We start from the raw sequence: 112,743 nt of genomic DNA, 5'->3' as shown, positions 1-112,743 counted from the left end.
CGCCCCACGTGACTTCACGCAGCGTCGGGCCCGCTTCGAATGCGGGCGGCAGCGCCGGATCGTCTGCCTTGACGGCCAGCACGGTGCAACCGTTCAACGTCTCGAAGCGTGCGCGCGATTCGTCGTGCGAGACTTCCTTCATCCCCCAGTCGGCGAAAAAGCGCCGGCAGGTCGCGAGGTCGTCGACACCGTACGTGATCTGCTCGATTCCCAAAATGCTCATTGCGTCATTCCCCTTCGCTCAGTTCGCCCACGGCAGCGGCGCGTCGTTCAAGCCCCAGTAGAGGCTCTTCTGCTGCATGTACTCGCGGATGCCGAGACGCCCCTTCTCGCGCCCCATCCCGCTCTCCTTCCAGCCCGAAAACGGCGTGGAGATCGAAAACAGCTTGTACGTGTTGATCCAGACGGTGCCCGTCTCCAGCGCGCGCGCGATGCGCCAGGCGCGCTTGTAGTCGCGCGTCCAGATGCCGGCCGCCAGGCCGAACACGCTGTCGTTCGCCTGCGCGATCAGCGACGCTTCGTCGTCGAACGGCATCGCGACGAGCACCGGGCCGAAGATTTCTTCCTGGCAGATGCGCGCGCTGTTCGGCAAGCCTTCGAGGATCGTCGGCTGATAGAAGAAGCCGTTCTCGCGCCCGTCGCCCGACGGCCGCTCGCCGCCGCACAGCAGGCGGCCGCCTTCCTCGAGACCGAGCGCCACGTAGCGCTCCACCGATTCGCGATGCTTCGCGGTGATCAGCGGCCCCATCTGCGTGTCAGGCCGCGTCGGGTCGCCCACGCGCAGCTTGCGTGCGCCGGCCACCAAACGCGTCATGAATTCGTCGTACACCGCGCGCTGCACGAACAGCCGCGAGCCCGCGATACACGCTTCGCCCGACGAACTGAAGATGCCGTACAGCACGCCGTTGACCGCGTGATCGAGATCGGCGTCGTCGCAGACGATCGTCGGCGACTTGCCGCCGAGTTCGAGCGACACGGGCATCAGCTTCTCGGCTGCAATGCGCGCGATGCCGCGGCCCACTTCGGTGCCGCCGGTGAACGACACCTTCTTCACCAGCGGATGACGCACGAGCACGTCGCCGATCACCGAGCCCTTGCCCGGCAGCACGCTCAGCACGCCCTTCGGCACGCCGGCTTCCTCGCAGATGCGCGCCAGCGCGAGCGACACGAGCGGCGTGACTTCGGCCGGCTTGAGCACCACCGCGTTGCCGCCTGCCAGCGCCGGTGCGAGCTTCTGCGCATCGGACGCGATCGGCGAGTTCCACGGCGTGATCGCCGCGATCACGCCGATCGGCTCGTACACGCTCATCGTCAGGTAATCGCCGCGCGACGGCGTCAGTTCCTCGTCGAGCGTCTCGAGGCACGCCGCGAAATAGCGGAACGTGTTCGCGGCGCTAGCCACCAGCACGCGCGTCTCGCCGATCGGCTTGCCGTTGTCGCGGCGCTGCAGGTTCGCGAGCGCTTCGTGGCGCTGCATGATCAGGTCGGCGATGCGGTACAGCACCTGCGCGCGCTGGTGCGGCTTCAACCCGGCCCAATCGGCGCGGCGCCATGCGGCATCGGCGGCCACGACGGCTTCGGCCGCGTCTTCCGCATTCGCGGTCGACACTTCCATGTTCACGGACTGGTCGGCCGGATAGATGCTCGCGAAAGGCGTGCCACGGCCGCGCCGCCATTCGCCGCCGATCAGGATGTTGCCGTCGGGTACGAGGCTCGTATCGAAAGGAGTCATGTCACAAGTCCCACAAATCTGTCTCTGCACGTCCGCCCTCGCCGTGGCGCGGGCGGACATTCGATGGTCCGGTCAGATCACGCAGCGGGCCGCGCGGTTGCGCAGCGCGCGGATCGCGCTGTATGCGGTCAGCGCGGACGTCTTCGGGTTGTCGGGCAGCGGCTTGCCGCTCATTTCCAGCGACATCTCACCGAATGCGCCGCGCGCGGTGATGCGGTGCACGTTGCGCTCGACCGACGGATCGGCGATCAGGCGCACGTGCGTCGCGTCGAGGCCGAGGCCCGCGAGCGCGACGGTGGCCGCGACGTTCGCGTTCTTCGGGTACAGGCGCGCGGCATCGCGCGCGCTGCCTTCGAAGATCACCTTTTCCCCGGTCATCGCGCGCAGGTCGCACAGTGCCTCGGCGGGCGTGCCGAGCCAGCCGAGCGGCGGCTTGCGGCCCACGTACAGCACTTCGTCGAGGCCGCCCTGCTTCGCGGACGCCAGCGCATCGATCCCGCCGATCGCGCCGGACAGCAGCGTCACCGTCGCGTCGCCTTCGTCGGCCGCCTGTGCGAGCACATCGAGCAGCGCGAGATCGGACAGCGCGCCGATCGACGCAACCGCGCAGTCGGTGCCGGCCTTCAGCAGCGGCACGACGTGATCGACGAGCGCGCTGTGGCCCGCGCATTCGAGCGCGAACTCCGGGCGGCGGGCCAGTGCGTCGACCGACGACACGACCTCCACCGCGCCGCCCAGCACGCCCTGCACCGCCGCGCACTGGTGTTCCGGCACGATCACGTGCGCGATGCGCAGCGACGCATCGTGCTCGACCGCGTGGTACACGGCCGCGCCGATCGCACCGAAGCCGATCATCGCGACGTCGACGGGTGCGTGGGCATTACGCATACTGGCGCTCCGACGGCTCTTCTTTCTTCACCGGCGGGCCGGCGAAGTTCGATGCGAACGAGCCGACCGACAGCATGTCGACCTCGACCATCACCGGGCCTGCCTTCGCCATCCCTTCGCGCACAATCGCTTCCGCGTCGTCGAGCGACGTGATCCGGTAGTGCGTGAGGCCGAAGCTCGCGCAGAACTGCGCGAAATCGGGCTGGTGCAGCTGCACGAAGCAGCGGCGGCCACCGTAGTGCGCGTCCTGGATGTTGCGGATCACGCCGTAGCACTGGTCGTTCATCAGCACGATCATCACGTTCGCGTTTTCCTGCACGGCCGTGACGAGCTCGCCGACGTTGACCATCAGGCCGCCGTCGCCGACGAGGCACACCGTCTTCGCGGCCGCATCCGCGAGCGCCGCGCCGATGCCCATCTGGATGCCCTGGCCGATGCCGCCGCCGAGCGCATGCACGCCCGAGCGCGGCTCGAAGATCTTCAGCAGGCGGTTGCCCCACGTGCTGTTCGAGATCGTCACGTCGCGCACCCAGTTGTAGTCGCGACCGACGGCGCCCTGCAGCGTGTCGACGAGCTGCTTGTACGGCCCGAGGCCCTTCGACACGTCGGCCACCGCCTGCTCGCGGGCTGCCGCGAGATCGGCCGCAAACTGCGGATCGACCGACAGGCGGCCTTCGAGCTGGTCGGCCAGTGCGGCCAGCACGCGCTTCGAATCGCCATGCACGAACAGCTCGTTGCGATAGCCGCGGTTGTCCGCAAGCGCATCGGCATCGACGCGGAACAGCGGCTGCGGCAGCGCGAGCTTGTACTTCAGCGTTTCGTTGCCGCGCAGGCGCGAACCGACGACGACGAGCGCATCGCAGGTCTTGTAGAACGCTTCGACGGACGCGTGCACGTTGAACGCGCCGAGCGTCGCCGGGTGATCTTCGGGCAGCACGCCGCGGCCCTGCACGCTCGTCACGACGCCGAAGCCGAGCTTCACGAGGCGTTCGACTTCCTCGCGTGCATGGCGCGCGCCGCCGCCGAGCCACAGCAGCGGACGGCGCTTGGCCGCCAGTGCGTCGGCGAGCTTCGCTACGCGGGCGGCGTCGTGCTCGCGCACCGCGACGTGTGCCGGCGCGAGGTCTTCCGGCCATTCGATTTCAGCGGCCTGGATATCGATCGGAATCTCGACCGACACGGGGCCCGTCGGCGCGGTCTGCGCGATGCGCACGGCTTCGCGGATCGTCGGCAGCACGGTTTCGACGGTGCGCACGCGGAACGCGGCTTTCGAAATCGAATGCAGCATCGACAGCTGGTCCGGCGCTTCGTGGATGTACGCGAGATCCTGGTCGAGGTACGGCGTCTCGATCTGCCCCGTGACGTGCAGCAGCGCGGTGCCGGCCGTCAGCGCCTCGACCATCGCGCCGGCTGCGTTGCCCGCCGCCGTGCCCGTGCTCGTGAACGCGACGCCGAGGCCGCCCGACACGCGGGCCAGGCCGTCGGCCATGTTCAATGCGCCGGCTTCGCCGCGTGCACCGACATACCGGATATTGCCGCGCGAGTTGATCGCGTCGAGGATCGGCATGTTGTGGATCGAGATGACACCGAATGCGGTCTTCACGCCGCACTGCTCGAGAAAGGCGGCAATCAGCTCGCCAACCGTGGTTTTTTCAGACATGGCGTGCAAAGCCTCCAGAAACGTCGATATGGCTGCCCGTCGTGTAGGACGACAGATGCGTTGCGAGATAAAAGAGTGCCCAGGCGGCCTCGTCAGGCTTGCCGAAGCGGTTCAGCGGAATGTTCTTCGTGCGGGCGAGCGCGCCCGTCCAGTCCTCCCAGCTTTCGCCGGACTGCGCCTGCGTTTCGTAACGGCGGCGCCACTGGCCCGACTCGACGATGCCGATCAGGATCGAGTTCACGCGAATGCGCTGCGGCGCCAGTTCGGTCGCGAGCGACTTCACGAGGCTCAGCACGCCCGCGCGCGCCGACGACGTCGCAACCATGTGCGGCTCCGGCTGCAGCGCGAGCAGCGAGTTCACGCAGGTGATCGTCGGCGCCTGCGCATCGCGCAGCAGCGGCAGAAACGCGCGCGTCGGGCGGATGATGCTGAAATACTTCAGTTCGAGTTCTTCGCGCCACGCGTCGTCGGTCGTATCGGCGAAGGTCGACACGCGGCCCTGGCCGGCGTTGTTGACCAGCATGTCGGCGCGGCCGAAGCGCGTCGACACCGCTTGCGCGAACTCCGCCACATCGGCTTCGTCGAGCACGTTGCAACGCGCGGCGAGCAGTTGCGCGCCCGGGTATTTTTCAACGAGCATCGCTTCGGCGCGTGCGAGACGGTCGCCGTCCCGGCCGCAAATCGCGACCGATGCGCCTGCCTGCAGGAACCGTTCGGCAGTCGCGAGGCCGATGCCGGACGAACCGCCCGTCACCACCGCCACCTGCCCGGTCAGATCGATCTGAATCATCGGAGTCCTAAAGCCTTGAGAAACGTGTGCTCGTCATCCGAGCGGTAATTGAGCCGCCGCGACAGTTCTGCCGCTGCGCGCTGCACCTTGTCGATCAGACCGTCCGAGATCAGCGCCGCGTCGATTTCCGGGCGCGGCACCGTCACCGTAATGCACGCGACGATCTTCTGCGTTTCGTTTCGCACCGGCGCCGTGACCACCGAGATGCCGCGCTCGAACGACGAGTTGCTGACGCCGTAACCGCGCAGCGCATCCTCGCGGATCACTTCGTACAGTGCGTCGACCGACTCCGGCGTCGCGTTCGTCATCCGGTTCAATGAACCTTCCGGATACAGCGCATGCAGCTCCTTCAGCGACAGGTCGCCCATCAGCACGTGGCCGTGGGTCGTCGCATGCGCGGGCAAGCGCGTGCCGACGTTCACGCGGATCGAGCTGAACACCGGCGCCTGGCTCTGCGCCTTCGCGACGAACACCACGTCGCGGCCGTCCCGGATCACGATGTGCGTCGTGAAGCCGGTCGCGTCGCGCAGGCTCTCGATCACCGGCAGGCCGAGATCGGTCAGCTCCAGCGAGCTCAGGTATTCGAAGCCGAGCCGCAGCACGGCAATGCCGAGCTTGTAGTTGCGATCCTTGTCCGCCCGCTCGAGGAAGCCGAGCGATTCGAGCGTCTGCAGCAGACGGAACACCGTCGTGCGCGGAATGCCGAGCCGTTTCGACAATTCGGGCGCGCCGAGCACGGGCTCGCGCGGCGAGAATTCGGCGAGGATCCGCAGCCCGCGCTCGAGGCCGGGCACGACGTAGCTGGCTTCGGCCTTGCCGTTTTCGGTATCGGGTTGTTGCAGCGGTTCGTTCATGCCAGCCCCCGCTGTTGGTCGCACTGACGGCAGAACGTGTCGATCAGTGCGGAATAGACGGCCGGTGCTTCCACGTAGCCGGCATGGCCTGCTTGCGGAATCACCTGCAGCCCGACGTGCGCGGCCGCGGCAATCCGCTCGCACGCGGCGGGCGGCGTGATCGCGTCGTTCGCGCCGACGGCCACGGCCGTGCGGCCGCGAAAGCCGGCAAGATCCGTTGCGAGATCGGCGTTCGCGAGCAGATGCGTGGCCTGCGCATAACCGGCCGGCACGATGCGCGCCATGTTCCAGCGCACCCACGCACGCGCATCCTCGTTCGCGAAGCCGGACAGCATGTTGCCGCTGCGCTGCTCGGCGAGCCCGGCCGGACCGAGTTCGGCGAGCATCGCGAGCCGCGCATCGCGGCGCGATTCGCGCGTTTCGGCCGGTGCGCTGCCGTAGCCGCCCGCAGGCGACACCAGCAGCAGGCCGGCGATCCGCGCGGGCATCACGCGGGCAAGACCGCCCGCGATGATCGCGCCGAGCGAATGACCGACCAGCACGCAGCGTTCGATGCCGAGTGCCTCGAGCCACGCGTTCAGCGATGCCGCGTAATCGGCGGCGGCCGGCGACGCACCGCGCACCGGCGTCGACACGCCGTAACCGGGCGCATCCCACGCGAGCACGCGCCGCGATGCGCCGAGCGTGTCGAGCTGGCGGACCCACGATGCGGCGCCCGAGCCGATGCCGTGCAGCAGCACGACGGGCAGCGCACGGCCTGCATGCTGCGCGCCGGCCTCGCGATAACCGATCGTGCCCGCCGCGCCGGCCACGCAACGCTGTTCGGGAAACTGCCCGAGCAGCGCGGCGAACGCCGCGGTGCGGTCGCGTTCACGTTTGTCGATGACACTCATTGCTTCACCTGCCCCGTCTCAACGCTTGATCTTCGCGAGCGGCGAATCGGGCGGATACGTCGGCGTGACCGGCTTCGGCGAACCGAGCATCACGCACATCAGCGCATCTTCCTCGCCGATGTTGATTTCCGTGCGATACACACCCGGCGGCACCGAGATCAGGTCGCGCTCGCCGAGGATCGCTTCCCACGTCTCGCCGTCACGCTCGCAGATCACCTTCATCTTGCCGCGCAGCACGAAGAAGATTTCCTCGACATCCATGTGGATGTGGCTCGGGCCGATGTTGCCGGCCGGGATGACCATCGTCGAGAACGTGAAGCCGCCGGCCGGCACCGTGTTGACGTCCTTCGCGACGCCCGTGCCGCCCGTGCCGACGTAGCGCATCTGCGCACGGCGGTACTTCGGGTCGTAGTCGGCCTGGAACTTCAGTGCGTCCCAGTCGTAGCGGCGCGTCGCATAACGCGCCACACGCCCTTCCATCCAGTCGTTGAAGCTTGCGCCTTCCGGCTGGTCCCACGACTTGCGTTCGAGATCGGTGTCCGCCATCGTCCTCTCCTTCATCAGAGTGAAAACTTCAATTCAATCAATTCATCACGAAGCCGCCGTTCACCGGCAGCAGTTGACCCGTCACGAAGCGCGCGCCGTCCGACAGCAGGAACAGCACGGGGCCCGTCACGTCGTCGGGTACCTGCGCACGCGTCAGCGCGCGGCCCTGCATGTAGAACGCGTGGCGCTCGGCCGGCACGTAGGCGGTCGCCTCGACTTCGGTCAGCCCCGGCGCGATCGCGTTGACCGTCACGCCGTGCGCGCCGAACTCGCGTGCCTGCGCATGCGTCATCGCGATCACCGCGCCCTTGCTCGCGACGTACGCGAGCAGCTTCGGCGCGCCCCACAGCGCTGTGTCCGATGCAAGGTTCACGATCGCGCCGCGGCCCGACTGCGCGAGGTACGGCAGCGCTGCATTGCTGACGAGCCACACGCCGCGCACGTTCACGTTCATCACGGTGTCCCACGTCGACACGTCGAGCTCGGTCGACAGCTTGCCGCCCGAGTTCGTGATCGCCGCGTTGTTGATCAGTGCGTCGATGCCGCCGAGCGCTGCCGCGCCCTGCGCGACGAACGCGGTGACGCTCGCCGGATCGGCGAGGTCGAGCGCGAAGAAATGCGCGACATGGCCGGCTTCGGAGAGTTGCGCGGCAAGCGCACGGCCTTCGTCGGCCAGCACGTCGCCGAACGCGACCTGCGCGCCCGCTTCGACGAGCGCCTTCACGAACGCCGCGCCGAGCCCGCGCGCGCCGCCCGTGACGAGCACGCGGCGCCCCGGGAGCGACACGACCGGAGCGCGCTCAGCCATTTGCCGGCTCCGATGCGGCCTGCGCCTGCGCCGCGCGATGCGCGTCGAGCGCGGAGAGATGCTCCTGCGCACGCGTGCGCAGCATCCGGCGCACGCGCGTCATGCCGACGTCGTGCTGGTACAGGTATTCGTGATCGCGTGCATTCGGCGCGAGGCTTTCGAGGACGTAGCGGTCCTGCTCGAGCACGTCCCAGTGCAGGCCCTCGAGGCGGTTGCGGTACATGAAGCGCCACACGTCGCGCTGCCAGCCGCTGACCTTGCGGGTGCGCCAGAAATAGACCTGGCAGTTGTCGCCGTCGACCGGCGTCGCGAAGCCGATGATCCCGAAGTTGCCGCCGGGGCCGAACTTCTGCTTGTACGGAATCGCGAGGCGCATCCACAGGCAGCCCGTTTCGCCGAGCTCGACCCAGTCGAAGTTCACGTCGCGCTGGCCGACCTTCTCGAACATCAGGCCCGTTTCCGTCTTGCGCACGCGCATGTCGGCCTGCTTGTCGCCTTCGGCCATCGAGTGCGACGTGGCATGCAGGTACGCACCGTGCATCGGGTCCATCACGTTGTCGATCGCGTACTGGTAATTGCACTTCCAGTTCGACACGCACAGGAAGTGGCCGTACTCGTCGGCGACCAGTTCCTCGGGCAGGTTCAGCGGCGCCGGCTCGCCGTGCGCTTCGTCGCCGAACCACAGGAAGATCGCGCCGGCCTTCTCTTCGACCGGATACGACTTCACGCACTTCGTGCCTTCGAGCGGACAGTTCGATACGGCCGGCACGCGGTTGACCGTGCCGCCGCCGTCGACTTCGATGCCGTGATACCAGCAGGCGATGTTGCCGCCGAGGTTCCAGCCGAGCGACAGGCGCGCGCCGCGGTGCGGGCAGCGATCTTCGAGCGCGTGAACCTTGCCGTCGTGATCGCGCCACAGCACGATCTGCTCGGACAGGCGCGTGAGGCCGACCGGTGCATTCGACACCTGCCAGCTCGGCGCGACGGGATACCAGTAGTTCTTGATGCCGCGGTCGAGATAGGCACGGACCGGGTCGTGTTGTGCTGCGTGTTGTTCGGGGGACGTCATCAGTGTGCTCCGGATGCGGTTGTCGTCGGGTCGGCGGTCGGCGCTCAGGCGGTCATTCCGCGAGCGAGGCCATTTCGGCGCGGAAGCGCTCAGGTGTCCACACCGTGCCGTCCGGCGCGCGGAAGCCGATGCGGTTCAGGCCCGCGACGACATCGTCCAGCTCGATCGCGCCGGCTTCGAACACGCGTTCGAGCGCATCGCCGAGGTCGTTTTCGTACTGGGTCGGTGCAGCCTTGCGGTTCTGCCAGACCTGGTTCTCGACCTGGCCGGGGATCTCGATCTGCCCCTTGCCCGCGACGTTGTTCGGCTGCGGCGCCACCCACGGCTTCAGGAAGGGATTGAAGTTGACGGTCGCTTCTTTCATGTCATTCCACCTTGATCTGGATTTCCTCGCCGGCGAGGCGCACCGCGTACTGCTTCAGTGCGCGACCACCCGGACCCTTCAGGCATTCGCCCGTCTTGATGTCGAACACGGCCTCGTGCAGCGGGCATTCGACCGTGCCTTCATCGACGAACCCCTGCGTCAGCAGCGCGTACGCATGCGGGCATACGTTCTCGAGCGCATACACGTCGTCGCCGACGCGGTAGATCCCGATTTCAACGCCGTCGGTCCGCTTGAACTCGATCGGCGTGTCTTCCGACAGCGCGCCGGCGTGCCCGGCGCAAACCCATTGTTCAGACATCTCACACCCTTCCTTCTGATCGACTCTCGGTTTGTTCCGATTTGTTCCATACCCGGAACAGCAGTTTATGGATGGTGATTATAGGAGTGACTTTCCACGAGTAAAACAAAAAGCTGCACGCCCTAGGGAAAACACTGACCGTCGGGTCGGAGATCACGCGCACCCACCTCATTAAATGAAATTTTTTGTTATACAACGGGGAGTTACCGGGTTTACACGGGCTTCGCGCACCGGCGCCGGGCATCGGCCCGAAACCCATCCGCCCCGAAAAAATTATTTTTGATCCGCTGCCTCACGCCTCTATACTCCATTCCATCAGAGGCACATCGTTCCTTATATGGAACATACGAATGCCCACCCCATGGCGAAAACGCGCGACGGCCGGCCGTTCCTGCGCATGCCGCCACGGCACGTTTTCATCAGGTTGGAGATTCAGGAGATCAAATGGTCAAGCACGCGGTAGCAGCAGCAGTGATCGGAATGGGCGCCGTGTCGGGCGCGTGGGCGCAGAGCAGCGTGATGCTGTACGGCAGCATGGATGCGGGTATCGCGTACGTGAACAACGTCGGCGGCCATGCGAAGTGGGCGATGATCCAGGGCAATACGCAGCCGGATCGGTGGGGCCTGAAGGGCAAGGAAGACCTCGGCAATGGCCTGTCGGCGATCTTCCAGCTCGAAAACGGCTTCTATACGAACAATGGCCAGTTCGCGACCGCGAACACGATCTGGAACCGCGCGGCCTTCGTCGGCCTCAGCTCGGAACGCTACGGCACGCTGACGCTCGGCCGCCAGACGCCGCTGTCGTTCGACTATCTCGATCCGCTCAGCACGGCCTACCTCGCGATGAGCTGGTACGCGTTCCACCCCGGCAACATCGACGGGCTCGCCGCGACCGGCAACGTGCCGTACAACAACGCGGTCAAGTACCGTTCGCCGACCTTCGCGGGCTTCTCGGCCGCGGCGACGATGGCGCTCGGCAACACGACGAACTTCTCGACCGGCAAATCGGTCGGCGTCGCGCTGAACTATGCGAACGGGCCGTTCAAGGCGTCGGCCGTGTACTCGAACGAGCATGACCGCTCGATCCTGATCAGCACGACCGGCATCACGTCGTTCCAGGGGCAGAACACCGCGAACGGCTATACCGCGAGCAAGGTCGAGAACATCGGGGCGGGTGCGTCGTACCAGTTCGGCGACTTCCTCGTGCACGGCCTGTACACGCGCACGAAGATGCAGTCGAACGGCTTTTCGGACACGTTCCAGAGCTACGACGCGGGTGTGAACTACCGCAGCAGCGCGTTCAACACGATCGCGGGCGGCGCGGCGACCACGACACTGGCCGGCCGCCGCTGGACGCAGGTCGAGCTCGGCGACATCTATTCGCTGTCGAAGCGCACGCAGCTGTATGCGAACGTGCTGGTTGAGCACGGTTCGGGCGGTGCGCAGGCCGCGTTCTTCACGGCAGGCGTGTCGAGTACGGCGAACCAGGTGATCGTGCTCACCGGCATCCACCACTCGTTCTGAACGAAATCAGGCGTTCGCCGCCTGAAACGACAAAAGCGGCCCGCGGGCCGCTTTTTTTTTTCGCACACTGGATTTGCACGGCCACCGGCCGCGCATCGGGCCACTCAGAACATCGCGACCTTGTGGCGCGCGTGCGCGAAGGTCGGATCGCTTTCGAGCGGACGATAGTTCAGCCGCTGTGACAGGTCGACCGCCGCGCCGCACACGGCTTCGACGAGCCGTTCCTTCTCGCGGGCCTCGCCGATTTCCGAGCGCGGCACCGTCGCGGTGATCGCCGCGACGATCGAGCCCGAATGATCGCGTACGGGCGCAGTGACTGCCGAAATGCCGCTCTCGAATGCCGCCTCGCTCATCGCGTAGCCGAGCCGCGCGTAATGGCGCACGCGTTCGTACAGTTCGTCGACGGTGCCCGGCGTGCGCTCGGTGAACTGTTCGAGCCGCTTTTCCGGATAGAGCTGGCGCAGCGCGTCGCGCGTCAGGTCGCCCATCAGCACGTGCCCGTGCACGGTCGCATGCGCGGGCAGGCGCGTGCCGACGTGCACCTTCACCGAACCGAACATCGACGTATTGCTCTGCGCCTTCGCGACGAACACGACGTCGCGCTGGTCGCGGATCAGCAGATGCGTCGACAGGCCGGTCGCATCGCGCAGCCGTTCGAGCACGGGCCCGCCGAGATCGGTCAGTTCGAGCGAATTCAGGTATTCGAAGCCGAGCCGCAGCACGCCGACGCCGAGCCGGAAATAGCGGTCGCCGTTCACGCGCTCGAGGAAACCGAGCGCTTCGAGGGTCTGCAGCAGGCGGAACGTGGTCGTGCGCGGAATGCCGATGCGCTTCGACAGCTCGGGCGCGCCGAGCACCGGCTCGCGTGCGGAAAATTCGGCGAGAATCCGCAGCCCGCGTTCGAGCCCCGGCACCAGATAGGACGACGCGCCGCCGGGCGACTCGTCGTCGCCGGGCGCCGCGGATTCAGGTGCGCCGCTCATCGTTGTCTTGACCATGTGGACATGGACGGAAGGAAATCAGTCACGAAACAGGTCACGGATCGTCGTGGATATTCAGTCATGCTACCTCAGCGCGCACGCGGGTCACACCCGCGCGCATCGCCGCACTGCAGCATGCGGATCGTGACGCCGTGGAGAGTCAATCACGGTCGAGAGGATAGCAGCGATGGGGCGCGCCACGCCATGCCGGAATCGCCGGCATCGTGGAAAGGCGGCCGCTCCGGCCGCAACGTGGCCTCGAGAGCGGCAAGCGGCTGAAAGGTCGCGCCTCGCGATATCGGGCGCCGGGCGGCCTACAGGCGCGACAGGAGAACCCGCGTGTTCGCGCGGTCGTACAGAAAGCCGCCGCCTTCGTCCGGTTCGAGCACGCGCGCGAGATCGACCGGTCGCAGCCATCCGCTGCCGAGACGGCCGCCGTTCACGGCCCGGATCCGGCTGCCGCCGACAGAGATCGCCGCATGGAAGACATGGCCGTCCCGCGAGAAACCGATCGCGGTTCCCGCCGGAATGCTGCTGCGCCCGTCCCACTCGCCGCCGTTCTCGAAGTTGAAGCGCGTCTTCCAGAGCTGACCGGTTGTATCGAGCAGCGTGCCGGGGGTGATCATGCCGTCGCCCCGGAGCAGGTACCGGACGTACGCGGCCGCTTCGTAGCAGATGCCGCCGGAGACATAGTCGTCGATGTCGGCCATGCCGTACATCAGCGCCTGCGCGTGTTTCTGCTTTTCGGCGATACCGGATTGGGCGACGTGGCCGCCTAACTGCGTCAGTTGCATGGGTAGCTCCTTGCGAGGAAGCGGAGCCTCATTGCCCCGCCGATGCAATCGCCGCTCAATCTTATTACGATATCGGCCGGTACCGGTCCGGCCCCGTGCGTCAAGGCATGCGCGCCGCCGACGCCGGCGCGGCGGCGGCCGCATCGGGATTCGGCGCGAGCCGCAGGCGCACGCGCAACGGCTGCAGCATGTCGGGCGGCGGCGGCTCCGCCAGCGGGCCGGCCGTGAGCAGTTGCCGCAGCGTCGCATCCGCGTCGGGATCGCCGAGCGATGCGAATTCGACGCGCGTGACGGCGCCGTTCGCGCCGATCCACGCGCGCACGACGATCGCGGGCGGCGGCGCGGCGGCGCTCGCGTTCAGTACGCGCGCTTCGAGATAGCGGTGCAGACGATCGGCCGCGTCGCCGTCGGCTTCGAGCCAGGTCTGGAACTGCTGCCCGGCGAGCTGTCCGTAGCGGATCCACGTTGGCGGCACGTCGGCCGTCTGTGCAACGGCCGCCGGCACGGCGCCTACGGCCAGCACCCACGCGACGAAGATCGCCCGCCACCCTCCGGATCCGCCCCACTGCTGCATTCGCTTCATCCCGCCTCCCGTTTCGACGATGCGCGGCCGTGCCGCATTGCGTCGCGCGCTCGCCCTGCGCCCTGCGCCCTGCACCCTGCGCCCTTCAACCGATCTCGATCGGCACATACAGCCGCGTACCGCCGCGCTGGACGAGCAGCGCGACGTTGCCGTGCGCGGCGTCGATCTCGGTCATCAGCGCACCGATGTTCGCGACCGGCGTGCCGTTGACCGACAGCACGACATCGCCGGGCTGCAACCCCGCGCGCGCAGCCTGGCCGCTCGCCTGCTCGACGACGAGCGCCTGCCCGACACCGAGCCGCTGGCGCTCCTGCTCCGTCGCCGCGCGCAACGCGAGCCCGAACCGCGCGGGCCCTTGCTCGCCGCTCGCCGCCGCTGTGCCGCTGTCGAATGCGCCGACCGTCGCGCTCATGTGCATCGCCCGTCCGGCGCGCCATACGAGCAGGTCGGCTTGCCGGCCGGCACGCATGCCCGCAACGGTGCCGAGCAGGTCCGACGATTCGGCGACCGGCTTGCCATCGACCGCGAGCACGACGTCGCCCGGCTGCAGGCCCGCGTGCGCGGCCGGGCCATCCGGCTCGACCATGGTGATCAGCGCGCCGTCGGGGCTGGCAAGGCCGAACGAACGCGCCAGCGCCTGGCTCACTTCCTGGACGGCCACGCCGAGCCGGCCGCGCGTGACCTTGCCGGTTCGCAGCAACTGGTCCTTCACGTCGAGCGCGATATCGATCGGGATCGCAAACGCAAGCCCCTGATAGCCGCCCGTCTTCGAGAAGATCATCGAGTTGATCGCGATCACCCGGCCGCCGAGATCGAACAGCGGGCCGCCCGAATTGCCGGGGTTGATCGGCACGTCGGTCTGGATGAACGGAATCGCGCGCTCGCCGGGCAACGAGCGCGATTTCGCGCTGACGATGCCCTGCGTGACCGTGTTCGCGAACCCGTATGGCGAGCCGATCGCCATTACCCAGTCGCCCACTTCGGTGCGCGCCGGGTCGCCGGTCGCGACGACCGGCAGGTTGTGCGCGTCGATGCGGATCACCGCGACGTCGGAGACGGGATCGCTGCCGATCACGCGCCCCTTGAACTGCCGCTTGTCGGTCAGCTTCACGTCGATCGCAACGGCGTCGCCGACCACGTGCCGGTTGGTCAGGATCACGCCGTCCTCGCTGACGATGAAGCCCGAACCGAGGCTCACCTCCTCGCGGTTGCCGATCACGCGCCGCGCAAGAAACGGCGCGAGCGGATGATCGGGCGCGATGCCCGGCGGCAACTGGATGCCCATCTGCGTGACTTCGCGCGTGACGCTGATGTTGACGACGGCCGGGCCGACGCGCCGGACCAGCGCCGCAAAATTCGGCAGCGCGACGGTCGGCGTCGGCGTTGGCGATGCGGCGCCCGGCTGCGCGGGCCGCTCGGCAGCCGTTGCCGTCGAACAACCGCATGCGCACGCACCGGCCAACGCCAGCCCGCCGGCCATCGCTCGCAGCACCGCTGCCAGGTTCGTGTGCCTGCCCGCTTTCATGTCGCTGTTCCTCGTCGGTTCGCACCGGAACGCCGCCGGCTCATCGATACCTGCGCGCCACGCTCGGCCGCCTGCATTACTTCGGCGGCACCGCGACCGGCACATCGGGCCGCTGCGGCGTCGTCGACCGGCCCCAGTTCGAGCCGAAACGGTTTCGCTCGGTCGACAGGTTGAACGTGCCGAGACGGTTCGACGGCTGCTTCGACAGCCGCTCCGAATCCGTTTGCGACGCGCCCGCCTGCGGGTCGGCCTTCGGCTTCAGTTGCTGGCTGAGGCAGTCGTACGACAGCGCACGCTTGCCGTCGACTTCCGCATCGACGCACACCGGCTTCGCGGCCGAACCCGGGCTGGCCGGCGCGGCCGCACTTGCCGCCGCGCGGCCGCCCTGCGCGTGTACGCCGGCTGTCAGCAGCAGGCAGACGATCGTCGCGATGCCGCTTCGTCGCATCTTCATGCGCGCCTCCTTCAGAAATGGCTCCATTGCGCCCTCACGGCTGCCGTCACAGATTCGTGCCCGGTGCCGACGCACGCGCCAGGAAACGCGCGAACGCTGCGCGATCGGCTTCGTCTACGGCAGGCTCCGGTGCATCGACCTGTTGCGCCCACGCGTCGCGCATGCCGTCGACCGGCTGCCACGCCTGCACCTGCGCGCCGGTCGGATACGGCGTGACGAGCGGTTCGCGATAGTCGACGCGAAACAGTGGCGGCGCACTGCCGCCCGCCGTCCACAGATCGCCGACGTCGCGCACGCTCGCGTCGAACCAGAATCGCACCCAGCGCACCGTCGGCGCGCGCGTGTCGGTACTCGGCGCGTCGGTGTCCAACGCGTCCGGCACGCGCAGGAAGCCCGCCAGCACGAGCAGCACGGCCGCCAGATCGTCGTCGCGCAACATCCGGTACGACCAGAGATCCGCGACGTCGACACAGGAGATCACCGCGATGAAACGGGCGATCGTGAGCGCGGGCCACGCGCGCCGCATCAGCATGTAATGGCGCGCCCAGTGCGCCACGAAGCGTTCGCGATGCCGGGCGGCGACCTGCACGTCGCGCGAGCCGCGAATCGTCAGCTCCTCCGGCTGATACTGGCGCGTCGTGAGCACACACTGCGCGGAGCACCGCGCGCTGCGGTGCCGCGCATAGCCGCCCGCGCCGGGCAACGGCTCCAGCGCGCCGAAGCACAGCGGGCAATGCGTGGGCCACTCGCCGGGCCGGCCCGGCCACGGGTTCGCTTTCGGCATGCGCGGGCGGTCGGCGGCCGCAGCGGGGCGGCGTCGCCCCGGCGTGCGTGCATCGGGCGCGTCGACGCGCGACGTCGAACGGACGGTTGGCATGAGCGCGCCTACCGGGCAGACGCGAGCGCTTTCTTCAGCGCGTCTTCGTTGATCGGTGCGTTCGCGGCGAGCTTCGCGAGATACGCCTGCGCATTCTGCTGGGTGCGTTGTGCGCGCAGCATCGCACGCAGTTGCTCCTTCACGTCGGCCAGCGGACGCGGCGCGGCCGCGCGGACATCGATCAGCTTCACGACGTGAAAGCCTGCCGGCGTCTGGATCGGCGCGGAGACCTGGCCCGGCTTCAGCGCGTCGGCGGCCTGCCGCACGGCCGGCACCATCAATTGATCGGGCACGAAACCGAGATCGCCGCCGTTCGCGGCACTCGCCTTGTCTTGCGAGTTCGCTTTTGCAAGCGCCGCGAAATCGCCACTGCGCGCGCGGCTCGCGAGATCGGCCGCCTGCTTGCGCGCCTTGTCGAGCGTCGCGGCATCCGCGTTCGGCGGCACCGCGATATAGATCTGCGCGACATGCAGCGCGCGCGGCGCGGTGAACGCGGCGCGGTTCTTGTCATAGGCGGACTGCAGCTCCGTGTCCGACGGATAGTCGGCCGGCGGCGCATTCACCGACGCCAGATAGCTGCGCACGACGATATCGCGCCGCGCCTGTTCGACGGCTGCCTGCACCTGCGCCTGCTTGTCCCAGCCCTTCGATTTCGCCTCGGCCAGCACGGCCTTCTGCGCGAGCGTCGAACGCACGACCTGGTCGAGCGCCGCGGGATCGGCCGCGAGGCGTTCGCGCCCTTCCGGACTCACCGCCTTCAGCAGCCCCGCGATATCGTCCTGCGTGACCGACGCCTGCGCGGCATTCGCGATCACGTCGTCCTGCGCGTGCGCCGCGAACGGCGTGCCCAGTGCGAGACTGCCTGCCACGATCGCCAGCATCTTCATCTTCGTCATCATCGTTCGACTGCCCTCTCGATTGCTCTTGAAATGCGGACGCTGCATCAGCGCGCGTCCGTCAGCGTCATGCGCAGGACGAGCGGCTGCGCCATCCCGCGTGGCGGCGCCGCGCCGACCGCCCGGCCGACGAGTGCCGCGTGCAGCGCCGCGTCGAGCGCCGGGTTTTCGGCCGCACCGCTGTCGACACGCGTCACGTGCCCGTACCGGTCGAGCCACGCGCGCACCGGCAACACGAACCCTTCGTCGCCGGCATCGGCCCGTTCGCCGGCCCAGTGCTCGATGCCGGCGCGCAGGCGGCACACCGCCGCGTCGTCGCCGTCGAGCGTCGCCTGCAGCCACTGCGCGATGCGCTGCGCGTACGCGCCCCACGCGGCCGGTGCATCGCCCGCAGCGATCGCGTCCGCCTCATGCCGCGCGCGGCCCGGCAGCAGCGCTCGCAGCGCGGCGCCGATCCTCACTTCGCGGTGGCCTCGACCGCTACCGCAGCCGCGTCGACCGGCGATGCGCTGGCCTGATCGCCGGCCGCCGCGCGTGCCGCCGCTTCCTGCTCGGCCATCGCGGGACGGTTGCGCAGGTGCAGCAGGAATTCCTGGATCAGGCGATCCCACAGCTCGATCGTCGAGCGCAGGTAGCGCTCGGACACGCCGCCTGCGACGACCACATCCATCTCCAGCGCCAGAAACTGTCCGTGGCTCGCGAGACGCGCGAAGCGCTTGGTGCGGTTCCAGTCCGCGACGAGTTCGGCCGGCAAGTCACCCTGCACCTGCAGCACGCACGACAGCGTGTAGTCGATGAACAGCAACGTGGCGGGCGACGCGTCGGCGCCCTGCGGCGCGAGTGCGGCGGCCGGGTTGCCGAAGCGCACCGCGAAGCCGATGCCCTGGCTCGCGCTCATCAGTTGCACCGCGCCGTTCTGTTCCGCCGCCGTCACGCGGTAGCCCGCGCGGCGCAGCACGTCGGCGAGGTGGTCGGCGCTGATCGCTTCGATCGGTGCATCGTGTGCCGCGCGTTCGTCGCCGGCGTTCGGTTGCTTGTCTTGCATGTCTGTCTTCCTCGTATTCAACGAATCGATCGGTTCCATCCCGGCTGCGGGCCGCGCTTACTGCGCATTCGCGGCAGCAGCCGACGCCGGTACCGGCGCTGGTGTTGCTGCAACCGGCCGCGCAGCCGGGTCATACTTGCCCGCATACAGCGCATCGCCGTAGCGTTGCGCGATGTCGTCGTACTTCACGCGCGCCGACTGCGCGAACGGCTGACGCGACGAGAACAGCGCGCCGATCCCGACGTGCTCGTACGCGTCGAGAATCTCGTGCCCCACGCGATACAGCTCGGCATTGTGTGCCTGGCAGGTTTTCAGTTGCGTGTCACGCGCGGCGGCGTCTTTCTGCAATTGCGTGTGCTGAGCATCGCGGGCACGTGACACGGCGAGCAAGTCTTCATAGGACGACTTGTATTTCGCCAGCGACTTCGCGTCCTGCTCGCGGCCTGCCCGCTCCTGGGCGAGCGCACGCTTTGCAGCCGCTTCGGCGCCCGAGTCGCCGTGCGCGGCGGCCAGTTGCCCCTGCATCGCCTTCAGTTGCGCGAGCGCGTCGTCGCGCTGCTTCTCGGCCGCCGCCTTGTCGCTCTGCAACTGCGCCTGGTTGTCCTGCAGCTGGCGCAGCTCCTGCACGGTCGAGCGCAACTGGCTGCGCAGCTTGTCCTCGATGCTCTGCGCGTGCGCGCCGCCGGCCGCGAGCAGCAGCGTGCCGGCCACGCCGGCCGCGAACATCGTGCGAGTGATCGTGTTCATCCGCGGCTCCGGTCAGAAGCGAGCATTGAGCTCGATCTGCAGCACGTCGATCGATACCGGCGGCCCGTACACTTCCTTCGAGCTCAGGTAACGGGCCGATACCCACGTATCACGTGCGACCGCATACGCGGCGCCGAGCACATAGCCGCGCGCGTTGGTGCCGCCGAGGTGGAAGTCGGGATCGTTGAACGCGTCGAGCACGGCGTCCGGCTGCAGGTACTTGTAGGCGATCGAGAAGTTCCACTGGCCCTTCTCGCGCGGCTCCGGCTCGCCGAACGTGGCCTTCGCGAGGAAGCCGTTCGGGCCGCTGCGATAGTCGGCGCGCGTCGCGTTCACCGACGTCGAATCGTAGTTGTTGACCGGCAGCGACGATGCCGCGAATGCCTTGTTGTCGTTGTACGCGAGGTTGCGCACGTATTCGCCGTCGAGACGCAGCTTGAAGCGATCGGCCACCACCGTATCCCACTGCGCCTTCAGGTCGAGCAGCCGGTAGTTGTAGGCCAGGCCGAACAGCTGCGGCTGCGGCGTCATCCCCGGCGCGAGGTTCGGGTTCTGCACGATGTTGCGCAGCGCGATCAGCGTGTTGCCGCCCTGCATGAATGCCGGCGCCTCGTTGTCGGTGCTGCAGCTCGTCGCGCCGAGAGACAGGTCACACGGCGCAGACAGCGTGCCGCGCATGTTCTGGAAATCGTAGTACGCGACCGCGCCGCGCAGCCGGTTCTTCGCATCGATCTTCCAGTCGGCGCCGAACTGTGCACCGAACATCCACTTCGTGTCGCTGCCGGCCTTCTCGGTGCTGTTCGACGGGAAGTTCTCGCTCGTGTACTGGATCGGGAACACGCCGAGCGTGCCGAACAGCGTGACGTCCGGATTCCACGGCAGCGCATGGCGCAGGTTCGCGGCGATCCCGTCCATCATCAGGTCGTCGGAGAACACCAGGTCCGACTTGAAGAACGGGTTGTCGAAACGGCCGGCCGTCAGGTTCAACCACGACGTCGGCTTGTACGCGAAGAACGCCTTGTTCAGCCAGATGTTCTTCTTCGCGAAACCGCCGCCCGCGGTGGCCGTGGTCGACACCGGCCCGTTGTCGTTGCCGCTCGCGAGCTGGATGCCGGCGATCATCTCGTCGGACAGCGTCGCCGTCACGCCAAGCCGCGCGCGGTAGCGCAGCAGGTTGTTGCGGTTCTCGCGCGTGTTCTGCGTGGGAAGCTGCGTATGGTTGGTATTCTGGTTGACGTCGAACCCGCCGCCCTGGTTGATCGCCGCGAAGTTCGTCACGCCGTTCGTGTTGCCGCCGCCGTAAAAGTGATACTCGTCACGCACGCGCAGGTCGCCGTCGAGCTTGATGCGCGACACCCAGTCGGGGAACGTGTTCGGCTGCGCCCAGTTCTCGGCCTTCGCCTGCGCGATCACTTCCTGCTTCACCTGGTCGCGGATCTGGTCGCGCACGAGCTGCGGCACGTACGGCACCGCGACGTCGCCCGGCTGCGTCGGCGGATTGACCACGCCGCCCGCCACGACCGGTGCGCCGGATGCACGGGCCGACCGCGCCTGCACGGCCTCGGTGCGCGCCTCGCTGATCAGCTCGTTCGCGTTCTGCTGCGTGAGCACGCCGCGCTTCACGAGCAGGTTGATCAGGTTGATCACCACGCTCTCGGTCGGCGCCGCTTTCCCCGACGCGGCCTGCGCCTCGAGCGACTGCCCGTGCGCGGCGGACGCGCAGGTCAGCCCGAGCGTCAGCACCGCCGCGCCGACACGCGACAGGCGCGCGGGCAGCGCGCCGTTGCGGGGCACCTCACCCCGTCCGTTCATCTTGCCAGTCATCGCAGTACTCCGAACAATTTTCGTTTCTTTTCCGGCAGCATCCGTGCGACGGCGCCACCCCATGATTCTTTCGTCGTAACGCGCACGCATCGTCATGCCGGCTTGCGCCCCTGAAGCTTGACGAGCACCGGATACGATGTCGCCGGCGGCGGCACCTCGTCGACCCGACCGAGCGCTTCGACCGCCGCGACGACGGCCGCATCGATCTTCGCGTCGCCGGTGGACTGCGCGATCGTCACCTTCGTGATCCGTCCCGACGCATCCATCCACAGGTTCAGGTTGCCCGCGAACCGCGCGCCGCCGGCCTCCTGCACGCCCTTGTCCTGCTCGATCGCGCGCTGCAGCACGTACACCATGTATTGCGCATAGCTCGCGTTGCCGAACTTGCCGCCCCCGCCGCTGCCCAACATGCCGGAACCGTCGCCCGCGCCGATGCCGAAGTTGTCGGTGCCCGCCTGCGCATCGGCGTTCATCGTCATCTGCTGCGGCTGGTTGTCTGCCGGCTTCGGTGCCTCGGACGGCTTCGGCGCGATCGTCGGCCGGTCGATCGGCGTCTTGACCTCTTCCTTCACCTTCTCGGGCGGCGGCTTCTGTTTCGGCGGCGGCGGGGGCGGCGGCAACGGAATCACCGTCGTCACCTGCGGCGCGCTCACGCGCTTCACGCCCGCGGTGTCGCTCGCGAAACGCCAGATCAGCGCGGCCACGCCCGCGAGCACCAGCGCGATCACGACGGGCTTCACGTAGCGGCCGGGGCCCTTGTCCGGCGGGCCGCCGTTGTAGGTCATTTCCATCGCGTCAACCGCCCTGCTTCGCCTTGCCGGTCACCAGACCGACCTGCGACAGGTCGAGGCGGCGCAGCAGGTCGAGCACGTCCATCACCTTCTGGTACTGCACGCCCGCGTCGCCCTTCAACACGATCGGAAACTCCGGACTGGTCGCCTTCTCGGTGCGCAACCGGCTCTCGAGCTCGTCCATCGTCACCGGGTACGCGTCGAGGAACACCTGCCCCGAATCGGCCACCGTGATCGCCTTCGTCTTCGGTTTCGCGAGACTCGCGGACGAGCTCGCCTTCGGCAGATCGACCTTGATGCCCTGCACCGACGCGGTCGTCATGATGATGAAGATGATCAGCAGCACGTACGCGAGGTCGAGCATCGGCGTGATGTTGATGTCGTCGTACGGCTTGTCGTCGTCCTGAACCTGCATGGTGGTCTCCTGCGTGCGTCAGTCGGCCAGTACCGCGTGATCGGGCGCGCGGTGGGCTTCGGCGAGGCGCGTGACGAATTCGTCGACGAACACCTGCATGTTCGCGGTCACGTTCTTGTTGCGGATCAGCAGGTAGTTGTAGCCAAACAGCGCGGGGATCGCGACGAACAGGCCCGTGACGGTCGCGAGCAGCGCGGCCGCGATACCCGGCGCGATCGCGTTCACGTTCACGTCGCCGGCCGCCGCGATCGCCGCGAACGTGATCATCACGCCGACCACCGTGCCCAGCAGCCCGAGGAACGGGCCGCCCGAGATCGCGATCGTCAGCAGCACCATCGACTTCGACAGCTTCTGGTTCTCGCGCACCAGCGTCGCGTCCATCGACGCGCGGATCGCCTCGATCGATTCCGACGTGATCACCGTGCGGCCGTTGTTGTCCACGCGGCTGTAGATTTCATGCACGCCGGCCTTGTACAGCCGGTACAGCGACGACTGGTACAAACGGCGGCCGTCGGCGCTCGCCTCGTCGACATGCGCGAGACCGACCAGGTGACGCCCGGCCACTTCGCGGAAACGCTGCACGAAATACTGGTTTGCCTTGTCGACGGTGCCGACGTAGCGCGCCTTCGTCCACATCACGATCCACGACACGAGCGCCATGCCGAGCAGGATCGTGATCACGACCCACGCGTCGACGGTCACCGACTGCACGATCACGCCGAAGTAGCCGAAGCCGAAGCCCGACTGCTTCTCGTCGGCGCCGTAGGCGACGAGCTTCGATTCCGAACCCTGCGCGAGCGCGTCGACCGCGATCACGGCCGGCGAGCGCGCGATCTTCGACAGGCGCAGTTCGTCGAGCGCGCCCGAATACGCGGCGAACCCGGCCGGTGCACCCGTTGCGTCCGCACCGATCGTCGCTGCGGCATTCAGCGCGGGCAGCGTCGCCGCGACCTGAGCGGCCTGCTTGCCGTTCACGTACACGGTGAGATTCTTGCCGTCGGCCGTGACCGCGAGATACGTCCACTGGTTCGCGGCGACCGGCGATGCGGCCGGCGTGCGCACCGGCGCCGTGCCACCCGCGACTTCCGCGAACGGCACGCCGTTGTCGAGGCCGATCAGCAGCGCGTTCGCGCCATCGCGACGGCTGTACAGCAGCGTGTTCGGCGCGAGCGCCGCCGGCTTCACCCACGCGCTGAACGTGAAGCTGCCGCCGGCCGGCACATTCAGCGACGCACTCGCCGGCAGCGTCAGCGACCCGCTGCCGTCGAATCGCGCGCCCTTGCCGACGATGCCGTCCTCGACCGTCTTGAACGAGGCGTTCTGCGCATGGTTGCCATACGCGGTCAGGTCCTTCGGCGGCGCACCGGCCGCGCCGTTGAAGTGATAGACGAGCGTGTAGTCGGCATCGAACGTCTCGGCCGGCTTGCTGCCGTCCGGCGCCTTCTTGTTGCCGTAGTACATCCAGATCGACTCCGCGGCGCCGGCCGGCATCTTCGGAATGTCGACCCAGATCAGCGCGACGCCGAGCACCGGATCGTATTGCTCGACGTGGTAGTTCAGCGGCGTCTTGTCGTCGGCGGCGACGAAGCGGATGTCCGCGCCGTTGTCGGCCAGCCCGTCGAACTGGAAGTTACCCGAATGCAGGCGGATCAGCAGCGGCACACGGCCGGCCGATTCCGCGAGGTTCGCGCCTTTCGCGCTCGCGTCGATCGTGATCGCCTTCCGGTACGACCAGTCGTTCTGCCACCATGCGTTCGCGATGCCGGGCAGCACGCCGAGCATCACCGCCAACAGGAAAAACAAGACTCGCTTCACGATCCACTCCCCGAATGTGCGGGCACCGCGCTCGTCGCATCGCCCAGGCACGATCAAAAAAAATCCGTCAGAACCCCAGCCTTACGTAGAAATCGAACCGCGGGCTGTACTGCCGCGTGTAGACGCCCGCCTTCAACGGCCATCCGGCCTCGAAATCCGCGCTTGCGTACTTCATGATCTGCACCCGCGTGCCGACACCGACACTCATCAGGTTGAAGCGCGACGTCTGCTCCGGCAGCGGACTCAAGAGCCACAGGTGCGCCGCATCGAAGAACGCGTGGAAACGCCATTCGTTCACGCGGCTGCCGATCGTGCCGCCGAGCCACTTCGCGAGCGACGGGCTGCGCAGCTCGACCGATGCGATCACGCCGCTGTCGGCGGTGTCCTCGGCCTGCATGTAGCCGCGTACGCTGTTCATCCCGCCCGCGGCGAACTGCTCGCTCGACACGAGCGGCGAGTTCGAGATCTGCGCGTTCACGTGCGCATTGGCCTGCATGTCGTTCGCGAAGCGCTGCGTGTGGTTGACGTCGAACTTGCCGTACACGAAATCGGGCGTCGCGCTGTAGCGCTTGTTGTCCCAGGCGCCCCAGTCGCTGCCGAGGCCGCGGATGTTTGTCGTCACCGATGCGGAGAACGACGTCTGCGAGTTCTTCAGGCTCAGCTGGCCGTTGTACGACAGCGTCACCGGCACATACGTGAGCGGCGCGGTCGAGCCCGTCTGGCCCGGTATCGACACGTTTTCGTCGAAGTGCTTGCGGTCGATCTCGACGCTGACCGAGTGCGCGTAAGTCTCCGTTGCCGGCAGCGAATAGATCGCGGTGAAGCCGTATGTGGTGCCCTTGCCGAGCACATTGGTATTCGCGACCGACGCGACGTTGCTGTCCGAATGCACGACCGTCGCGAGGAAGCTCCAGTGCGAATCCTTGATCGGCGCGAGATACGAGAATGCGTAGACACGTGCATCGTTCGGATGCTGCGGCGCGAGCACGTAGGTGCCGGAAATCACGTGGCCGAGCTGCCAGAGATTCGAGTAGCTGACGTTCGCGGTCGTGCGCAGCGTCGACGTGCCGGGGCTGTTGTCGTTGTTCAGTTCGAGCGAGCCGTGCAGCGGGCTGTGATCGTCGACCTTCAGGTCGACATCGACCGTCTGCGGCAGCGCGCCCGGCTTGAGGATCGGAATCACCTGCCGGTCCGCCGAGCGGTTCAGGTCGGTGAGCTGCTGCTGCGCCTGGTTGAAATCGGGTACCTGGCCCTCGGCCAGTGCGGGCACCGCATCGCGGATGTTCTGCGGCGAGTTGTATTTCGCGCCGTCGACGCGCAAGCGCCCAACCTTCGCTTCCGTCACCTGCAGCAGGATCACGCCGTTCTTCACCTGCTGCTGCGGCAGCTCGACGACGACCGACTGGTAGCCGCGATCCTGGTACGCCTTCTGCAATGCGTCACGTGCCGCATTCACGTCGGCGAGCGTGCGGCCCGGCCCTTCGAACGGATACACGGCCTTCTCGATCTCGAGCGTCGGCAACGTCGTGTTGCCGCGCACCACGAAGGCATTCACGTCGAACGACTGCGGCGCGGCCGGGGCCGCCTTCGCGGCGGGCGCAGCTTCCTGCGCATGAATCCCCGGCGCGAAACCCAGCCCACCTGCCAGCACGACACCCGCCAGGCATCGGCAGTTCAGCCGCCATCGTTCGCGTGACTTGCGGTCTACTCTCGGCGGCATGCGCCATTCCCCTTTGTTGTTCCGGATCGAAGCTTTGCGCACCGCGCCAGCCGTTCGCCCCGCTATCAAATGCCTGTTTCACTTTGATGACGTTTTATTCGTCATCCTCAACATCTTCTGCGCAATGCCATTTCCTTCCACCGATCCGAACTCAGCCGTGACGCATCAGCGCCGCCCGCGCATCGGCCGCACGAACAAACTGCGCACAGGCGAACTGCATCAGCGTGTCGACGCACGTCGCAAGCGAAGCACGACCTGTATCGATCTCGAGGTCGGCTGCCACCGGCGGTTCGTACGGCGCCGAAACACCCGTGAATTCCGGCAGTGCACCACGCCGCGCCTTCGCGTACAGCCCCTTCGGATCCCGCGTCTCGCAGCAGGCCAGCGCCGTGCTCACATACACTTCACGGAATGCCGGCCCCACGATCGCTTTCGCTTCGTCGCGCATCGCCGCGAGCGGTGAAATGACCGCGACGATCGCTAGCGCGCCGGATTCGCTCAACAATGCCGCGACTTCGGCGATGCGCCGCACGTTCTCGAAACGATCCTGCACCGTAAAACCGAGATCCCGATTCAACCCCGTCCGCAACCGGTCGCCATCGAGCACCACCGGATGCATGCATCGGTCGCTCAGTCGCGCGGCCACCGCATCGGCCAGCGTCGTCTTGCCCGCGCCCGACAGCCCCGTGAGCCACAGCACCCCGCCGGCCCGCTGCGGCGAAGCTCCCCACCCTGCGTGAGCCCCGTCTACCGATAAGGACGAAACGACGCCGGAAAACCCGCAACGTTCGATCTTCATCATGCCCGTGCCCCCGTATTCGCGGGTTCGTCGTCCTCGCGCGGACGTGTCTGCCAGAAGCCGCCTTGCATCGTCACGATCGATGGCGTCTCGGCCCATTGATGCGGACTCAGGATCTCTACGCGCCGCACGTTCGGGAGCACCTGCACGTCGAAGATCTCGTCGACGCCGTTGAAGAACTGAAGGATGCCGAGCACGTCGCCGGTGTTCGCGTCGAGCGCGGCCACCCCCGCGACCAGCACATCCGACTCGCTTTCGATCGGCAACCCCTGCGGGCCGCGCTTGTCGCGCAACTTCGACAACCCGACGAACAACACGCCGCCGTACTCCGCAAGACCGTGCGTGAAGCCCGGCAGCTTCGCGAGCACACGCCGCGCGCCGGACTGCGGATCGATCTGCAGCACGTGGCCGCGGCCGCCTTCGAGCACATGCAGTCGCCCGCCGATCACGCGCGGCGAATGCGGCATCGACAGCCCCGATGCGACGACCCGGCCGGACGGCACCTCCATCACGATGCCGCTGCTTGCCATTCCGCTCCGCCAGCCGAACGGCTCGTTGCTCATGCCGAGCGCGGTCACGAACCGCACCTTGCCGTCGGCAAACGCCATGCCGTTCAGGTGGCAGCGATCGTCCGGCGCGGTCTCCGTCACGAACGGCGGCTGCCAGATCGGCGTGAAGTTGAAATAGCCGTCGATCACGCTGATGCACGAATAGCGCGTGTTCACCGCCAGCAGGACGTGCTTGTCGAACGCCATATCGTGCAGGTCGAGATCGCCGGTGTAGTAGGACATGCGCGGCACGAACATCGCGTCGTAGTGATCCGGGCGAGCCGGATAGCGCGGCGCGAGCGTCGACACGTTCGCGAACACCATCAGCTCGTGCATCGTCGCGACCGCAAGCCGGTTGCCCGACACGGCCATCCCCATCGAGCGCGGCAACAGGCACGCGGACAGCGTGGGAACGCCATCGTCAACGCCGATCACGGCGACACCCGACGGGCGGCGGCTCACGGCCAGCGAGCACTTGAGCGCCTCGAGCACCTGCAGGAAGCGCCCCGTGTCGCGCAGGTTGATGACCGGCGACAGCGCTTCCGCTTGCCGTGCCGATGCGTCGTCCACTGGCGCGTCGCGCTCGCCGGTCGGCCTGGTTTCCTCGAACTGTTCCACTGTCATGCACCTGTCGGCTTCATGCCGCCTGATGAGAAAAAATGCGCATCTCCGCGTGCTCCCGCGCGCCGGCACGGCGCGTCGGGGCCGCGTGCGGCGCACCAAGTCGCAGCTCCCACCTACCTAGACGGAACGAAGCGCGCATTGCCGCAATGTTTTTTTGCGTGACGCCGATCGATCCGCCTGCACGGGCAAACGATCGACGCAAGCGGGCTGCAATGCGCGCGCAGCCGCCCCTCGCGCAAGACTTGCGAGATGCGGTGCATGACCTTGCGTGGCCCCCGTTTCGTGTACGTGTCGTCGCCTGGCCGACGTGCGGCGCCCGGCGGTCCGCCGTTGCGCGCGGACGGCCGGCAAGCGTGTCGCCGTCTGGCCGGCCGACGCGCGAAAAGCGCAACGTGCCAGCGAGCGGCCCGACAATCCTCGGGTTTCAACCGGGAAGTTTTTGTGACATTCCGCTGAAGATATTCACGAAACGCTCGCGAAACACGGCAAGCGATCGTCGAGACCGTTTACGCGGCACGGCTGAATCGCGATGTGCCGCGCCGCAAAACGCAGGTACGCACGAAATCCTGCGGCTTGCGGCCGCCCGCTTCGTCCTAGCTATTGAGAACAGAACACGTCAACGACAGGACCCTCCATGTCATTCGCCACGATGCTCGTACGGTGGCTTGCCGGGCGCTTGTCCGGCGCCGCCGGAATGCCGGGCCGGCTGCTTCCGCCCGCCGCTCATGCCGCTCATGCCGCGCGGATTCCGCCGCTGCGCTGGCGCACGCCGTGGCTCGCGTGGCAGTTGCTGTCATGGTCGGTACTCACGCTGCTCGCGCCGCCGATCTGGATGATCGGCACGCTGCTGCTGATCAACTCGTCGAGCGATCAGCCGCTGTTCTGGGGGCTCGTGATGGCGATCGTGCCCGTCGCAAACGGGGTCGCGATCGTTGCGACGAACCAGCGGCATCACCGCATGCCGTTCACGCGGCGTCCGGCGGTCGCGGCGCACATGTTCGGCATCGCGATGGCCGTCGGCTGTGCGCTGTTCGTGCTGCTGCTGTGGCGTACGCACGCGATCGCCAGCCTGGTTGGCCCGCTGGCAAACGACGGCATGCGTCCCGCGACGCTCGCATGCTGGGTCGCGGGGCTCGCCGCGCTGTTCGGCGTCACGTCATCTGCGCATGCGAGCATCGCGCATGCGTGGCTGGCGTTCGAAGTGTGAGCGCACCGCGCCGACAGACACTGCGGAGGCACGCGGATGCATCGATACGGGACAGGAAGGACGGCGCGGGCTCGACGCGAACGCGGCATTGCGATCGTGACGGTACTGCTCGTCGTCGCGCTGGCGGCCACGCTTGCCGCCAGCGTGCTGTGGCGCCAGCAGGTCGCGACGCGCGACGTCGAGAACCAGCGGCTCGCGACGCAGACGATGTGGATCGAGCGCGCCGCGGTCGAGTGGGCACGCGCGACGCTGCGCGCGCAAAGCGCGACGTCGAACGTCACGTTCGTCGGCCAGCCATGGTCGGCACCGGTCGCTGACGTACAGCTCTCGGACCTGCTGCCGTCGGACGCCTTGGCGGTCAACGCCGAGCTGTCACGCGCGTGGATCTCCGGCAGCGTCGAGGACGCGCAGGCGCGCTTCAACCTGACGAACCTCGTGTCGCGCGCCGCGCCCGGCAAGCCGTGGCAGTCCAGCGGCGAAGGCGTGCTGGCGTACCGGCGCCTGCTCGGCCAGCTGTCGCTCAATCCCGCGCTCGCGCAATCGACGGCCGACTACATGCTGCGCTCGCTGCGCGACGCGAACGGTCCGGACGGCTGGCCGCTGCAGCTCGTGTCCGTCGACGATCTCGCGCGCATTCCCGGCTACGACGCGCGTACGATCGACGCGATCGCGCCCTTCGTGACGATCCTGCCCGACCTGACCGTCGTCAACGCGAACACCGCCGCCGAACCCGTGCTCGTCGCCGCGATTCCGACGCTGTCGCAGAGTCAGGCGAAGCGGCTCGTCGACCGGCGCGCGACGGCCTATTTCGTCAGTACCGGCGACATCGCCGAATACCTGCTGCCGGCGCAGGGCGGCAACCCGACGCTGCCGGACGGCTCGGCCGTCGGCGTGAACAGCGGCTATTTCATCGTGCATTGCCGCGTGCACTCGGCGCGGATCAACACGCGTATCGACACGCTGATCGCGCGCTACGGCAGCGGCAATTTCGCGTGGACGTCGGTCATCTGGGTGCGACGGCTCACGAGTTGACGCCGACGGGCTGGCCTCGATGCGTACACGGGCGTACGTACTTCATGCCGGAATGCGGCAACGGATAAAGGCTATCCGGCAACTGATCCCGTGTAGCGCGAGCGTCAATGAACCGCGACGGGCGAGCACCCCGTTCCTTCTTCCATGTTCGTGTCGGCAGGTATTTCGATGTTATCGCAACGGAATCCGGCCAGCGCGTTGCGCGACACACGATACAGACGGTGTCCGCCAGTCACCGCGGCCGGAACGCTAGACCCGCGACAACTCGCCCAACCCGACCGCGCGCACACCCTGCTGCGTCACCGCCGCATCGAACGACAGCCGCGTGAAGCTCGTCTCGCGCACTTCGCCGAGCAGCCGGTTCCAGTCGTCGATCGACACGAGCAGCGCGATCGGCCGGTTGTACTTGGTCACCATCACGAGCGCTTCACCCGCATGCCGCAGCGCCTTCGACGGATTGCTGCTGAAGTCGCGCGTCGCCATCGCGATCGTGCGCAGGCTGAACACATTGGCGGCCGGATCGTCGCCATCGTCGTGCATCAGGCGCTCGAGCGTCGCTGCACGCAGCAACGCCTGCGACTTCGCGGACAGCCGGTTGTCGCGGCGCCGACGACGCTCGCTGCGCGGGTCGACGTGCACGGCAAGCATCCGCACGATCTGGCCTAGCGTCGCCGCGGGCAACTGGTCGTAACGCTGCCACCAGTCCGGCGGCAGCGCGATCATCATGCCCGCGTAGGTCGCCGTCACCCCGTCGGCGATCAGCGACGGTAATCGGTCGACGTCGCGCGCATCGAGATCGAGCGCACCGCCGACGACGCGCGTCATCACGCTGAACGCGTTGTATGCAAACGCGGCGATCCCGCTCGCCAGCAGCGCCGCGCGTGCGGGCACGCCGCCGAACGGCCCGCCGCCCGTGACGGGCTCGAGCGCCAGCGGCAGCGCGTCGCGCCAGCGCCGGGACGACAGCGCCACGACCTGCGGTGCGTCGAACCGCTCGGCCGGCAGATCGGTCAGCAGCGTGACGATTTCGCCGGGCGAATCCGCGCTGTGCCATTCGATCCGCCGAAACGCGCCCGACACGCCGCCTTCGCCGGCCATCCCGACGGATTGTTCGCGAACGCGTCCGCCGCCGAACACGCCGCCTTCCTGCCAGTCGCCAAGCGGCCGGCACGCGGCCGAGCGGCCGTATTCACGCAGCACGAACGCGCCGCCGCGGCGCGGCCAGCCGGAAAGGAGCGCGTCGGTATCAAAGCGTCCATCGACGATCCACAGCTCGCCAGGCCGGACCGCTTCAAGCAGCGCGCCGACGAATGCGCGCTCATGCGTCCGGCCGCGCTCGCAAGGCAGCAGGTCGACGATCATCCCGAGCTCCGGATCGTAGACCGGCAGGACGCGCACACCGCCCGCCGCCACATCGCGCGCGGGGTCGTCGCACGCGCGCCCGCAGTCGCATCCGCCGGCCTGTGGCGCGCAGGCCTCGCCAGTACCATCCAGCACCCGCAGCCGCATCCCGTCGACGGCACGCTCGCCGTCGACGTTGCGCGCCGCTGCGACCGGCAGCAGCAGTTCGACGCTGTCCTTTGCCAGCGCGCGCCCCCAGCCGGAACGCCAACGGCTCATGCAATCGTGCAGTGCCGTCACGGCCGAACCAAACCCCGGCGCGGCGGCCACGCCGGCATCCGGCATCCGTTGCCACGCGGCAATCGACGCGATCGCGTCGACGGCGAGGGCGAACAACGTCTCGCGGATCGACTCGCCGTCGGGCTCGTCGCCGGCGTCCGCCGCGGCGCCGATCCAGTCGTCGTGCAGCGCGCATTGCAGCACGAGCCGCGCCATGATCGTCATCGGGCTCTGCTCGACAAAGCGTTCCACGATCGTGCGCATCATCGGATTACCCCACCCTGACTGGTTGATCGCACGAGCTGCCGCAACGGCATGCGCACGCGTGCGTCGCGATACGTTCGCACTTGACGGCCCGCCCGCGACGCCGCAGCATCGTGAGCGACCGGACCCGCGCGACGGCGCGCCGCCGCGGCGGTCCGCCCGCAATCGATGCACGAGGCACCGGCATGTACGTAGATCCCCGCGTGGCTCACGGCCGCGCCCGGTTCGACCTGAGCGGCTCCCCGCGGCTCGTCGCCGACGAGCGCCGCTGGGAAATCAGCGACGTCGTCACGCGCGGCCTCGACGATTTCACGGGCGTGCGCAACCGCCGCAACCTGATGCGGCTGCTCGAACGCCAGATCGCGCCGAAGCTCGCGCGCCTCGGGCTCGAGCCGTACGTCGGCGCGCTCGGTCATGCCGAAGGGTTGTTCGTCAACTTCTCGACGATGAGCGCCGAGCACGGCCTGCGCGAATTCCAGCTTCAACTGACGGTGCCCGACCTCGTGCTGCGCAGCTTCGCGTCGAACGTGATCCGGCCGCACGCAGTTGCGCGCTGCATGCAGCGCAACGGCGTGATGTCGCTGGCGGAAATCGAATCTGAAACGCGCATCGCGTTCGTCGCAGCGCGCGTGATGCGCTCGCTGGCCCTCGCGGAAGGCTGGCAGCAGATCGGCGTGCCGACGCCGCACGGGCTGTTCGTCGGCGCGCTGACCGACGCGCACGACGTCGCGATGAACACCTACTTCCGGCCCGGCGACAACGATCGTCCGTCGCGCTGGAGCGGCTTCTCGGCCCTCTTCTCGACGATGCCGGACTGGCGGCCGGAACAGGTCCGGCACGGCGGCGATCTGCTGCAATGGATGGTCAACCATATCGTGGCCCTGCAAGAATCCGCACCGTTCGTCGAACGCTTTCCCTTTCTGCGCGAGCCGCTGCGCGATGCCGGCGATCCGCTCGACGCCGCCTGGAACGGCGCACGCGCCGGCCTGCAGCCAGGGGCGCCCTCCTGAATCCCGAGTCGTGAATCCGGGCTTTCGTGACGCGGCCGGTACGAACTTGGCCCACACGCGCCACCCTGCGTGAGCGGTGATCCGGGAGCCCATTCAGGCCCCCGTTCCCCGGTCTCCGCCTTACCGCCCCTCTGCACGGCCCCTCGCTCTCTCATATACAAGGTCGAAGCGAGCCCGCATAACCCGCATACTTTCTTTCAGCACGCGCGCCACGGCACGAGCACGACCACGCGCGCGATTGCGCACCTCCCCGGTGCACGCGCAAAGCGCCGCATCAATGCGTGCGCGTCGGCCCGCCGGGCTCCTGGCGGCCGACCGTCTCCAGCACGGCCCACATCCAGATCAGCTCGCGGACCGTGCGTGCGTGCTCGTCGCTCTGCGCGCGCCAGCGCGCGAAAGCGTCGAGTTCCTGTTCCGTCGTGTCACCGGTGCGCAGCCACAGCAACCAGCGCACCGCGCCCTCGCGGATCGCATCGGCGCGCGTATTCGCGTCGCCGGGATCCGACTCCCGTTGCGATTCGTTCATGATCACGCCACCGCCCGAAGCTCCATCGACACACATCCCCCGCACCGTGCATCGCTGCACGGCCGGGGCGCTTGCCACACACGCCTCGGGTCCGACGACGTCACACCGGGCCGCCATGACAGACAGCCCGGCGTTTGCCGGCCCTCATTGATCAAGTCGTATCGAACGGCCGTAACCCGCAGGGTGCGGACAGCCGGAAGCGACGCGAACGCATCGCCAGCGGGAGGAAGAACGAAAAGTAAGACGCGGGGAGCCGCGTCAGCTCAGCAGCACGATGTTGCCGGGCAGGCGCGTGATGTGCGCGCCATACAGGCGGCCGACCATGTCGATCACGTCATCGAGCCGCGTGATCGGGAACTGCGCCTGCATCCGGTTTTCGCCGAGCGACGCGCTGCGCAGGATGACCTTGCCACGCCGGTAGCGGTTGATCTCGTCGACGACGTCGGACAGCGGCACGCCGTTGAACACCAGCATCCCGCGCCGCCATGCGCTGACCGCGCCCGGATCGATCCGCGACACGGGCTGCACGCCGCGATCGTCGTAGACGACCTGATCGTCGGCCGTCAGCGTGCGCGCGCCGCGCGGATGTTCGAGCGCGACCGTGCCCGACAGGCAGGTCACGCAGACCTGCGAGCCGGTGCGCCGTACGTTGAAGCGCGCGACGGTCGCCTGCATGCGGCCGCCGCCCGCAACCACGGTGACGGGCTGGATCGGCGTCGCGCGGTCGGCCGGCGGCGCGGCCGCGTCGATCTCCGCCTCGCCGGCGACGACTTCGACGCCGTGCGCGACATCGCTCGCGGCCAGGACATCCAGACGCGTCTGCGTGTTCAGCTCCACCGTCACGCGCGACGACAGCGCGACGCTGCGCTGCTCGCCGGTGCCCGTGTGGTAATCGGCCGCGAGATCGCCGAGCGACGGCCACAACTGCATCGGCGGGCGCACGGCAAGCCACGACGCGCCGGCCGCGACTGCGAAGCCGATGAACGCGCGCCGCCCGGTGCGCATCGTGCGCTCGCGCTTTGCAACGTTTGCCCAGGCGGCGGCCGCGCGCTCCTCGTGCGCGAGTTCGGTCGCCGCCGTGCGCAACGAGCTCCAGGTGTCGCGCAGCAGATCGGCGGCTTGCGGACGATCGGCGCACCAGCGCTCGAACGCATCGGCTTCGGCCTGGCTCGCGTCTCCGGAGCGCAGACGCAGCAGCCACGCACTCGCTTCGTCGAGTTCGTCGTGGGCAGGTTCGGCCTGGGCTTTCGTCATCGTCCTGATGCTCAAAATTTACGCGGGCCGCCTCGCGTGCCCGTGTACGGATCGCCGTCTTCCTGCATGCGCTGCAGGCAGTACTTCATTGCCGCACTCAGCTCGCTTTCCACGAGCCGCAGCGAAATGCCGAAATGCTCGGCGATCTCGCGGTTCAGCAGGCCGTCCACGCGGGCGGCCAGCAGGATCGCGCGGCGCCGCGGCGGCAGGCCGCGCAGCACGTCCTTCAATGTCTCGACCTTGCGGCGCGCCGCGACGATGCGCTCGGGATCGGCCAGTTCGTCGGGCATCTCGAGCAGCGTCTCGACATCGTCGTCGTGCAGATGCCGGCGTTCGCGGCGATGCTGGTCGATCGCGACATTGTTCGCCATCCCGAGTATATAGGCGTCCGCGTTCGTCACCTGCGTGGAGACGTTCGCGTTCTCGAGACGCAGCCAGGTTTCGTGCAGCGCGTCGGCGGCGCCGTCCTTCGACCCGGTCACGCGCTCGAGGCGCCTGACGAGGTACGCATAGCGCGTCGCCAGCAGATTCCGGAGCCCGGAGCGGTTGCTGTCGGACATGACGGCCTAGCCCCGGACGGCCGGCTGCGGCGCCGGACAGCGGAAATGCACGCCGTTGCCGGCCGGCCGCAGCAGGATCGTGACCGGCTGCGGCAGCTCCGCAGGCGGCGCGTCGTCCAGCTTCAATGCGCGCAGCGCGCGCATCACCGCCGCGTCGCGGGCGGCCGAACCGCTCGATGCCACCATGTTGACCGCCACCACCGCCCCCCTGTTGTCGATGCGCACCTGCGCGACGAGTCGATAGCTGCCCGGCACCGCTCCCGGCTGCGCGCAGAGCGCATCGATCAGATGCGCCTGCAGCAGGCCCGCGAACGCGCGCCGATCGCCGGAATCGCCGATCCCGTCGATCGGCAAGGCCGCATCCGCCGGCGTGTCGGCCGTCGCGGGCGCCTGCTCGGCGGCCGGTTGCGCGACGATGATCGCTTCGTCCGGGCGCGAGAATTCCGCACGCAACCCCGTTCCGGCCAGCATCCGCTCGAGCGCGTCGCGCGGCGCGAATTCGCCCTGGACCGGCGCACTCGTGCGCCCGTCGAGCAGCGGCGCCGGCGCCAGCACGATCAGCTCGGTGAGCCGCGCGAAATCCTGCAAGGCCTTCGCGAGCGGCTGCGCGGGCAGCTCGAAACGCGCCGTGCTGCCCGGCTGGCGGACGATGGAACCGGTCTCCTGCGCGTGTATGCCGTGCATGCACGGCACGACGAACGCCAGCCACGCAACGAGCGCCAGGACACCAGACGGCGCCCGTGAACGAGTCATGAATCCCTGGACGGAAGTGGAGTTGCACGTTGCCGGCGTAACGCGCACCCCCGTGAGCGGTTCCGCAGCAAACGAACGTCAGATTGTGAGCGGGCACTATGACAGTCAGGTGAAGCGTGCAGCGATGCGATTCAATCGCCGCGCGTTCTCGCCTTGCGGTCGTGCCAGGCGCCGAGCGTCGCTCACGGCCTGCGCACGACGAAGTTGCCGATGCCCGTGCCGACGACGGCCATCCGCACGTCGCCGGACCACAGCGTGATCGTCACGGGCACGTCGATGCCTTCACTGCCGAGCACGAGGCGCGACGGCACTTCACCACCGCCGGTGTACCGCACCGACACGCCCGTCACCTCGGTGCCCCAGCGGCGTGCGCGATACAGATCGTCGGTCATCGGTGCCCACGTGCCGCTTTCGGTGCGCTGCACGAAGCGATAACCTCCCCCGACCGTCTGCCATGCGATCGGGACCGACCGCACCTGCGCCTCGTCGCCGGCTGATTCGAGCAGGTTCGCCAGGCGCTGTGCCTCTTCCGCCAGATCGGTGCGGCGATTGCGCGACGGCGCGAGCGTCACGACCGCGACCAGCAGCCCGACGATCAAGAGCACGACGAGCATCTCCAGCAGTGTGAAGCCTGCTGCACGGCGCGACGCGAACGGACGCCGTTTCCTGACGGGCACGATCCTCATGCCGTTACTGCCACGAGCCGATGTCCGCATCGTTGCCCTCGCCGCCTGGTTTGCCGTCCGCGCCATAGCTGAACACATCGATCGCGCCGTGCGCGCCCGGGTTCAGGTATTGATACGCGTTGCCCCACGGATCCTTCGGCAAACGCTCGAGATAACCGCCGTCTTTCCAGTTGTTCGGCACCGGATCGTTGGTCGGCTTCTGGATCAGCGCGGTGAGCCCCTGCTCCTGTGACGGATAGCGGCCGTTGTCGAGTCGATACAGATTCAGCGATTGCATCATCGTGCCGATGTCCTGCTTCGCGGCAATGCGGCGCGCCTCGTCGGGACGACTCATGATCTTCGGCACGATCAGCGCCGCGAGAATCCCGAGGATCGCGACCACCACCATGATCTCGATCAACGTGAAGCCGCGTTGCGTGTGCCGTCCGACAGAGTCGGCGTACCGCGTTCGGGTTTCGTTGGGCCCCGTCATCATGCATTCACCCTCGCAACAAAGAATGGAAAACATCTTCTGTTCATCGCACCGACCTGCCGCCATGAAACCGCTCGACCTGCTTCGCATCGCGCCATCCCGCGCCGATCTCGTACCACTCGCCGCGACGCTTGCTGCCGCGGCCGCGCTCATTACCGTGTCGCTGTGGGCCGTGCGCGTGCTGAGCGCTGCCGATGCGCCGGTCGCGGCGCTTGCACCGCCATCCGCGCCGATCGACGTTGCCGCCGCCGCGCGGCTGTTCGGTGCGAAACCCGACGACAGCCGCGATGCCATCCAGCTGCTCGGCGTGCTCGCTTTCGACGCGCGCCGTGCGGCCGCGATCATCAGCGTCGGCGGCGAAGCCTCGCGCGTCGTGTCGCTCGGCGCGGCGATCGGCGAAGCCGCGAAACTGGCCGAGGTTCGCGCGCGCTCGATCGTCGTCGACCGCCACGGCCTGCAACGCGAGATCGCGCTGCCCGCCACGGAAAAGGCCAACGCATACGTGCGCTGATCCGCGCGTCACTGCACCATGTTGTTCAGCTCGATGATCGGCATCATCACCGCCAGCACGATCACGAGCACCACGCCGCCCATCGCGAGGATCAGCAGAGGCTCGAGCAGGCTCGTCAGGAACATCGTGCGGCGCTCCAGCTCGCGCGATTCGCCTTCGGATGCGCGATCGAGCATCGTCGTCACGTCGCCCGTCGCCTCGCCCGAGCGAATCAGGTGCACGAGTACCGGCGGAAACGTCTTCGTATGCGCCAGTGCGCGTGACAGTGCCGAGCCTTCGCGCACGCGCACGATCGCATCGTCGACGTTCGCGCGCATCGCGCGATTCGACAACGTCTCGCCGGCCGCCTGCAGCGCGCGCAGGATCGGCACGCCGGCCGCGGTGAGAATGCCGAGCGTGCTCGCGAAGCGCACCGTGTTGTAGCCGCGTACGAGCTTGCCTGCCAGCGGCGTGGTCAACAGCCACGTGTCGAACCTGAGCCGCGGCGCATCGCGCGACAGTACCTTGCGGATCGCATAAACGAGCACGGCCGCCGCCGCGAGCGACGCCCACCACCAATGCCGCACGAAGTCCGACAGCGCGAGCATCACGACCGTCAGCGTCGGCAACTGCTGCTTCGTGCTGGTAAACACGTTCGCAACCTGCGGCACCACGTAGCTCAGCAGGAACGTGACGATGCCGAACGCGATCAGCGTGACGATGCCCGGATACGTAAACGCCAGCAGGATCTTTTGCTTCAGTGCGTTGCTTTGTTCGATGTAGTCGGCGAGGCGCGACAGCACGATGCCGAGCTTGCCGGTGTGCTCGCCGGCCGCGACGAGCGCGCGATAGATCTCCGGGAAATCGCGCGGATGCTGGCTCAGTGCGTTCGCGAACGAATGGCCGCCGACGACTTCCGCGCGGATCGACGCCATCAGCTCGCGCACGTAATCGCGCTCGGCCTGTTCGCTCAACACCGACAGCGATTCGTCGAGCGGCAGCCCCGCGACCAGCAGGCTCGCGAGCTGGCGCGTGATGATCGCCTGCTCGCGCTGCGACAGCTTGCGGCCGAGCGACAAGCGTTGATGACGTTCGCCGTGCAGGCGCTGTGCGGCCAGCTCGACGATCAGCGGCGTGAGACCTTGCGTGCGCAGATGGCTGCGGCCTGCGCGTGCGCTGTCGGCTTCGAGCACGCCTTTCAGCGTGCGGCCGGTGGGATCGATCGCTTCGTAGCGGAATGCCGACATGCCGGGGTTCTCCTGTCACGGGCGCGACTGCTTTCGATGACGTCGCGCAGCTTGCCGGACGGAGTCGCCGGGGAAGACTACGGAGCGAACCGGCGCAAATTTGTGACGGATGTTGGGCTACCTTTTTGGCGGGCTTTATTACGTTGAGTCGTTATTCTTATAACTTAAAAACGATTTCAATTTTTTGCCGCGATTGATCCGTCACACATTAAATACACGATACTTTGCTGGCCTTCCATTTATGGATTAGCGCAGTCAATGGAAGGAATACATCAAGGGATAGGATATTCATCGACGCGCGGAATGTTCCGTAACATCCGCCACAAAACCGTCTTGAAGTTGGGATAGCACCGCGCGAGCTCGCGTGCGACGTCGGCGGTCGGCGCCATGTGTGATTAAGGCTCTGGCGGCTCTGGCGCTCGTTCCGCCGGAACGGCCCTGCGCCGAATCCCAGTATCTGAACGCTCCGGCAGGTGCCAAATAACGCTCCAATCCCCGCTTTACCAATCCGAATAACGCAATGGCTTATTCGATAAAAATGTTACGCACCATTCGTTATGAAAAATTCACACGCGTCATTCGTATTTCCCCCTACATTTACCCGGCGGTCTACAAGCATTCCAACCGCAGTAGCAGGGGTTCCCGTTTATCTTCGTCCAAGGAAATTTCTCATGAAATCCAGCAAGCGCAAGATCTGTCAAGTCCTCGCTCTCGTTGTTTCCGGTCTGGGCGCCACGGCCGCAATGGCCTCGCCGACCGTGCTCGGCGGCGGCTCGTCGCTCGTCGCCCCGACCATCGGCGCGATCGGCAACACCGCGACCGAAATCGGCCTGTTCGGTACGGGCCAAGGCTCGTTCACGTATTTCTCGGTGGGTTCGGGCGCCGGTCAAAACGCGTTTCTGAACAACCAGCCGACGTATCTGAGCCCGGGCCTCACGGGTACTGTCGACTTCGCGAACAGCGATGCGGCACTGTCGTCCGCGCAACTCACGTCGTACAAGACCGGCGCCGGCCTCGGCGTGACGAATGGTCCGCTGATCCAGATTCCGTACATCGTCACGCCGATCACGGTGCCGGTCGTCAACGGCCCGGCCGTGACGAGCACGACGACGCCGCAGACGACGCCGGGTCAAGCGCACAGCATCGCGCTGAATGACAACGACCTGTGCGGCGTGTTCTCGGGCAAGCTGACGAACTGGAATCAGGTCACCAATCCGGAAACGGGCTCGGTCTATACGCTGAACGCACCGATCACCGTCGTCTACCGCTCGGACAGCAGCGGCACGACCGAACTGCTGACCCGCCACCTGGTCGCCGTCTGCTCGGCCACCAACACCGCCCCGGGCGTCACGTTCGTCGATTCGACGACCTTCACGGCGTCGTTCCCGACCGGCTTCCCGTCGGGTTCGACTTTCGTCGCGGCTTCGGGCAGCGGCGGCGTGCGCAACCAGTTGGTCACGTACGCCACGACGACGACGACCACGACGGCCGCAGTCGCCTATCTGAGCCCGGACTACACGAACACGTACCTCGCACCGCAAAGCACGGTCACGACGTCGGCCAGCGCAACGCAACTGCCGGTGGCAAGCCTCCGGAACACGACGAACGGCACGTACTATGCGCCGACGTACGCAAACGCGTCGACGGCGCTGGGTTCGTTCGCACCGCCCACCACGTCGAAGGCAGCCGCCTCCAACCAGGCAAACTGGGTGCCCAACGCGGGCAACCCGGGGTCGGGCTATCCGGTTTCCGGCACGAGCCAGATCATCCTGAGCCAGTGCTATGCCGATCCGAACGTCAAGACGGCCGTGCATGACTTCCTGAACGCTCACTACACGAACGCCAGCTTCGCGTCGATCGTTCACGGCAACGGCTTCGACACGGTTCCGTCGAACTACCAGACGGCCATCTCGAACGACTTCCTGAGCAACGCTAGCACGTGGAACCTCGATATCGGCAACACGAGCGTCTGCACGGGCACCGTGACCGGTCGTTAAGTCCATTTGGCGGCGGATGCTCCGCCGTTGATTCGACCGCGCCCCTGGATCGTCAAGGGCGCGGTTTTTTGTTTACACGTCCAATCGGTATTTCTCACCCTCATCCGGTCGAGCATCGCTAGATGCGCATACCGGGCACTTTGGATAGCCGGTTGATGCAACGGGAAAATCTCATGGAATTTCAACAACGCAACCTCTGCCGGATCGTCGCGCTTTTGATCGCCGGCATCGGTTCAACGGCCGCGATCGCCGCAGGCCCGCTCGTCCAGGGTGGCGGGTCGTCGCTCGTCGCACCGATGATCGGCGAACCCGGCATTGCCAATACCGAAATCGGCCTATTCGGCACCGCCGAGGCAACGCTGACCTATTACCCGGTCGGTTCAGGAAACGGGCAGAATGCATTCCTCAAAAATCAGCCGACGTTTCTCGGCTCGCAGAACACAGGCATGGTCGATTTCGCGTACAGCGATGCGGCGCTGTCGTCCTCACAAATCACATCGTACAAGACCGGCCTCGGCACGACGAATGGTCCGCTGATCCAGATTCCGTACATCGTCACGCCGATCACGGTACCGATCATCAACGGCCCGGCCGTGACGAGCACGACGACGCCGCAAACGACGCCGGGTCAAGCACACAGCATCGCACTGAACGATGACGACCTGTGCGGCGTGTTCTCGGGCAAGCTGACGAACTGGAATCAAGTTACCAATCCGGAAACGGGCTCGGTCTATACGCTGCACGCGCCGATCACCGTCGTCTACCGCTCGGACAGCAGCGGCACGACCGAACTGCTGACCCGCCACCTGGTCGCCGTCTGCACGACCGCCAACACCGCCCCGGGCGTCACGTTCGTCGATTCGACGACCTTCACGGCGTCGTTCCCGACCGGCTTCCCGTCGGGCTCGACTTTCGTCGCGGCTTCGGGCAGCGGCGGCGTGCGCAACCAGTTGGTCACGTACGCCACGACGACGACCACGACGGCCGCGGTCGCCTACCTGAGCCCGGCTTATACAAACACATACCTCGCGCCGCAGAGCACGGTCACGACGTCAGCCAGCGCAACGCAACTGCCGGTGGCAAGCCTCCGCAACACGGCGATCGGCACCTACTATGCGCCGACGTATGCGAACGCGTCGATGGCACTGTCCAATTTCGCACCGCCTACCGCCGGGATACCAGCGCGCAATCAAGTGAACTGGGTACCCAATGCGGGAAACCCCACGTCGGGCTATCCAGTTTCCGGCACCAGCCAGATCATCCTGAGCCAGTGCTATGCCGATCCGAACATCGCAACGGCCATGCATGACCTCCTGAATAGCCACTACACAAACGCCAGCTTTGCGTCCATTGTTCACGGAAACGGCTTCGACATGGTTGCGTCGAATTACCTGGCAGCTATTTCACAAGATTTCCTAAGCAATACAAGCACGTACAACCTCGACATCGGCAACACGAGCATCTGCAGGGACACAGTGACCGGTCGTTAGTGCAGGCATTGCTCTCTGCAACTCTGCCCCTGGAACACCAGTGGCAGAGTTTTTGCATGCGAAATAGCAAACGTCCCCCCCCTATCACTGAGCGGCCGTCACAAACCAATATGAAAACGCGAGCCACCGATCGAACCGGCAGCTCGCGTCAACTTCACCCTTCGTCATATTTTGCCTAACCGCCCACGCTCATCCTCGGTCAATGTCGCACGCTGCGTCGGCCCCACCTGACCGAAACCCAATACCGACACCGCATTTGATGCATCGTAGCCAACCTGCTGCCTGTGCTTCTTCGCGCCATCGCCGCCCGCATCGCCGAATCCCTCGACCTGCACCGAAATCGTCCAGCGCCGCGCCGACGCACCGGACGCGTTGTTTTTCGCCATATCCTGCGCGACCTGCGTCGCCGCCGACGCAGCCGCGCTCGCGGCCGTCAACGCTCCCGTGTTCACCGCCTGCACGAGCGGGATACCGGTCGCCTTCCCCGTCACCTGAATGTTGTCCGCGTTCACCACGCGCAGCGCCGCGACGTTCAGGTTGCCCGCCCGAATCCCGGCGTCGCCCGCATCGACCGTGCCGCGCGGCGCAATCAGGTTGACCGTGCCGGGCGACACGCCCGGTACGCTCTGCAGCGTCGCGATGCCCGCACCGGTCACCTGCCCGCGCGCATCGACCATGCAATAGTGGTTCGCGTCGCACTGATATTGCGGCGCCGGGGTATCGGCCGACGACTTCGCGCCCTTGCCGGCGTTGATGTCGCCGTTCGAACTCCAGATCGTCATGTCGCCCCCCTGCTCGGTGAAGATCCGGCTCTGCGCGAGCAACACGCTGCGATCCGTGAAGATATTCACGTCGCCCTTCTCGAGCGTCAGGATACCCATCGACCCCGGGCCAGCGATCACGGTTCCCTTGTCATTGACGATCTGCGGCGGCGCTGACGTGCTCCCGACCAACGCCTGCCCACCCGGGCCGAGAATCGACACGTTACCGCCCTGCTGCGTCTGGATGGTCGTGCCGCGCATATCCAGATCGCCCGTGTCGACCTGCTTGTTCGCACCATTGCTACCGCCACCGAGACTGTTGGCCGTGTAGCCCAGCGAAGCCGGGAACAGCGTATTGAGCGCCTGATAGCCTCTGGCATATTTCTGAAAATACGGGCTCGCGGGATTGTTGTAGTCCTCCCCGACCCGGGCCAGCACGTTGAACAGCACCTGCTCGGCAAAAAGCTGCTGAACATACTGCGGAAGCGCCTTGAATTTCGACCACGCTTGTGCTGCCGTCAGCGGCGCGCTTGCCGGCTGATCGCTCACCAGCCCCGTGTCGACCACCTGACCCGCTTCGTACTGCTGTACGAATGCGATCAGCGCGGGCGTCGTGCCTGGCACCCCTGCCACCGAGCTCGCCGGGTCGATGTAAGTCGAAACGAACGTCGCGGTATCGACGCCCGGCCCCACACCGAACAGCACGTTGATGTTCGCGCTTTCATGAGGCAGGTACGGATTTTTCGCGTTGCCGATCGCGTCTATCCCGGTAAGTACACCTTGAAGATTCACTTCAATCTGGTTGGTCAGCGGTCCGATGTTCCGCCCCGCCTCGATGTCGAACGTGCCGGGGCCACCCAGTACCAGCGCCGGAACGACGGCGTTCACGGTACCTGCGAACGGCGTATCGTAGATGTCGCGCCCGGCCACGATGCGCGTCACATCGGACTTGCGCAGGTTCTGCCCCTGGAAAGCGAGGTTGACGATGTCTTGCCCGGCCTGGATGAACGTGGGCTTGTCGATCGAGATGGGAACGAGTTGGTCGTAAAAGCCGGTGGTCTGCAAAATCCCGTCGACGATGTCGCCATTCAGGCTATAGATGCGCGCCGGAACGGTATCGTCTTCGTGCAACGCGCTGGACGCATGAGCGGCCAGCGTCGTGTCGGTCAGGAGCGGCACATTCGCATGAGGATTCGTCGGGGACGGCATCGACGCAGGATCCATATCGAGCATGCCGAACACCGGGGTGCCGTCCCCCCCGCCACTGGTCGCCAGCCCATTGAGGCTGGAAAAGTTGATCGACTGGTCCGCGATCAAGCTCAGATTGCCCGACGGAGACGGAGCAAGTTCTCCGCTGGCCGCTATCGTGATACCACCGGTGAACGCAGTGAGGTTCAATCGGGCAGGTAACACGAACGACATGTCGTTGAGCCCGAATGTGGCACTTGAAGCTCCTCCCCCTATCGTGTCGATCCCCTTCAGCGTGCCGATTGCCACGTCGCCCGTCGTTGACGTGATATTGACAGCCGAATTCGTCGAATAGCCTTGCGCGTCCGCGTATTGCCGATAGGCATTCAACAGTGTAGTGCTCTGCACGTACGACGGGTTGAACACCCTTCCAATGCTGGCGCCCTGGCGGGCGCTCACGTCGAGCGTGCCATCCTGCGTCGCCAGCAACGTATCCAGCGAACCTGGAAGTTGTCCGACCAACAGCGACGGCAACGTGATATCCGAGCCGATCTTGCCGTCCGCGGTAATCGTGCCGATGCCCTTCGCGACGAAATAGCCGCCGCTCAGAATATCCCCACCGGCGTGTACCGCAAGGTTGCCGCCACCGACCGTATTGACCGTCGGGTTATCCGTATTGGCCGCGGTCAAATACCACGTCGTCGGCAGCGACACCGACAGATCGGCAATATTCCCGCCTGCCGACACGGAAATGTTGCCGCCAGAACTCATCACGCCCTGGTCGAAGGCGCCGAAATTGATCGATGTTTGAACGGTCTGCATCACAGGACGCGTTGCGCCGACGGTTCCCGTCGGATTGCCGATCTGCATCCACTGCCACCAGAATTGGCTGATATCGCTGCCTTGCTGGCCTGTCACCTCACCTGTCGCATCCGTCAAGCGCTCGGCACCGACGATGTTCCCTTGCGCGTGAATGGTGATATCGCCGGCAGAATCGGGGTTGACGGCCGGCGTCACCAGAATGTCCTGCTTGCCGGTCCACAACGGATGCACGATCGCGACATCGCTGCCCTGCGCGGGCGCTCCGGCAGCCGGAGCACCCGCCGTATAAATGACACCGGGGACAACCGTCACGCTCGGATCGTTCGCCGGCGTCGAACTCGCATCGAACAGTGCGATGTCATTCGCGGCCGCCACATCGATCGATCCCGTACCGGTGCGTAGCGCTGTCGGCGCAAGCAATGCCAAACCGTTGGCGTCCACATAAGCAGTGTGACCGTCGAAGGTCACACTGCCGTTGCCCGGCGATTTCGTCGAAGCCGACGCGGCCTGTACGGCAAGCGGATTCGTGCTGCCCAGATCCGCACCCGCAACCACGCGGAAAGAACTGCTTGCTCCTCCAGCCAATGAAGCAGACTGAAGCGGGATCGGATTCGCCGCAGTGGCGACCGGTGATGGCGTATTGTCGGCCACGGCGGGCAAGTTGATCGTCGACGTCGCAATTACCGCGACCGGCTGAACAGTCGGCGGTGTGACAACGTCCACGAACGGATACGGATCGAGTTGATGCTGGTTGCGATAGTTGGCAGCCGCTAAAAGATATGTCTTGTATTGATTCAAATAGATCAGATAGGAGCCTGGATTGATCGCCTGCTCCGATGCGGTTGGTGCAATCGGTGCAGTGAGACCTGCCACTGATTTACCGGTGCTTCGAAAAGTGCTGATGATGTTGATGTTGTCATTGGTCGGATCCCATCCGAACATGGAATTGATCGTAGTGGCTGTCGCCGTCAGATAATTCGCATACGCTGAATACAATGCATAGTATTCCGCTATTTCGTCCGGAGTCCCGCCCGTCGGCTGACCAGGCCCAAAAGCCAGATTCCGATTGAACCCAATTCCGTTTTTCCCAAAGTAGCCGAGCGTGTATCCGTAGTGATATCCACCTGAACCGGACGGCATGTCGTAAATCGACTGCGTCGCACTCAATGTGGACAACCCCGGCACCGGAATCGTCCCCCCGCCGCCAAGCGGATTCGCGATCTGGAAGAACCCGTCCGTCAGGCTCGCCTTGAGCTTCACGTTGTTCTCGGCGCGCAGCGTCACCACCGGCGCCTCCCCATTGAAACGGAATGCGAGATCCGTCGGCGACGTGCCGGTGCCCAGGTTCCAGTTCGTCAGCACCTGAATGTCGCCGCCGTTGATCGCCCGGCTCGGATTGTCCAGTTCGATACCCGGCACCACGTGGACGTTCGCGACGTTCTTCCCCGCGAACGGATTCACCAGCGCGTCGAGCCCATGCTGAACGAAACCCATCAGCGTACCGGGCGTCGTCGCAGTCGCACCGCCAGCCTGATAGCCGTAGAACGTCTGGTGATCGGCATTTGCCGCGCCCGGCACGAAGTACGTGCCGTTCATCCCGTCGAAGCCGATCGAAGCCAAGCCGTTGCGCAGTTGCGCTTGATCTCCGGCGCTGCCCGTCAGCACCACTTGCGCGCCGGTCGAGTTGTTCGTCAGCGTGCCGCCACCGTCGCCGCTTGCATTCGGCGTGAAGCCGAACGTTACGCCGCTCGTGCCCTGTGCCGTGAACGTACCGGCGACCAAATGTCCGTTGCTGTCGTACCAGCCCGCCGGATCGATGATGCCGTCGAAGTGCTGCGCATGCGTCGTCGCGTCGGTCGTGCTCCATACCGCATAGGCCTCGAGCGTCGTCGCGCGCGACCCGACGATACCCTTGCCGTCGTTGAATGCCCCCGGCGGATTGACGTTGACGCCGCCGTCCGCGAGCAGCGGCGCACGGAAATTCACCGTCCCGCCCGATAACCCGCCGGCCGTGCCGCCCGACACGTCGATCAGCGCGTTTGCTCCCAGCGTGATCGTCCCCGCGTTCGCACGCGCGATGTTCTCGTAGCCGTAGGTCGCGTTGTATGGATTCGCGACGGTCGGATCGAACATCGCGCTGGTGCCGATGTCGACCTTGCCGCCACGCTGCTTCGGATCGGAGCCGCGCGCCAGCAGCGTGCCTTCGATATCCACGCCGTTGCGGCCGTACAGGTCGATTTCCCCACCCGCCTTGCCGGATGCATCGATCGTGCCGAACACGTTCACGTTGCCGTTGACCGAGTCGGCCGCATTGCCCGCCCCGCCGTCCGCCGTGAGCCGCACCGTATGCGCGGTCAGCGTGTTGCCCTGCGACAGCGTCAGGTTGCCCGTGTTCGAGCGGATCGCGATCGACTGGTTCACGCCACTCGACGCGAGCGTCTTCGACAGCGCGTCGAGATCCGCCGCACCGCCTGTATTCAGCAAGAACGAGCCGCCCGCATAACCGTTCGCCGCGCCGCCCTTGATCGTGCCGTTCAGGTTCACGACCTGTTGCGGCGCGGACAGCGCAAGGCTGCCTGCCGCGCCACCGCCATTGGCACCGGAAAAATCGACCGTCGAGCCGGCCTGGACATCGACGGTACCGGCGTCGGCCGTCAGCGTGATCGATCCGGCCGGCGCGTAGCGCGTCACATCGAAGAACTGCTTCGACATGCCAGCCGAACTCACCGTCGAGCCGCTACCGATCGTCAGATTGCCGCTGGTCGCCTCGAGGCTCACGTTGCCCGCCGGCGCGGCAATCGCCGCGCCGTTGTCGGCGATCGCGCCGCCGATGAAATGCCACGCACCGCCGACCGGTGTCTTCGTCAGCGCCGTGCCCGATGCGCCATTCAGCGTCAGCGCACCGGTCGTCTTCACGATCGACGCGGAGCCCGTGTCGGCGAGATACACCGGCGCACCAAGCGTCACCGGCAGTGCGCCGAAATCGAACGTACCCGTGCCCTGACCAACGATGCCGCCGGTCGCATTCATCGTCACCGCCCCGAAACCGCTCAACGTCTTCGTGCCGGTGCCTAAATCGATCTCCTTCGCGTTGACCGTCAGCGTGCCGTTGCCCGGCGCGGCCACGCCGTTCGGCGCCCCGGTCTCGTTCGTGAACGCGATCTGCTGCGCATTCAGCGTCACACGGCCGCCATCGCTCGTGAACGCGCCCGCGCTCAGGTCCACGCTATTACCGAACGTCGCGTTCACGTCGCCGACGAAGCCGATCGCGCCGTAGCTGCGCAGCGCCACCTGCTGCGCATTCGCGAACTGTGCTAGGCCGGCCGGATCGACCACGAATCCCGGCAGGCTCGCGGCCGCGCCGCCGCTCGCGTTCGTAAACGTGATCGCCGAACCGTCGGCCGTGATCGCCTTGGCCGACAGCACCGCGGACGGATCGACCTTCAGATTGCCGGACGAATCGAGCATCAGTGCCTGGCCACCTGCGAGCGTCGCACCGGCGCCAACGGTCAACAGGCCCGTGCCCGTCCCGCCCGTACGCGTCAGCGGCGCCATCGTGCCGTTCGATACGCGCAACAGTGCGCCGTCGCCGGCGATCGAAAGCGGCTGATCCTTCGCCGCCGGATAATCGCCCTGCGCGGCGATCGACGCGCCTGCGTCGACGCGCAAGCCGTTCGGCGCGTTCGGATCGGTGCCGCTGCCGTCCGCCTTCGTGACGAGCAGGATCTCGGGGCCTTTCAGCGTCGTGCTCCCGTCGTTCGACACGACGACGCTGTTCGCGATCGGTGTGATCGCAACGCCCTGCGGCGTGGCTTGACGCGTGCCACCGATCAGCAGGCTGCCCGCGTTCAGCGAATCGAGATCGCTTGCGCCGATCTGCAGATAGCCGGCCAGCGCGGCACTGCCGCTGCCGGTGATCTGAATGTCCCGCGACGCGATATCGACCTCGGCCGGCGCGCCACCGATGCCGGCAGCGGTATTCAACGTCGCGCCAAGCGTAAGCGCCTTCGTCGCCGCCAGCACCAGTTGACCGCCATCCACCGGCAACGGCGGCGTCACGCTGCCTTGCTTAGCCGCCTGCGCGGCAAAGAATTTGTTCGCCCCTGTCAGCGTGTACTGCGAGTACTGCTGCCAGACCGGGCCAGACTGCACGTTGAACAGCGTCGGCATCGCGTTGCGGCCGCCCGTCAGCGCGTCGGCGAAATAACCTGCCGTCGTGACCGTCCCGTCGGGCAGCACGGTGCTCGCGCCCGGCACGACGGCGCCGCCCGTACTCGCAACCGTGACGCGATACGCACCCGGCAGCGTCGCATACTTGCCCGGCAGCAGCGTGTAATACCCGGCGGCCAGTCCCGGCACACCGGACAGGTACACCGCCTTGCCGATCCCGTCGTTCAGGCCGGCCTGCCCGACACCGAGCGTCGCGGTCGTCTTGGTCGCCGTGCCATAGACGCTGGTGGCCGGCTGGACCGTCTGTGCAAACACCGGATCATAGGCCGCCACGGGCGCCTGCGCGCCCGGCAAAATCGCGTAGACATTGCCCGCGCCAGCATTGACCGGTACAGCCGCGGCGCCCTTTCCGCTCGCATAACTCACGTTGTATTGCGATAGCACATCGCGCGTGCCGCCGGTGCCCGGCACCCACTCGGCCGCCTGCAGATCGCCGCCGCCGGACAGGTCGATCGTCGCGCCCTTGTCGAGCGCGACGTTGCCTGCGTTCACTCCGACGTACTTCGCGGGCGGCGCAGTCAGGTCGGCGACTTTGGTGTTGCCCGCCATCGGGTTGAATTGCCATTCGACGCCGTCGACCGTCGTGCCATACGGGATGACCGTGCTGTCGTTCGAGACCGACGTCACGCTGCCGTTCGCGAGCCTGACCGATTCCGTCGCAACGAGCGGCAGGCCGTTGAATTGCGCCTGCGTCGCCGTGCTGGCCGGATCCCCGACACCGAACACGAGTGAACCCGACGGCGCGCGCACCGTGCCACCCTGCACGATGTTCGTGGCATCCACGAGCAACGTGCCGCCGGCCGACAGCGGCGTGCCCGACGCACCGTTCGACGCGAACGTGATCGTCGTCGGGACAGGCTTGCCGGTGGCCCGATCGGTCGGCCCGACCGCATCGACGATGAACGTGCTGCCGGTCGCCGGATAGAGATCCGCCGCCTTGAAAGTCAGGTTGCCGGAGGTATAGAGCATGCCGGCCGCAGCGAGGGCGGTCGACGACGTCTGGGTCGCGTTCGTCGAGCCGAGGCGAATATCCCCGCTGCTCGTGAAGTTCGCCTGCCCGAAGTTGTTGAGCTGAAACTGGTTCGTCACATCGATGAACGACGCGTTCACGTTCAGCGTTGCATCAGATACCGTCGCAACCGGCACGAACGCCGGCGACCGCGACGTCAGCGTCGGCCCGTTCAGTGCAACATATGGCGCATCGATCTCGACCGTCGTCCCGGGCATATGCTGCGACGGTTGCGTGAGCAGTGTCGAAAGCGTCGTCGAGGGCGCAGAAAGGAGCGTGGCAAGTTGGTCCGTCCCGATTGCGGCGATCCGACCGGCATTCAGCGTCACCGACTCGGGCAAGCTCAGGTTCACGTTCCCGGCGAACGCAATCAGCGGCGCCAACGATGTCGCGCTGCCCAGGACGAGATTCGCGATGCCGGAGCCGTCCAGCCGGTCGGTGGCGAACTGAATGACACCGGTCGGCTGACCAATCGGCAACCCGGTCGTCGAATCGATCGCCGTCTTGAAACTCTGCCCCACTCCCAGCCCGACAGGCGTCAATTCGCCGCTTTGCCGGATGACGAGCGTAGCCTCACCGGTACCCGCCCTGTTCTGTTGCGGCAGAATCGTCAACACACCGCCCCGCGCCTGTGCGGCACCGGCGTGAGCAGCCAGCGTCGCGTCGGCAAAGAGCCCATACCCGGCGGACAACGTGATCGAACCCGCATCGCTCCACACCGGCTGCGACGCATACGTGCCGTTCGGCTGCAACTGGTCGAAGTTGGACGAGGTGCCCGACACGTCAATTTTCGACCCCGGCTGAGCGACCACGTAACCTGCGTCGCTCGACAACGTGACCGAACCACCCGGCAGGACCTTGCCGGTGTTCGGCACGACGACAGCCGTGCCGATCCAGACCGGTGCCGCCAGCGGGTTCACGAGCGCAGTACCCGACACGTCGAGCGCGGCAGCCGAGCCGAGCCAGACCGATCGACTGTCGCTCGGCACGAATATGCCGTATTGCCCCGTCTGCGCGAACGTGCTGCCTGAATCCGCGCTGAGCGTGATCGACCCGCCGGGCGCGACGATCGAGCCGAGCACCGTTACTTGCGTCGGCGAACCGAAGCCGATGTTCGCGCCGGCATCCGCATGAATCGACGCGCCGGACGACAACGTAACGGCACCCGTCACCCCCGGATACGACGGTGCCGTATTCGCCGGCGTGATCCATGACGCGTCATTGCCGCCCGTCAACACGAGACTCGTGGGCTGCCGGTGATAGTCGTCGAGACGCCCCGAGGTCGTCAGGCCCGACGTCGACAGGTTGGCGCCCGTCGCGGTTTGCAGAAGCGCCGGCACATCGGCAATCAGATTGCGCTGCGTCAGCGTGACGGCCGCACCGGGCGCCACGGTCGCGTCGTAGTACGCGTTCAACACATACTTGCCGAAACCCTGCTGCGCGAAAAAGCGCTCCGGCAAATAGACATCCCACGGCGCAGCAGCCTTCGGATCGCCGCCGATCTGGAAGCCGAGTGCCTGCAACGCCAACGTGCCACCGCCCGAAAAACCGTCGCTGAGGATCGTCCCGCCGAGTGCGATCGTACCGTTGACGGGTTGCGTGGTCGGCATCATCTGACCACCGTCGCCCGTATGACCAAACTGCCGGGTGACCGGCTCCGCGTAGACCGACAGCGCAACGTTGCCACCGCGTCCGACCGGAATGCCGTTCTGCATCAGCAACTGGCCGTTCGCCAGCACTTCGCCGCCGCTCGACACGTCGAGTACGCTACCGGGGCGCAGCAGAATCGATCCCGTCGAGTCCCTGAAACCGTCGCTCGAGTTTCCGACCGTCTGTTCGGTGGTCGATAACGCGATACTGCCGCCATTGATGAACTGGCTATTGCCCGGTGTCGTGCCGGGTGCGGCCTGTACGTCGTTGTTGACCCATTGCCCGGCCACGCTGATCACCGCCTGCGGCCCGACGATGATATTCCCGCCGCCCACAATCGAAATCGTGCCCGACGGTACGATCAGCTTGCCTGCCACGTTGACATCCGCACCGATGGGCACGCTGTTGAGCGAAATGGAACCGCCCGGCTGCAGGGCCAGCTGCGTGCCTTGCGGCACGACGAATCCCTTGCCGCCGCTCTTGTCCTCGGTCACGTTCAGGTTCGCGAAACCGCCGTTGTTCAGCGTCGCGACCGGCACCACGGTGGTCGTCAGCACGTTGCGCGGATCGTTCGCGGGCAACGCCTGCAGCGCCGTCTTATCGAGCGGTGTATCGATCGAGAATCCCGGCGCGATGTCGGCGAGCTGCGGCGCATTGTCCTGCAGCACCACCAGGCCCGCGGTGCCGGATGCGACATCGCTGTTGTTCGACGTCAGGTGCACCAGCGCGGCGCCGTCGAGCTTCGGATCGGCGCCGAGGTTGAACGTCCCGCCGCTCGGCAGGCTGTTGCCCTGCATCTGCTTTGCGCCACCGAACGCCTGCGCACTGATGTCACCGTCCAGCACCGTCGACTGCAGTCCGTAGATATCGAGCGTCCCCGCGTTGCCGCCGACGATATAGTCGCCCTGATAGCCGCCCATCGTCAGCAGCGGGTTGTACCACGTCTTCGTCACGCCCCAGCGCGGATGCGATTCGACGAATTGCCCCGCGATGCCGACGTAGGTGTCGTACGGGCTTGCCTGTCCGATCGGCACGAGCGCGCCGTTCGCGTCGACCAGCCGCGTCGTGTTGACGATCCCGCCGTTGTAATGCACGTAGCCGCCGTTCAGGTTCATCGACGAACCGGTCGCGGTCATCACCTCGTTGCCCGACAGCGTGATCGAACCGCCATTGGTCAACAGTTGGTCGACCGTGCGCGGAATCAGGTTCACATAACCCGACAGGTTCAGGATCGGACTGCCGACCCATTGCACGCCGTCGCTGCGCGTGCCCGTCAGCGTGCTGTCGAACACGAGGTTCTTGTACCCGAGCAGAAACCCGTTGCGCAGCAGCGGCGAATCGGCGAGTTCGTTCTGGCCGATACGGTCGACCGTCACGAGCGTCTGCCCGATCGGCACCTCGACGTTCGCGAGGCCCGACACATCGATCGTCGCGCCGCTGTCGAGATAGATGCGACCCGGAACGGCCGTCTGGCCGGCCGGTGGCTGTGCGCGCGATGCAGAGGGCGTCAACGCCGCGACAGATACCTTGGAACCGGGTGCCTCGATCAACGAGCCGCCCTGGAACCAGACCGAGCCGGCCGTCATGCCGATGCTGCCAGGCGTGAAGGTCGCGCCGGGCGTCGATGGCGTCGTCTGGCCGTTGCCGTCCGGCATCACCGTGGTCACCGAATCGGGGCCGAAGCTCAGCAAGCCGGCGCGGTGCGTGTCGTTGGCGCCACCGGTGCCGTCCGTCGTCTGAAGCGCCTGCCCGAGATAGGCCGCTCCGGTCGGATTGTTGGAAGAATATTCGTCGACCGTGGAAATCGTGATCGTGCCGGGCGAATTGACGCTCGTCGTCACGCCCACCACGCCGTTCTGCGCAACGCGGCTGCCGAGCAGGTTCACATTGCCGCGCGCAGCCTCGACGATGCCGGTATTGGTCAGCGTACCGGCCGGCGTGATGTCGGTCATCTGGCCGTTCGGGCCCAGCAGCGTGATCTTTCCGCTGAGTTCCGGCAGCAGCACCTGCGGGTTCGTCGTAGCTCCGCTGTTGGGCCGCAGACTTACCCCGACGCCGGCCGCCAGCACCACCTGCCCGTCCGTCGCCTTGATATGCCCCGCGTTCGTCACGTTCGGTGCGGCGATCATCACGAAGCCGCCATCGCTCGCGTTGCCGTTCGCGTGCGTGGTAATCGAGGCGCCCTGTTCGATGGTGACGTCGCCCCACGGTTGATACTGGCTCGCGGACGTAAGATTGACCTGGTTGCCCAGACCAAGCACCTCGTTCGGAAGCCGGCTGTTGCCGTTCAACCCGCCCGAGCTGCCAGACTCCAGATACGCGAGCCCACCCGTCGTCCCGGCAGGCAGGCTCAGGAACTGCTTGTTGCTTGCGACGATCCCCGCCGCATCCTGCGCGAGACTGCTATCCGTCACAACCGGCACCCGGTTCTGCAGGGTCTGGTTGTAGTTGTTCATGTTCAGCACGTCGAGCGACGACGCCACCAGCGAATGCACGTTCACCTGCGACCCGGCGCCGAACAGCACCCCGTTCCGGTTGATCACGTACACCGCCCCCTGCGCGGTGATGTTCCCCAGAATCTGGCTCGGCCTGCCGCTCGGATCGTTGATCCGGTTCAGCACGGCCCAGTTGTTCGCGCCGTTCGTCTGCGTGCCGCCCGACTGGTCGAAATTCAGCGTCGTCTGCCGACCGACGTTCATCGTCTCCCACGTCAGCACCGCGTTCTGCCCGGTCTGCTTCACGTCGACGTTCACGTGGCCGCTCGCGTCGACGTTCTGCGTCGGCGCGTTCGCGTTGACCCACAGCACCGGATTGTTCGTATCGCCCGTTGCGCCCGCGGCCACCTGCAGCCCGCCCGGCGCCAGCCCGTTCGGCACGGTCGACGGCAGCTTCGCCGCGGCCGCCGCCGCATTCTGCTGCGCGGCGATCTGCGCGGCGATCGCGTGCGCCGCATAGCCGAGGTTGCGGATCGACGGCTGGCTCGCCTGCAGCGCCTGCTGCGGCGACACGCCGAGATTCGGAATCCCCGGCACGCCGCCGGCACCGCCCGCGCCACCGGCCACCGGGCTCGCAGCCACGTGACCGAGGTTCATGATGCCTGCCGCATGCGCATGAGCGGACACACCCGCCGCGAGCATCAGCACGACCGCGCGGTAAAGCGGGCTCAGCTCCGATTTCAGGACCGACCGCGAGGCCGTTGCGCGAAGTTGCCGTTCCGTACGTGCGCGTGCTGCCATTCTTGCCACCCCGATGCTAGGAATTTGCGCGCGGCGCCGGTCCGGCACCGCACATGTCGTTGCGCCTGAAACAGGCCGCTGGAATCCGAAGACCATACGAAGCGCGAATGGCAGCGACATGGCGACTGTTACGGACCATTCCGGCCGCCGTGAAAAGGTCCGTAGCTTTTGTCATGGAAGGCGGTCACGCCGCCACAGCGGGCGTGCGACGCACCGTGCCGAGTGCGTCGGCCACCTGGCCGATCACTGCCGGCCAGTCTCCGGGCCGCACCTGCCGGAACAGCCTCGCGGACGGATACCACGGGCAGTCGTCGCGCTCGAGCAACCAGCGCCAGTCCGGTACGCGCGGCAGCAGCATCCATACGGGCCGCCCGAGCGCGCCAGCCAGGTGCGCAACCGACGTGTCGACGCTGATCACGAGATCCAGCGTGTCGACCAGCGCAGCCGTTTCGGCGAAATTCGTGAGCGTGTCCGCAAACGACAGCACACCGCTCGCGGCAAACGCGTCCGCATCGCGTGCGCGTATCTGCGGTTGCAGGCTCACGAACGTCGCGTCGTGCGCTGCAACAAGCGGTAAGAGCGCGGCAAACGGTATTGAACGGTTTTCGTCGTTCGCATGGCGCGGGTTGCCCGACCATACGAGCCCGACTCGCAACCGGCCGGACGGCGAAATCGCATCGAGACGTTCTACCCACGCGTCGCGCCGTCGCGCATCGGCGCGCAGGTACGGCACGTCGGCCGGCACCGTATCGAGCGTCGTGCGAAACGCATACGGCAGGCTCATCAGCGGACACTGCAGGTCGAACGCCGGCATCGGCTGCCCTTCCGTGACGATCCGGCTCACGCCGCGCAGCGTGCCGAGCAGTTCGCCGAGCGCAGCCGGCGCCTCGACGATCACGGTCGCACCCCGGTCATGAACTAGGCTGGCGTATCGACAGAATTGCAGCGTATCGCCATAGCCCTGCTCCGCATGAAGCAGCACCGTCCGGCCCGCAAGCAACTCGTCGCCACGCCACATCGGTCGGTCCGCATGACGCCGATGAAGTACCACGTCGGACGCGCGCCAGCGCATCTCATGCTGCCGCCAGCCCGACTCAAAATCCCCCATCAGCAGCCGGCAGAACGCTTCCGAACGGCGTGCAGTGCCGTTGTGCGGATCGCGTTCACAGGCGAGCACATAATCGTCGAGCGCCGCGTCGTGCTCGCCCATCTGCTGACGCGCCACCGCCCGCGTATAAATCGCGTGCGCGGTATCGGCGGGCGCGTCGGCTGCCGCCGCGTGGCTCGCGAGCGCGTCGTCGTAACGACCGAGCTGCTGCAACGTCAGCCCACGGTTGTGCAGGAGTTCCACATGAGCGCCAGTCGTCGCAAGTGCTCGGTCGTAATGCGCCAGCGCGTCATCAAAAGCGCCGAGCGCGCGCAATGCGGCGGCGCGATTGCGCAGCGCGTCGATTTCGTCGGGTACCCGCGCGAGCGCCTCGCCGTATGCGATCGCGGCCTCGCTGTAGCGTTCGAGTCCGAGCAGTGCATTACCGCGGCCGACCCATGCAGCAACATGGTCGCGATCCAGTCCAATAACCCTGTCGCAACGCGTGAGAAGTGCATCGCGCGCATGCAGCAGATCGAGCGCGACGCAGCTCGCGAACAGCAACTGCACGTCGTTCGGTGTGCGGGTAAGCGCCTCGTCGAGGTACGCCAGCGCCTCGGCCGGACGGCCCAGTTCAGTCAGCACATAGCTGCATGCGTACACGAGTTCCGACGTCTTGCCGCGCGCGACCATCGCAAGCTGGTAACCATGCAACGCCTCTTCGCAACGACCCAGAATCCGCAATATATGAGCGCGCTCTGCATGCGCGTCCGGATCGTTCCGATCGACGTGCAGCGCACGCTCGACACTGATCAGTGCGTCGGCGGGTCGTCCGAGCTTCCGCAGCGCCTCGCCACGCTTGATCCAGGATGCGGCGAGATCGCGCGCACGTGTCAGCGCGCAATCGTATGCTGCAATTGCCTCCTCATATCTCCCGAGCGCAAGCAGCGCGTCTCCGCGCGCGGCGTAGGCCGGTGCATGACCCACGTCCCGTGCGAGTGCCAGATCGGCCGCCGCAAGCGCTTCCTGATGACGGCCGACGCCGGTCAACGCGGCAGCATGATTCGCCAGATTCCACGACTGATTCAACCCCAGCTGGATCGATCGCGCGATCAGTGGTTGCGCCCGCGTCGTATCGCCGAGTCGTAGATGAACAAGTCCGAGCAGATGCAGCGCTTCGACGTTGTCGGGCGACATCGTCAGCACACCCTCGTACAGCCGCCTCGCACCGACAAAGTCACGTTGCTCAAGTCGCGTGCGCGCATTGCGCAGCGCATCGTCGAGTGCTGCACGCAGCAAACCTGCGCCGGCTTCCATGCCTGTCGTCGGACGCACGTTCATCGCGGCCCTCCACCTACGATCGCGGGCAACTCGGCCGCGATCCGTTCGACAACGGGTGCCCATTGCCCACCTTCCGGCTGACGGAACAGTCGCGCGGACGGGTACCACGGGCTGTCGTCCCGATCGAGCAGCCAGCGAAAATCAGGCGTATGCGGAATCATCATCGCGAGCGGTCGGCCGAGCGCGCCAGCGAGATGCGCAACCGACGTATCGACACTGACCACGCAGTCCATCAGTTGAGCCAACGCCGCCGTATCGGCGAAGTCTCGCAGTTCATTGCCGACGAATCGGATCGGATTCGATTCGAGCACCGGACGATCCTCGTCGCGCACCACCTTCTGCAGACTGATCCAGTCGTACCTGTCATCGAGCAGCGGCAGCAGATCGGTCAGTGTCATTGAACGATTCCGATCATTTGAGTGCATCGGATTGCCGGACCAGACGAGCCCGACACGCGGACGGCCCGACGAGCCGAGCATGTCTTGCCAGCGCGCGACCAGCACCGGGTCGGCCCGCAGATACGGAACGCCAGCGGGAATCGACGCCAGGTCCGTACGGAATTCGAGCGGCAGGCTCAGCAGTGGGCAATGCAAGTCGAACTGCGGCAGCGGATCGCCGCGCGTGATCATCGTATCGATGCCGTCGAGCGTCGCCAACAGTGGCCGCAATTCAACTGGCGACTCGACCACGACACGCGCGCCGAGCGCCTTCACGAGCGGCACGTAGCGACAGAACTGCAGCGTGTCGCCGAGCCCCTGTTCGGCGTACAGCAAGATCGTCCTACCGTCGAGCGGCATTTCACGCTTCCATCGCGGTTGCACAAAATTGCGTCGACTGCCATCGAGCTGCGTATCGCGCCAACGCCATTCATACTCGGCCCAACCCGCTTCGAAATCGCCGATCGACAGGCACAGGAACGCACGCATGCAGTGCGCGAGCACGTAGTCGGGATCGATCTCGATCGCATCCGCGTAGGCCTGCCGAGCGGCGTCGTGCTGCCGCAGCGCACGCAGGGCGTTAGCTTGATGAAAATGCGCAAGCTTGTCGCGCGGCGTCGCCTCGATCACGCGCGCGAAATCGTCGAGCGCGGCCTCGTAGCGGTGCGTCTCGAGCTGCACGCGGCCGCGCGTGAACCAGGCTGGCACGTAGCCCGCATCGAGCGCAAGCGCACGGTCGCACATGTCGCGCGCATCGTCGTGACGTTCGATGCGCATCAGCGCGCTCGCGTAGTTGCACAGCACGCCGGTGCTGCGCGGTTCCGCGTCGAGTGCACGCGCGTAGCTGTCGGCCGCGTCGCGATAGCGTTCCAGGTGGCTGGCCGCGTTGCCGCGGTTCGCCAGTGCCCGTGCGTGGCGCGGATCGATCGCGAGCACACGGTCGCAGCGCACGAGCGCTTCGTCGTGCCGGCCCAGCAGCTCGAGCGCGATCGAGCTGTTGAAGATCGCATCGATGAAAGTCGGGCTCGCCGCGATCGCCGCATTGAAATCCGCGAGCGCGCGCTCGGGATCCTGCAGATCGAGATACGCGACACCGCGCAGGAACAGCACTTCGGTGCTGCCGGGCATCTGAGCGAGCGCGTAGCCGTAGCTGTCGACTGCATCGCGGAAGCGGCCGAGTTCGCGCAGCGCGAGGCCGCGTCCGCGCATCGCATCGAACGAACGCCCGGCCAGCGCGATCGACCGATCGCAATCGGCAAGCGCTTCGTCGTGACGGCCGAGCGCGCGCAGCATGTCGCTGCGCTTCACATAGCCGTCGGCAAAACCAGGCGTCAACTCGAGCAGCCGATCGTAGACCGTACATGCGTCGTCGTACCGGGCGAGCTGCCCGAGCAGGCCCGCGCGCTGAAACAGTACGCGCTGGTGAACCGGGTTGATCGCGAGTGCTTCGTCGAGGCGCACGAGCGCGTCGTGCTCCCGCCCGAGCCCGGTCAGCACCGCCGCGTAATTCGCGAGCGCGAGCGGCACCGGCCGGTGCTCGATCGAGCGCCGCATCAGCGGCTCGGCGTCGTCGAGCCGCCCTTGCTGGAAGCGCACCGCGCCGAGCAGGTGCAGCGCCTCCGGATGCTCGGGATCGAGCGTCAGCAATTCGGTATACGCGTGCTCCGCATGCTGCAGCGCGCCCTCGTGGTGCGCCTTGCGCGCGCGCAGGAGCAGCCGTTCGAGTTGCGCGGTATCGGGCGGACGGCGATCCGGCGCGACCGGCGCGCTCGCGAGTGTCGTCCCTTCCCCGTTCGGTGTCATCGTGTGGCCCCCACTTGTCGCTGTTGGTATCGCGTGTCGTGTCTAACGTGTCATCGGCCCGATCGCGGCACGCACCGCGTCGATCGCGCCTGTCCAGTCCCCCGGCACGGCCTGCCGGAACAGCCGCGCGGACGGATACCACGGGCTGTCGCCGCGCGTGCGCATCCAGCGCCACTCCGCCGGATCGGGCAGCAGCACCCAGACCGCGTGGCCCAGCGCACCCGCCAGATGCGCGACGGCGGAATCGACCGCAATCACGAGATCCAGCGCGCCGATCAGCGCGGCCGTGTCGGCGAAGTCGCCGAGTTCGTCGTCGACGCGACGCACCGGCGCACCCGCGAGCAGCGCCTCGTCGCGTTCGCGCACGGGCTTTTGCAGACTGATCCAGTCGACGTCGAGATCGAACAGCGGCGCGAGCCACGAGAAATCGATCGACCGGTTGTGATCATTCCGGTGCTCCGGATTGCCGGCCCATGCGATCCCGATCCGCGGCCGGCGCCGCTCGCCGAGCAGCGCGTCCCACTGGCGCGTGCGCTGCGGGTCGGCATGCAGATAGGCGCCGGCATGCGGAATCGTGGCTTCGTCGGTGCGAAACGCATGTGGCAGGCTCAACAACGGGGCCTGGCAGTCGAACGCCGGCAATGGTTCGCCGCGCGCGATCACGTGGGCCGCGCCGGACAGCGACGCCATCAGCGCGCGCAGTTGCGGCTGCACCTCGAACACGACTCGCGCGCCACGTGCGGCCACCAGCGGCACATAGCGGCAAAAATGCAGCGTGTCGCCGAATCCTTGTTCCGCATGAATCAGCACCGTCCGACCGTCGAGCGGCGTGTCGCCCTGCCACGCCGGCTGCGTGAACGGCCGGTAGTGCCGCGCAAGCTGCGCATCGCGCAGCCGCCATTCGTACTCGGGCCAGCCGCGCGCGAAATCGCCTTCGATCAGATACAACGACGCACGTGCGAAATGCGCTTCGGCGTAATCGGGTTGCAGCGCGATCGCGCGGTCGTACGAGGCAAGCGCATCGTCCGTGCGCGCCGTTTCGAAATGCAGGTTGCCGCGGTTGAGCCAGTTCGTCGCGTGATCGGGACGCAGCGCGAGCGCACGGTCGAGCGACGCCATCGCTTCGTCGTAGCGATGCAGGTCCTGCAGCACGCTGCTGCGGTTGGTCCACGCTTCGGCGAACCGCGCGTCGCGCGCAAGCGCGGCGTCGTAGCTGGCCAGCGCGTCGTCGTAACGCTTCAGGTAACGCAACGCGGTGCCGCGATTGCACAACGTCTCCGCCGAATGCGGATCGAGCGCCAGCGCACGCGCATAGGCCACCAGCGCGTCATCGTGGCGCTTGAGCTGCAGTAGCGCGTTGCCACGGCTCGCATGGGCGCGAACATGATCCGGATCGAAACTCAGCACGCGCTCGCAACGGGCGAGCGCTTCGTCCGCGCGGCCGAGCCGTTCGAGCGCGACCGCGCTGTTGTAAAGCACGTCGATCCGCGCGGGATCGGCAGCGATCGCTTCGTTGAACGCGTCGAGCGCCTCGCCCGGCCGATCGAGATCGATCAGCGTGCGGCCGCGCTCGGCCATGATCGCGGCCATGCCGGGCCGGATCGCATTGGCGCGCTCGAAGCACTGCAGCGCATCGGCCGGCCGCTGTAGCTCGCGCAGTACGAGGCCGCGGTTGAACCACGATTCGAACGAACGCGGGTCGACCATCAGCGCGCGATCGTAGGTATCGAGCGCCTCGTCGAAACGACTCAGCGCACGCAGCGCGCTGCCGCGATTGCAAAGCGCATCGAGCACCAGCGGCGACACCGCGAGCGCGCGGTCGAATGACGCCAGCGCCTCGTCAGGGCGGCGCAGCCCGAGCAGCGTGTTGCCGCGGCGCACGAGCGTCTGCACGTCGTCGGGCGTCGCTCGCAGCGCGGCCGCGAAATGCTCGAGCGCCTCGCCGACACGGCCACGCTCGCCGGCGATCGCGCCGAGATCCGACAGCACGCGCGTGCCGGGTGCGATCGCAACCGACTGGCGCAGCAACGCTTCGGCGTCGTCGGCCGCCCCGCGCTGGAACTGCAGGATGCCGTACAGGTGCAATGCCTGGGGATTGTCCGGCTCCTTCTCGAGCACGGCGAGATATTCGCGCGCCGCGTCGTCGAATCGTCCGGCGCTGTGCCAGTTTTGTGCGCGGCTCAGGATCGCCGCCGATTGCCGTTGTTCGCGCGCGTCGAGTCCCGACGCGCCCGCGTGTGCATCATGCCGGTGCTCGACCGTCACGTTCGCCCCCTTCCCGTTTGCCGATGCCGCCGCCGATCCGGTTCGATGGAACCGGTCGCGGCGGCCATGCTCGTCACGAGACTAACGGACGGGCAATAACAGATGTATGACGAAAGTTACGGACCATTTTGTCCGGGGGACGGAACACACGCCGTGCCGGGGGCCGCGCGCGCCGCCGTCACTGGCCGATCGGGATCGTCCGCACGTATTCGACCGCCGGCGCGCCCATCGTGACCGAGAAGCGAACGCCGCGCGGCACCGGCACGCCGATCGACGTGAAGTTGCTGATGCCGTGCTGCGCGAGAAACTGCGCATACGACTGTTCGATGACGGCCTGGCTCGTCGTCCATCCGCCGGGCGGAATCCACACGGAAAGCTGCATCGAGCGCGCATCATTGCTGACCACCACGCGCGCGAACCCATCCATGTGATGCAGCGCGTCGTCGACTTCGACGAGCGACGCGAGCGGCTGCGACGCACTGCGCACGAGCTCGCGCCCCTTGAGCTGGTAGCGCACCACCTGCATCTGCGTCGGCCCGCCGCCGACCCCGAGATGGCGCACCATCACGAGTTCGCCCGGGCGGATGCGCAGCGGCGGCCCGAATACTTCATCGGGCGTCACGAGGTTCGTCAGGTCGAACTGCAGTTGAGAGAAGTAGCGGCCGAGCAGACGCGTTTGCGCCAGATTCGACGCAATATCGTCGCGGCCGCGGATCGTCGCATCGAGACCGCGCCACGACAACAGCGCGATCACGGCGAGCAGCGCAATCGCGACCAGCATCTCGATCAGCGTGAAGCCGCGGGCACGGGCACGGTTGCCGGCACGCGCTGCCGCGCGCGGGTCAGCGGCGCGCTTCATTCTGGATCACCGTGACGACTTCCGCGAGCACGTTGCGGCTCGACGCGGACGGATACACGCTCACCGTCACGCGACGCACGAGCGGGCTCGGCAGCGCGGCCACCGACTGGCGGCACACGAACCGGTAGCGCCCCTGCGGGCAGGCAAACGTGTTGGTGCCGACGGACGGCCAGGTCGATGCAATGCGGATTTCGCCGAGCGCGTTGTCGGCGCTCCACAACGCGAGCAGCCGCATGCGCGCCATGTCGGTATCCGACGCGAGCGCGCCGATCGCGCGCATCACGGCGCCGAGCGCCACGGCGACGATCGCCAGCGCGATCAGCACCTCGATCAGCGTGAATCCCCGTTCCGGCGCCCGCGCCGTGCGCGATCCGCCGCATGCCTGGCGGTTGTAGTCGGTTCTGTCGTCGCACATGACCTGCATTCTTGTCGATGGGTCAGCGTCCGGCGTCCGGCATTCGAATCGCGGCACGAAGCCGCATCGCCGGCGCGACGGACGCCGTGCAGCGACGTTAAGCGTGGCGTATGGCACACACGTGTCGAATGGTACGGACCATTTGGCGCGGCGGGCTCAGGCGGACGGGCGTGCAAACACGCCGCACGCACTGTCGCGCGAAGCGCGACAGGCGACGGAAAACTGAAAACGATCGGGAAAGAACCACCCGGCGGCGGGCGGCAAGCGATGAAGACGAGCCTCGGGCGGCGGGATCGACGCGACGGCGTCAGGCCGTCACGGCGTCGTCATACTCGGCGCGGGCAAGCTGGCCGGCGGCGTAGGCCTCGGCTTCGCCGCGAAAGCCTTCCTGGCTGAACGCAACGACTTTCACGCCAACGCCGGTCGCCCGCTTCACCGTCAGCGCCCATTGCCATCCGCCGTCTTGTTCAAAGACGTGCAGCGAGGGTTCGAAGGAAGGGTCGAATACGGTCACGCGTTTTGCTCCTGCCCCCTTGCGCACCGCATCGGCAACGCTTGGGGCATGTCGAAAGGATCGCGCCGGGATGCGACGCGCTTCTGCCATTCGACAGTCTAGTCAAGGATTGTTGCGACGCACCATCAGAGGTTTCACTCATCTATCGGAACCGGGCGGTCGATCGAATTTTCCTGAAACCTATATGGCACGGGCCTCAGCGCCGTTTCAACGCGCCCGGTTCGGCACTCGTGCGGCAACGTGCCGCACACGCGACTGCTTGCCTGCATCGATCGCCGGTGAATCGAAAAAAGGGGCGCGAATCGTCCGGCGATCCAGGCACCTCGGCGGCGACGGTGGTTACCGGCCCGTACCAACCGGCATCACGCGCCGAAACGTCAGGTTCACGCGCTCGCCCTGCACGCCCGGCGCCTTCGGCACGCGGTGCTGCCATTCGGCCTGCGTGCGCCCGTGCATCACGAGCAGGCTGCCATGCCCGAGGCGATACGCATGCGTGACACCGGTCTTGCGATGGCGAAGGTCGAACACGCGCATCGCGCCGAGGCTCACCGATGCGATCACCGGCGCATCGCCCAGTTCGGGCTCGTTGTCCGCATGCCAGCCGAGGCTGTCCTGCCCGTTGCGGTAGCGATTGAGCAGCACGCTGTTGAAACGCGCGCCGGACGTCGCCTCGACCGCGCGTTTCAAGTCGAGCACGGCCGGCGTCCACGGCGCCGGCACGTTGCGGATCCCCGAATACACGTAGACGGCATCCGGCTCGCCCTGCCATGCGGTCAGCCGCGGCAACGGAATGCGTCCGCGCGGCGTGCGGATCGTGTCCTGCTGCCACGCGACCTCGCCGATCAACGCGGCCAGCACGCGATCGGCATCGGACGGCGCCAGCCAGTCCGGGTACCAGTCCACGTCGGGTGCGGGCGTGTCAGCGAAGAGATCGGGTGTCGACATGTCGGGAGAAACGGGCGATGAACGGAGCGAACAGTGCATGCCTGCATACTAGCCAACGGCGTCGCACACTGCCATGCGCTGTCATTCGCTGACAAGAGGAATCCGCCGTGCCCGCGGTTCTCGGTTCTCGGTTCTCGGTTCGCGGTTCTCGGTTCGCGGTTCGCGGTTCGCGGTTCGCGGTTCGCGGTTCGCGGTTCGCGGTTCGCGGTTCGCGGTTCGCGGTTCGCGGTTCGCGGTTCGCGGTTCGCGCATCACGCTATCATCGCGGCGTGTCGCGGCCCGCCTTGCCGAAGCGTGCCGCATTGTTTCCTCTGCCCGGTCGGCTCGCCCCGGCCGCTTTCCTTCCGGATCCCATCCATCATGACGACGCTGTCCGACTCCGCTCTCGACCAACTGTTTCTCTCCGCGCGCACGCACAACGCGTGGCAGGACAAACCTGTCGACGACGCACTGCTGCACCGGCTGATCGACCTGACGAAATTCGGCCCGACGTCGGCGAACGCGAGCCCCGCACGCTTCGTGTTCGTCAAGTCGCCCGAGGCGAAGGCGCGCCTGAAGCCCGCGCTGTCCGAAGGCAATCTCGCGAAGACGATGGCCGCGCCGGTCACCGTGATCGTCGGCATGGACATGGCATTCCATGAGCACCTGCCGCGCCTGTTCCCGCACGCCGACGCACGCAGCTGGTTCGCCGGCAACGATGCGCTGATCGAGACCACCGCGTTCCGCAATTCGTCGCTGCAGGGCGCATACCTGATCCTGGCCGCGCGCGCACTCGGCCTCGACGCGGGCCCGATGTCCGGCTTCGACGGCGCGAAGGTCGACGCCGCGTTCTTCGCGGGCACCGCGATCAGGAGCAACTTCCTCGTGAATCTCGGCTACGGCGATCCGGCCGGCCTGTTCCCGCGCAGCCCGCGCTTCGACTTCGACGACATCGCCCGCATCGAGTGACGGCTGCCGGTCGGGGCCGGTTCCCGCTGATGACGGGTCGGAGCCGGCCTCTTTTGAAACGGGGGAGCGTGCGCTACGCGCCGCGCGTCAGCCGGATCAGCGTGATCTCGGACGGCACGCCGAAGCGGTTCGGCGGCCCCCAGTATCCGGTGCCGCGGCTCGTATAGAGCCACAGATCGCCGAAGCGGCTCAGCCCGCCGATCACCGGCTGCTGCAGCCGCACGAACGGTGGCCACGGCAGAAACTGGCCGCCGTGCGTATGCCCCGACAACTGCACGGTAAAGCCGGCGCGGTTCGCCGCTTCCGCACTGCGCGGCTGGTGCGCGAGCAGGATCTTCGTGCCGACGTCGCGCGGCGCACCCGCGAGCGCCTGCACGGGATCGCTGCGATGGGCGGGATCGAACCCGCCCGCCGTGAAATCGGTGACGCCCGCGAGCACCGCGTGCGCACCGTCGTGCTCGATCAGCACGTGTTCGTTGAGCAGCACCGTCAGCCCGATGCGCCGGAACTCGTCGATCCACGCATGCGCGCCCGCGTAATACTCGTGGTTGCCCGTCACCAGGAAGCTGCCGTGCCGCGACTGCATGCGGCCAAGCGGCGCCGTGTGCTCGCGCAGGCGCTTGACCGAGCCGTCGACCACGTCGCCCGTCACGACGACGAGGTCGGCATCGAGCGCATTGACCGCACGCACGATCCGTTCGACATAGGGCCGCTTGATCGTCGGCCCGACGTGGATGTCGGACAGTTGCACGATCGTCAGCCCGTCGAGCCCGGCCGGCAGCCCCGCGACCGGGATCGACACACGCTTGACCGCCGCCGTGCGGCGCGCACCGACGAACCCGATCACGGTGACGAATACCGCACCGGCCAGCACGCCGAGCGCCGTGTCGGTCGCGGCGGCAGGCCACGCGCCGTCGTGCCCGAATTGCCGCCATCCGGACACGCCGAGCAGCACGAATTCGCGGAGGAACGTCAGCAGGAGCAGCGACGAGAAGAAGCCCATCACGAGCGAACCGGCCCACCCGGCCAGCGTCGCGGCCCAACCTTCGTCGAAGCGGCGCGAGAACATGCCGACCGGGATCAGCACGACGAAGCTCGCCAGCACGAGCGCCGCGATCGTGCGCGCGACCGGCGACGTAAACGCATCGGGAATGATCCGTATCCCGACGTACAGATGGAACAGCACGCCGATTGCAATGAACCGGACAAAGAAACTTCGCATGGAATGCTCACCTTCGTTGCGATACCGATACCGCTTCCGCGTCGCGTGTTGCACGAGGCCTTGAGGCCCCGTACCGCGCGTCGCGCCATACGTACGATGGTACACAGATCGCAGCTTTGACGACCGGTCGCCGGCCGGGCTTCGACGCCGCTCGTCGCAGCGCTCGACCGCGGCTGCATCGGCCCGCCCGACGCGAGCGACGTTGACGCTTTCCTGAAACCCGTCGTTACCGACAGGCGGCGCGCGCTGCGCTTGCCCATCCAGGTCAGCCATTTCGAGAACGGCGTCCGGATGATCGACGCGAACGTCCGCGTCTTGCTCGAAGGCGCCGCGCGTCGTCGCTCTCGCAGACGAGCAAACGAGCAAACGAACAGACAGCTCGGGCCGAACACCCGCCGCGCATCTGCGTCACCGATCGCGACGCGCTGCAGCACTTCACACGCAATCCGGTCGACCTGCTCGTCAACATCGTCCCCCGATCTGACGGATCGACCCCATTCCCGTGCGTCCGAACGGCAATCGGCCGTTTCCGCACCGATTCCGCGCTGCCGACACGACAAATCAGCCACCCTTCGTTCGTCTGACGATCCTTTACAGTCCGTTAGCAACCCTACGCGAGCTTGCACTGGCAGAATCGCGACGGTCCGACCATCATTGCGGAAACGCGGTGCCGAACGGGCGGATGCGCCCCCCCGGGCGGCAATACCCCCCACGGCGCGCCGGGCGGGTGGCTGGCGGTCCGCATCGCGCTGATTTATTATCGGCTCCGTATCCCGGAATCGTCGTCGCGGCGACGATCCGCATTGCGCCGTGCCCGGCATCCACCCCCAACGTCGAGCTCGTCACACCATGAGAAAAACAACGCCGCGCGCGCCCTTGCGCGTCGCCGCCGTCCTGGCGCCAGCCCTGCCGCTCGCGGGCTGCGCATCGCGCGGCGCACCGTCGTACGTCCTGTTCGGCGCGTATTTCCCGCTTTGGCTCGTCAGCGCGATCGTCGGCGTCATCGGCGCGATCGTCGCGCACCGCGTCTTCGTCGCGACCGGCTGGGCCGCCACGGTGCCCTACCAGCTGGCCGTCTGCACCGCGATCGGGCTCGTGGTCGCCGTCATCGTGTGGCTCACCGGCACGGGGCCGTTCGCATGAAGGCCGCCGGCATTGCCCGCCCCTCCGTCAAAGGCCGCGTGATCGCACTGGCGATCGTCGCGCTCGGCATCGCGGCACTCGTGTACGCGTACTACCGCACGACGGCCTACCCGTCCACCGACGACGCGTCGATCGACGCCGATGTTGTGCACGTCGCGTCGCCGGTCGGCGGCCGCATCGTGCAGCTCGCGGTGCATGAAAACCAGCGCGTCACGAAGGGCGACCTGCTGTATGTCATCGACCCTGTGCCGTACCGGTTGACGGTAGCCCAGGCGCAGGCCGACCTCGAGCTCGCGCGCGCATCGCTCGACACGCGCCGCCGTTCGCTGATCGGCGAGCGCTCGAACGCGGCCGTGGCCGCCGAGCAGGTCAAGCGCGCCACGCAGAACAGCGACCTGGCGACGCGCGACGTGAACCGGCTCGCACCGCTCGCCGCGCAGGGCTACGTCAGCGCGCAGCAGTTCGACCAGGCGAAGGTCCGCCAGCGCGACGCCGCCGTGTCGCTCACGCAGGCACAGGAACAGCAGCGCGCGTCCGCGCAGACGATCGGCGACGAGGCCGACGCGATCGCGACGCTGCATGCGCGCGAAGCCGCGCTGGCCCGCGCGCAGCATGCGCTCGACGACACCGTCGTGCGCGCACCGCACGATGGCCTCGTCACAGGCCTGAGCGTGCTCGCCGGCGAAACCCTTGCGCCGAACCAGTCGATCTTCACGCTGATCGACGCAAGCGAATGGTTCGCCGTCGGCAACTTCCGCGAGACGTCGTTGAGCCGCATCGAGGTCGGCGACTGCGCGACCGTCTATTCGATGATCGACCGCAGCCGCCCGCTGACGGGCAAGGTCGTCGGCGTCGGCGCAGGCATCGCCGACAGCGCCCGCATCAACCTGCCGCGCACGCTGCCGATCGTGCAGAACTCGGTGAACTGGGTGCACGTCGCGCAACGCTTCCCGGTGCGCGTGAAGCTCGACGAACCCGACGGCAAGCTCGTGCGCGTCGGCGCCAGTGCGATCGTCGAGGTCCGGCATGGCACTGCCTGCCGCTGAGGTTCGCTCGCCGGGCCCGCGCGAAGTCCTGCGACTGCTCGCGCCGTTTCCGGGGCGCATGTCGATTGCCGTGCGGGTTGCGCTGATCTGCGCACTGACCGCGCTCGTGACGGCCGCCTACGGCACGCCCGAAGCCGCGCTGTCCGCGTACGTCGTGTTCTTCATGATCCGTGCCGACCGCGTGACGAGCGTCGTGCTCGCGGCCGCGCTGCTGGTGATCGTCACGATCGTGATCGGGCTCGTGCTCGGCATCGCGATCTTCAGCATCGACTATTCGATCCTGCGCGTCGCGTGCATGGCCGTGCTGTCGGTCGGCTTCCTCTATCTGACGTCGGCCAGCAAGCTGCGCCCGGTCGGCGCGATCCTCGCGATGATCGTCGGCTTCGGGCTCGACCAGCTCGGCCTCGCGCCATTCGGCGAAGCTGCAACGCGCGCGCTGCTGTACATCTGGCTGACGATCGCGATCCCGGTCGGTGTCGCGATCGTCGTCAACCTGCTGATCGCGCCATCGCCGCGCAAGCTCGCGCACGCGCAACTCGCGAAGCGCTTGCGGCTCGCCGCGCAGCGGCTGCGCGGCGACGATGCGGCGCGCGACGCATTCAACGCCTGCCTGCACGAAGGCGACAAGCAGCTGCTCACGTGGCTCAAGCTGTCGAAACTCGAAGGCTCGTCGTCCGCCGCCGACTTCGCGGCGTTGCGGCAGGCCGTGGCATCGAGCACCGCGCTGCTCGTCGGCGTCGCGCTGGCCGATCGCGAGCCGGGCGCGCGGCTGCCCGACGCCTACGCCACACCGATCGCCGCGACGCTCGACGAGATGGCCGGCATCCTCGACCGGGGCGGCTACCCGGTCGACGTGACACTCGCGCTACCGCCGCCCGACACGCTGCCGCCGCTCGCGCGTGTTGCCGCGACGGACCTCCATGCGGCGATCACGCATTTCGCGGAACCGGCCGCAACGACCGATGTCGCTTCGACGGCTTCGACGGCTTCGACGGCTTCGACGGCTTCGACGGCTTCGACGGCTTCGACGGCTTCGACGGCTTCGACGGCTTCGACCGCTTCGACCGCTTCGACCGCTTCGACCGCTTCGACCGCTTCGACCGCTTCGACCGCTTCGACCGCTTCGACCGCTTCGACCGCTTCGACCGCTTCGACCGCTTCGACCGCTTCGACCGCTTCGACCGCTTCGACCGCTTCGACCGCTTCGACCGCTTCGACCGCTTCGACCGCTTCGACCGCTTCGACCGCTTCGACCGCTTCGACCGCTTCGACCGCAGCCCCCGAATCCGCCCCGCCCCCCGCGCCGCGCGGCGGCTTCTTCCTGCCCGACGCGCGCACCAATCCCGACCATATCCGCTACGCACTGAAGACGACCGCCGCGGCGATCTTCTGCTACCTGCTGTATTCGCAGCTCGACTGGTCGGGCATCCACACGTGCGTCGTCACCTGCTACATCGTGTCGCTCGGCTCGACGGCCGAGACGGTCGAGAAGCTCACGCTGCGGATCTTCGGCTGCATCGTCGGCGCGCTGCTCGGCACGGCGGCACTCGTCTTCGTCGTGCCGTCGCTATCGTCGGTCGGCCACCTGATGGCGCTGGTGTTCGCCGGCGGGTGGCTCGCCGCGTGGGTCGCATTCGGCTCGCCGCGCATCGCGTATGCCGGCTTCCAGATCGCGTTCGCATTTTTCCTGTGCGTGATCCAGGGCGCCGGCCCCGGCTTCGACCTGACGATCGCGCGCGATCGCACGATCGGCATCCTGCTCGGCAACGTCGTCGTGTATCTCGTGTTCACGCGCATCTGGCCCGTCAGCATCGGCAAGCAGATCGACGTCGGGCTCGCCGCGCTGATCGACCAGTGGCGGCGCCTCGTGCAGGTCGCGCAGCCGGCCGAGCGGCGCGCGCTCGCCGCTGAGGCGTTCGCCCGCCACGGCGCGCTCACGCAGGAGCTCGGGCTGGTCCACTACGAACCGTCGTGGGTGCGGCCGGCCGCCACGTGGCTCGCCACGCGACGGCGCGCGCTCGCCGAACTCGGCGCGCTCGAAGGCCCGCTGTTCCTGCTCGCCGAGCGCAAGCCCGGCGATGCGGCAATCGGTGCGCAGCTCGCCCGCGTGACCGAACCGCGCGACGACGAAGCCGCGCCCCATACGGATTCGCCCGCGCCGCCGGCCGCCCCGCTGCGCACCGCCCCCACCGACCCCGCACGCGACGCGCTGCTGAACCTGATCGACACGCGGCTCGCGCACATCGCAGACGCCGCCCGCCAAGCCACACCGAAGGAGCCCGTTCCCCATGCGCCTACCTGAACCGCCGGCCGCCTCGATCGCCGCCGCCGCCCTCACGACCGCCGTCGCGCTGGCCGGCTGCGCGACGTCGTCGATCGATCTGGCGCCGGAGGCGTCCGATCGCCCGTGGCAGCCGCAAACGTCGGCCGCAGGCGACATCGTGCCGGGCCCGCCGCGCGCGTCCGCACAAGGTTCGCATGACTACACGCTGCCCGAGTCGCCGGCGCTCGCGTCAGTCTCGCCGCCGGCCGCGCTCGACGCCACGCACGCGTACACGCTGCCCGAGCTGATCGATCTCGCCGAATCGGCGAACCCGTTGACCCGTATCGCGTGGAACGACGCACGTAACGCGGCGCTCGCGGTCGGCCTGGCCAAGACCGCCTACCTGCCGAGGCTGTCCGCGACGGCCATGGGCGGGTACCAGGCAAACCACGGCTCGACGTCGTCGATCCTCGGCGACTCGTCGAGCAACTCCACCGTGCACGGCACCATCTCGGCGCTGTCGCTGCAATGGCTGCTGTTCGATTTCGGTGGCCGCTCGGCGCGTGTCGAAGCGGCCGAGCAAGCGTCGATCGCGTCGAACGTCGCGTTCACGGCCGTACACCAGCAGGTGATCCACGAGGTAACCGTCGCGTACTACCGGTACGAAGCCGCACGCTCGCGCGCGCTCAGCGCCCAGCAGGGCCTCGCGAACGCGGACGCGATCCTCGCGGCCTCCCGCGCGCGGCTCAAGCATGGCGTCGGCACGGTCGTCGAGCTCGCGCAGGCGACGCAAAACCGCGCGCAGGCAAACCTCGCGCTCGTGCAGGCGAACGGCACGGAGAGCGACGGCTACCTCGCCCTCGTCTCCGCGCTCGGCATCTCGCCACTGTCGAAGCCGACCATTGCCGCGCTGCCGAAGCGGCCGCTGCCGCCCGCGCTCGGCTCGTCGGTCGACGCGATCGTGTCGGATGCGATCGCGCGCCGCCCCGACCTGCAGGGCGCGTTCGCGCTCGAAAAGGCCAATCGCGCGAAGATCAAGGCGGCGGAAGCCGCGTTCATGCCGAAGATTTTCCTGTCCGCGTCGACGTCGTACGCGAGCGGCGGCACGTCCATTTCCGCACTGCCCGCGATCGGCGACCAGGCGCCGACCGTCAACCTGAACGGCAGCCGCTACGGCGGCGGCGTGTTCCTCGGCGTGACGATTCCGCTGTACGACGGCGGCCTGCGCTCGGCCGTGCTGATGCAGGCGCGCAACGATGCGGAAAGCGCCTCCGCGCGACTCACGCGGACCAAGGAGGAAGCCGTCCGACAGGTCGTCGCCGCGCAGAACGCGGTGCAGACGAGCCTTGCGTCGCACGACGCCGCGAAGGCGCTCGTCGATGCCGCACAGACGAGCTACGACGCGGCGCTGACCGCGTACCGGAACGGCGTCGGCTCGGTTACCGATGCGACGATCGCACAAAGCCAGCTCCTGGCGGCCCGCAACGCGGAGGTCGACAGCTATGCCGGGGCGCTGTCCGCTGCTGCCGCGCTCGCGCTTGCGACCGGGACGATCGGCTCGGCGCAGTAGCGCAACCGCCGCGAGGCGGTTGACGCATGCGCGCGCCGCCCACTAGAATGCCGCCCATTCTTCCTTCAGGAACCATCGTGGACAGTTGCAGCACTCCGTTGCGTGCGCCGCTTGCCGCCTGAACGCCTGTCCGACGCAGTTCTCCTGCCCGGCTCGCGTTCCGCGAGCCGCACGCCTACCGTTTCACACTGAATGACGCATTCGCGCGGTACAGTACCGCGCGATGACGGCTATCTTCGCGTCGCCTTCGGCCTTGCGCCGCAGCGACGCGAAACGGCACGCGCTCCTTGCACGGCAGGACAACCATGACTTTCGATTTCGCACTCCGTCTTTTCACCGCGTTCGCCTGCGGCGTCGCCATCGGCATCGAACGCCAGATGCGCCAGCGCACGGCCGGCCTGCGCACGATCACGCTCGTCGCGAGCGGCGCCTGCCTGTTCGTCACGCTCGGCGTGCTGACTGGCAACGGCGTCGCGGGCGTCACGCAGATCGCCGCCTACGTCGTGTCGGGCGTCGGCTTCCTCGGCGGCGGCGTGATCATGCGCGACAAGGGCTCGATCCAGGGCATCAACACCGCCGCGACGCTGTGGTGCTCGGCCGCCGTCGGCGTGCTGTCCGGTTCCGGTCATTACGTGCCGGCGCTCGCCGGCACCGGCGTCGTGCTGCTGACCAATACGCTGTTGCGCAGCGTCAGCCAGGCAATCAACGCGACGCCGGTATCGAACGCCGATCTCGTGCGCGAATACCAGATCACCGTGATCTGCCTGGCCTCCGACGAAGTGCACATCCGCACGCTGCTGTCGAACTCGATGTATGCGAAGCCGCTGTCGTTCCAGAGCCTCACGAGCGAGGACGTGCCCGACCAGCCGGACCGGCTGAAGGTGACCGCGACACTGAAGCTGCATCCGAAGGATCAGCAGAAGCTCGAGCAGATCGCGAGCCGGATGAGCATGGAGAAGAGCATTTCCAGCGTGAGCTGGACCGCGAAGGAAGCGGAGCCGATGATGGAGTAAGCGGCCTGGCGGCAGCCGCATGTCGCGCTGCCGCCCTCACGCCCTGTCAGGGCGTCTCGATCAGCCCGGCCGAGATTGCCTTGACGACCGCCTGGACCTTGTTCGTCGCACCCAGCTTCTCGAGGATGTTGTTGACGTGGAAGTTGACCGTCCGCTCCGAGATGCTGAGGATCTGGCCGATTTCGCACGCGGTCTTGCCTTCGGCCGTCCAGCACAGCACCTCGCGCTCGCGCGCGGTCAGCGTGACGCCCGCCGCCGGCGCCAGCTTCGGCACCACGAAGCGGCTCATCAGCGAATGCGACAGGTTCGCGAGCCAGTTCGTCTGCAACGTCAGCATGTTGATCTCGGCCGGCGTCAGCCGGTCGGCATGGCGGGCGATGCTCAGCAGGCCGAACGCACCGCGGGCCGCCCAGCTCGACTGCGCGACCCCCACCGACAATCCGTAATCACGCGCGTCCTGCCACAGCGGGCACGGTTCGATCCGGTCGACGTCCGGCCAGACGATCATGTTGGTGCTGAGCGCGCCGTCGCGAACCGTCGAGTCGATCTCGATGTAGTTCTGCGCCTGGTAGTGCGCCATCCAGCCGTCCGGATAGGTATTGAAGATCGCGACCGCGGGCTTCGAAACAGGCAGCGGGACGCGAATGCCGTAACAGCAGTATTCGAATCCCAGCCGTTTGGAATAGGCGGCGATCCGCTGGAAGAGCTGCTGCTCATCTTCCGCGGCGCTGAATTGTTGATAGGCATCCTGCCAGCGCAGTTCCATTCATTCTCCGACAACGTCACGCTGTCATACTTGTCAGGTTCCAGCACCCGTTCGAGGCTGATACATTCCGCGCATGACTTCACCTTTGCTGCACCCGGTCCCCGGCCCGTCCCCGGACGGCTACGTACGCCTGTCAGAAGGCGCACTGGCCGTGCTTGCGCTCGACCATGTCGCAAGCGGCCTCGACACATCGCTGCGCGAGGAATTGCGCGACAGCGCAATCGACGCTCGCCTCGCCGGCTATACCGAATGGCATCGCCCGGCCAGTGCCGGCGTCGCTTACGTGACGATCGGCTGGGACTGGTATCTCGACCGCGCGACGGGCACGTTCGTGATCGCGGGCGGCGACGTCCGCAGCAACGTGATGGCCATCGACGCCACCGGCGCCGACATCGGCATGTTCCACACAGCCGCCGCGCTCGCCGCACGGCTCGCGTGCATCGACTGGCCCGCCGCTGTCGCGTCAGCCCTGCTCGGCCACAACGACGCCTATCATGCCGGTCCGACGCTCCAGTGACAACTGGCTGCACACCTATTCCTCTGACAATTTACGCGATGCTGGCGCTCTTTATAAGCAAAAGCGCCACGGTTTTCAATCCCGTTGATCAAGAAACCGTTACCACGTCCTAAACGACGTCTTTCCGGCGTCACCCTGTAAGAGTTACCAGTTACAGCCCCCTCGTGCTGCGCGATGTAATGCACGCATACAAAAGCACAGATCCGAGGACACCATGCGGACCTTCGTTCACGAAGAAGGGCGGTTGCCACACGAACTTGCAGCGGATCTCGGGCGCTATCGGCGCCGTGTGTTCGTCGAGCAGCTTGGTTGGGCGCTCCCGTCGGCGAACGAAAGCTTCGAGCGCGACCAGTTCGATCGCGACGATACCGTGTACGTGTTCGCGCGAAACGCCGACGGCGACATGTGCGGATGTGCGCGCCTGCTGCCGACGACACGCCCGTACCTGCTGAAGTCGCTGTTCGCCGACCTGATCGCCGAAGACATGCCGCTGCCGCAATCGGCCGCCGTCTGGGAGTTGTCCCGGTTCGCGGCAACCGATGACGAAGGCGGGCCGGGCAACGCCGAATGGGCCGTGCGTCCGATGCTCGCGGCCGTTGTCGAATGCGCGGCGCAGCTTGGCGCGCGGCAGTTGATCGGCGTGACGTTCGCGAGCATGGAACGGCTGTTCCGCCGGATCGGCATACACGCGCACCGCGCAGGCCCGCCGAAGCAGGTGGACGGACGTCTGGTGGTCGCGTGTTGGATCGACATCGATCCGCAAACGTTTGCCGCACTAGGAATCGAGCCGGGGCAGGCCGCCCGGCAAGCCATCGCCGCTTGAACCGGAACGCGCGTTTCTGTCAGGGCGGCATCGTAACGAAGGAGAATCAACGTGGACCAGTCTCAGGTCTTTCGCGCGATGATGCCCGGGTTGACGAGCGCCAACGGCGCCCGCATCGCGGTCGCCTACCCGTCGTTTCCCCGGCCGCTGCCGCTCGTGCGGCTCGACCGTCGCGGCCTCGTGTTCCGCGCCGGCGGCGCCGCGCCGCTCGTCTGCGGGCTGCCACGCGCGGCGACGCTGCTGGTTGCGGACGAGCCGCTCTGCTCGCTGCGCCTCGTGATCCGCGACATCGCTCCGGCCGGCGAAGGCCGGTATGACCTGACGATGCAGCCGTCCGGCGCCGCTGGCGACGAACTGCTGTGGCATGCGCTGCGCGATCGCGAGCCCTACCGCCGGATTCGGCAACCGCTCGCGCCCGTCGACACATCCATCGCATCCGACGGTGAACCGCACGCGTCGGCCGGCGAAGCCGGGCTGCGCCCGTCACGCAGCGCGGCCTTCCGGCTGCCCTGCCACAGCGACGCACTGTTCTTTGCCGATTGGCTCGAATATCACTTCGACGAGTTGCGTGCGCTGTCGCAGCAACATGGGTCGCAACTGCAGCTCAACCAGCTCGAGCGACAGGTGGCCGACGACGAGGTCGGCGTGCGCTTCGTCTACGACATCGACGGGCACGCGACGCGGCACGCGCTGACTGACTGCGCGCGCGAGGCCTGTGCATGGATCGAGACGGAGATGCGCGACAAGTACGCGTTACCGGTCGCGCAGGAGCGTTTCAGCGCGTTTGCGGCGCACGCCCGGGCTGGCAGCATGTGAGTGCGACGCAACAGAAAGTTGTATCGATACAACTAGGGCTTGCCATGCCTCGGGTTTTCCCTTAAATTTACGTCTGTCTCCTCCATGTCTCCAAACATGGATTCAGCCCGCTCAATGCAGCGGGCTTTTTCTTGCCTGCACACTTTTTCGGGGCCATATCACCCCCTCCCCAACTCCCTCGCCGGACGCGACGCGCGATGATGTCATCCGCTTGCCTCACGCAACGCGCATCGGCCGGCTTATCATTGACCGGCCCGCCACTCGCCCCCGAGGCCATCTTGCACGCCCATCTGCGCATTGCCCGCCCGGTCAGCAACCTCGCCCGCACCGAGCGCATGTATCGCGACGCCCTCGACCTGTCCGTTCTTGCGCGCTTTGAAGATCACGACGGCTTTTCCGGCGTGATGCTCGGGCGCGACGGCCTCGACTATCACTTCGAATTCACGCACTGCCCCGACCATCCGATCGCGCCGTCGCCGACGCCCGAAGACCTGATCGTGTTCTACCTGCCTGATCGGCCGGAATGGGAAGCCGCCTGCGCGCGCGCCACGGAGCATGGCTTCATGCCGGTGACGTCGTTCAATCCGTTCTGGGAAATATCCGGCCAGACTTTCGAGGATGCCGACGGCTACCGGATCGTGCTGCAGAACGGCACGTGGCGCTGACAGGCGAACGCGCGTGAGCCGTTACGCGCCGGCCAGACCGGCGGCGCGGGCGGCATACACGACGTGCCGACGCAGCGCGTGCCCTTCCGGCAACGCTGGATGGTCGAAATCGCGCGCGGGTTGACGCTGCATGCCGAGCCGCTGCATCACGCGTTGTGATCGCAGGTTGGTGTCGGCCGTCCACGCGAAGATCTCGCCGAGTCCGATCCGGTCGAACCCGTCGCCCAGTGCGGCAGCGGCTGCTTCGGCAGCGTAGCCGTGCCCCCATGCGTGGCGCGCCAGACGCCACATGATCTCGACGCACGGCGCCATCGGATGCGTTGCACGCACTTCGTGCGACAGGCCGCACACTCCGATCAACGTCGCATCGGCGCGGCGCTCGACCGCCCACGGACCGAAACCGTGTGCATCGAAATGCGCGTCGAAGCGCGCGATGACGTCGCTCGCCTCGTCAACGGACATTGGGCCGCGCGCGAGCCACGCAGTCACGTCCGGATCCGCATGCATCGCCGACAGCGCGTTCGCATCCGCCGGCCGCCAGCGGCGCAGCGTCAGACGTTCGGTTTCGATCTTCGACGGTGTGGACATGGGGGAGACGGATCGTTCAGGCAACGTCACGCGAGCGCCGTCGCAAACCCGAAAGCGGAACGGATAGCGGGGAAATGGAAATCGTCGCCTTTGCCGGCGACGATCCTGGGAACGGGTGATGAGAAACGGGCGCTGGCGCGCCCGCGGCGATTACTCGTTTTCTTCGAAGTAATGCTAGTCTCATTGCTGTAGCTCAGCAAATCACAAACCCACGCCAAAACCTACGCCCAACTTCCCAACCTCACGGACAAACATCTGCTACTATTTGGCATCGCATCAAAGTTGAGTTCGTTTCCGTCAGCGTCCGGTGATACGTCTATCATCCGACAGATGTAGGTACGGAGTTCATGAACCTGAAGTGACGGGGACTTCGCCTAATGACGCAAACCCTGATTCAGCTTTGCTGCATCAACAGCGCGATCGATTCAAGTATTCGCGCAGCACATCCGTAAACAATACTACGAAAGACGCACCTCAACCTCGACGAGGCGGTCACGGCGGTGTACAAGCTATCACTATGATCTATCGGCCTCAAACGCTGTTTGTCGACTTGAGCAAAGAGATGTCCGCTACTTTTGAGCGCGGTCATCTGATCCCCAAAGACTCTGAGCTTGCTCTGAGTCTCGGCGACCGCATTGACAAGTTGAGCGAGGCAATGGCAACCGATGCCGCCAAGCTCCGCGGATTCCTGCATGTCATGTGTGGCGACTTAGACGGAGCAATTGCTGTTCTAGCGGGTTCGGGTCTTGCGCCGAGCCGGCGTGACTTCGAGATCTTTGCGGCTCTGACGAACTTGGGATATGCATCACGCGGTTTAGAGCTATATTCAGTTGTAGGATCTCCAACGACTGGTTCCTTCACTAAGTGCCTACCCGGTGGCATAGCGCTTGGAGCCTTTCGCGCAATTGGGCGATTTTTAACTCAGGCGGAAACGATGCACCTCTCCAACATGGATGGAGTCCCCGTCGAGATGCTTCGCACGGCGGAACGAATCCTTGAGAATGCAGGAACTGACGATGCAGCTGTTGCTCGCGTTTTGGACGTCGCCGGCCATGTAGTTCGCGAGTATGGACTGGTCCATACAGGAACTGTGCAACTTGATGCGTTTGACTCAACAGATTGTGTCAAGCTTCGCTATCGATTTGCCATATCTCCCGATCAGGCAGCTTGGCTGTACAACGAATTCCTCGACCGCCTTTTTGACGAGAACGTTCCCGTGCCTTCGGCTTTTGTCGTATCTTTCGAAGGACAAAACATCACGCATTGATTGCGTGCTATGCACAACAACGTAGAATCCTCACGGTTACGATATGAGCGTCACTACAACGGACCTGCTGACTGCGGCACATAAAATATTTACGACGGGGACGTGTGAGGCAGATTGGCGCAATACCTGTTCGCGCTCCTATTACGCCATCTATCACGACCTCAAAGCGTTTGCGGACTCTTTGACGGCAGCGGCTTACCGCGGCAACATAGCGGGGGCCAAACCTGGGATGCACCATCAACTGTACACAGGCCTGAAAAACCCGACGGTACCCGCAAGCGATCCGAGACGCAAACTATCTTTCAAGTTGGGTGTAATGGCTCAGAGCCTTCATTCTGCCCGAGTCAAGGCGGACTACCATCCGGATCAGTCAATTGATCAGGTCGAGGCAAACGTCAATTTGACAGCCGCGCAGAATATTCCTGCGTTGATAGCTGGGCAACCAGTGGGCACACCACTTCCGAAATTTGGCGGCACGTCGGCTTCAGGCAATATTATCGCCCCTGGCACGACGCCGTCCGCACCTTCGAATGCACCGGCACGGCCGGCCGCGCCAGCATCAACTCTGCAAAAAAAATCGGGGCAGAGTTCATTGAAAATTATCAAATGAAGCGATGCAACTACACTACGGGCCCGCTGCGTGCGGGCTTTTTTGTGCGCGCGACGAACGAGCAAACATCATGACGCTTAGTGAACTGACTACTCCGACGTGGTGGCTTACCGCTGTTGCCGGCGCCGTAGTTCTAAAAGTATTGAGCGACTACACAAAAGTAGGGATTGAGAAGGCCATTTCGAAAGGACTGTCTGCATGGTCATCGCGCTCGAAAACGGCTCGCGATCGATTTGATACCACCGTCAATGCTCTCCGATCAAGCGGCGAACTACGCGAAGATTATTTTCAACGTGAAATCAGAGTTCGGTCACTCGCGACCCAAGCACTAACTCTCTCGGTGCTTTGCGCGGTCTTTTTTGTCGTGCTCTACCTACTTTTTATTGCTCCCCATCTTGATGAATGGAACAAAATGCCATCCGACAAGTTGTCGTGGCTGCTCCACGATTCAGACAAACTGACGACATTAGGACTACTCATTGTCTATGCAGTCATAACAGTTATTTCAGTCTCGACTGCGATCGGAGGAGTCCTCAAAGGTGAGTACATGGGACGAGCTCTGCACATAGCGAATAAGAGCCTACTCAAACGCAACAATGAAAGCGAACAAACCGAGGAACAAACAGAAAACTAGTCTAAATCTTTAGTCCGCTCAATCATCGGCTCGTCCATCATCTCGTCAGCAGGATAGAGCTGCAGCATCGCTCGCGCTGCCTCGACGTTCGACGTCGTCAGCCATTCCTCCCAGTCGTCCGGATGCAGGATCACGACCGCCCGTTTCTCGTCGCCGAGTTTGTGCATCCGGGAAAAGATCGGGTAGGTGTGAACCGCCTGTTGCCGACCGGTCGAGTTTCGAATCTCAAAGACGCCGAACGGCACGCCGCCATAACTGGCCTCTTGAAGTGTCGAAAACCAATCGCCCGTCAGGAGCGACGCAGCATCGCTAACCGCCGACGCCAGCCCACCGATGCTGCCGACCACGGCCAGGACGTCGGTTGTTGTCGATGCCACCGCAATTCTCCTTAAATTCCGTCAAGCCGGTATTCGACTCGCGTAGGCAAATAGTTCCCGTCGGCCGTCTTCGCCTCGGCCCGCATCCCTTGCGGCACGTTCTTCATGTCGAGCGTGACGTGCATCGATTGCGGCGCACCAGCGCCGGCGGCGCCTGATGGCACCGCACCGCCTGACGTCGGGCTGGATCCGGCCATATTCGCTTCGACCGCAGCGATGTATTTCCGAGTCTCGTTCGGCGCAGCGCCAAGCCCAGCGCGATTCAGGTTCCCCTGCCCCCAGTTGTACCCGGCCAGCGCGCGCTCAAGATCACCGCCGTTCGCTTTCAGTAAATCGCTATACATCCGGGCCGCGGCCGTCGCCGACTGCTGCAGATCGTTCGGATCCGTCAGGCCATATTGCTTCGCGGTTGCCGGCATGAACTGGAAATGCCCCATCGCGCCCTTCGGCGAAAGCATGTTCGCGCCACGCCCAGATTCGACTGTCCATACGCTATCGAGAAGACCACGCGGCAGCCGATATTGCGCCTCGAGATCCGGGTCGATCACCTGGTGTGCGGTCGCGTAGCGCGCACGTCCGACACTGACCCGTTGAGGCAGGTAATGCATCTGGCCAAGGCCGTCGCCGTCGACGATCTTGTGTCGGAAAGCGACCTGGAACAGCCCGGGCATAGGCAGCATCCGTTCGGCGTCGCAGTAGAAGCCGGGATCGTGCGCCCATGCACGGTAATTCGCCTCGACCTGCTGGCCGAATTCATCGGCCCAGACGTGGTCGAACGCCTTGTTTCCGGTCAGCGCGCGCAGCGCGACATGGTCCGGCTTCGAGATCGGCCGGAAATCCGGGCCGATGACGTTGTCGAGCGTCCGCATCACTGCGGCCGTCGCCCACCCGTCATTTCTGACCAGATCGCGCGCACGGGCCGTGATCCGGTCGTGGTACATGTTGATCTCCCCATCGGGAGACCACAGGTACGGATTCCAGTCTTCAACGTGCGCGCCGTATAGGTTCGCAGCGTCGTAGGGAGTCTGGCTCGCTCCGGACAGCATCGACGCACGCCCCTGGCGCGGGGGCAGCGGTTTGCCGTCCACGCCGAGAATTTGTACGGGATTGTCCATTAGCGATACACGAATCGAATTTGCCTGCGTGCTCGGCGCACGATGCCTAGCTGCTCTTGAAGTTTCGAGATCAGACCGTCGAGAAGACCGAGATCGGTTTGTCGGTACGTGACCGAGCGCGAGCCATCGCTCTGCGAATAGCTGGCGCTCGCGACCGACTGGCCGGCGGCCAACTGATCGTAGGCCTTCAGCAGCGCGGTTAGCTGCGCCTGCAGGTCGGCCCTGCTTCGTCCATCGTATGCACCCATCACCACTCCCGTTATGCGAGGCGGCTCGCGCGCGACTTGCCTCCGCTGTTTGACCCGCCCACCTTCTTCACCATCGGCCCACGATCCTGTACAGGAATTGGAGCCTCCATGACTGGCTCTTCCTTCGTCGGTTCAGGTGCTATGTAAGGCAAAGGCGTGTACGCGGCACGAACTTCGTCGGCTGTCACGTTCAGGCGCAACCCAAGGTGCAGCAGGCCGCATAGAGCTGCGTATCCGTACACACGGCAATCGAGCGCCTCGTTCGTACGGCCGCGCGGTAGCTCCCATACCTTGTAGACCTGGCCGCCCGAGACTTTGCGAACTTGACGTTCAGCGGTGAGTTGCGCGTAGTAGTTGATGTCTCGATCTGTCGGGAAGTGCATATACCCGGGCCCCGGCGCATCGACATGAAGTCGATTCCGAATCGTGTCTTTCGCCGCGTTCACGCCGATAATTACCGGGCGAAACGACGCGCGCGTCTTGCGCGTCGGTTTCTTCGTCGGCCACACCGGATTGCGCTTTCCGGCTACAGCCGACTCGCCCTTGATTGCCCAGATACGGCGCCCCAAACGCGCCTTCGAGAACTCGTATACCTTCTGCGTGTGATTGCCGCCCGAGTCATGGCAAACCGCCATGATCTCGAAGCCGCGACCATCCGCGCGATGCCAGATCCGCTGCAGGAACCCATCGAGTCGGTCCCACGGATCGGGGGTTTCCATATCGCCCTCGATCACCTCATAGGCGACCGACCAGCTCTCCTCGTTGCGCCCCCAACCGATCACTTCGACCTCGAAGCGATCACCTTGCGTGTCGACACCCGCCGTGAGCACGGCGACGCCGTCAGGAACTTCGGCCGACCACACCTCGGCGCGAGCCGCAAGTCGATCTTCCTTCAGCGCGCGGTCGCTGCGATCCTCGTACGTCTCGCCAAGCACCAGGTTGATGAACGTCTGCCGCGCCAGCGGGTCGTCCTTTACCTCCAACCATTCCTTGACCAGATTGCGCCACGACGCATTCGGGAACAGGCTGTAGCCGGCCCAGATATGAAAACCCGCGTGACCGGCAAACGGCTTCGCCGCGCGCCATTCGCCACGCTCGACCATATCCGGCTTGTCGACGTCATGGATGATGCAGCCGTTGTGGCGGCAGACGTAGTACGCGGTCTCAGGCAAGCCAACGCCGTCGGCATCCTTGTCCCACTTCATCCCGTGAGGCGTATCCGGGCCACCCCACTCAAGCACCTGGAATTCGCCGCAGTGCGGACATGGCACGTGATACCGCCGCTGGTCGCTATTCTCGAAACTCTTCTCGATTCGGCTGAAACCCTTCACCGTCGGCGTACTGCCGAGAATGATTTTCCGGTTCCAAAACGACTCAGTTCGCTTGATCCCCAACTTGATCTGGTCGCCTTCCTTCCCGGCCCCCTGGACCGGGTAGCCGTCGACCTCATCGAACGCAACGATCCGTGCAGTGATCCGGCGGAAGCCGCCCGGACTATTCGCTCCGACGAACGACGTCGATGCACCGTTTCGGTAGACGCGCTTCAGGATCTTTTGCTTCGCGTCCTTCCTCTTCAGATCGCCGACGATCTCCGCAAGCACCGGGGTGTCCCGGAGCATCGGCTCGATCTCAGTGGTGCTGTAGTCCTCGGCATCCTCGACGCGAGGCTGCACCACCAGCATCGGCGACGGATCCTGATGGATGAAGTACCCCGCGACGTGGTCGAGGATCTTCGTATAGCCGACTCGCGCCGATTTCTGGACCGTAATGGTCTCGACCGTCGGATCGGTCACCGCGTCCATGATCCCGTTCTGATACGGAAACGCACGGAAGCGACCAGTTTGCGCGCTGGTCTCGCGAGACAGAACCGCGTACTTATCAGCCCACTCGCTCAGCGTCAGCTTGGGCGGCGGTTGGATATTGCGCCGGCGCGCATCCAGTAGCCCGCGGCGCAACGCGTCATATCCGGAGCTATATCGCCGCGCTTCAGGCGGGGCGATCGACTCCATCCCGGGTTAGCTCCTCGAGCGCTTCAGTAATAATTTCTTGCAGAGCGTCCTGCACTTCGACGGCAGATTTCAAACGCTGGATGCGTGGGGCGTGCTCGGCAGGTATCGCGAGCAGCCGGGATCGCACCTTGGCGTACTCATCGCCGACAGCCTTCGCTACGTCCGACACGGCAACGACTAGGCCGGCATCGCGGTCGTACTCGAGCTGCGCCTGCAGCGCGAGGTAGTTCTCTTTCACGCGCTTGGCTTCGTCGACATTCATTTCAGCGCCGGTCGCGACGAGCACACGCTCAGCAGCCGTCGCGGCGGTCTCGCCGTCGCGGATTGTTACCTCCGAGTTTCGCGAGGTAACACGTTTCGGCGTGAGATTTGCCTTGTTACCCTTAGTGTTACCTTCCTCGGGCTGGGTAACAGATTGGATGCCGTCGCGACGGTACCGCTTGAGAAGCGCGTTGGACGAATCGACGTCCACCTCATCGCCCGCAAACACAAGCCAGCCGCGCTCCTTCCACTTCGTGACCGTCTTTCGACTGACGCGGTGGAGGACTGCAAACTCGCTCTGGTTCATGGTCGGCTTGTTACCCTGTTACCCAAATTTGAAAAGTCTGTAGCTAGAGAATAACCACGGCGCGCAATTGCCCGTGACCCTCCCCCGTCTGGAGGGGACCCGTTCGGTCGCGATTGAGGCGCGACTGTATTTGGCGATCTCCCCATTCGCTGCAACCGAGATCACTTGTGGTGCCGAGTTGATCATCCGAATTGAGATGCATCTGCATTGGCGTCTCCACTTCGAGGGCATCCCGGTGTAATCTCGCGATCACCCACCTACTCGCAAACCATTCATGACAAACCCCTTTTCCGACACTGTAATAAACGACCAGCGTCAATGGATCCTCAGCGAATACGGTGCGCATAAGATAGGCATTCTGCCGTTCTGTGCGCTTAAAGACATCGAGGATCTGAGAAAATTTCCGTCTGAGAAACGCCATCAGCATCCGTTGACACTTAGCACGATCAAGGGCGCTTCCGATAAATCCCGCGAAGCTCACTGCGCGTCCCTCGGATACAGGGTTATGTGGACACGGTTTGACAATGACGATTATGCCGAGGACTTTGCCACTTTCCTAAGAAACAACTACGAGAACCATCCTGGAAAAGTGAGCGGGTTCCACGCGGACCACGTATTCAGTCAAAAAAGGGCGGCCGCCTCGAGTGAAAAGTGGACAGCGATGGCGTTGTGCTCTGGCCCCCTCAACTCTTCACATGGCGCCGGCCTTGAGAAACAGATTATAAAAGGTATCAACAGTGACAAGGAGATGCGTCTCCTCGATACAATCGGCCTGTTCAAGTGCTTCGGAATGAGGCTACGTCGCACAAAAGACGCGGGGTACATGCCTACCGATGCCGAAATGCAAACGATCGCAACGCTTCTGGACATTACAGTTGAAGCGCTAAAACAAGATCTTCAAACCCTGACTCAACGCATAGCCTTCCGACCACTTACCAACGCGTCGTCCGATGTGCCCGCGAGCCATTTGTCGGCGACATCCATCGATGTGGCGGCACCAGATCTGATAATTCACGACATGACCGAAGAAGAGCAACAGGTGTTTTCGGCGCGCTTTCCAGAACGACGGTAGTTCATTTAGCGATCGCCTTCGCCATCGCGACGTCGAGCTCGCGCCGGAACACCGCCGCAACGACACGCTTGCCGACGCCGCGGTAATCGAGGTGCTGCCGCACGTCGTGTGCGTCCTCGAACTTCATCATCAGCTTCAGGCCGGCGGCTTTGCCGCGGGTCTTCTTCGTGCGCTGCCATACACCATCGACGACACCGGCTTTGGTCTGCACCTTGCCAATGAAGACGTTCGGCTTTCCCTTCAGTCGAGCCATCGCAGAGCGCGGCAGGTTCCCGTACTGGTTGACCTTCTGCGCCACGGGCTTGATCAGCGCACGGCTGTTCAGCTTGTTCTTGCCGCCTACTTCGTAGGGCAGCAGGTACGAAACCGCGATCGGCTTCACGTACACCAGCGCGACGGGATTCGATTTCGTGGCGCGCTTGATCGCGACTGAATTCAGCGTGAAAGGCGTCGGGTTGTCGAGCACCTTGCTCATGTTCTCGCGCTCGGCGTCGCGCACCTTCTCGACAGTGGCGTTGATTGCCTGCGCCGTCGCGAAAGGCAAGTGCTTGCGCGCGAGCGCATCGAGCTTCTTCGATAGTGCGCGAACGTCAGATTTCACCGAGAGCGTGAGCATTGCGAGCTACAAGAATAGAAAATCCCGCGCGGCCGGAAGCCGGCAGGACCATGCACGAGGCAAATGAAAAAGCCCGCGAACCTTTCGGCCAACGGACTTTCGGAAGACGCATCTTCCCGGGACTAAATGTAGCAGGCCTTTGATCGCGTTGCAAAGCGCCCCAAACGGTTATTTTGAGTTGCCGGAGAAGAAGCGCTGCGCCTTCTCCGTGGTCGGAGCGACAAGGTTCGGATATTTCGCAAGCACGTGGGCATATGCTTCATAACAACGTCTGCCGGGCGTCGGTCCTGCTGGAATCCTGGTAGAGATTGCCCAATCAAACATTGTTGCAATCGGCCCCAGATACAACGCCTTCAGGCCAGCCACGGCAACTCTCACGTACTTAGTCCAGTCCGCGACAGCCCAGTTACAAGCCATATTGGCGCCTCTAATCTCGCGCTGCACCTCGGAAGGTTGATATGGGTTTTCGAGATTCTCGACTGCTTTGCTAGTTTGATCGTGAATATCGACGACGGCATCGTTCTCGCCGAGACCATATGGCATCTCGTCGAAAAAGACAGCGAACATTGACAATCCTACAAGTACGAAACAAATCGGAGCCCACTTCCAGTCAGACCACGTAGCCTCTAATCCAAGTGCAACGCTTGCGGTCGCCACACCCGCCGCGCCCAAATATGCGACCACGCTCCACCACTTGTGCTCTATGAGATTTGTCGCGATAGCGCTAATGCCAAGGACAACAATCACGCCACAGCTGGCCCAGCGCAGCATTGATCCAACTGATGGCATTCTTACCCCCCCGATTCGCTAATCTTGCGAATATATCAAGTCTCAACTGATCCTGGTACGTGCACTGGCAGGACACGGGATTCGAACACCTGCTCCAAAATCACCGGAAGGGCATTGCGCTCGACCTCTGACAGAAGCTCGAGCGAATCCGCGTTTTCGCTCTCACTCGAACTGATCCATTCTGAGTAATCGATACTTCGCCCATCTGGGACAACCGAACTATCGACGTCGTCAAGCCCCCCCCCGGCGCGGAAGAACGTGATCCGTCAGTCGCCGAATGCAAATTCGAAATTGCCACACCAGCTTTCATGTCAGGTCCTGACTTCCAATGATCTAACCTCGATCTGCCGAGCCATGCCTTTGCGCAACACCCCTTCCACTTCGGCCGCCGTGAGTTTCATGTCATTCCACTTCGACTTGCTACACGCACGTGAAGCCGAGGACTCAAATTTCAATCCGGCGCTGCTACCCGTTCGCAACACTGAATTGGTTCTGCAGGACTTCCCAGATTCTGGCGCATTGATCGGTGTTATCCCCACCCTCGAAAAACTCGATGCTCTCTGATGGAAACCCAACGTCAAACTTTTGATCGTCACTCGTGAAGCTAACGGAAATCGGGAAATCGCAGCGGTATTCGGGTGCCTCCTCCTTTTTCCCATCGTCATCCTGCTCACCTACTACAATGAGTCGAATTGCGAACCGAAGCCTACGCCCGCTCAGGCTATACCGTGTAAGATCTCTCGACGCTTTGGGCGTGTCGTTGCTGGACATACCGTCCACTAGGCACATGTTCCCGAGAACTCCCGGCCGCAGGCCAGATACTCCCTGGACACCATTGAGAATGGATACCGCAACGCGCGCAAGCACCTCCTTCGAGCGTTGACGATTTTTCTCCCTGCTCACCATTCCCTCAAGCGCCGCGTGTCTGAATTCGTAGAAATTTGCCATTGGACTCCCCAGTCTGAATACACAGGAGTCTACATCGAACGTTCGAATTCAAAGTGAAGCCCCCCTCGGAAGTTTCCGTCAACAAAGATAAAAGAGGACTTCTCACCTGACTCAATTGGCGTGAGTCCGTTTCCCCGTTTCACGCAACCTCCCCGATCTTGATCAGGTGCTTCGTCATGAATATCGGCAAAAGCGCAACCTTGGCGTCCTGATACGTCGCGTGCTGCGCGCCGGCCCGGCCGTTGCTCCATACGCTCGCACCGCATTCCTTGTTGCGCATGCTCACCGATACCGCGGCCCGCTGCTCGATCGTGAGCTGGTCGACGCACAGTTGAACCTGCTCGGACATCTGGTTTTCGACCCATTCGTCCGCCTGCTCGTCGAGCTCCTCATCGCTCATCGGCGTCTCGTAACCGCGGCACGTACGATCCTCGAGACGGTAGAAGTGCGCCAGTTGCACGGCATGCGACTGGCGGATCTGCCAGCGGTACCAGGTCATCAAGAGTTCTTCGATTTGTTGGCTCTGATCGGGCGTCATGTTCGTCCTGGTTTCGAATTTGATTTTTACCGCAGTCCCGCTGCGGCTCGGTATTTGGCGTAAGGGCCGCGAACGTATTGCTCGAACCGGGCTTTAGCGCGCGGATCGTGGTCGAGTTGAGCGCGACTCTCGATGCAGCAACGCGCACGGACGAATTCGGCCGCGTCCACCGGCGTGTTGGCCGGTTGCCCGATCGACCGCATCCAATCGAGGAATTCCGGCTCATTGGCCCAGAGGCCGGCGAGTCTCGCCAGCGCGCCGCCTTTCGGATGTTGTGCCGCACCCATCAGACCATCACCCGGAAAGGGATGCCCCAATACAGCATCCAGTCGATGAGAGATTCGCGGAGGTCGACGCCACGAGGGAACGAAAATTCGATTTCTCCGTTGTCCGCTTCCCGGCCGATCACCGGACACCCCGTGAACGCGACCAGACGATCGCCCGAGGCGGCATCAACCCGGCTTGCTGCGATCGCGCGTAAGGGCGCGGGTACCGATGAAAGTTCAATGCATGCCACTTCGCTCACTCGTCACCCCCGACATTCAATTCGAGTTCACCGCTATCCATTCGAACGAGGTACGGCGCCAGCGTCTTCGCGTTCCAGTTCACGGGCACACGGGCCGTACCTCCCGCCTTGGTGCCCGCGTCGACGCGTATTGGCCATGAGGTTCGCTTCGTCACGCGGCCTCCGCTTGCGCAACCTGCTCACGCGGAATGTCGTTGAAGTAGCGATAGAGACCCTCGTACTGCTCGTCGCCAAAACGCGCAGCATCGCGGAGCATTTCCTCCATCCATTCGCCCGGGCCCGCCGCCTTCACGACACGGGCCTTGAAGCGCATGAACACTTCGCCGTCCTTCTGCGTCACGCCGAGGCGCTTACCGTGCTCGGTGACGCCCGTATTGCTCTTGTGCCAGTTCGACGGCACAGCCGACACTCCAGAACCGGTCGCGGCACCGTCCTTGGCCTCCCAGATCCCGGTCCAGCCACGCAGCACCGATTCCTCGATTGCCGCCACCACGTCGCGGCCGTCCTCGTGCAGCTTCGCCAGCTTCTTGATCGTCACCTTCGCTGCAGGGCGAGTCCACGGCACGTCGGCCTTCTTTTCCTTCGCCTCACGGTGCTCGCACCAGTCAAGCCATGCGTCCCTCGGCAGCCAGTCGGGAAGATCCGCATCGCGAAGTTCGCCATGCAACGCAGTTCGCGGCCCGCGAGGGAGCAACCGGGCGGCTCAACGGTGTGGCCGAGAAACGGGGTAGCGCCCGACACCGTAACAGCTTTCAGTGAGGGCGCCTCAAGCCGGCGCGGCGGCTCTAAACAGCCCGTAAATGCATACGGTCTCGGTTGGTGGAACCGAGGCGCCCTCCCTGAGTGCTGTAACGTCGACTGCGCTGATCGAATGGCATTGACCACAGTGCCATTTCTTGAGCGCAGTCAGGCGGTGGGAAACGATTCAGGCACCAATTTATTTAGGAGTACGGATCTGCGAGCACCTTACTTATCGGCTTCGTCCTTGGGATTTTCTCCGCGGCGCTTCTGCTCGTCGTTGCCTTCGATCTCGGAAGACGCCGACGCGCCGGCAGCGCCACTGACCAACGCAACACGAAGGGGAACGACGATGGAAAACAACACTCGCCTTTTTACGCTCTATGTCGCCTACAAGGGCCGCTGCTTCCGCAATGGCGTGTACCCGCCGTACGACTTCGCGACGTGGCGCCGGCTGTATGCGTGGTGGGCGCTCGAAGGCGACTACGCCTAACAACCGCTCCCACTACAGGAGAAAGACATGAAGTGCTACCGCGTCAACTGGAAAGACCAGGACGGCGATGAAAACGTCGAATGGGTGAATGCCTGTGGCGAAGACGAGGCACACGACATGGCGCTCGCGCTTGTCGGTCACGAATTCTTCAGCATCACGCTCACCGGAATCTGACCAACCGCTCCCGCTGCGGCGACCAATCACACCACACCGAGACGTCATGAGCCAAACCGCCCGCGATCTGCTCGAGCTGCGCCGCGACCGCCCATTTTCTGACGAGCTCCGGCGCCTGGCACTGAATCTCATCGCGCCAGGCGTCGCGAGCGCGCACGGCGGCTGCTGACCCGACCACAACGAGGAAAGACCATGAATTCGACGAACGACACGGCGACTGGATCCGTGATCACCTGGAAGCGCGCGAAACAGGCTACCCGCCTGAAGCGCGTCACGCGAATGGCGTTCCGCGTCACCTGGAACGTGCTCGCCGTCCTCGGCGTGTGCTTCATCTATCTCCTCGTGACCGGCTATGCCCAGTATCAGGATCAGGTCGCGCAATCCGAAGTTCAATGTGCGGCTTCGCGCTGCATGTGAGCGCCCTCATGAACCAGATCAAGCACACGCCCGGGCCGTGGCTGCAGCATGCGCTTTACCCGGAGGTCCTCGTTTCGTCCCATGCACCGACGCTTTCGCTGCTCACGGTCGATGCGGCCGGCGCGGCTCGCTTCATCAATCGGGACGACTGCCGCATGGCAAGTTCCGGCCCGGAGGTTGCAGAGGCACTGCGGAACCTGCTTAGCGAGATCCCGGACGGAGTCGTCAAGTCGAGCACACGGATCGTCGCGGAAGCGGCGCTTGTGAAAGCTGGCTACCTGACCATCGCGTGGAAAAGCGAGCCGCCCAGGCATATCCGGATCTGAGGAGAGAACCTTTGATGCGCCCGATTCGGATTCGTCAACCGCACGTCGACAACGCCCTTCTCGCTTCATGTGACCGCACCCATAGCTATGCCGTCAAGGAAAGTCTCTGGGCTGGCGGGAGTGGCGTCGCAGTCGGATGCGTGCGGTTTCTCTGTGTCGCCTTTCGTTCGGGGGCTCTAGCGTGGCCCTTCTGAAAATCTGGCTTGGCGCCCTCGTTGCCATGACCCTGTTTCTCTGCCTTCAGGCGCTCCTGTAGGAACGTTCGAGTCGGACCGTGCTCGCACACGGTCGCGTGTAGGCCGCCTCCTTCATTTTCCCAAACAGCAACGACATACAGCTCAGAAAAATTGAGGCGGTTCGATTTCAACACTATCCCCTCCGACAATTTTGAGAAAATCTTGATAGTGCTTGTCGAGTTTTTCGAATCGATCGTTCATCGTGACTTTTAAGGAGTGGTCGCCGCCGTAGTATTCGTGAGGTTTAAATCGATTTTCATTGTAGTACACCATGAAGTCCACCAGACTTTCACATTGTCTGCGGATTCCGAGTACTGCTGCGACCAGTTCACCTGATTCGAGATCAAATACCGGCAGCGTACGAATTTGGTCAATCGAGTCCCGCATTGATTTTTCGGATACTGAAATAAATGCGACCGGGCTAAAATCTCTGTCTTCGGACGTAGAAAATTGCAGCTTCTTCACTTGCGCATATGCGTCATCCACCAAAGCCTTAAGGGTTGACCGTCTGTTTTGGAGTTGATCTGTGCGAAGTTTCTCGGCCAGTTCGCGTTGAAATTTTTCATCACGCTGTCCGAGAAGATACGCCCCACCGATTGTGGCGATCGACCCAATGGCCTGTATCCAGTAAGCCATATTTGCCGGGTTATAGGCATCTTTGCCTCCGTTCCCTGAGGCAACCCATGCAATCCCAACGACTGCGACCAACAAGCCGATAACTATGCCCACCATATTTTTCCAGACTCTCATTACACCCCCTTAAGTTTTGGTGCGAATCGTAGCACGACCACGTTATTCCCAAGTCGCGCAAATTCCGTTGCCTCGGATGCGCGGCTTTTTTTGTGGGCGGCTCGTGCAGCGCCCGCTCTTTTCGTTCCCCCCCTTCTTGGCAGTGCTTTGCGGGCGTCCTTCGTGGCGCCCGCTTCTTTTCTGATTTGAGGATGCGATGACCGAAGAAATCCTCGACGCTTTCGAGCTTTCCGGAATCACGTTTCATGAGGCATACACTCCCGCGCTCAAGACGCGCTTGAAGTTCGCGGACGGGAACGTCAATGCCAATCGCCTCATCTCAGCGGTGCGCTGCATTCTCGCAGGTCAGCCGGAGCCGCGCGCCGAGGTGACGGCAGTCAATCGCGAGGGGCGCCACTGGAACCCGGTCTACAACACCGATCCGGTGCAGCGCGCTTGTACCGAGCTACCCGATGGCTGGGGCGTCAACGCCTGCATGGAACGCGACGCCGGCTGGGTCGAAGTGTATGGGCCGAACGGCGAAGAACCGAATTTCGAAAGCGATGCTGACCACTTCGATTGGCGGATCCACGAAGCCATCGACTTCGCCATCGACGCCGCCCGCGCAGGGGGTGTGTGATGGGCTGGTCAATCGGATACGACGACAACTGGAAGCGAGACATCGGATACGATGTGCCGGCTACCTGCGATCACCCAGAATGCAATGCGAAGATCGATCGCGGCCTGGCGCATGTCTGCGCACACGAAGAACCCTATGGCGGCGAAGAAGGCTGCGGCCTGTATTTCTGCCACGCGCACCTAAGTGGTACCGGGATGTGTGAACGGTGCGCGACGAAAATCGATGATGGTCCGTACGTCGCCCCTTTCGAAGCGAAGCCCGATCACCCAGACTGGATCCGGTGGAAGCTCACCGACCCGAGCTGGCGTCAGTGGCGCGACGAAAACCCCGGTGAAGTCGCAAAATTGCATGCGGCCGTAGCCCGCACCGGAGAAGCATCGTGAGCAGCCGCCAAATCGGAACCATCGCGGCCGTCGCTTACCTCTGCGATTTACGCGTCAAGGAAGCTTCCGTACCCGGAAAATGGGCGCCATGCAATCTCGTACCGAACGTACGCGCGCATGAATTCGGCAGCTTCTGCCATGCGGTACTGCTGATCTTGATGGTGACCCTCGGATTGCCAATCCGCTCTGCGTTTCCGCTGAAGCGTGACGAGAGCTTCGTACGCCGCGTCACGTTCCATTGCCTGTTCCCAAGTTGGCATAGCTGCCTCCGAATACTTTCACGAGGACAGCGTAGCACGCACGGAACCGGAAAAATCAAGCTGGCATCCGGGCGAGTGATAGTTGTATGTCCTGACTCTGCGCCTCCAGGTCGCCACCTCCCATACCAGCTCCTGGAGTCATGATGGCCGTCTATGTCGACGACATGTACCGGCACGAGATCGGCAAACTCGGCCGGATGAAGATGTCGCACCTCATTGCCGATACGACCGAGGAACTGCTCGCCATGGTGCGCGAGATCGGCGTCAACCCGAAATGGATTCAGCATCCCGGCACGCGCGACGAGCACTTCGACATCGCCATCAGCAAGCGTGCCGCGGCGATCGCCGCCGGTGCCATTCCAGTAACCTTTCGCCAGTGCGGCGCGATGAACAAGCGGAGGAAGGTCACGGGATCGCTTGGATCGCCGACCGATGCTATCGAATGGCTTGAGCGGTTCGTCGCGGAGCGGCGAGATTCACGCGCTGCTGCACCTAGCGCGATAGACAGCTCGAACGCCACTTCATGAGCATCTAGACGCGATCTAGCTGCTCTTGAGCGATCTGAAATCCAGAATCGAAAGCTTCTTCCATTCGATCGGCTTTCCACTGCCCGACAAGGTGAGTGCCGTCGATATAGATGTGGAAAGGCCACTTGTCAGAGAGCGAATCGTAACCGGTCACCACTTCAATTTTGCGGCCCTTGTAAGTGTCCTCTTGAACATTCCGAACACCCGTCTGCGTCTGTATCCGCACCATGCCCCCCCCCCAATCTAGGATCTCGAGCAAATCCAATCTTGCGAAACGAGTCTCCAGCGCCCCAGATCAAGGAGAGAGAGCTCGCAGTTTGGCCGTTGCCATATCCTCACCAGCATTGCGTGCTTCAAGCTCCGAAGGGAATTCCTGGGCCCATTGTGGCGAATCGCCCTTCGGCACACCGTTCGGCAAAATCCATACTGCAACAACAAACATACCAGGTTGCAAACTCGGGCGTAACGTCAAATGAGCAGTGTGTGTTTTATCGACGATTTTCCAGTTAGACATGGCGAACTCTCCTTGCGGAATGCGCTGAACACTAACTCCATTGGCACACTAAATTTTGCAACTTGCGAAGACACGACACCAGAGCATCAACAACAACAAGAAGGCCATTGATGCAAGTGGGGGCGCGACAACCCAGATCAACAGACCAAGGCCGAGCCAATCTTTCACGGACTTACGTCGCCGCGGCGTGTTTTTGTTCACGTTGCCCCTGCTTGCTCAACCGTACCGGCTAAGCCATTCAACCGAGAATTGCCTCGCGTAATCGACGGCCTTAGTTTCGGAATCAAACTCACCCAGATTCCGGAACGCAGCCTCCCGGCTAAATCCCAGCTTCGTTACCTCGACCTGGGCGGCGTACTTGCCGTCCTCCGTCACACGCGGTTCGCAGTTCATCTCGTACCCGCGCATTACAAATTTCTTCTGCATTGATTCAACGCCTTTTTGAGACAGAGGAATCGTAGCATGTCCGCATCCACCAAAATGAAACCGCTCTACCTCGATCTACCCGCTGTGGCGACCGCTCTTTCACTGTCGGAGGCGACCGTCCAGAAACTCGTAAGGGAGAACAAATTTCCGAAGCCGCGGCTGCTCTCCGATCGGCGAGTTGCCTGGCTAACGCGCGAAGTTGAGGCCTGGGCGGAAGCGTGCCCGGAATCGGATCTCGCGCCTCCACCCAACACCGGCCACAGCAATCGCCGCCGGCGCGCTACTTCCTCGGATACTTCAACGCAAGCTCGTCAAGAAACTGTCCAAGGCGCGTGAGCCATTCACGCCGCTCGCGGTCGTAATGGTGCCGGTTATACACGCCGGCCACGCCTGGCTGAATATGGCCGAGCACCGCCTCTGCGACATCATGGGGACAACCAAGCGCCGCGAGCATCGTGCGGGCGGTACGGCGCAGATCATGCGGCGACCAGTGCGTTACCGTCAGGCGCGGCCGATTGTGATTGGGAGCTTGTTTGCAGTATGGCTGATGGTAGTAGACGCCATGCGAAATGACGGTCTGTTTCATCATTTCGCCGGTCGAGGTCGGGAACAGAAATCCGTTCACGGCCTGTTCCTTGCGCCGTCGCACAATGGCCTCGGCGCGACCGGTGATCGGAACCCGCAAGTCTCCCGCCTTCGAGCGCCACGAGTTCTTTGTCTTTTCCTTCGGCACAGTCCACCAGAGGCCATCGCTTTCGTCCGCGATTTCGTGCGCCTCCATCGAAATGATTTCGCCTCCGCGGGCACCGGTCCACAGGTACAACGTGATCGCGTCGGAAACCGTTAGGCTCATATTCGGGAGCCAGCGGAGCAAAGTGCCGACTTCGTCCTCGCTCAAAACTCGCTTTTTTGTACCCATGGCGACGCCGTCGATCGTGCGCCCCTTGCTGCGCAGCTTTCCGCGCAGAATCATCCGCCACCAGTTCGGCGTGCCGTCGGGCAGTCGTCCGGCATCCATTGCATAGTCCCACGCCCCACCCAGTTCCATACGAAGGCGAGCCGCGAGCGCTGGCGTGGCACGAAAGGAATCGAGAAACTCGAAAGCCTGAGCGCGGGTAATCGACGCGGCGGCAACCGTCTCGATTGGGCCGAGCATCGCTTTGAACATTCGTCGGACCTCGACCACACCCTTGTCCTTGCGGTTCGGCTCCAGATAGCCACCCATATAGTCGAAACACACTTGCTTGACGGTATAGGCGTCGACGGCCCGAGAAATGGCGACTGCAGTGCGCTTCTCGCGCTTTGCCGCGGCAGGATCTGCGCCGGCGTCACGGTCGGACCGCTTTCGCTCCCACTCTGCGATGGCAGCAGGAAAGCCCATAGCTGGCCATTCGCCAAGCTTGACCTGGCGCATCCGGTCGTCAATGGGGGATTTGTAGCGGTAGATCCATGAGCGGCGGCTTTCACTCGCCTGGAAGCGGAGCCCCGGGAATCCGTCAAAGGTCAGGTGTTGGCCCGCAGGAAGCTTGCTCGCGGTGCGTGCATCGAATCTCATCGGCGGTCGGCGTAGGTTTTTATTGGATGCCGGGACCGCAGCGTAGCTTTTCGGTCTGGCCCGTCAAAATGCTACGCTAGAGTGCCAAGTTTTCGCCTGTTTCGTCAAGTGCAGACAAGCCACCTGGAAAACGCAACTTTCGGCTCAAACCCTTTACCAGAAAGCCTCTAAGGCACAAAACCTAGATGAGACAAGGGGCTCCGAAGAGCCCCTTGATTCTGTCACTCGTTTTCTTCGAAGTAATGCCCGAACTTCGTCTGCTTCGTGCGGATATAACGCTCGTTTTCCTCACGCACGGGCACCGCAAGCGCGACGCGTTCGCAAACCGGAATACCGTGCTTCGCGAGCGTGTCGAACTTCGCCGGGTTGTTGCTCATCAGCCGCACGGACGTCACACCGAGGATCCGGAGGATCGCGGCGGCCGAATCATATTCGCGGGCGTCATCGGGCAGGCCGAGGTCGAGGTTCGCCTCGACGGTGTCGCGCCCCTGCTCCTGCAGCGCGTACGCGCGAATCTTGTTGCTCAGGCCGATCCCGCGCCCTTCGTGGCCGCGCAGATACAGCAGCACGCCGCGGTCTTCGGCCGCGATGTAGCGCAATGCGAGATCGAGCTGCTCGCCGCAGTCGCAGCGGTACGAGCCGAATACATCACCGGTCAGGCATTCGGAATGGAGGCGCGTCAACACGGACTGCTCGCCGGCGACGTCGCCCATCACGAGCGCAAGGTGTTCGGCATCGCTGCCGGATACGCGGAAAGCGTAGGACGTGAACGTACCGTAGCGCGTGGGCAGCGACGCGGTGGCGACGAGCGTCACGCACTCGTCGGCCTGGCCGTTGCCCAGCGTGGGCGATTGGGGACGCGAAGACATCATGAATTCAATCGAAACGTTCAGGAATGTAGGAGTTGTGTGGATAGTGCGTGACCGGAGTTTACCGCTAATCTGGAATCGTCACGCGACTGCCGCCACCTGCGCGGCTATACTGGGCCCATCGGGTGACAAGCATCACACCCTGCCTGCCCAGCAACGACCTGCACACGGAGAAAGCGAATGAGCACGACTGTCGCGCAACTTCTCAAGGCCAAGCCGGATTCGGGCCGCACCATCTACACCGTCACGAAGACCGATCTCGTCTACGACGCCATCAAGCTGATGGCGGAAAAGGGCATCGGCGCGCTGCTGGTCGTGGACGGCGACGACATCGCGGGCATCGTCACCGAGCGCGACTACGCGCGCAAGGTCGTCCTGCAGGACCGCTCGTCAAAAGCCACCCGCGTCGAGGAAATCATGACGGCGAAGGTGCGCTACGTCGAACCGTCGCAATCCACCGACGAGTGCATGGCGCTGATGACCGAGCACCGGATGCGCCACCTGCCCGTCCTCGACGGCGGCAAGCTGGTCGGCCTCATCTCGATCGGCGACCTCGTCAAGAGCGTGATTGCCGATCAGCAGTTCACGATCAGCCAGCTCGAACACTATATCCACGGCACGCCCGCGGTCACGTCCGCCTGACCCGCTCCAGCAAAAAAGGCCCAAACGCGCGAGCGTCTGGGCGGAAAGCCGCCGGAATGCGGCGACGGAGGTTCTGCTCCTGCGGGCGAATGACGCGCACAACCGGTGCGCGTCTCGTCGATCAAGCGGTGCGCTCGGGCAGACCCGGGGGCGTTCAGTTGCCGAAGTAGACCGAGTTCACGGGATTCGGTGCTTCGCGCGTCATGCGACGGCCGGCCTGGCCGGCACCCGTCGCCACGGCACCGTAGCCGCTCGTATCGGCTTGCGCGAGCATCGGCTGGTTCGGTTGAATGCGTTGCTCCGCGGCCTGGATGTTGTCCGGATACTGCGAATCGCTCGCCAGCGGCTTGTAGCCGTTCTGTTCGAGTTGCACGAGCTCGGCCTTGACCTGATCACGGGTCAGCCCCTGCTCGGACTGTGCAAACGATGCGATCGGGGTGGCAATGACGGATGCGGCGATAGCTGCGTAGATGACCGACTTCATGATTTACCTCCGGTATATGTTCTCTTATGGCGTCGCCTCGGCAGGACTGTCTGAAGCGATTGAATCCAGTGTAGTTCTCGCCAACCCAAGGGGAAACCCTTAGTTTGAACATACAGCGTTGCGATTTTGACAAAAATCGCCGGCGAATCCCGAACGATATCGTCGCAACTTGCTTCACCTGCACAACAATCGCTGACGAAATGCCGACAGCCAAATCACATATCCCAAAGGTTGTGTTGTAGAATCGTAAGGTTTTATTCGCCAGTCGATTTCCCATCCACCATGTACGCGCTCACGCCCCTTTCGGTTTCGCCGTCCGGCCCGGCCGGCGTGCGCGCGCACGCCGGTCATCCGGCGCATCCCCTCGCTCGACGCACGGCCCAGGCGCCGCTCGCCCCTGCCCGGCGCCTGATCTGACGGCTCGGTCTCCTCCCGGAGCCAGGTCAGACAGGCTCCGGGCGATCCCCATAGGCACGCCACGCCTGCCCCTGCCGATCATTTGGAGAACTGCCATGAAACAACGCCTTTACCAGTTGACCGAACTCGACGTTGCTCGCCTCGAGAAGCACGCCGAACACAACCCGCGCTTCCAGACGATGCTCGATACGCTTCTTGAGCGCGCCGACATCGTCCAGCCCGACGCCATCAAGGCGAACGTCGTCACGATGAACTCGCAGATCACGCTGCTCGACGAAGCGACCCAGGAACAAGCCACCTGGACGATTGTTTACCCGGATGCCGCCAATCTCGAGCTCGGCCGCCTGAACGTCTTCTCGCCCGTCGGCATGGCCCTGCTGGGCACCCAGCGCGGCCAGATGGTCAAGGTGACGCAGCCGAGCGGTGCCGAAAAGCTGATGAAGGTCGCCGCGATCGTGTTCCAGCCGGAAGCCAACGGCGAATACACGCGCTGAGCCACTGCCGCCGGCACCGCGCCGCAGCGGCGCACAACGAAAAAAGCGAGGCACTGGCCTCGCTTTTTTTGCGTCCGGACGACGTGAATCGTCGCCATCACATTCCGCAGACGAAAAAAAAGGCGCCCGAAGGCGCCTTTTTCGATGCTGCGAAGCGGGTTACCCCGCCGTCACGCTTAGAAGCGGTGACGCAGGCCAACCGTTGCTGCGGTTTGGTTGATCGACGAGCTCGACGCGGTGTCGAGGTTGCCGTTGTAGATGCCCGTGCCAACAATGTTGTTGCCCTTCGCGCCACGCTGGTACACAGCTTGTGCGTAGACGTCGGTGCGCTTCGACAGAGCGTAGTCAGCTTGAACGCCGAACTGGTTCCAGTGCGAGCTGCCGTTGTTGACCTTCGCGTTCGTGTACGTGTAAGCAGCACCCAGGCCGAGAGCCGGCGTCAGGTTGTACTTTGCGTTGACTTCGTAGTTGTCAGCGCGCAGCGTGCCAACGCCGTTAGCTTGGTTGTCGATACGCGATTGCGTCCATGCAGCGCCGACTTGTGCCGGGCCGAATGCGTAACCAGCAGCAGCGCCGTACGTACGGACGCGGCCTTGTGCGTTGATCGACGATGCACCGTTCGTGTTCGAACCGTCGCCCAGGTTAGCTTGCGAGTATGCAGCTGCGAGCTTCAGGCCTTGGAACTGGTATGCAGCACCCGCGCTGTATGCACGGTTGTTGCCGAAGTTCGTGTTGTTCGAGAACGAGTACGTGCCGCCGAATTGCAGGCCAGCGTAGTTAGCGCTCGTGTACTTGATCGAGTTGTTCAGCGCGACGTCGCCGTTCGTGCTCAGACGATCGTTGTTGATCGGGTGCGCGAAGTACGTGCCGCCCCACGAGCCCGTTGCCGTCAGCGGCGCCAGGTAGTCTTGCGTTGCGTCGTATTGCTTACCCAGCGTAACCGTGCCGTACTGGCTCGACAGGCCAACGAAAGCCTGGCGGTTGAACATGCCGCCGTTGTTGCCCAGCTTGCCGTTACCGATGTTGAAGCCGCTTTCCAACGTGAAGATTGCCTTCAGGCCGCCACCGAGGTCTTCCGAACCACGCAGGCCGAAACGGCTTTGGTCAACGCCCGAGCCCATCGACCACAGCGACTTGCCGCCGACGTTGCTTTGGTAGGTGATGCCTGCGTCCAGGACGCCGTACAGCGTGACGCTGCTTTGTGCGTGAGCGACGGTAGCAAACGATGCTGCAGCTGCTGCAACGATCAGAGTCTTGTTCATTCGTGGAGCTCCCTTCTAAAAAGAGGCAGGTCTCGCGACCTTGTTCATAAACGGTCTGCAACCGCCCGGGAGCGCCATCGATCCTGCTGGCCGCGCCCGGATAGTTGCCCGTTTGGGAACCGTGAGTTTAGGGGTGTACCCTAGGGGAGCGATCCGCAAATAAAGAAATAAGCTTTTCCAGAACTAGAAATAATAGAAATGGGGCCGCGTTATAAGTATTTGTTTTGACGTTTGTTTTTGACTTCTTGACGGGGGCATTTTGGAGGCTTCCATCGCACCATTCTTTCATGTCATCGTCTTGACGGTTGCATAGAAACAACAAACGGATTCGGTGCGACACCCTGGAATCGGCAAATTTTACCCGATTTGGTCTCGAATTTCAGGCCCCGGGCATCTAAAACGCATTCGTCAGCCAGTAAACAGGGCACGACATTCGTTCAGCGGGTCGCATCCCCCGTCAACCACACATACAGAAAGGCCGGCCTCCACTTGCCGACGGCTTTCCCGCCCGCCGTGACACACGGTAACAGCCTTAACCGCTGGCGTAACCCGGCCGGCCGACTGGCAGGCTAATGTAAGGCAGCCTCGAATACAGAACAGGACACGCCATGAATCGACGCTCGTTGTTACGCGCCATCGGATTGACCGCCGCCTTCGTTGGCACCGGCGGCTGGCTCCGCGCTGCCTCGGCCCAGCCCGCGCCGCCCGTGTACCGGCCGTCCGGCCCGAATCGCGTGCCCGGCGGCCCGCCCTATCCGGACCGCCCGGGCTTCGCACCGCCGGCCGCCCGGTATGACCGCCGCCCGCCGCCGCCGCGACCGCACGGCTATATATGGACGGACGGCTACTGGCGCTGGCAGCGTGGCCGCTATATATGGGTGTCCGGCCGCTGGGTCTCACGGCGCCCCGGGCGCCGGTGGGTGCCCGGCTACTGGCGCCGCCAGGGACAGGTGTGGATCTACGTCGACGGTACGTGGCGATAGGCAGCCACCCGACGCCCGGCCGGTGGCAGGCCCGGGGCCGGGGCCGGGGCCGGGCGGCGCGAGCGAACCCGTGCCGTTCGGCCCCGACATCGTGATGCCCGGCAGGCGCCTCCGCGAATCCTGCCCCACCCCGCCCCGATGCCCGCGCGCAAACCGAGGGCGAGGCTTTCGGTCACGCAAACTCGACCATCGACCTGCTCGCCGATCTCCGGCACACCATCCCGCCTCGACCGGATCCTGCCGCACCTGTCATGCGCGATGCAGCGGAAGACCGCCGTTTCGGTCGCCACGGAGCGTGCCCCCGCAAGCGGGGCATTGCCAGCGCATTGCCGGCTTCGGGATGGCCGGGACACACCAAAGCACCAGCCCCCCATCTCGACCAGATCATTCGGATAACGAAATCATGCGATGGCGATACACGTGCGCTTCTGCCATGTCTCGTCGCACCACACCCGATCCGCAGCACGACGCCCTTCGACGAGACAGCGCAAGCGCCCCGCTCAGCGCCCGCTGCCCTCCAGCTCCCGTGCACGACGTCGCGCGACGCAGATCGCGCGATGATGTTCGTCGGCCCACCGGATCATCGCCTGCATCGGCGTCAGGAACGAACGCCCGAGGTCGGTCAGCGCATATTCGACACGCGGCGGCACTTCTGCGAACAGCGTGCGACTGACGAAGCCGTCCTGCTCGAGCCGCTTGAGCGTGCGCGACAGCATCTGGTTCGACACATCGCCGATCGTACGGCCGAGTTCGTTGAAACGCATCGTCCCGCCGGACAGCGTCTCGAGCACGAGCAGGCTCCATTGGTCGCCGATGCGGTCGAGCACATCGCGAATCGGGCATGGCTGGTCGAGTTCGACGGGTTCATCGGCGGGCGGAAACGACATGACTGGATTCTCTTTCAAGGGCAACGCATGGTCAGCGCGGTGTGACCTGTTCACACCGCGCTGACTTCTTGTGACGGGTTCGCGGCAACTGTACCATTCGATCGGCCCGACAGCCGCGCGGATTCGCCAGTTCAACGAAGCATGACGACGGCGCGCAGCCTCGCCCGATCCGTATCGTGATGATGCGGGCCGGGCGGTGAATCCCTCGCGTCGACAAGGCTCGTGTATCCGCAACCATGCGCCGTCGCCCGCCGATCGCCGATCGTCTCGGCAGGCTCGGCCCGCCGTCGCGCCTCGCGCACCCACCCACGCTTCGTCAGACAAGGAACCCGCTACATGTCATCGCTCCGCTCCCCCGTTCGCGCCGTTGCCGCGCTCGTCCTGCTGGCCGCGTCGACGGCCGCGCTGGCCGCCGGCCCGGCCACGCGCGACCTGGCCGCCGAGGAAGCCAACCGCCAGCTCGTGCTGACGTTCTACGACCGCTTCTTCAACAAGCACGAAGCCGTCGAGGCCGCCGCCGTCGTCGCGGACGACTACAAGCAGCACAACCCGCACGTACCGGACGGCAAGAAGCCGTTCGTGTCGTACTTCGTCGGCGCGTTCCAGAAAAACCCGGCATCACGCGCACGCATCGTGCGCAGCGCAACCGACGGCGACCTCGTCTACCTGCACGTGCATGCGACCGAGCGTCCGGGCGACCGCGGCGAAGCGGTCGTCGACATCTTCCGCGTGAAGGACGGCAAGATCGTCGAACACTGGGACGTGATCCAGCCGGTACCGGAAAAGTCCGCGAACGCGAACACGATGTTCTGACGCGCGGGGCCCGCACGTGGTGCACAACGATGCACACCACCCGTCTACGGGGGTCGGCCACCCGCCGGGCAAGCGCGAATGCCCCGCGCCGGCGAAGTCCCCTACAATCGAGCTTCGCCGCCGCGCCGGCCTCCGTCCCGCCTGACCGCACCGCCAGCCGGCGCGCCGTCGCAAGCGAAGCACGGCCGGCATGGGCGGCCGTTCGCGCAGACGGTGTCAACGATGAGCCCCGCCCATATTTCCCTCAGCAATGCCGGCGACCTGGTCGCCAGCCTCGGCAGTCCGCAGTTTCCCGCCCGGCTCTGGGCGTGGCTGCGCGAAACCGTCGACCCGCAGTCCCACTACAGTGTCGCGACGCGCTACCGCCGCGATGCGTCGTCGCAGTCGGTCGACAGCGTCGAGGTGCTGTTCTTCGCCGGCGGCGACGATCCCGACGGCACACGCTACGCGCTCGATCTGTATACACAGGGCGACTGGCGCACCGACACGCTGCTTCCGCATATCGAGCGCGCCACCGATTCGCAGCTTGTGTTCTCGTGCAACGAGGACATCGATACGGCGACCGAATACGGCCGCCATTTCGCGCTCGGCGAACTCGGTGAAGACTGCACGCTGATCGGCAGCGAGCGCGACTATGTCTATGCGTTCTCGCTGTTCCGCCGGCGTGGCCAGCCGTCCTATACGCTGGCCGAGCTGGCGCTGCTGCGGCAACTCGGCGATTTCGTGCTGCCGCTCCTGATCCAGCATGCGCGGCTCGCACGCCTGACGCCACGCTCGGACGACGGCGCGCTGCTGCAGCGCTTCGAACAGCGCCTGTCGGCCAGCGGCGCGGCGCTGTCGCAGCGCGAACGGCTCGTGTGCCGCGCGGTGCTGCAAGGCCAGCCCGTCCCGCAGATCGCCGATACCCTCGCGCTCAAGCCCAGCAGCGTGCGCACCTACCTCGGGCGCGCGCTCGCGAAGCTCGGCGTCGCGAACCGCGCCGGACTGTTCGCGTGGTGCGTGACCGACGAGGAACCGCCGGCGGATCGCGGTCAATAGACGGCACCTCCACGTCGCTGCAATCCCGCCCCACCGCCTTTGTCGCGCGTTGTCCTCAAAACGATGACAGACAGCCGGCCGCCCCGCTCCTAGTATCTGACTCACCCGGCGACAGGAACGCGTCGGATATCACGGAGACACGGAATGCCGAATACCGGATGGACGCCGGCCTGCACGGCCGCGCGCGCGTCGCCCATCGATCTGCCGATCCAGACCTGGCGGCGCGATCGGCATGACGCTCCGGCGGCGGCCGGCCTTCACCACGACGCATCGCCGCGCCTGCCGCACTGCACCGGCACCTAGCCGCCCCCACCCCATTCCAACCCGACCGGGTTCACGCGACCGGACGAGCCACACGGCCCGCCCGCCGGACACGTGCGCCCGTCGAACATCCCCCCATCCGGAGGAGACACATGCAACACGCCGATACCGTCTATCTGAACGGCCTGCTTTACACGGGCGACGCGCAGCGCCGCTTCGCTCAGGCGCTGGCCACCCGGGACGGCAAGATCGTCGCCGTCGGCCGCGACGACGACATCCGCCAACTGGCCGGCCCCGCGACGCGCATCGTCGACCTGGCCGGCAGGCTGATGCTGCCGGGCCTCATCGACGGCCACGTGCACCCGCTCGAAGGCCACCAGATCCTCGGCGACTTCGACCTGTCCGGCATCAACGATCCCGACACGATCCTGCAGCGCATCCGCGCATGCGCCGATGCGACGCCGCACGAACCGTGGGTCTATCTCGGCGGCGCCAACCTGGCCGCATTCGGCGCGTATCCGACCCGCGAGCTGCTCGACCGGATCGTGCCCGACCGGCCGCTGCTCGTGGTCGGCTTCGACGTGCACAGCGGCTGCCTCAACACGAAAGGCCTCGAAGCGGCCGGCATCCACGCCGACACGCCGGACCCGGCCGGCGGCGTATACGAGCGCGATGCGTCCGGCGCGCCGAATGGCGTCGTGCACGAAGCGGCGTTCTACCGCGTGTGCCCGATCATTCCGCAACTGAGCCCGGCCGGCTACCCGAAGTCGCTCGCGAAAGCGCACGCGATGGCGCACGGTTACGGCATCACCGGCTGGTTCGACGCGCGCGTCGAGGAGGCCGAGCTCAAGGCTTATGCCGACGCGCAGCGCGCGGGCACGCTGAAGGTGTACATGAGCGCGGGCCTCTATGCGAACCCGCGCCGCGATCCGCGCGAGCAGATCGAGCGCTTCACGAGATGGCGTCGCGAGTACGAATGCGACAACCTGCGCCTGCATACGGTGAAGATCTTCGTCGATGGCGTGCCCGAATCGAAAACCGCCGCGCTGCTCGAGCCGTACGCCGGCACCGACGATTGCGGCCTCGCGCTGTGGAGCCAGGACGCGCTGAACGAGATCTGCCTGCTTGCCGATACGGCCGGCTTCGACCTGCACTTCCACACGCTCGCCGACCGCGCGGTGCGCATGACGCTCGACGCACTCGAATACGTCCAGATCCGCAACGGCATGCGCGACCGGCGTGCCCAGCTCGCGCACCTGCAGATCGTCGATCCGGCCGACATGAGCCGCTTCAACCGGCTCGGCGCGATCGCCAGCGTGCAGACGCTGTGGACGGCCGCGCGCGAGGAGCAGCAGCAGCTCTATCGCGACCTGCTCGGCGCGGAACGCACTGCGCGCAACTATCCGTTCCGCAGCCTGCGCAACGCGGGCGCGATGCTCGCGGCCGGCTCCGACTGGTCGGTCAGCACGATGGACCCGATGCAGATCATCCAGACGGGCGTCACACACCTGCTGATCGACCAGCCCGACAGCCCGCCGTGGAATCCGCACGAACGCCTCGACCTGCTCACGATGCTCGAGGCCTATACGGTGAACACCGCGTATGCGTTGCGCTTCGACGACTGCACGGGCTCGCTCGAAGCAGGCAAGGACGCGAGCTTCACGATCCTCGACCGCAATCCGTTCGCGCATCCGGTCGAGACGTTCGCGCAGACCCGCGCGATCGAGACGTGCTTCCGCGGCGAAGTCGTGTACGCCGCGCCGGGCTGGGCCGACTGAGCGTCGACCCGGGCCGTCGTCAGGCGACGCCGAGCGCCAGCACCTGCTCGGTCGTCAGCACGTCGCCGAACGTGTCCGACAATGCGGCCAGCGTCGCGCGATGGAGGTCGCGGTGCGATACCGTGCCGCCGTCCGCGATGTCGAGGTCGCGCGTCGCGCATGCGTCGTCGACGACGATCACCGCGTAGCCGAGCGGCACCGCATCGCGTGCCGCGCCGGCGACGCATGCATGCGTCATCAGGCCCGTGACGATCAGCGTGTCGATCCCGGCCGCCTTCAGGCGCGCATCGATGTCCGTCGTCGGGAACACGCTCACCGACGTCTTTTTCACCACCGAGTGATGCGCCGCCGGCTGCAGGTCCGCATGAAAGCGGAAGCCGTCGCTGCCGTCGGCGAAGATCGGGCTGTCGGCCGTATCGACGTGCTGGACGTGAAACACCGGAATGCCCGCGCGGTCGGCGAACGCGATCACGCGCTGCGCATTGCCCAGCGCGCGCGCCCCCTCCGGAATCGGCAGGCGGCCGCCGAAGTATTCATTCTGGAAATCGATCACCAGCAGCGCGGTGCGGGCGGCGGCGATCGACGTCGGCGCGGTCGCGCCCGCCAGGGTACGGATGGTCGGATGTTGCATGGGTCGCTCTCTCGGTTGGCATATCGAAGGAACGGCGTGCCGGGCCAGCCGGCGCCGCCGGACGCGGCCCGATGCTCCCGGGACGCGAGGCGCCAGTGTCGGGCCGCGCGGCCTGGCGCGACAGCCGCGCACGGGACAACGTCCGACAGGATCGGGCCAACGTGGAAACCGCCTACGACAGCGCGGCGGTTCGCGCACCCGGCTGCGTGCGGCCGTACGCGACCATCATCGCGAAGCTGAGCAGGAAGCCCACGCCACCGATCAGCAGCAGGCCGATCTCGCCGAACACGGGCAGCAGGTTCGTCAACGCGCCCGTGACGACCCACGCGACGGCCATCACCGAACCCGCGACGCCGAGCACCCAGCCTTGCCGGTCCTCGCTGACCGCATCGGAAAACGCCGTATACATCGTCGTATACGCGACCATGTCGAAGCAGCCGACGACCATCGCGAGCGCCCACAGCACCGGCTCGTGCGGGAACAGCGCGGACAGGACCTGGCCGATGCCCGCGACGAGCAGGCCCGCCTTCGCGATGTCGACCACGCGCCACACGCGCAGCATCAGCCGCACGACGAACAGCAGCCCGAACACGAAGCAGAGCCCGATTACGCCGCTGAACAGCCCGAGCCGCGCGCTCGTGTAGCCGAATTTCGCCTGCAGCAGCAGCATGATGGTCTGCAGGTAGAGCCCGTAGCCGACCTGCATCAGGAAGAACACCACCGACAGGAACGCGACGTTGCGCTGGCGGGCGGCCTCCCCGATGATCCGCAGCGGCAGCAGTGGGTCGATGCGCGTGTCGCCGCGCGGTGCGGCCGAATCGCGATACGACGCCCAGGTCCAGAACGCGCAGACCAGCGACAGCGCGGCGACCAATACGAACGGCGTGCCGTAGTCGAACAGCGGCGAAATCGTGCGGTCGGACGTCACGCCGCCGAGCACGGGGCCGACGATCACGCCCGCGCTGAATGCGAGCGACATGATGCTCATGTTGTACGCCTTGTTCTCCGGCGTGCTCAGGTCGGTGATCGCCGCCTGCGCGATGCCCTGGCAGCCGGCCATCAAGCCCGTAAGCCCACGGCCGGCCAGCAGCAGCGCGACGCTCGCATGCCACGCGCCGGCCGCCATCATCGCGTAGCCGGCCGCGAGACCGAGCACGCACAGCAGCAGGATCCTGCGGCGGCCGTAGCGATCCGACAGGTCGCCCATCAGCGACGAGCCGAAGAACATGCACAACGGGTAGATCCCGTAGCCGAGACCCAGGTAGAAATTGCGCGCATGCGCGCCGGCGTCGGCCGGCAGGATGCCCGCGTGCGGATCGCTGAAGATCGCGGACATCATCGGATACACGAGCCCGAAACCCATCGCGTCGATCGCGATGGCGAGCAGGCAGGGGCCGAGCAACTTGTAGTCGAGCCGGGACATGGCGACCTTCCGGACAGAGTGGATGATCGCCCAAGCGTAATGACCGGACGGCGGCCGCGGTAGGCCGCCGCCCGCGATGCTAAGCATCGGCAGGACCGATACCCTGCCTGCCGCCCGCGCCGATGGCTCGCCGGTGCGGGCAGCAGGCAGCGGCCGCTACTTGGCGCTCACCGGCTCGCCCTGAAACTGCCGGCGTGCGAGCACGCACGGCGCGCCGTCGTGCATGAACACGCTCGCGAGCAGCCCGAACGATGCCGCGAACAGCACGTACCACGCGGGTGCGACAGGCGATCCGCTCGCGTGCGTCAGCCACGTGACGATGAACGGCGCGAAGCCGCCGAACACCATCACCGCGACGTTGTAGGCGAGCGCGATGCCGGTCGAGCGCGAACGCGTCGCGAACTGCTCGGCGAGCGTGGTCGGCGCGGGCCCGTAGCAGATGCCGATGATCGTGCAGATCACGAGCTGCATCACGAGCAGGCGCCCGATGCCCGGCGCGGCGGCCAGCCACGTGAACAGCGGATACGTGACCGTCAGCAGCGCCAGCGAACCGGCGATCAGCACGGGACGCCGGCCGATGCGGTCGGACACGAGCGCCGCGAACGGGATCGTCACCGTCAGCAGCGCAACCGCCGCCATCTGTACCTTGAATACCTGGTCGAGCGGCAGCCCGAAGGTCTTGTGCACGAACGTCGGCATGTTGACGAGCATCACGTAGAACACGGCCGTGCCCGTGATCGTCTGCCCCATCGACACCAGCACGCCGCGCAGGTTGTCGCGCAACACGCCCGACACGCTCGCCGGCGGCTCGACGGTCGACTTGCTCGCGTCGAGGAACGCCTCGGTCTCCTCCATGTGCCGGCGGATCCACAGGCCGACCGGCCCGATCAGCAGCCCGAGCGCGAACGGCACGCGCCAGCCCCAGCTATGCAGCGCCGCCTCCGACAGCGACTGCGTGGCCCACGCGCCCATCGCGGCGCCGGAGAACACCGCGAGACACTGGCCGATCAGTTGCCACGATCCGTACAGCCCGCGCCGGTTCTCCGGCGCGCTTTCCACGAGGAACGCTGTCGCGCTCGCGTATTCGCCGCCGGTGGCGAAGCCCTGCAGCAGCCGCGCAACGACGATCAGGACTGGCGCCGCCGGGCCGATTGCCGCGTACGACGGCGCGAACGTGATCAGCGCGATCGACAGCGTCATCAGGAAGATGATGAGCTGCATCGCGGCCTTGCGGCCCTTGCGGTCCGCATAGAGCCCGAGCAGGATGCCGCCCACCGGGCGCATGAAGAAGCCGACGCCGAAGGTCGCGAGCGACATCAGCAGCGATGCGTACTGGCTCTCGGCGGGAAAGAACAGCCGCGCGATGATGCCGGAGAAGAAACCGTAAACGATGAAGTCGTACCACTCGAGGGTGTTGCCGACGACAGCGGCAACCACCTGCCGATGCCGCGAGTTCCGACGTGAGTCGCGCATGCTTGTCTCCTGCAGTCTCATGGCGCCGCGCCGCATGCGTGCCGCGTTCCTTGGCTGGCATGGGCGAACCGGCTGTTCGTATCGCCGGCCGGTGAGGCACGGGCCCGCACCATCGGCGTAAAACGATCATAGGGACGCCGAAAACCCGCATCAATTAATGCCCGCGGCAGATGATTAGCCGGAGATTAAATGTTTCCCCGCCGGGCTCCGCCATGCGAAAACCCCGGAAATTCGCGCATTGTTGCAACCCCGGTTCTGCGGCAGAATCGTCGGCCGCCCTTCCCGTCGTCCGCACCATGCGCAACCGCATCAACGAAGAGATCACGTTCCGCAAGCTCGAGGTGCTGCTCGCCTTCATGGAAGCCGGCAGCCTCGCGAAGGCCGCCGAGGCGCTGGGCGTCAGCACGGTCAGCGTGCATCGCGCGCTGCACACGCTCGAGGAAGGGATGCACTGCGCGCTGTTTCGCCACGAGGGGCGGAACCTGATTCCGACCGACGCCGCGCTGGTGCTTGCCGAAGTCGCGGGCGAAGTGCTCAAGACGATGACGGACGGGATCCGCTCGACGCGCGAGGCGGCCGGCTACGGCGCCGGCCAGTTGAAGATCGGTTCGCTCTACTCGCTGACGATCCGCACCGTGCCCGAAGTCGTGATCGCGTTGAAGGAACGCCGTCCCGAGCTGCAGGCCGAGCTCGTGCTCGGCTCGAACGCCGACCTGCTCGACAAGCTCCGGCAAGGCGCGATCGACGCGACGCTGATGGCGCTGCCCGAACCGGACGCCGAGATCGAATCGATCGCGCTGTTCGAGGACGAGATGTTCTTCGCCGCACCGATCGACTCGCCGTACGCGCGGCACGACGCAATCGATCTGTGTGCGTGCGGCGACGCGCCGTTCGTGTCGCTCGGCGAAGGCTTCGCGACGCATCATGGCTTCACGGAAGCGTTTCGTTCGGCCGGCGTCACGCCGAACGTCGTGATGCGGGTGGGCGACATCTTCTCGCTGATCAACCTCGTGTCGGGCGGCGTCGGCTGTTCGCTGCTGCCCGGCCGCGTGCGCGACCTGTTCGCGCACAAGATCGCGCTCGTGCCGCTCGCCGGACCCACGATCCGCCAGACGATCGGCTTGAGCTTCCTGCACCGGCGCGAACGCGACCCGAACCTGCTCGCACTCGCGACCGTGTGCCGGATGACGGTCAAGGGGCCGAACGCGCGTTAGCGTGCGGATCGCCCGGCCGACAGCGCGCCCCTTCTCCGTTCGGCTTCGCACACCTGCATCGTCGCGCCCTGGCGCGCGTGCTCACCCGTCACGCCACGACAAAGCGCGCGCACTCATCCGTTTGGACGGCACGCGGCGCGCGCTTTGTTGCGATCATGGCCGTCAATCATCGCGCGGCACGCACACGTGCGTCCGCCACGGAGACGCCATGAACGACCCTGTCCTCGGCCCCATCGACCAGATCGGCTACGTGGTCGCCGATCTCGACCGCAGCATCGCGCGCTGGCGCGCACGCCACGACGTCGGCCCGTGGACCGTATTCCGCAACGTGCGCCTCGACGGCATTCATCTCGGCGAACCCGTGACGGTCACGATGGACGTCGGGCTCGCGTATCGCGGCGCTCTGCAGATCGAACTGATTCACGTGACGAACGACGCGCCCTCGCCGTACCGCGATGCGCATGGGCAGCCGCTCGTCGGGCTGCATCACGTCGCGTGGGTCGTCGATGATCTCGATGCCGCGCTCGCGCAGCTCACGGCCCGCGGCCTGCGTGTCGTGTTCGACGCACGCAACCCGGCCACGCGCGTCGCGTATCTCGACGACGCCGACGATCCCGGCGTGCGCGTCGAAGTGATCGCAGGCGCCGGCATGCGCGACATGATCGCGCATGGCATCGCCGAAGCCCGCGCATGGGACGGCGCCGATCCGGTTCGCATCATCGACGCGGCGGGCGCCTCCGCGTAAGCGGCCCCGCGCGCCCCTCTCACTCACAGGAGCAAGCAACATGAAACGACTCGAAGGCAAGGTGGCGCTGATCACGGGCGGTGCCCGCGGCCAGGGCGAAGCGGAAGCGCGCAGGTTCGTGGCCGAAGGCGCACGCGTGGTGATCGCCGACGTGCTGGAC

General features: G+C 65.4%; 112 protein-coding genes and 2 pseudogenes (2 of these 114 only partly in view). 41 read left to right on the top strand and 73 right to left on the bottom strand.

Translation table 11 applies throughout. The annotated features are described in order from the left end of the window. The 12 genes from BCEP18194_RS28345 to BCEP18194_RS28290 all read right to left on the bottom strand — a co-directional run. Positions 1-223, bottom strand: the 5' portion of a protein-coding gene (locus BCEP18194_RS28345; RefSeq protein WP_011354721.1) for a VOC family protein. Its footprint begins 740 nt before the window's first position; only the first 223 of its 963 coding nucleotides appear in the window; its start codon is at positions 221-223; its stop codon lies off the left edge, out of view. Between the two features lie 18 nt (positions 224-241). After that, on the bottom strand, positions 242-1,732 hold the full coding sequence (locus BCEP18194_RS28340; protein ID WP_011354720.1) for an aldehyde dehydrogenase: 1,491 nt from the start codon (positions 1,730-1,732) through the stop codon (positions 242-244). A 72-nt stretch (positions 1,733-1,804) separates the two neighbouring features. Next, entirely contained in the window at positions 1,805-2,620 is an 816-nt protein-coding gene (locus tag BCEP18194_RS28335; RefSeq protein WP_011354719.1) for an aspartate dehydrogenase, read from the bottom strand. Beyond that, entirely contained in the window at positions 2,613-4,280 is a 1,668-nt protein-coding gene (locus BCEP18194_RS28330; protein ID WP_011354718.1) for a thiamine pyrophosphate-binding protein, read from the bottom strand. The genes BCEP18194_RS28335 and BCEP18194_RS28330 overlap by 8 nt, the downstream gene beginning before the upstream one ends. Further along, positions 4,273-5,070 (bottom strand): SDR family oxidoreductase, encoded by a 798-nt coding sequence (locus tag BCEP18194_RS28325; protein ID WP_011354717.1) that lies wholly within the window; start codon positions 5,068-5,070, stop codon positions 4,273-4,275. The genes BCEP18194_RS28330 and BCEP18194_RS28325 overlap by 8 nt, the downstream gene beginning before the upstream one ends. Further along, positions 5,067-5,924 carry an IclR family transcriptional regulator gene (locus tag BCEP18194_RS28320; protein ID WP_011354716.1) on the bottom strand — a complete coding sequence of 286 codons (858 nt, stop codon included), beginning with the start codon at positions 5,922-5,924 and terminating at the stop codon, positions 5,067-5,069. The genes BCEP18194_RS28325 and BCEP18194_RS28320 overlap by 4 nt, the downstream gene beginning before the upstream one ends. Beyond that, positions 5,921-6,817 (bottom strand): alpha/beta fold hydrolase, encoded by an 897-nt coding sequence (locus tag BCEP18194_RS28315; protein WP_011354715.1) that lies wholly within the window; start codon positions 6,815-6,817, stop codon positions 5,921-5,923. Before BCEP18194_RS28315 ends, BCEP18194_RS28320 begins: the two co-directional genes overlap by 4 nt. 18 nt (positions 6,818-6,835) lie before the next feature. After that, a complete protein-coding gene (locus BCEP18194_RS28310; protein WP_011354714.1) occupies positions 6,836-7,363 on the bottom strand; it encodes a cupin domain-containing protein in 528 nt (175 codons plus the stop codon). Between the two features lie 37 nt (positions 7,364-7,400). Beyond that, complete coding sequence (locus tag BCEP18194_RS28305; RefSeq protein WP_011354713.1) at positions 7,401-8,171, bottom strand: SDR family oxidoreductase; 771 nt, start codon at positions 8,169-8,171, stop codon at positions 7,401-7,403. Further along, positions 8,164-9,240: an aromatic ring-hydroxylating oxygenase subunit alpha gene (locus tag BCEP18194_RS28300; protein WP_011354712.1), complete on the bottom strand. Its 1,077-nt coding sequence runs from the start codon at positions 9,238-9,240 to the stop codon at positions 8,164-8,166. The genes BCEP18194_RS28305 and BCEP18194_RS28300 overlap by 8 nt, the downstream gene beginning before the upstream one ends. A gap of 52 nt (positions 9,241-9,292) precedes the next feature. Next, the gene (locus tag BCEP18194_RS28295) at positions 9,293-9,604 is read right to left on the bottom strand and encodes a recombinase-like helix-turn-helix domain-containing protein (protein ID WP_011354711.1); all 312 of its coding nucleotides are present in this window, start codon (positions 9,602-9,604) and stop codon (positions 9,293-9,295) included. A 1-nt stretch (position 9,605) separates the two neighbouring features. After that, positions 9,606-9,923 (bottom strand): non-heme iron oxygenase ferredoxin subunit, encoded by a 318-nt coding sequence (locus tag BCEP18194_RS28290; protein WP_011354710.1) that lies wholly within the window; start codon positions 9,921-9,923, stop codon positions 9,606-9,608. Positions 9,924-10,367: 444 nt separating this feature from the next. On the opposite strand from BCEP18194_RS28290, the gene BCEP18194_RS28285 reads away from it, so the two are divergent. Continuing rightward, positions 10,368-11,447, top strand: a complete 1,080-nt coding sequence (locus BCEP18194_RS28285; protein ID WP_011354709.1) for a porin — start codon at positions 10,368-10,370, stop codon at positions 11,445-11,447. A gap of 104 nt (positions 11,448-11,551) precedes the next feature. Here BCEP18194_RS28285 and BCEP18194_RS28280 read toward each other — a convergent pair whose 3' ends face one another. The 17 genes from BCEP18194_RS28280 to BCEP18194_RS28200 all read right to left on the bottom strand — a co-directional run bounded on the left by BCEP18194_RS28280 (position 11,552) and on the right by BCEP18194_RS28200 (position 27,884). Then, positions 11,552-12,445 carry an IclR family transcriptional regulator gene (locus BCEP18194_RS28280; RefSeq protein ID WP_011354708.1) on the bottom strand — a complete coding sequence of 298 codons (894 nt, stop codon included), beginning with the start codon at positions 12,443-12,445 and terminating at the stop codon, positions 11,552-11,554. 296 nt (positions 12,446-12,741) lie between these two features. Next, positions 12,742-13,221 carry a type 6 secretion system effector deamidase TecA gene (tecA, locus tag BCEP18194_RS28275; RefSeq protein WP_011354706.1) on the bottom strand — a complete coding sequence of 160 codons (480 nt, stop codon included), beginning with the start codon at positions 13,219-13,221 and terminating at the stop codon, positions 12,742-12,744. 100 nt (positions 13,222-13,321) lie between these two features. Further along, entirely contained in the window at positions 13,322-13,804 is a 483-nt protein-coding gene (locus tag BCEP18194_RS28270) for a hypothetical protein (RefSeq protein ID WP_011354705.1), read from the bottom strand. 85 nt (positions 13,805-13,889) lie between these two features. Then, complete coding sequence (locus BCEP18194_RS28265; protein ID WP_011354704.1) at positions 13,890-15,329, bottom strand: Do family serine endopeptidase; 1,440 nt, start codon at positions 15,327-15,329, stop codon at positions 13,890-13,892. 76 nt (positions 15,330-15,405) lie between these two features. After that, entirely contained in the window at positions 15,406-15,783 is a 378-nt protein-coding gene (locus BCEP18194_RS28260) for a hypothetical protein (protein ID WP_041493521.1), read from the bottom strand. A gap of 46 nt (positions 15,784-15,829) precedes the next feature. Beyond that, positions 15,830-16,660: a hypothetical protein gene (locus BCEP18194_RS28255; protein WP_011354702.1), complete on the bottom strand. Its 831-nt coding sequence runs from the start codon at positions 16,658-16,660 to the stop codon at positions 15,830-15,832. An 8-nt stretch (positions 16,661-16,668) separates the two neighbouring features. Further along, complete coding sequence (locus BCEP18194_RS28250) at positions 16,669-17,559, bottom strand: peptidylprolyl isomerase (protein WP_011354701.1); 891 nt, start codon at positions 17,557-17,559, stop codon at positions 16,669-16,671. 44 nt (positions 17,560-17,603) lie between these two features. Next, on the bottom strand, positions 17,604-18,017 hold the full coding sequence (locus tag BCEP18194_RS28245; RefSeq protein ID WP_011354700.1) for a hypothetical protein: 414 nt from the start codon (positions 18,015-18,017) through the stop codon (positions 17,604-17,606). Next, positions 18,014-18,601, bottom strand: a complete 588-nt coding sequence (locus tag BCEP18194_RS28240; protein ID WP_011354699.1) for a YbjN domain-containing protein — start codon at positions 18,599-18,601, stop codon at positions 18,014-18,016. The genes BCEP18194_RS28245 and BCEP18194_RS28240 overlap by 4 nt, the downstream gene beginning before the upstream one ends. A 57-nt stretch (positions 18,602-18,658) precedes the next feature. Continuing rightward, positions 18,659-19,348 carry a hypothetical protein gene (locus tag BCEP18194_RS28235; RefSeq protein WP_011354698.1) on the bottom strand — a complete coding sequence of 230 codons (690 nt, stop codon included), beginning with the start codon at positions 19,346-19,348 and terminating at the stop codon, positions 18,659-18,661. Between the two features lie 12 nt (positions 19,349-19,360). Continuing rightward, entirely contained in the window at positions 19,361-21,172 is a 1,812-nt protein-coding gene (locus BCEP18194_RS28230) for a putative porin (protein ID WP_041493249.1), read from the bottom strand. Positions 21,173-21,264: 92 nt separating this feature from the next. Beyond that, positions 21,265-21,963 (bottom strand): TonB family protein, encoded by a 699-nt coding sequence (locus BCEP18194_RS28225; protein ID WP_011354696.1) that lies wholly within the window; start codon positions 21,961-21,963, stop codon positions 21,265-21,267. A gap of 4 nt (positions 21,964-21,967) precedes the next feature. After that, positions 21,968-22,378 (bottom strand): ExbD/TolR family protein, encoded by a 411-nt coding sequence (locus tag BCEP18194_RS28220; RefSeq protein WP_011354695.1) that lies wholly within the window; start codon positions 22,376-22,378, stop codon positions 21,968-21,970. 18 nt (positions 22,379-22,396) lie between these two features. After that, a complete protein-coding gene (locus BCEP18194_RS28215; protein ID WP_011354694.1) occupies positions 22,397-24,193 on the bottom strand; it encodes a DUF2341 domain-containing protein in 1,797 nt (598 codons plus the stop codon). 67 nt (positions 24,194-24,260) lie between these two features. After that, positions 24,261-25,913, bottom strand: coding sequence for a ShlB/FhaC/HecB family hemolysin secretion/activation protein (locus tag BCEP18194_RS28210; protein ID WP_011354693.1), 1,653 nt, complete (start codon positions 25,911-25,913; stop codon positions 24,261-24,263). Between the two features lie 151 nt (positions 25,914-26,064). After that, positions 26,065-26,715, bottom strand: coding sequence for an adenylyl-sulfate kinase (cysC, locus tag BCEP18194_RS28205; protein ID WP_011354692.1), 651 nt, complete (start codon positions 26,713-26,715; stop codon positions 26,065-26,067). Further along, positions 26,712-27,884: a TIGR03032 family protein gene (locus BCEP18194_RS28200; protein WP_011354691.1), complete on the bottom strand. Its 1,173-nt coding sequence runs from the start codon at positions 27,882-27,884 to the stop codon at positions 26,712-26,714. The genes cysC and BCEP18194_RS28200 overlap by 4 nt, the downstream gene beginning before the upstream one ends. A 634-nt stretch (positions 27,885-28,518) precedes the next feature. Here BCEP18194_RS28200 and BCEP18194_RS28195 point away from each other — a divergent pair. After that, complete coding sequence (locus BCEP18194_RS28195) at positions 28,519-29,091, top strand: hypothetical protein (protein ID WP_011354689.1); 573 nt, start codon at positions 28,519-28,521, stop codon at positions 29,089-29,091. Between the two features lie 36 nt (positions 29,092-29,127). After that, entirely contained in the window at positions 29,128-30,123 is a 996-nt protein-coding gene (gene gspK / locus BCEP18194_RS28190; protein ID WP_011354688.1) for a type II secretion system minor pseudopilin GspK, read from the top strand. A gap of 249 nt (positions 30,124-30,372) precedes the next feature. Here the strand turns inward: gspK and BCEP18194_RS28185 are convergent, their stop codons facing one another. After that, complete coding sequence (locus BCEP18194_RS28185) at positions 30,373-32,010, bottom strand: transposase (protein WP_011354687.1); 1,638 nt, start codon at positions 32,008-32,010, stop codon at positions 30,373-30,375. Positions 32,011-32,192: 182 nt separating this feature from the next. Between BCEP18194_RS28185 and BCEP18194_RS28180 the strand changes: the two genes are divergently transcribed. After that, complete coding sequence (locus BCEP18194_RS28180) at positions 32,193-33,017, top strand: hypothetical protein (RefSeq protein ID WP_011354686.1); 825 nt, start codon at positions 32,193-32,195, stop codon at positions 33,015-33,017. Between the two features lie 274 nt (positions 33,018-33,291). On the opposite strand, the gene BCEP18194_RS28175 is transcribed toward BCEP18194_RS28180, so the two are convergent. The 6 genes from BCEP18194_RS28175 to gspG form a co-directional block, all read right to left on the bottom strand. Next, entirely contained in the window at positions 33,292-33,543 is a 252-nt protein-coding gene (locus BCEP18194_RS28175) for a FecR/PupR family sigma factor regulator (protein ID WP_241011610.1), read from the bottom strand. Positions 33,544-33,801: 258 nt separating this feature from the next. Continuing rightward, on the bottom strand, positions 33,802-34,797 hold the full coding sequence (locus BCEP18194_RS28170) for a FecR family protein (RefSeq protein ID WP_011354684.1): 996 nt from the start codon (positions 34,795-34,797) through the stop codon (positions 33,802-33,804). A gap of 11 nt (positions 34,798-34,808) precedes the next feature. Next, the gene (locus BCEP18194_RS28165; protein ID WP_011354683.1) at positions 34,809-35,357 is read right to left on the bottom strand and encodes an RNA polymerase sigma factor; all 549 of its coding nucleotides are present in this window, start codon (positions 35,355-35,357) and stop codon (positions 34,809-34,811) included. Positions 35,358-35,363: 6 nt separating this feature from the next. Beyond that, entirely contained in the window at positions 35,364-36,110 is a 747-nt protein-coding gene (locus tag BCEP18194_RS28160; protein WP_011354682.1) for a secretin and TonB N-terminal domain-containing protein, read from the bottom strand. Between the two features lie 182 nt (positions 36,111-36,292). Beyond that, the gene (locus BCEP18194_RS28155; protein ID WP_157687280.1) at positions 36,293-36,796 is read right to left on the bottom strand and encodes a GspH/FimT family pseudopilin; all 504 of its coding nucleotides are present in this window, start codon (positions 36,794-36,796) and stop codon (positions 36,293-36,295) included. A gap of 4 nt (positions 36,797-36,800) precedes the next feature. Continuing rightward, the gene (gene gspG / locus BCEP18194_RS28150; protein WP_011354680.1) at positions 36,801-37,268 is read right to left on the bottom strand and encodes a type II secretion system major pseudopilin GspG; all 468 of its coding nucleotides are present in this window, start codon (positions 37,266-37,268) and stop codon (positions 36,801-36,803) included. A gap of 64 nt (positions 37,269-37,332) precedes the next feature. On the opposite strand from gspG, the gene BCEP18194_RS28145 reads away from it, so the two are divergent. Then, the gene (locus BCEP18194_RS28145; RefSeq protein ID WP_011354679.1) at positions 37,333-37,779 is read left to right on the top strand and encodes a general secretion pathway protein GspC; all 447 of its coding nucleotides are present in this window, start codon (positions 37,333-37,335) and stop codon (positions 37,777-37,779) included. A gap of 8 nt (positions 37,780-37,787) precedes the next feature. On the opposite strand, the gene gspF is transcribed toward BCEP18194_RS28145, so the two are convergent. Continuing rightward, on the bottom strand, positions 37,788-39,005 hold the full coding sequence (gene gspF / locus BCEP18194_RS28140) for a type II secretion system inner membrane protein GspF (RefSeq protein ID WP_011354678.1): 1,218 nt from the start codon (positions 39,003-39,005) through the stop codon (positions 37,788-37,790). A 671-nt stretch (positions 39,006-39,676) separates the two neighbouring features. Between gspF and BCEP18194_RS28135 the strand changes: the two genes are divergently transcribed. Together BCEP18194_RS28135 and BCEP18194_RS28130 are read left to right on the top strand one after the other, a co-directional pair. Beyond that, on the top strand, positions 39,677-41,002 hold the full coding sequence (locus tag BCEP18194_RS28135; RefSeq protein WP_011354677.1) for a substrate-binding domain-containing protein: 1,326 nt from the start codon (positions 39,677-39,679) through the stop codon (positions 41,000-41,002). 173 nt (positions 41,003-41,175) lie between these two features. Further along, positions 41,176-42,492 (top strand): substrate-binding domain-containing protein, encoded by a 1,317-nt coding sequence (locus BCEP18194_RS28130; RefSeq protein WP_011354676.1) that lies wholly within the window; start codon positions 41,176-41,178, stop codon positions 42,490-42,492. A 164-nt stretch (positions 42,493-42,656) separates the two neighbouring features. Here the strand turns inward: BCEP18194_RS28130 and BCEP18194_RS28125 are convergent, their stop codons facing one another. From BCEP18194_RS28125 to BCEP18194_RS28090, 8 genes are all read right to left on the bottom strand, one after another. Beyond that, complete coding sequence (locus BCEP18194_RS28125; RefSeq protein ID WP_041493516.1) at positions 42,657-55,289, bottom strand: filamentous haemagglutinin family protein; 12,633 nt, start codon at positions 55,287-55,289, stop codon at positions 42,657-42,659. Between the two features lie 283 nt (positions 55,290-55,572). Then, positions 55,573-57,816: a tetratricopeptide repeat protein gene (locus BCEP18194_RS28120; RefSeq protein WP_011354674.1), complete on the bottom strand. Its 2,244-nt coding sequence runs from the start codon at positions 57,814-57,816 to the stop codon at positions 55,573-55,575. Further along, the gene (locus BCEP18194_RS28115) at positions 57,813-60,056 is read right to left on the bottom strand and encodes a tetratricopeptide repeat protein (protein WP_011354673.1); all 2,244 of its coding nucleotides are present in this window, start codon (positions 60,054-60,056) and stop codon (positions 57,813-57,815) included. Before BCEP18194_RS28115 ends, BCEP18194_RS28120 begins: the two co-directional genes overlap by 4 nt. Before the next feature lie 42 nt (positions 60,057-60,098). Then, the gene (locus BCEP18194_RS28110) at positions 60,099-62,321 is read right to left on the bottom strand and encodes a tetratricopeptide repeat protein (RefSeq protein ID WP_011354672.1); all 2,223 of its coding nucleotides are present in this window, start codon (positions 62,319-62,321) and stop codon (positions 60,099-60,101) included. Between the two features lie 178 nt (positions 62,322-62,499). Beyond that, entirely contained in the window at positions 62,500-63,180 is a 681-nt protein-coding gene (locus BCEP18194_RS28105; RefSeq protein ID WP_011354671.1) for a PulJ/GspJ family protein, read from the bottom strand. Then, complete coding sequence (gspI, locus tag BCEP18194_RS28100; protein ID WP_050781659.1) at positions 63,164-63,595, bottom strand: type II secretion system minor pseudopilin GspI; 432 nt, start codon at positions 63,593-63,595, stop codon at positions 63,164-63,166. The genes BCEP18194_RS28105 and gspI overlap by 17 nt, the downstream gene beginning before the upstream one ends. Positions 63,596-63,902: 307 nt before the next feature. Continuing rightward, a complete protein-coding gene (locus tag BCEP18194_RS28095; RefSeq protein WP_041493247.1) occupies positions 63,903-64,109 on the bottom strand; it encodes a hypothetical protein in 207 nt (68 codons plus the stop codon). A gap of 339 nt (positions 64,110-64,448) precedes the next feature. Then, entirely contained in the window at positions 64,449-65,054 is a 606-nt protein-coding gene (locus tag BCEP18194_RS28090) for an alpha-ketoglutarate-dependent dioxygenase AlkB family protein (RefSeq protein ID WP_041493246.1), read from the bottom strand. A 360-nt stretch (positions 65,055-65,414) separates the two neighbouring features. On the opposite strand from BCEP18194_RS28090, the gene BCEP18194_RS28085 reads away from it, so the two are divergent. Then, positions 65,415-66,002 carry a malonic semialdehyde reductase gene (locus BCEP18194_RS28085; RefSeq protein WP_011354667.1) on the top strand — a complete coding sequence of 196 codons (588 nt, stop codon included), beginning with the start codon at positions 65,415-65,417 and terminating at the stop codon, positions 66,000-66,002. 73 nt (positions 66,003-66,075) lie between these two features. On the opposite strand, the gene BCEP18194_RS28080 is transcribed toward BCEP18194_RS28085, so the two are convergent. Continuing rightward, positions 66,076-67,224 carry a metallophosphoesterase gene (locus BCEP18194_RS28080; RefSeq protein ID WP_011354666.1) on the bottom strand — a complete coding sequence of 383 codons (1,149 nt, stop codon included), beginning with the start codon at positions 67,222-67,224 and terminating at the stop codon, positions 66,076-66,078. Between the two features lie 849 nt (positions 67,225-68,073). On the opposite strand from BCEP18194_RS28080, the gene BCEP18194_RS28075 reads away from it, so the two are divergent. The 5 genes from BCEP18194_RS28075 to BCEP18194_RS28055 all read left to right on the top strand — a co-directional run bounded on the left by BCEP18194_RS28075 (position 68,074) and on the right by BCEP18194_RS28055 (position 74,259). Next, entirely contained in the window at positions 68,074-68,367 is a 294-nt protein-coding gene (locus BCEP18194_RS28075; protein ID WP_011354664.1) for a hypothetical protein, read from the top strand. Next, positions 68,364-69,413: a multidrug transporter subunit MdtN gene (mdtN, locus tag BCEP18194_RS28070; RefSeq protein WP_011354663.1), complete on the top strand. Its 1,050-nt coding sequence runs from the start codon at positions 68,364-68,366 to the stop codon at positions 69,411-69,413. The genes BCEP18194_RS28075 and mdtN overlap by 4 nt, the downstream gene beginning before the upstream one ends. After that, the gene (locus BCEP18194_RS28065) at positions 69,394-71,715 is read left to right on the top strand and encodes an FUSC family protein (protein WP_011354662.1); all 2,322 of its coding nucleotides are present in this window, start codon (positions 69,394-69,396) and stop codon (positions 71,713-71,715) included. The genes mdtN and BCEP18194_RS28065 overlap by 20 nt, the downstream gene beginning before the upstream one ends. Beyond that, complete coding sequence (locus tag BCEP18194_RS28060; RefSeq protein ID WP_011354661.1) at positions 71,702-73,246, top strand: TolC family protein; 1,545 nt, start codon at positions 71,702-71,704, stop codon at positions 73,244-73,246. Before BCEP18194_RS28065 ends, BCEP18194_RS28060 begins: the two co-directional genes overlap by 14 nt. A 305-nt stretch (positions 73,247-73,551) precedes the next feature. Further along, positions 73,552-74,259 carry an MgtC/SapB family protein gene (locus tag BCEP18194_RS28055; RefSeq protein ID WP_011354660.1) on the top strand — a complete coding sequence of 236 codons (708 nt, stop codon included), beginning with the start codon at positions 73,552-73,554 and terminating at the stop codon, positions 74,257-74,259. 46 nt (positions 74,260-74,305) lie between these two features. Here the strand turns inward: BCEP18194_RS28055 and BCEP18194_RS28050 are convergent, their stop codons facing one another. Next, entirely contained in the window at positions 74,306-75,025 is a 720-nt protein-coding gene (locus BCEP18194_RS28050; protein ID WP_011354659.1) for an autoinducer binding domain-containing protein, read from the bottom strand. A 73-nt stretch (positions 75,026-75,098) separates the two neighbouring features. On the opposite strand from BCEP18194_RS28050, the gene BCEP18194_RS28045 reads away from it, so the two are divergent. From BCEP18194_RS28045 to BCEP18194_RS28030, 4 genes are all read left to right on the top strand, one after another. After that, entirely contained in the window at positions 75,099-75,542 is a 444-nt protein-coding gene (locus tag BCEP18194_RS28045; RefSeq protein WP_011354658.1) for a DUF4902 domain-containing protein, read from the top strand. Between the two features lie 214 nt (positions 75,543-75,756). Further along, positions 75,757-76,365 carry an acyl-homoserine-lactone synthase gene (locus BCEP18194_RS28040; RefSeq protein ID WP_011354657.1) on the top strand — a complete coding sequence of 203 codons (609 nt, stop codon included), beginning with the start codon at positions 75,757-75,759 and terminating at the stop codon, positions 76,363-76,365. A gap of 51 nt (positions 76,366-76,416) precedes the next feature. Then, positions 76,417-77,181, top strand: coding sequence for a hypothetical protein (locus BCEP18194_RS28035; RefSeq protein ID WP_011354656.1), 765 nt, complete (start codon positions 76,417-76,419; stop codon positions 77,179-77,181). A gap of 278 nt (positions 77,182-77,459) precedes the next feature. After that, entirely contained in the window at positions 77,460-77,846 is a 387-nt protein-coding gene (locus BCEP18194_RS28030) for a VOC family protein (RefSeq protein WP_041493245.1), read from the top strand. Between the two features lie 21 nt (positions 77,847-77,867). Here the strand turns inward: BCEP18194_RS28030 and BCEP18194_RS28025 are convergent, their stop codons facing one another. Further along, entirely contained in the window at positions 77,868-78,434 is a 567-nt protein-coding gene (locus BCEP18194_RS28025; protein WP_011354654.1) for a GNAT family N-acetyltransferase, read from the bottom strand. Positions 78,435-78,951: 517 nt separating this feature from the next. Between BCEP18194_RS28025 and BCEP18194_RS41410 the strand changes: the two genes are divergently transcribed. The 3 genes from BCEP18194_RS41410 (at position 78,952) to BCEP18194_RS41400 (ending at position 80,945) form a co-directional block, all read left to right on the top strand. After that, complete coding sequence (locus BCEP18194_RS41410; RefSeq protein WP_157687276.1) at positions 78,952-79,701, top strand: hypothetical protein; 750 nt, start codon at positions 78,952-78,954, stop codon at positions 79,699-79,701. 43 nt (positions 79,702-79,744) lie between these two features. Continuing rightward, complete coding sequence (locus tag BCEP18194_RS41405) at positions 79,745-80,311, top strand: hypothetical protein (RefSeq protein WP_157687274.1); 567 nt, start codon at positions 79,745-79,747, stop codon at positions 80,309-80,311. 70 nt (positions 80,312-80,381) lie between these two features. Beyond that, the gene (locus tag BCEP18194_RS41400) at positions 80,382-80,945 is read left to right on the top strand and encodes a hypothetical protein (RefSeq protein ID WP_157687272.1); all 564 of its coding nucleotides are present in this window, start codon (positions 80,382-80,384) and stop codon (positions 80,943-80,945) included. Here the strand turns inward: BCEP18194_RS41400 and BCEP18194_RS42395 are convergent. The 6 genes and pseudogenes from BCEP18194_RS42395 to BCEP18194_RS27995 all read right to left on the bottom strand — a co-directional run. Beyond that, positions 80,942-81,127 (bottom strand): annotated as a pseudogene (locus BCEP18194_RS42395) (hypothetical protein); the annotation flags it as partial. The gene BCEP18194_RS41400 and the pseudogene BCEP18194_RS42395 sit on opposite strands and share 4 nt — an antisense overlap. 3 nt (positions 81,128-81,130) lie before the next feature. Then, positions 81,131-81,292: pseudogene (locus tag BCEP18194_RS42390) on the bottom strand (DNA circularization protein); the annotation flags it as partial. 41 nt (positions 81,293-81,333) lie between these two features. Further along, on the bottom strand, positions 81,334-82,437 hold the full coding sequence (locus BCEP18194_RS41395; RefSeq protein ID WP_011354651.1) for a phage portal protein: 1,104 nt from the start codon (positions 82,435-82,437) through the stop codon (positions 81,334-81,336). Then, entirely contained in the window at positions 82,437-82,685 is a 249-nt protein-coding gene (gene gpW, locus BCEP18194_RS28005; RefSeq protein WP_011354650.1) for a gpW family head-tail joining protein, read from the bottom strand. Before gpW ends, BCEP18194_RS41395 begins: the two co-directional genes overlap by 1 nt. Positions 82,686-82,696: 11 nt before the next feature. Continuing rightward, positions 82,697-84,694, bottom strand: a complete 1,998-nt coding sequence (locus BCEP18194_RS28000) for a phage terminase large subunit family protein (protein WP_011354649.1) — start codon at positions 84,692-84,694, stop codon at positions 82,697-82,699. Further along, complete coding sequence (locus BCEP18194_RS27995) at positions 84,672-85,262, bottom strand: hypothetical protein (RefSeq protein WP_011354648.1); 591 nt, start codon at positions 85,260-85,262, stop codon at positions 84,672-84,674. The genes BCEP18194_RS28000 and BCEP18194_RS27995 overlap by 23 nt, the downstream gene beginning before the upstream one ends. A gap of 274 nt (positions 85,263-85,536) precedes the next feature. Between BCEP18194_RS27995 and BCEP18194_RS27990 the strand changes: the two genes are divergently transcribed. After that, on the top strand, positions 85,537-86,334 hold the full coding sequence (locus BCEP18194_RS27990; RefSeq protein WP_041493243.1) for a hypothetical protein: 798 nt from the start codon (positions 85,537-85,539) through the stop codon (positions 86,332-86,334). A 1-nt stretch (position 86,335) separates the two neighbouring features. Here the strand turns inward: BCEP18194_RS27990 and BCEP18194_RS27985 are convergent, their stop codons facing one another. From BCEP18194_RS27985 to BCEP18194_RS42480, 3 genes are all read right to left on the bottom strand, one after another. Then, complete coding sequence (locus BCEP18194_RS27985) at positions 86,336-86,935, bottom strand: hypothetical protein (RefSeq protein ID WP_244273092.1); 600 nt, start codon at positions 86,933-86,935, stop codon at positions 86,336-86,338. A 183-nt stretch (positions 86,936-87,118) separates the two neighbouring features. Further along, positions 87,119-87,517: a hypothetical protein gene (locus BCEP18194_RS27980; protein WP_041493242.1), complete on the bottom strand. Its 399-nt coding sequence runs from the start codon at positions 87,515-87,517 to the stop codon at positions 87,119-87,121. 257 nt (positions 87,518-87,774) lie between these two features. Next, positions 87,775-88,002: a hypothetical protein gene (locus tag BCEP18194_RS42480; RefSeq protein ID WP_425266340.1), complete on the bottom strand. Its 228-nt coding sequence runs from the start codon at positions 88,000-88,002 to the stop codon at positions 87,775-87,777. A 136-nt stretch (positions 88,003-88,138) separates the two neighbouring features. Between BCEP18194_RS42480 and BCEP18194_RS41390 the strand changes: the two genes are divergently transcribed. Next, positions 88,139-88,303, top strand: a complete 165-nt coding sequence (locus tag BCEP18194_RS41390; RefSeq protein WP_157687270.1) for a hypothetical protein — start codon at positions 88,139-88,141, stop codon at positions 88,301-88,303. A gap of 523 nt (positions 88,304-88,826) precedes the next feature. Here BCEP18194_RS41390 and BCEP18194_RS27970 read toward each other — a convergent pair. The 4 genes from BCEP18194_RS27970 to BCEP18194_RS27955 all read right to left on the bottom strand — a co-directional run bounded on the left by BCEP18194_RS27970 (position 88,827) and on the right by BCEP18194_RS27955 (position 90,418). Then, positions 88,827-89,186 carry a hypothetical protein gene (locus tag BCEP18194_RS27970; protein ID WP_157687268.1) on the bottom strand — a complete coding sequence of 120 codons (360 nt, stop codon included), beginning with the start codon at positions 89,184-89,186 and terminating at the stop codon, positions 88,827-88,829. A gap of 65 nt (positions 89,187-89,251) precedes the next feature. Next, positions 89,252-89,512 (bottom strand): hypothetical protein, encoded by a 261-nt coding sequence (locus BCEP18194_RS27965; protein ID WP_041493240.1) that lies wholly within the window; start codon positions 89,510-89,512, stop codon positions 89,252-89,254. Beyond that, a complete protein-coding gene (locus BCEP18194_RS27960; RefSeq protein ID WP_063712432.1) occupies positions 89,512-89,751 on the bottom strand; it encodes a hypothetical protein in 240 nt (79 codons plus the stop codon). Before BCEP18194_RS27960 ends, BCEP18194_RS27965 begins: the two co-directional genes overlap by 1 nt. Positions 89,752-89,902: 151 nt before the next feature. Next, entirely contained in the window at positions 89,903-90,418 is a 516-nt protein-coding gene (locus BCEP18194_RS27955; RefSeq protein WP_041493239.1) for a hypothetical protein, read from the bottom strand. 423 nt (positions 90,419-90,841) lie between these two features. Here BCEP18194_RS27955 and BCEP18194_RS41385 point away from each other — a divergent pair, with 423 nt between their 5' ends. Genes BCEP18194_RS41385 through BCEP18194_RS27945 form a run of 5 tightly spaced genes read left to right on the top strand, consistent with a single transcriptional unit; the run spans position 90,842 to position 91,899 of the window. Then, positions 90,842-90,982: a hypothetical protein gene (locus BCEP18194_RS41385; RefSeq protein ID WP_157687266.1), complete on the top strand. Its 141-nt coding sequence runs from the start codon at positions 90,842-90,844 to the stop codon at positions 90,980-90,982. Positions 90,983-91,009: 27 nt separating this feature from the next. Further along, on the top strand, positions 91,010-91,156 hold the full coding sequence (locus BCEP18194_RS41380; RefSeq protein WP_157687264.1) for a hypothetical protein: 147 nt from the start codon (positions 91,010-91,012) through the stop codon (positions 91,154-91,156). 46 nt (positions 91,157-91,202) lie between these two features. Next, positions 91,203-91,325, top strand: coding sequence for a hypothetical protein (locus BCEP18194_RS42290; protein WP_279626956.1), 123 nt, complete (start codon positions 91,203-91,205; stop codon positions 91,323-91,325). A 23-nt stretch (positions 91,326-91,348) separates the two neighbouring features. After that, positions 91,349-91,573 carry a hypothetical protein gene (locus tag BCEP18194_RS27950; RefSeq protein WP_041493238.1) on the top strand — a complete coding sequence of 75 codons (225 nt, stop codon included), beginning with the start codon at positions 91,349-91,351 and terminating at the stop codon, positions 91,571-91,573. Between the two features lie 8 nt (positions 91,574-91,581). Beyond that, positions 91,582-91,899, top strand: coding sequence for a hypothetical protein (locus tag BCEP18194_RS27945; protein ID WP_011354642.1), 318 nt, complete (start codon positions 91,582-91,584; stop codon positions 91,897-91,899). 338 nt (positions 91,900-92,237) lie between these two features. On the opposite strand, the gene BCEP18194_RS27935 is transcribed toward BCEP18194_RS27945, so the two are convergent. Next, positions 92,238-92,885, bottom strand: coding sequence for a hypothetical protein (locus BCEP18194_RS27935; RefSeq protein WP_011354641.1), 648 nt, complete (start codon positions 92,883-92,885; stop codon positions 92,238-92,240). A 196-nt stretch (positions 92,886-93,081) separates the two neighbouring features. Here BCEP18194_RS27935 and BCEP18194_RS27930 point away from each other — a divergent pair, with 196 nt between their 5' ends. From BCEP18194_RS27930 to BCEP18194_RS27915, 3 genes are all read left to right on the top strand, one after another. Then, positions 93,082-93,504, top strand: a complete 423-nt coding sequence (locus BCEP18194_RS27930; protein WP_011354640.1) for a hypothetical protein — start codon at positions 93,082-93,084, stop codon at positions 93,502-93,504. After that, positions 93,504-93,887 carry a hypothetical protein gene (locus BCEP18194_RS40280; RefSeq protein WP_041493237.1) on the top strand — a complete coding sequence of 128 codons (384 nt, stop codon included), beginning with the start codon at positions 93,504-93,506 and terminating at the stop codon, positions 93,885-93,887. The genes BCEP18194_RS27930 and BCEP18194_RS40280 overlap by 1 nt, the downstream gene beginning before the upstream one ends. A gap of 403 nt (positions 93,888-94,290) precedes the next feature. Then, positions 94,291-94,674: a DUF4031 domain-containing protein gene (locus BCEP18194_RS27915; RefSeq protein WP_011354637.1), complete on the top strand. Its 384-nt coding sequence runs from the start codon at positions 94,291-94,293 to the stop codon at positions 94,672-94,674. Positions 94,675-94,678: 4 nt separating this feature from the next. Here the strand turns inward: BCEP18194_RS27915 and BCEP18194_RS27910 are convergent, their stop codons facing one another. The 3 genes from BCEP18194_RS27910 to BCEP18194_RS27905 form a co-directional block, all read right to left on the bottom strand. Next, positions 94,679-94,939 (bottom strand): hypothetical protein, encoded by a 261-nt coding sequence (locus tag BCEP18194_RS27910; RefSeq protein WP_157687260.1) that lies wholly within the window; start codon positions 94,937-94,939, stop codon positions 94,679-94,681. Between the two features lie 30 nt (positions 94,940-94,969). Continuing rightward, on the bottom strand, positions 94,970-95,188 hold the full coding sequence (locus BCEP18194_RS41375; protein ID WP_157687258.1) for a hypothetical protein: 219 nt from the start codon (positions 95,186-95,188) through the stop codon (positions 94,970-94,972). Positions 95,189-95,404: 216 nt separating this feature from the next. After that, positions 95,405-95,614 (bottom strand): hypothetical protein, encoded by a 210-nt coding sequence (locus tag BCEP18194_RS27905; RefSeq protein ID WP_011354636.1) that lies wholly within the window; start codon positions 95,612-95,614, stop codon positions 95,405-95,407. A gap of 36 nt (positions 95,615-95,650) precedes the next feature. Here BCEP18194_RS27905 and BCEP18194_RS40275 point away from each other — a divergent pair, with 36 nt between their 5' ends. Further along, positions 95,651-95,950 carry a helix-turn-helix transcriptional regulator gene (locus tag BCEP18194_RS40275; protein WP_341864869.1) on the top strand — a complete coding sequence of 100 codons (300 nt, stop codon included), beginning with the start codon at positions 95,651-95,653 and terminating at the stop codon, positions 95,948-95,950. On the opposite strand, the gene BCEP18194_RS27900 is transcribed toward BCEP18194_RS40275, so the two are convergent. Together BCEP18194_RS27900 and ribA are read right to left on the bottom strand one after the other, a co-directional pair. Next, positions 95,895-97,169: a tyrosine-type recombinase/integrase gene (locus BCEP18194_RS27900; RefSeq protein WP_011354635.1), complete on the bottom strand. Its 1,275-nt coding sequence runs from the start codon at positions 97,167-97,169 to the stop codon at positions 95,895-95,897. The genes BCEP18194_RS40275 and BCEP18194_RS27900 overlap by 56 nt on opposite strands. 221 nt (positions 97,170-97,390) lie before the next feature. Beyond that, positions 97,391-98,041 carry a GTP cyclohydrolase II gene (ribA, locus tag BCEP18194_RS27895; RefSeq protein ID WP_011354634.1) on the bottom strand — a complete coding sequence of 217 codons (651 nt, stop codon included), beginning with the start codon at positions 98,039-98,041 and terminating at the stop codon, positions 97,391-97,393. A gap of 177 nt (positions 98,042-98,218) precedes the next feature. On the opposite strand from ribA, the gene BCEP18194_RS27890 reads away from it, so the two are divergent. After that, positions 98,219-98,680 carry a CBS domain-containing protein gene (locus BCEP18194_RS27890; protein WP_011354633.1) on the top strand — a complete coding sequence of 154 codons (462 nt, stop codon included), beginning with the start codon at positions 98,219-98,221 and terminating at the stop codon, positions 98,678-98,680. A 154-nt stretch (positions 98,681-98,834) separates the two neighbouring features. On the opposite strand, the gene BCEP18194_RS27885 is transcribed toward BCEP18194_RS27890, so the two are convergent. Continuing rightward, positions 98,835-99,164 carry a DUF4148 domain-containing protein gene (locus tag BCEP18194_RS27885; RefSeq protein WP_011354632.1) on the bottom strand — a complete coding sequence of 110 codons (330 nt, stop codon included), beginning with the start codon at positions 99,162-99,164 and terminating at the stop codon, positions 98,835-98,837. 512 nt (positions 99,165-99,676) lie between these two features. On the opposite strand from BCEP18194_RS27885, the gene BCEP18194_RS27880 reads away from it, so the two are divergent. Further along, positions 99,677-100,075 carry a GreA/GreB family elongation factor gene (locus BCEP18194_RS27880; protein WP_011354631.1) on the top strand — a complete coding sequence of 133 codons (399 nt, stop codon included), beginning with the start codon at positions 99,677-99,679 and terminating at the stop codon, positions 100,073-100,075. Between the two features lie 176 nt (positions 100,076-100,251). Here the strand turns inward: BCEP18194_RS27880 and BCEP18194_RS27875 are convergent, their stop codons facing one another. After that, a complete protein-coding gene (locus BCEP18194_RS27875; protein ID WP_011354630.1) occupies positions 100,252-101,337 on the bottom strand; it encodes a porin in 1,086 nt (361 codons plus the stop codon). A gap of 608 nt (positions 101,338-101,945) precedes the next feature. On the opposite strand from BCEP18194_RS27875, the gene BCEP18194_RS40265 reads away from it, so the two are divergent. Further along, entirely contained in the window at positions 101,946-102,320 is a 375-nt protein-coding gene (locus tag BCEP18194_RS40265) for a YXWGXW repeat-containing protein (RefSeq protein ID WP_011354629.1), read from the top strand. A 500-nt stretch (positions 102,321-102,820) separates the two neighbouring features. Here BCEP18194_RS40265 and BCEP18194_RS27870 read toward each other — a convergent pair whose 3' ends face one another. Further along, the gene (locus BCEP18194_RS27870) at positions 102,821-103,207 is read right to left on the bottom strand and encodes a winged helix-turn-helix transcriptional regulator (RefSeq protein WP_011354628.1); all 387 of its coding nucleotides are present in this window, start codon (positions 103,205-103,207) and stop codon (positions 102,821-102,823) included. A 336-nt stretch (positions 103,208-103,543) separates the two neighbouring features. On the opposite strand from BCEP18194_RS27870, the gene BCEP18194_RS27865 reads away from it, so the two are divergent. The 4 genes from BCEP18194_RS27865 to BCEP18194_RS27855 all read left to right on the top strand — a co-directional run bounded on the left by BCEP18194_RS27865 (position 103,544) and on the right by BCEP18194_RS27855 (position 107,097). Next, positions 103,544-104,020: a nuclear transport factor 2 family protein gene (locus BCEP18194_RS27865; protein WP_011354627.1), complete on the top strand. Its 477-nt coding sequence runs from the start codon at positions 103,544-103,546 to the stop codon at positions 104,018-104,020. A 222-nt stretch (positions 104,021-104,242) separates the two neighbouring features. Then, on the top strand, positions 104,243-105,058 hold the full coding sequence (locus BCEP18194_RS27860; protein ID WP_011354626.1) for a helix-turn-helix transcriptional regulator: 816 nt from the start codon (positions 104,243-104,245) through the stop codon (positions 105,056-105,058). 144 nt (positions 105,059-105,202) lie between these two features. Next, positions 105,203-105,361 (top strand): hypothetical protein, encoded by a 159-nt coding sequence (locus tag BCEP18194_RS41370; RefSeq protein WP_157687256.1) that lies wholly within the window; start codon positions 105,203-105,205, stop codon positions 105,359-105,361. Between the two features lie 110 nt (positions 105,362-105,471). Next, entirely contained in the window at positions 105,472-107,097 is a 1,626-nt protein-coding gene (locus BCEP18194_RS27855) for an amidohydrolase (protein ID WP_011354625.1), read from the top strand. Positions 107,098-107,116: 19 nt separating this feature from the next. Here the strand turns inward: BCEP18194_RS27855 and BCEP18194_RS27850 are convergent, their stop codons facing one another. The 3 genes from BCEP18194_RS27850 to BCEP18194_RS27840 form a co-directional block, all read right to left on the bottom strand. Continuing rightward, on the bottom strand, positions 107,117-107,728 hold the full coding sequence (locus BCEP18194_RS27850) for a cysteine hydrolase family protein (protein WP_011354624.1): 612 nt from the start codon (positions 107,726-107,728) through the stop codon (positions 107,117-107,119). A 172-nt stretch (positions 107,729-107,900) separates the two neighbouring features. Beyond that, positions 107,901-109,151, bottom strand: coding sequence for an MFS transporter (locus BCEP18194_RS27845; protein WP_011354623.1), 1,251 nt, complete (start codon positions 109,149-109,151; stop codon positions 107,901-107,903). Between the two features lie 156 nt (positions 109,152-109,307). Then, positions 109,308-110,624: an MFS transporter gene (locus BCEP18194_RS27840; protein WP_011354622.1), complete on the bottom strand. Its 1,317-nt coding sequence runs from the start codon at positions 110,622-110,624 to the stop codon at positions 109,308-109,310. Between the two features lie 296 nt (positions 110,625-110,920). Between BCEP18194_RS27840 and BCEP18194_RS27835 the strand changes: the two genes are divergently transcribed. The 3 genes from BCEP18194_RS27835 to BCEP18194_RS27825 form a co-directional block, all read left to right on the top strand. Continuing rightward, entirely contained in the window at positions 110,921-111,838 is a 918-nt protein-coding gene (locus tag BCEP18194_RS27835) for a LysR family transcriptional regulator (RefSeq protein ID WP_041493234.1), read from the top strand. Positions 111,839-112,046: 208 nt separating this feature from the next. After that, positions 112,047-112,583, top strand: a complete 537-nt coding sequence (locus BCEP18194_RS27830) for a VOC family protein (RefSeq protein WP_011354620.1) — start codon at positions 112,047-112,049, stop codon at positions 112,581-112,583. Positions 112,584-112,623: 40 nt separating this feature from the next. Further along, on the top strand, positions 112,624-112,743 hold the 5' end (the start) of the coding sequence (locus tag BCEP18194_RS27825; RefSeq protein WP_011354619.1) for a glucose 1-dehydrogenase. 636 nt of this gene lie beyond the right edge of the window; 120 of the gene's 756 nt are visible here — the first part of the coding sequence; it begins with the start codon at positions 112,624-112,626; its stop codon lies off the right edge, out of view.

Origin of the sequence: Burkholderia lata (assembly GCF_000012945.1) — a bacterium.
In the GTDB taxonomy this organism is placed as follows: Bacteria; Pseudomonadota; Gammaproteobacteria; order Burkholderiales; family Burkholderiaceae; genus Burkholderia; species Burkholderia lata.
Note: the sequence above shows the minus strand (reverse complement) of the source record. Positions and strands in the feature narration are given on the sequence as shown.

Coding starts and splice junctions, on each gene's coding strand:
- BCEP18194_RS28340 (WP_011354720.1), bottom strand. CDS start 1,732: ATGACTCCTTTCGATACGAGCCTCGTACCCGACGGCAACATCCTGATC.
- BCEP18194_RS28335 (WP_011354719.1), bottom strand. CDS start 2,620: ATGCGTAATGCCCACGCACCCGTCGACGTCGCGATGATCGGCTTCGGT.
- BCEP18194_RS28330 (WP_011354718.1), bottom strand. CDS start 4,280: ATGTCTGAAAAAACCACGGTTGGCGAGCTGATTGCCGCCTTTCTCGAG.
- BCEP18194_RS28325 (WP_011354717.1), bottom strand. CDS start 5,070: ATGATTCAGATCGATCTGACCGGGCAGGTGGCGGTGGTGACGGGCGGT.
- BCEP18194_RS28320 (WP_011354716.1), bottom strand. CDS start 5,924: ATGAACGAACCGCTGCAACAACCCGATACCGAAAACGGCAAGGCCGAA.
- BCEP18194_RS28315 (WP_011354715.1), bottom strand. CDS start 6,817: ATGAGTGTCATCGACAAACGTGAACGCGACCGCACCGCGGCGTTCGCC.
- BCEP18194_RS28310 (WP_011354714.1), bottom strand. CDS start 7,363: ATGGCGGACACCGATCTCGAACGCAAGTCGTGGGACCAGCCGGAAGGC.
- BCEP18194_RS28305 (WP_011354713.1), bottom strand. CDS start 8,171: ATGGCTGAGCGCGCTCCGGTCGTGTCGCTCCCGGGGCGCCGCGTGCTC.
- BCEP18194_RS28300 (WP_011354712.1), bottom strand. CDS start 9,240: ATGACGTCCCCCGAACAACACGCAGCACAACACGACCCGGTCCGTGCC.
- BCEP18194_RS28295 (WP_011354711.1), bottom strand. CDS start 9,604: ATGAAAGAAGCGACCGTCAACTTCAATCCCTTCCTGAAGCCGTGGGTG.
- BCEP18194_RS28290 (WP_011354710.1), bottom strand. CDS start 9,923: ATGTCTGAACAATGGGTTTGCGCCGGGCACGCCGGCGCGCTGTCGGAA.
- BCEP18194_RS28285 (WP_011354709.1), top strand. CDS start 10,368: ATGGTCAAGCACGCGGTAGCAGCAGCAGTGATCGGAATGGGCGCCGTG.
- BCEP18194_RS28280 (WP_011354708.1), bottom strand. CDS start 12,445: ATGGTCAAGACAACGATGAGCGGCGCACCTGAATCCGCGGCGCCCGGC.
- tecA (WP_011354706.1), bottom strand. CDS start 13,221: ATGCAACTGACGCAGTTAGGCGGCCACGTCGCCCAATCCGGTATCGCC.
- BCEP18194_RS28270 (WP_011354705.1), bottom strand. CDS start 13,804: ATGAAGCGAATGCAGCAGTGGGGCGGATCCGGAGGGTGGCGGGCGATC.
- BCEP18194_RS28265 (WP_011354704.1), bottom strand. CDS start 15,329: ATGAAAGCGGGCAGGCACACGAACCTGGCAGCGGTGCTGCGAGCGATG.
- BCEP18194_RS28260 (WP_041493521.1), bottom strand. CDS start 15,783: ATGAAGATGCGACGAAGCGGCATCGCGACGATCGTCTGCCTGCTGCTG.
- BCEP18194_RS28255 (WP_011354702.1), bottom strand. CDS start 16,660: ATGCCAACCGTCCGTTCGACGTCGCGCGTCGACGCGCCCGATGCACGC.
- BCEP18194_RS28250 (WP_011354701.1), bottom strand. CDS start 17,559: ATGATGACGAAGATGAAGATGCTGGCGATCGTGGCAGGCAGTCTCGCA.
- BCEP18194_RS28240 (WP_011354699.1), bottom strand. CDS start 18,601: ATGCAAGACAAGCAACCGAACGCCGGCGACGAACGCGCGGCACACGAT.
- BCEP18194_RS28235 (WP_011354698.1), bottom strand. CDS start 19,348: ATGAACACGATCACTCGCACGATGTTCGCGGCCGGCGTGGCCGGCACG.
- BCEP18194_RS28230 (WP_041493249.1), bottom strand. CDS start 21,172: ATGACTGGCAAGATGAACGGACGGGGTGAGGTGCCCCGCAACGGCGCG.
- BCEP18194_RS28225 (WP_011354696.1), bottom strand. CDS start 21,963: ATGGAAATGACCTACAACGGCGGCCCGCCGGACAAGGGCCCCGGCCGC.
- BCEP18194_RS28220 (WP_011354695.1), bottom strand. CDS start 22,378: ATGCAGGTTCAGGACGACGACAAGCCGTACGACGACATCAACATCACG.
- BCEP18194_RS28210 (WP_011354693.1), bottom strand. CDS start 25,913: ATGCCGCCGAGAGTAGACCGCAAGTCACGCGAACGATGGCGGCTGAAC.
- cysC (WP_011354692.1), bottom strand. CDS start 26,715: ATGATGAAGATCGAACGTTGCGGGTTTTCCGGCGTCGTTTCGTCCTTA.
- BCEP18194_RS28200 (WP_011354691.1), bottom strand. CDS start 27,884: ATGACAGTGGAACAGTTCGAGGAAACCAGGCCGACCGGCGAGCGCGAC.
- BCEP18194_RS28195 (WP_011354689.1), top strand. CDS start 28,519: ATGTCATTCGCCACGATGCTCGTACGGTGGCTTGCCGGGCGCTTGTCC.
- gspK (WP_011354688.1), top strand. CDS start 29,128: ATGCATCGATACGGGACAGGAAGGACGGCGCGGGCTCGACGCGAACGC.
- BCEP18194_RS28185 (WP_011354687.1), bottom strand. CDS start 32,010: ATGATGCGCACGATCGTGGAACGCTTTGTCGAGCAGAGCCCGATGACG.
- BCEP18194_RS28180 (WP_011354686.1), top strand. CDS start 32,193: ATGTACGTAGATCCCCGCGTGGCTCACGGCCGCGCCCGGTTCGACCTG.
- BCEP18194_RS28175 (WP_241011610.1), bottom strand. CDS start 33,543: ATGAACGAATCGCAACGGGAGTCGGATCCCGGCGACGCGAATACGCGC.
- BCEP18194_RS28170 (WP_011354684.1), bottom strand. CDS start 34,797: ATGACGAAAGCCCAGGCCGAACCTGCCCACGACGAACTCGACGAAGCG.
- BCEP18194_RS28165 (WP_011354683.1), bottom strand. CDS start 35,357: ATGTCCGACAGCAACCGCTCCGGGCTCCGGAATCTGCTGGCGACGCGC.
- BCEP18194_RS28160 (WP_011354682.1), bottom strand. CDS start 36,110: ATGACTCGTTCACGGGCGCCGTCTGGTGTCCTGGCGCTCGTTGCGTGG.
- BCEP18194_RS28155 (WP_157687280.1), bottom strand. CDS start 36,796: ATGAGGATCGTGCCCGTCAGGAAACGGCGTCCGTTCGCGTCGCGCCGT.
- gspG (WP_011354680.1), bottom strand. CDS start 37,268: ATGACGGGGCCCAACGAAACCCGAACGCGGTACGCCGACTCTGTCGGA.
- BCEP18194_RS28145 (WP_011354679.1), top strand. CDS start 37,333: ATGAAACCGCTCGACCTGCTTCGCATCGCGCCATCCCGCGCCGATCTC.
- gspF (WP_011354678.1), bottom strand. CDS start 39,005: ATGTCGGCATTCCGCTACGAAGCGATCGATCCCACCGGCCGCACGCTG.
- BCEP18194_RS28135 (WP_011354677.1), top strand. CDS start 39,677: ATGAAATCCAGCAAGCGCAAGATCTGTCAAGTCCTCGCTCTCGTTGTT.
- BCEP18194_RS28130 (WP_011354676.1), top strand. CDS start 41,176: ATGGAATTTCAACAACGCAACCTCTGCCGGATCGTCGCGCTTTTGATC.
- BCEP18194_RS28125 (WP_041493516.1), bottom strand. CDS start 55,289: ATGCTCGCGGCGGGTGTGTCCGCTCATGCGCATGCGGCAGGCATCATG.
- BCEP18194_RS28120 (WP_011354674.1), bottom strand. CDS start 57,816: ATGAACGTGCGTCCGACGACAGGCATGGAAGCCGGCGCAGGTTTGCTG.
- BCEP18194_RS28115 (WP_011354673.1), bottom strand. CDS start 60,056: ATGACACCGAACGGGGAAGGGACGACACTCGCGAGCGCGCCGGTCGCG.
- BCEP18194_RS28105 (WP_011354671.1), bottom strand. CDS start 63,180: ATGAAGCGCGCCGCTGACCCGCGCGCGGCAGCGCGTGCCGGCAACCGT.
- gspI (WP_050781659.1), bottom strand. CDS start 63,595: ATGTGCGACGACAGAACCGACTACAACCGCCAGGCATGCGGCGGATCG.
- BCEP18194_RS28090 (WP_041493246.1), bottom strand. CDS start 65,054: ATGTCGACACCCGATCTCTTCGCTGACACGCCCGCACCCGACGTGGAC.
- BCEP18194_RS28085 (WP_011354667.1), top strand. CDS start 65,415: ATGACGACGCTGTCCGACTCCGCTCTCGACCAACTGTTTCTCTCCGCG.
- BCEP18194_RS28080 (WP_011354666.1), bottom strand. CDS start 67,224: ATGCGAAGTTTCTTTGTCCGGTTCATTGCAATCGGCGTGCTGTTCCAT.
- BCEP18194_RS28075 (WP_011354664.1), top strand. CDS start 68,074: ATGAGAAAAACAACGCCGCGCGCGCCCTTGCGCGTCGCCGCCGTCCTG.
- mdtN (WP_011354663.1), top strand. CDS start 68,364: ATGAAGGCCGCCGGCATTGCCCGCCCCTCCGTCAAAGGCCGCGTGATC.
- BCEP18194_RS28065 (WP_011354662.1), top strand. CDS start 69,394: ATGGCACTGCCTGCCGCTGAGGTTCGCTCGCCGGGCCCGCGCGAAGTC.
- BCEP18194_RS28060 (WP_011354661.1), top strand. CDS start 71,702: ATGCGCCTACCTGAACCGCCGGCCGCCTCGATCGCCGCCGCCGCCCTC.
- BCEP18194_RS28055 (WP_011354660.1), top strand. CDS start 73,552: ATGACTTTCGATTTCGCACTCCGTCTTTTCACCGCGTTCGCCTGCGGC.
- BCEP18194_RS28050 (WP_011354659.1), bottom strand. CDS start 75,025: ATGGAACTGCGCTGGCAGGATGCCTATCAACAATTCAGCGCCGCGGAA.
- BCEP18194_RS28045 (WP_011354658.1), top strand. CDS start 75,099: ATGACTTCACCTTTGCTGCACCCGGTCCCCGGCCCGTCCCCGGACGGC.
- BCEP18194_RS28040 (WP_011354657.1), top strand. CDS start 75,757: ATGCGGACCTTCGTTCACGAAGAAGGGCGGTTGCCACACGAACTTGCA.
- BCEP18194_RS28025 (WP_011354654.1), bottom strand. CDS start 78,434: ATGTCCACACCGTCGAAGATCGAAACCGAACGTCTGACGCTGCGCCGC.
- BCEP18194_RS41410 (WP_157687276.1), top strand. CDS start 78,952: ATGATCTATCGGCCTCAAACGCTGTTTGTCGACTTGAGCAAAGAGATG.
- BCEP18194_RS41405 (WP_157687274.1), top strand. CDS start 79,745: ATGAGCGTCACTACAACGGACCTGCTGACTGCGGCACATAAAATATTT.
- BCEP18194_RS41400 (WP_157687272.1), top strand. CDS start 80,382: ATGACGCTTAGTGAACTGACTACTCCGACGTGGTGGCTTACCGCTGTT.
- BCEP18194_RS41395 (WP_011354651.1), bottom strand. CDS start 82,437: ATGGACAATCCCGTACAAATTCTCGGCGTGGACGGCAAACCGCTGCCC.
- gpW (WP_011354650.1), bottom strand. CDS start 82,685: ATGGGTGCATACGATGGACGAAGCAGGGCCGACCTGCAGGCGCAGCTA.
- BCEP18194_RS28000 (WP_011354649.1), bottom strand. CDS start 84,694: ATGGAGTCGATCGCCCCGCCTGAAGCGCGGCGATATAGCTCCGGATAT.
- BCEP18194_RS27995 (WP_011354648.1), bottom strand. CDS start 85,262: ATGAACCAGAGCGAGTTTGCAGTCCTCCACCGCGTCAGTCGAAAGACG.
- BCEP18194_RS27990 (WP_041493243.1), top strand. CDS start 85,537: ATGACAAACCCCTTTTCCGACACTGTAATAAACGACCAGCGTCAATGG.
- BCEP18194_RS27980 (WP_041493242.1), bottom strand. CDS start 87,517: ATGTTCGCTGTCTTTTTCGACGAGATGCCATATGGTCTCGGCGAGAAC.
- BCEP18194_RS41390 (WP_157687270.1), top strand. CDS start 88,139: ATGTCATTCCACTTCGACTTGCTACACGCACGTGAAGCCGAGGACTCA.
- BCEP18194_RS27970 (WP_157687268.1), bottom strand. CDS start 89,186: ATGACCTGGTACCGCTGGCAGATCCGCCAGTCGCATGCCGTGCAACTG.
- BCEP18194_RS27965 (WP_041493240.1), bottom strand. CDS start 89,512: ATGGGTGCGGCACAACATCCGAAAGGCGGCGCGCTGGCGAGACTCGCC.
- BCEP18194_RS41385 (WP_157687266.1), top strand. CDS start 90,842: ATGGAAAACAACACTCGCCTTTTTACGCTCTATGTCGCCTACAAGGGC.
- BCEP18194_RS41380 (WP_157687264.1), top strand. CDS start 91,010: ATGAAGTGCTACCGCGTCAACTGGAAAGACCAGGACGGCGATGAAAAC.
- BCEP18194_RS42290 (WP_279626956.1), top strand. CDS start 91,203: ATGAGCCAAACCGCCCGCGATCTGCTCGAGCTGCGCCGCGACCGCCCA.
- BCEP18194_RS27950 (WP_041493238.1), top strand. CDS start 91,349: ATGAATTCGACGAACGACACGGCGACTGGATCCGTGATCACCTGGAAG.
- BCEP18194_RS27945 (WP_011354642.1), top strand. CDS start 91,582: ATGAACCAGATCAAGCACACGCCCGGGCCGTGGCTGCAGCATGCGCTT.
- BCEP18194_RS27935 (WP_011354641.1), bottom strand. CDS start 92,885: ATGAGAGTCTGGAAAAATATGGTGGGCATAGTTATCGGCTTGTTGGTC.
- BCEP18194_RS27930 (WP_011354640.1), top strand. CDS start 93,082: ATGACCGAAGAAATCCTCGACGCTTTCGAGCTTTCCGGAATCACGTTT.
- BCEP18194_RS40280 (WP_041493237.1), top strand. CDS start 93,504: ATGGGCTGGTCAATCGGATACGACGACAACTGGAAGCGAGACATCGGA.
- BCEP18194_RS27915 (WP_011354637.1), top strand. CDS start 94,291: ATGGCCGTCTATGTCGACGACATGTACCGGCACGAGATCGGCAAACTC.
- BCEP18194_RS41375 (WP_157687258.1), bottom strand. CDS start 95,188: ATGTCTAACTGGAAAATCGTCGATAAAACACACACTGCTCATTTGACG.
- BCEP18194_RS27905 (WP_011354636.1), bottom strand. CDS start 95,614: ATGCAGAAGAAATTTGTAATGCGCGGGTACGAGATGAACTGCGAACCG.
- BCEP18194_RS40275 (WP_341864869.1), top strand. CDS start 95,651: ATGTCCGCATCCACCAAAATGAAACCGCTCTACCTCGATCTACCCGCT.
- BCEP18194_RS27900 (WP_011354635.1), bottom strand. CDS start 97,169: ATGAGATTCGATGCACGCACCGCGAGCAAGCTTCCTGCGGGCCAACAC.
- ribA (WP_011354634.1), bottom strand. CDS start 98,041: ATGATGTCTTCGCGTCCCCAATCGCCCACGCTGGGCAACGGCCAGGCC.
- BCEP18194_RS27890 (WP_011354633.1), top strand. CDS start 98,219: ATGAGCACGACTGTCGCGCAACTTCTCAAGGCCAAGCCGGATTCGGGC.
- BCEP18194_RS27885 (WP_011354632.1), bottom strand. CDS start 99,164: ATGAAGTCGGTCATCTACGCAGCTATCGCCGCATCCGTCATTGCCACC.
- BCEP18194_RS27880 (WP_011354631.1), top strand. CDS start 99,677: ATGAAACAACGCCTTTACCAGTTGACCGAACTCGACGTTGCTCGCCTC.
- BCEP18194_RS27875 (WP_011354630.1), bottom strand. CDS start 101,337: ATGAACAAGACTCTGATCGTTGCAGCAGCTGCAGCATCGTTTGCTACC.
- BCEP18194_RS40265 (WP_011354629.1), top strand. CDS start 101,946: ATGAATCGACGCTCGTTGTTACGCGCCATCGGATTGACCGCCGCCTTC.
- BCEP18194_RS27870 (WP_011354628.1), bottom strand. CDS start 103,207: ATGTCGTTTCCGCCCGCCGATGAACCCGTCGAACTCGACCAGCCATGC.
- BCEP18194_RS27865 (WP_011354627.1), top strand. CDS start 103,544: ATGTCATCGCTCCGCTCCCCCGTTCGCGCCGTTGCCGCGCTCGTCCTG.
- BCEP18194_RS27860 (WP_011354626.1), top strand. CDS start 104,243: ATGAGCCCCGCCCATATTTCCCTCAGCAATGCCGGCGACCTGGTCGCC.
- BCEP18194_RS41370 (WP_157687256.1), top strand. CDS start 105,203: ATGCCGAATACCGGATGGACGCCGGCCTGCACGGCCGCGCGCGCGTCG.
- BCEP18194_RS27855 (WP_011354625.1), top strand. CDS start 105,472: ATGCAACACGCCGATACCGTCTATCTGAACGGCCTGCTTTACACGGGC.
- BCEP18194_RS27850 (WP_011354624.1), bottom strand. CDS start 107,728: ATGCAACATCCGACCATCCGTACCCTGGCGGGCGCGACCGCGCCGACG.
- BCEP18194_RS27845 (WP_011354623.1), bottom strand. CDS start 109,151: ATGTCCCGGCTCGACTACAAGTTGCTCGGCCCCTGCCTGCTCGCCATC.
- BCEP18194_RS27840 (WP_011354622.1), bottom strand. CDS start 110,624: ATGCGCGACTCACGTCGGAACTCGCGGCATCGGCAGGTGGTTGCCGCT.
- BCEP18194_RS27835 (WP_041493234.1), top strand. CDS start 110,921: ATGCGCAACCGCATCAACGAAGAGATCACGTTCCGCAAGCTCGAGGTG.
- BCEP18194_RS27830 (WP_011354620.1), top strand. CDS start 112,047: ATGAACGACCCTGTCCTCGGCCCCATCGACCAGATCGGCTACGTGGTC.